The sequence below is a fragment of the Demequina lutea genome (assembly GCF_013409005.1).
Classification (GTDB): domain Bacteria; phylum Actinomycetota; class Actinomycetes; order Actinomycetales; family Demequinaceae; genus Demequina; species Demequina lutea.
This window is the reverse complement of the sequence record NZ_JACBZO010000001.1, coordinates 2633364-2748706: the sequence shown is the minus strand read 5'-3', so window position 1 is coordinate 2748706 and position 115343 is coordinate 2633364. Positions and strand designations below refer to the sequence as shown.

Below are 115343 nucleotides of genomic sequence, written 5' to 3'. Positions count from 1 at the left end.
GATTGGCTCGCGGCGCTCGAGTGGGTGCAACGCAACGTCGAGGCCTTCGGCGGCGATCCGTCGCGCGTGACCATTGGTGGACAGAGCGCCGGAGGCGCGGCCGTGATGCGCCTGCTGACAATGCGCTCCGCCCAACACCTGTTCCACTCCGTGCTCGCGATCTCGCCGCCTGATGCCTCGGCCACGATGGCAGAGGGGCGCGCGGCATCGGCGCGCATCGCCGCCTCGGTGGGAGCCTCGCCGGACAGGGCCTCGCTGGAGGCCGTCGACGGCCTCACGCTTTTTGAGGCGAGGGACGCCGCCCTCGCTCCGGTCGACGACGTGCTGACCGGCTTTGTCGTGCGCGAGGCCCAGTCCCTCGCGCTCGGCCCCCTGGTGGACGGCGACGTGTGCGAGACCTCCGTGACGGACGCGCTCGCGGAGGGAGTGGGCGCGGGCAAGTCGGTCTTCTTGGGCGCGTGTGCGCACGAGTTCAACGAGGCCACCGCGAACCTCGCGCACCTCATCGGCGATTCGCCCGCCGCCGTCATCTTGGAAAGGGCCGGAGTGCCAACGGCCATCGCCGCCGAGATGGCCGAGGAGGCGGGCGACAAGGGGGCCGCATGGGCGCTTGGTCAAGGGATGACGGATGCGATCTTCCGCCAAACCGTGGCGCATTGGGCGGCGCTACGGGTGGCGCACGGCGCGCCCACCTGGGTCTATGACTTCCGCTGGGAGTCGCGGGCGCCCGGAGTCAATGGGGCCGCGCACTGCGTCGACGTGCCTTTTGGCATGGACATCTTGGGATTCCCCGCCACTGATGCGGCCATCGGCCCCGCGGCTCCACAGGCGCTCGCGGACGCGGTTCATGGCGACTGGCTCGCCTTGGTGCGAGACGGTGCGGTCGATGCTCCCCGTTTCGGTGAGGATCGCGAGGTGGTCGTCTACGGAGCCGACGCGAGCCGCTCGGTCGGCACGGGTTACGCGCGCGAGGCGCGCTTGTGGGACGCGACGCGCCACTAGAAGACCGTCTCAGGGTTTCCCCTGATCTTTGGGTGGGGGACCCTGATCTTGTTGCCAAATCCGTCCCTGGCGACGCCGTGCGCCCTAGTGTCGCCTCATGACCACTACTGCAATCGAGGCCCCCATCGCGGTGTCCGCCACCTCGGTGAGGCGAAGCTTCGGCTCCGTTCAGGCCGTCGTCGATGCGAGCCTGTCGGTGTCGCGAGGCACCGTGACCGCTCTCATCGGCCCCAACGGGTGCGGCAAGACCACCCTGATGCTCATGCTGTCGGGACTTCTTACGCCAGATGCGGGCGAGATCCGCGTAGGCGGCGTCAGCCCCAGCACGCACGGGGCGGCAGTGAGGGCGAGCATCGGCTGGATGCCCGACCAGTTGGGCACATGGGACAACCTCACGTGCCTCCAGTCGCTCACGCTCGTGGGTAGGTCATACAAGCAGTCCGCGGCCGCGGCGCGCGCACATGGGGTGGGGCTGCTGGAGAAGGTCCACTTGAGCGAGTTCGCCGACCAGCCGGCGCGCGTGCTGAGCCGTGGTCAGAAGCAACGGCTCTCCTTGGCGCGCGCACTGGTGAATGACCCGACGCTGCTGCTGCTTGATGAGCCGGCAAACGGGCTCGACCCGCGCTCGCGCATCGAGTTGCGCCAGTTGGTGAGGGACCTCGCGGCCGAGGGCAGGGCGGTCCTCGTGTCGAGTCACGTGCTGAGCGAGCTCGACGAGATGGTCGACGAGGCGGTCTTCATGTCAAAGGGCCGCACCTTGGGAGCCGACGCCGACGCGATGGTCGCGAAGGCGCGCACCAACTATCGTCTGACGGCGCTCGATCACCCGGGGTTGCTCGATGCGCTCGCACGAATGGGCATCGAGCATATCGACGCCGAGGCGTCGGTGACCCTGGCTGTAGCCGACCGCAATCAGGCCGCCGCGCTGCTCAAGCGCCTCGTCGACGCGGGAGTCGCGATCGACAGCTTCGGCTCGGCGGGCTCCGCCCTGGAACAGACCTACCTGGCCATGAATGAGGAGCGACGATGACCACTGCGGCTTCCAAGACCACTGCACCGGCACCCGCCAAACTCGACGTGCCCAAGGGAAACCCCTGGCTGCCCACCTGGAGCGGCGTCGGGCTCGTGGCACGCATCGAGATGCTTCGCCGCAGGCCCACACGCAAGGGCTACATCTTCTACGGAATCCTGCTGGGATCCATAGTGCTGCTGTCGCTGGCCGCCACGCTCACCGCGGGCGACGGAAAGACCTCGACGCCGCTCGAGCTCATCCTCATCATGGTGCTGGGAACCGGCTACCTGATCGGGCCGTCGCTGTCGGCCACCGCGATCAACGGTGACTCGACCGACGGCGTGCTAGCGCCCATGCAGATGACGCGGCTCACCGCGGGTGATCTTGCGTTCGGCAAGCTGCTGGCCACGTGGACCGTGAGCGCCATTGCGCTCGTGTCGACGGCGCCGTTCCTTTGGTACGCGGCCGTGCGGTCGGGTTGGACGGGGGTCGAGCTGCTCACGGCGGTCGGCGTCATCTTCTTCTTGGTCCTTGTCGCCACGGCCACTGGCCTCGCGTGGTCTTCGATCGCCGCGCGCAACGCCGTGTCGGTGGCGCTCACTCACGTGACGTCGGGGATGTTGGGGTTGGGCACGCTCATCGTGTTCGCCTTCACCACGCCGCTCGTCACCGAGTCGGTGACGGTGACGGATCACTACCCCGACTGGAGCCAGGCGACGCAGCAGCAGCAGGTGGACCCGTCGTTCGACCCCTCCACGCTTCCTTGCCTTTCACAGACCCAGACCCAGGGGTGGCGCCACACCGAGCGCACCGCATGGATGCTCCTCATCAATCCTGTGGTCGTGATCGGCGAGACCTCGCCGATCGTTAATCCGGAGACGTACAAGGCGGACGGGCGGGCGCAGCCAGGGTTCCTCGCGTTCGTTCACACCCAGGTGAGCATCGAGCGGACACCGTCGGCCAAGCCGGTGGGTCAAAACACCTGCTCAGTCCCGAACGGAGCGAGCGGCCTTGGAAACCAGTGGCAGGACGAACAAACCGCCGCTGCCCTGCATTCGCGTCAGCCGTGGGTGGGGCTTGGCTTCTATGGGCTGCTTGGCATCGGGTCGATGATCATCGCGGTGCGTCGCCTGCGTGTGCCCTACAAGAAACTCGGTGTGGGGACGCGCGTCGCCTAACTTGGGCGAGGCACACTTGCGCGCGTCGGGACGGCCTATGGGCGGTGCTGGGGTGTCACCGATAACTCCGCTTGGGCGCCTGTGTGAGGATGTGGGTGGGACGCGCTCACTACGCGGCGCGGGACGGGGGAATCATGACCATCGTTGACGAGGCGCCACCGGTCACGGAGGCGATCATGGCTCGCGGGGTCGCGCGATCGTTCGGCAGCGTGCAGGCCGTCCAGGATGCGACGCTCAGCGTGCCACGCGGGAAGGTGACCGCGCTCATCGGGCCCAACGGTTGTGGCAAGACGACGCTCATGCTCATGTTGGGAGGACTGCTGAGGCCGGACTCTGGGGAGATCCGGGTCGTGGGTGCCGACCCTCGCAAGGACGCCGCGGTCGTTCGCGCCGCGATCGGGTGGATGCCTGATCAGCTTGGTTCGTGGGACAACCTCACGTGCCTCCAGACGCTCACGCTCATGGGGAACGCCTACGAGGTCCCCCGCGCCCAGGCTCGCGAAAGGGGCATGGCCCTCTTGAAGCGGGTCCACCTCGACGAGTTTGCTGGGCGTCCTACACGTGTCTTGTCGCGAGGGCAGAAGCAACGGTTGTCGCTCGCGCGATCGCTTGTCAACGATCCTGAGGTGCTGCTGCTCGATGAGCCCGCCAACGGACTCGATCCCCGGTCGCGCGTGGAGTTGCGCGCACTCGTCCGTGACCTCGCTGCCGAGGGTTGCGCCGTCCTCATCTCGAGTCACGTGCTGAGCGAGCTCGACGAGATGGTCGACGAGGCGGTGTTCATGTCGAAGGGCCGCACGTTGGGTGACGATGCGGCGCGGATGGTCGCCGAGGCGAAGACGCGGTATCGGATTTGGGCACTTGACCCGACCAAGTTGCGCGAGGCGCTCCAGTCGGGTGGTGTCCCGTTCGAGGAGGCCGAGGGCGGGGTGCTCTTGCGGCTGGCGGACGAGAGCGAGGCCGCGCAGGCGCTCGCTTGGGTCGTGCGGCGGGGCATCGCGGTACACCGGTTCGGCCCGGCTGGCAGCGCCCTTGAACAGACGTATATGGCGATGGAGGAGGATCGACGATGACAACCAGCGAGCCGACCGCCGCAGCCACCCCCGCAGCCACCTCCGCAGCCGCCCCCGCCGGGGCGCCCGAACGTCCCGCCCGTCGCAAGCCGCAACGCGGCAACCCGTGGCGTCCCTCGATTCACGGGATCGCGCTCGTCACTCGGATCGAGTTGTTGCGTCGCAGGCCGTCGTCCAAGGGGAACATCGCGTACGGAGTGATGCTTGGGGTCATCATCGGGTTGGGCGTGCTCGTGTCGGCGATGTCGCCAGACGGTAAGGACTCCACCCCGTTGGAGCTCGTGCTCATCCTCGTGCTCGGTGCCGGTCTCCTCATCGGTCCCTCGCTGTCGGCCACCTCGATCAATGGGGACTCCGGCGAGGGTGTTCTCGCGCCGCTGCAGATGACGCACCTCACGGCGGGAGACATTGCGTTCGGAAAACTGCTTTCGTCGTGGCTGGTGTCCTTCGCGATCCTCGTGACCACCACGCCGTTCCTGGTGTACGCGTTCTCGCGGTCCGGTTGGCACTGGGACGAGTTGCTAATCGTCCTGGCCGTGATTCTCTTTGTCGTCCTGACCTCGAGCGCCATCGGCCTGGCATGGTCGGCGATTGCAGCGCGTTCCGTCGCGTCGGTGTCTCTCGCGCACCTCACCACTGGCGTCCTGGTGATCGGCTCGCTCGTGTTCTACGCGTTCGCGGGAGCACTCGTGTCGGAACACACCACCGTGACGAACCGCTTTATCGACTCCGCGAAGCTCACGACTGACCAACAGGCTCAGCTCGACCACGCCTACGCGACCGGCGACTTTTCGAGCCCTGACATCGCGAACCTGCCGTGCCAGGAGCAGACCAACGACTCGAGTGTCACTCACACCGAACGGATCGCCTGGTTGCTGCTCATCAACCCAGGCGTGGTGATTGCCGAGTCGTCTCCCATCATCGATCCCAACACTGCTGTGGAGGACGGCCGCGCCGAATCGGGGCTCTTTGCGCAGATCCACCAGTCGGTGAGCCAAGCGCGCATCGGCCCCGACACCACCCCACAGGTCTACGACCAGTGTGCGGATCCCTTCGGTCAGAACCAGAACGACGACTGGCAGAAGCAGCAAGAGCAGTGGGCGAACTATCCGCGCGCGCCGTGGATCGGGCTCGGCCTCCAGGCGGTCTTGCTGCTGGGCTCCATGATCATCGTGGTGCGGCGACTGCGGGTGCCTTACAAGAAGCTCCGTGTGGGGACGCGCGTGGCGTAAATACGGCACCGCCATGGTCCCGGCTGTCCAGATCGAAGAGTGGTGTGCGGCAAGTTGAACAGCAAACTGCGGATCGCTCGTGACCCCAACCTTTTTGGCTTGGCGGTTGTCCTTATGGTGTGGGGGTGAGGAAACCGTGAGCGAATGGGAAACGATGGCGCGGGCCTTGATGGCCGAACGTCATCCGAGGCTGCTTGCGAGGGCCAGAATGCTGGTGCCTTCGCTGGCCGAGGCCGAGGACCTTGTCCAGGACGCGTTGATCGCAACTTTCTCGAAGCGTCGCGGCTTCGCTTCTTTGGCGCAGGCCGAGCAGTATGTGCGGCGCGCGATCGTCACGACCCACCTCAATGCCGCAAAGCGAGGGGCGCGGGAACGGCAGCGGTGGGCGAGCGTCGGTTCGGCCGACGTCGTTCCGGACCACGCCGCTGAGGTTGCGGGCGAAGCTGACGTCGCAGGAATCCTGCATGGCCTTGCGCCCAGGGTGAGGGCGTGCATCGTGTTGCGCTATCTCGAGGATCTGTCCATTGCCGACACGGCCAGGGTGTTGGGCCTGAGCGACGGAGCGGTGAAGCGGTACGTCTCGGACGGTCTGAGGGAACTCAATGGTCGTCTAGGAACCCAAGCCACGGTCGCGGACGTCGTCGTGGCCCGTGTGGACGTTCGGCCTGGAGGTGTGGCATGAGCGGAGAAGACCTGCGGGCGATCCTGGGCCTGCGTGAGGAAGGATTCGCGGCCGAACTGCGCGAGCACCGTGTTGATGAGGTGAGCGCACAGCGTGTGTTGAGCCGTTCGCGTCGTGCGCTTCGTGTGCGTTCGGGTGCTGTCGCCGCTGTTGCGGCCGTGGCCGTCACCATCGCAGGCGTGGGGGTGTGGGCTCTGACGGGCCAGCAGCACCGCGAGCCGCTCGTGGCCCCGCCATCGCCCTCGCCGGTGACCGTTTCTGCTTCCCCGACGCCCAGCCCCACGCCCACGCCGAGTGCCTCTCCAAAGATCGTATTCCCGGCGCCGCTCCCGGCGGACGGGCTCTTCCTTGAGGCGCAGCAGCTCACGCAGAGCGTGTGGCTGGCGGCCGACGACGGGTGGAGCCTGACGTACTGGCAGCCGTCCAGGCAGTCGCGGGCAGTGGATAGTCAGGAGGTCACTGACCCTGGCGTCGCGGCAATCTATCTCATGGACAGCAACGGAAACCGCTACGAGGTCTCGCACTTCGACGTTCCCGTGGACGCAGAGATCCAGCTTGTGGCGTGGGAGCCGACGGAGTTCGCCGCGACGGTGATTTATGACGCAGAGGTGCGCAAGGAAGGGGGTACCTCGAATCCAGAGTTGGCCGTCTTGGACCTTCGCACCGGCGCCATCACCGTGTCCGATGTCGTTGCACCACCCACCGTCTTCTTCGGTGTCAACTCGGACAACAACCTGCTGTTCCGTACGGGCAATTCGGGCGAGGATGTCACGGTCTTGACGCGGTCACTTGATGTCGTCGGAGTGCTCCCCGGCCGGGCTCATGACCGCCTCAGCCCTGACGGCACGACTCTGGTTCACGAGACGAGAGACGACTCCTCGGGTCAACCGTTGTCGCTCGACGCCTACTCAGCGACGACCGGCGAGGGGTTGTGGTCTCAGGATGTCACCGCGGTCACCTCGGTCTCGGGACTGTACTGCGATTTATCTGGATGGATCACGAGAAACACGCCTGCGCTGACCTGTAAGGAGCACGGTCCGATTTATTTGGGTTACTACACTGGCGCAACCACGTTCTTTGCCGTCGATCAAGATGGTGTATCCGCAGCGATCGAGCCTCCGGGAGATCTCAGCTGGGGAAGCCCGTATCCCTTCCCCGCAGGCCTTGTCTCTTGTGGCGGCGATCAATTTGATGGGGGCGAGAGCTGCTCTCTTTACTACATTGAGGGCGCATCGCTGGTGCCGGTTCCCATGCAAACGGTAAGCACGGCCTGGCGTTCATTTACCGAATCTGGCGATGTCGTTGCGCTGAAAGTGCTCAGCGATGTCGCCGGCCCCCCATTCTCCGTCACCGCCATCCGGTACGACACCGGGGTCACGTTCACCATTGCTTCCCGTCAACAAGACGAACCCGCATTGTCGTGGAAAACCGTGAGTGGCGTTGTGATCGCGGGCGCGGTGGGTCCAGCCTTCTAGGAGACCGTGCGGCGACCCTCGAACGCGCGCCCGAGAGTGACCTCGTCGGCGTACTCAAGGTCGCCGCCAACGGGCAGGCCCGACGCGAGGCGCGACACCGTGATGCCGATGGGCGCGAGCATCCGCGTGAGGTACGTGGCGGTGGCCTCTCCCTCGATGTTGGGGTCGGTCGCGATGATGACCTCCTGGACCTTGCCGTCGCCCAGGCGCGTGAGCAGCTCGCGGATGCGAAGGTCGTCTGGGCCGACTCCGTTCATGGGATCAATCGCGCCCCCGAGCACGTGGTACTTGCCGTGGAACTCGCGCGTGCGCTCGATCGCGACCACGTCCTTGGGCTCCTCCACCACGCAGATCTGGTCCTCGCCGCGGCGAGGGTCGGCGCACACGCGGCACAACTCCGCCTCGGCAACGTTTCCGCACACCGTGCAGAAGCGCACCTTCTCCTTCACCGTGGTGATGGTCTCTGCGAGGCGGGCGACATCGCTCGCATCGGAACTCAGCAGATGGAACGCGATGCGCTGGGCGCTCTTGGGGCCGATGCCTGGGAGTCGCCCGAGTTCATCGATCAGGTCCTGCACAGCGCCGTCATACATGGGCTCCAGCGTAGGCGGCGGCGCCGACGTTGGGCGTCAGGCGCGGCTAGCGGGTTGGCTGCGGGGGTCGTATTGGCCGTAGGCCCCTGGGTGCATCGGGTGCCATGGCTGCCGTGGGCTGGGTGGCCGTGTCAGGCTGCGGCGCGCCCCGCGGTTTCGTCAGGGGCAATGGGATGGGGGGATGAAGTGGACACCACCCCCGTCCGCCATGACCTCCCAACCTTGGCGGTGGATGTCGTGGTGGCAGCGTGTGCAGAGCATCACGCCGTTATCGGCCAAAAATACCAGTGTCAAAATCTGATTACCCGCTCGATCCAGATTGCCAACCGGACCGCAGCTGACGTGACTAATCGGACGCCTACGGACATGACCCGACGTGGTCCGCGGCGACCATGCCCGCTCATCCCGGGCGGTAGCTGCCCTTCCTTCGCACCCCCGGCATCACCGTCGTGATCCCCGAACCGGCCGACCAGCAGGGCCATCACACGCGACGAGGCTCAGACTGCGGCAGCCCGCCGGCTCTGACTGTCGACGACGACTGAGCCTGGATCCACCGATCGATCGTGCGTGGGGGTCGGCGCGTTAAACGGAGAATGCCCTTCTGATCAGGACAAATAGGACTTGTCGAATGTTCCGATCCCGTAGCGAGCCGACTCGGCTTATTACGGGCACGCGACCGTGAATGCGGCCCTGCGCGCGGGTGGGGACGCGTCGATCACCGCGAGACAAGATCCCGCCGTCAAACGCGCCATCGGCACTATCCCCGAGACTGCGTGGACGACGACATGATGACCAAGCTCGGAGCTCGCAATCGGGTCGAGATCGCGATCTGGGCACACCAGACCAAGCGGAGGTCGCGGCGAGTGTTAGCACGGTCTCACTCACCCTGACGAGCGCCCAGTAGACGCCTTGTCAATTTGGGTGATCCGATCCGCCTGTGCCCCGGGCATCTCCGTATCGCCGACAACTCCAAGTTGCATGACCTTCGCAAACTTCCAAACGTTGGGTCTATCAGCTTTCTTGTATGCGTGGCTGGGCGTGACCTGGCTCCTAACCAAACCGCCTCAAGACCCATGCAATGCGAGACGCCCGCCCTTGAGTTGAGGCGGAGCGCGCGATGCCCAAGAACGGTGTGTAGCGCAGCGGCTAACGCAGCTCATCCAACGTCGATCGATGGCAGATCGAGAGCGCAAGATCAGCCGTGCGGTACGGCCTGTCGCTTTGGGGAGGCGATTTGGAGCAGGAACAGGGTGAGTAGCAGCGGGAAACCGATGCGGAAGAGCGCCGATTGGGTCGTGGCCTCCGGCTCGAAGAACAGGTCGGTAACGGGCCGGCCCGTCGCCGAGGAGACCTGCCCGGAGTAGAAGACCATGGCGGCCGCGAGCACAAGGATGTAGCCGAAGTAGGCGAGCACGCGCGTGGATCGCGGGAACGTGGTGCTGGCGAGGTTGGTGATCGTCTCCCCCGAGGCGACGATGTCCCAGCCCACCGCGGCGAGGATCAGGATCGCCGCCCACGCGGGTACGGTGGCGGCCCCCAGCGCGGCGTCGTACAGCTCATTGATCGCGGCGAGGGCGATGATGGCGCCGAGCATTCCCGGCAGGGCCGCCAAGAGGCGGTCGGCCCAGGCCGCGCGGCTACGCGAAGCGATACCGATCGCGACCGCCGCGAGGACGGCCGCGGCCGCCAGCAGCCCGCCGACGGTGAGCACGGGCCACGTCGCGGCGGGGCCGGCGAGGACGCGGCCCAAGGCGCTGACGGTTGCGAGAAGGGTGACCACGGTGATCGTCGCGAAGACCATCACGAGGGTGCGCCACGTCGCCGACCAGCGCCTGCCGAAGATAGCGAACAGCGCGAGACCGGCGAGCGTGAGCGCCAGCTCAATTCCGATGCCGAACGCCTTGATGAGGTCGGTGCGATGCTGCGCCTGCGCGTCGTCGACGGCGAGGCCGCCGTTTGCGGCCAGCACCGTGGCGAGAGTCGCCGGGGTCTGGTCGCTGGTGCGAACGGTGCGGACGATCGCCTCGAGTTGGGCGAGCTCGGTCGCGGCGTTCGCGCCGGTGGCGTCGCCGAAGAAGCCGCGCTCCTGTCCTCCCGATTCCGTTCGCAACCAGATGAAGGCGCTGCCTCCGGCCTGCGGTTGCACCGAGGCCTTCGTCCATCCCTGGTCCGACGAGGTCCCGCCGACCTGTGTCGTCGTGAGCTCGGTCTCGAGCGCCGCGAGCGTGGTGCCCGCGGACGCGACGAAGCCTGCGAGCAACACCGCCGAGCCGTCGGGGAAGGTGTTCTTGACGTAGTCAAGTTTGCTGGCCGCGTCGGAAGTGAAGGTCCACCCCAGGGGGATGAGCGCGGTGAAGCCGGTTGTTCCGGTCACGCTTTGCACGTTGGCGGACGACGTGTAGTCACCCTGCGCCGTGACGGGCGGGAGTGGCGGCACGGCATACGCCCCCGTCGCGGCGCCCGCGCCGGCCGCGACCAGCCAGGTGATGGTCGCGCTCACGCCGAACAGCGCCGCGAAACTCAGCGCCTTCGGCCATTCGAATCGGGAAACGCGAAGCGCCCGACCCCCAAGGAGGAGGAGCCCGATCCCCGCGAGGAGGAGCATCAGCGCCTCGGTGAAGCCCCAGAGCCGATGTCCCGCGGAGCCGCGGAGAATCACGAATCCGAAGACGATCGCGACCACGCTGGCGACGACCGAACCGACGACGCGACGGCGCGGCGCGGCGGGCTCGTCCCCGCTGGCCCGACGGTGGCGCGAGATTCGCTCCACGCCGAACTTCCCCCACTCGCCGAAGTCGACGGACGCGATCATTAGCAGCGGCGTCGCGAGCAGCGCAACGTCGCCCATCAGGAGCGACACCGTCTGTGGGAACAGCGTCAACCCGTTGATCGTCGGGCTCGCGCTCCACAACACGAGGAAGTAGCCGCCGAAAAGCACGCAGGCGACGATCAGCACCACCAGGCGCAGGCGCCGGTCGTCCGCCGCGTCGCCGTGCCGGCCGCGGCGAATCAGCAGGACCACGAGCCCGCCAAGGAGCATCGCGGCCAGCAGTCCTCGCGTGACCCACCGAGCCCACCCCGGCAGCAACACGTTGAGGCCGGCGATTCCGAGGACCCCGGTCGCCCACCCGACCAGCGCCACCAGCAACACGGTGCCGACCGACGCGACGACGGGCGTCGCGAGCAGGACCGACGCGACGACAAAACCCAAACCCAGGCAGAGCAACACCAAGGCGACGGCGAAGAGGGGGGCGCTGAGCGTCACCTGCACGTTGTCGACCGTGCCAAGGGAGACCGCCGGCGCCTTCACCTCGCGAGCGGCGATCGATACCGCGGCCGCAATGAGGCCGGCAAAGGTGACCGCCGTCGCGATCCGGAGCGGCCGATCCATCGTCGCCACGCCGAGGAGACGCTCGCGTAACTCGCTTCTGAGGCCGTGTGCGAGGTGGTTCTCCGCGTCGTGAGCTTGAGACGGCGAGTTCGTTGAGGACATCATTTCGACGCCTTCCCTCTAAGCAGTTGCTGCATTCGCGAGTGGCGCAATCGTACAGTCCTCCGGAAGCGCTTGCGGATATGAATCCGCGCGCCTGCCCGGACCAAGACTGCGCGAATCCGCCCCCCAATCGCATCAGCAACAGCCAGCAGCCGACAGAGTCCAACCCCAAAACATCGGTGGATCCAGGTTTAGCGGTCGGTCTCGAGACAAGCGGTGCCCGACCGGGATCGGCGCGATCCCGACGCCCGTGACCACGCCCGACATATGCGGAAGGCGATCAGGTTCAGGCACGATGATCTGTGGGCGACGTCATCACGAGATCGGGCGGCCCCAAAGAGGCCCCGATGCTGGCGGGTAGACCACCGCAACCGGCCGTCGCACCGATGAGCCGAGCCGCTGTCGTCGTGAGCCAGAACCGCGGGGTCGCTCGGGCTAGTTCTCGACGACGGCGCCCGCCCATGACTCGGCCGGACCGCCGAGCACCCAGGCGAGGGCACCGGGGAACGCTCCATGCCCGTCGGCGGGGGTGAGGTGCCCCTCGCCGGGGATCTCGACGGACGGTGCGCCCCATGCGTCGGCGAGCTCCGCCAGCGGAACGGTTCGAGCCGGGTCCTCGGTGCGACCGACAATCAGCGTGGGTAGGGACGAGAGTGGGCCGAGTGTGATGTCCGCAAACTTGGGTGCCGCCTCAGACCAACGCGGCCTTGTCGCGGGAGACACGAGGGCGACCCGTGAAGGGAGCAGGTGCGCTGGCAGCGACTCGGCGATGTGCGCCCAAAGAACGGTGCCGAGCGAGTGCGCGATCACGATCGTCGTTCCCTCGCCCGCCGTGAGCATGCCCAACTCGGCCTCCGCCACCGCGGCCCATGCCTCGGGGTCGGGGTCGTCGGGATCGGGCATTTGGGGGTACTGCACCGGAATGCGGGCGGTGCGGAGCTGCTCCGCAAGCCACCACAGCCAGTGGCCGGGCGGACGCCGGTGCCCCACACCGTGGAGCAGCAGCACACGGGGATTGTCCATGAGTGGCCCCTTCGCGCTAGTCGTTGACGGGTCAGTAGGCGACCGGTCAGTCGTTGATGATCGTCCCGCCGAGCATCGACGCGATAACGTCGGCGCCGGTGAGGTGGGCGGAGGGAGCCTGGGCGTCATCTGCCGACATGTCCTCGTCGTCCGACGGCGGCTCGTCAGGCATGGGCGGCTCTGAGGAGGCGCCCGAAGCGCGTTGTGACGCCCCGTGTGGGGCGCTGGAGGTCACGGGGACGCCCGCCCCTCCGGCAGGGCCGACGACGCCCTCGACGCGTACGTGCAGGCCCAGCGTTTCGCGCACCGCCAGGGCCACGTTTTCGGCGTGTGCGCCCGCACTGAAGCGCGCGGCAAGTGCCGGGTTGTCGAACGCGAGCTTGAGCACGCCGCCCTCGACGGAAGCGACCTGGCCGCTCTGCTTGACCATGGTCCAGGTGACGCGCCTGCGCTCAAGGGTGCCGAGCACCTCGTCCCAACGGCGCCTCACGAGCGCCGCGTCCTCGGGTCCGCTCGCGACATCGCCGGTGGGCGCGCGCACGGTGTCCGACTCGGCGGCGGCCGACGGGGTGGACGTTGCGGCGGGACGCGTCGCGGATGGCGCCGACGCTGCAGCGGGCTTGACGACGGGTACGGTCGACGTTGCGGACTCGTCCCGCGCTGTCTCCTCACGCGCTGCGGCGACGGCAGCCCTCGCGGCGGCAAGGCCTCCGCCCGCGGGTGCAGACGTTGGTGGCGCGGACGGGGCAGGCGGAGAGGCAACCTGTGCGATCGCGGGCGGTGTCATCGCGGAGGCCACGGGCTCGTCGGGAACCTCCCATGGGGGCGGGCTCCGATGGCTTGCCGGTGCGGGGGCCGCGCGCTGCGCAGGAGCTGGCTGCGCAGGAACGGGCTGCGCAGGAACGGGCGTCGCGGTGGCTGGCTGTGCAGGGGCGCTCTTAGCAACTGGAGCTGCCGCAGCGGCCGGAGCCACTGCGGTGACGGCAACGGCCGCACCCTGCTGGGCATCGGCCGCGATCAATCGCGCGCAAAGAAGTTCGAGGTGCAGGCGAGGGGACGTGGCTCCGATCATCGCTGTCAGCGCGTCGTTCACCAGGTCGCCCGCACGGGATGCCCGCACCAGTCCCAAGCGTCGCGACTGGTCGATCAATCGCTCTCGAGCATCCTCGGCATCCACGGCGAGCGCCTGCACGCCCGCCTGGCCGGAGGCCGCGAGCACGATGAGGTCGCGCAACCGCTCGAGCAGGTCCTCGACAAAGCGGCGCGGCTCGTGGCCGGTCTCGATGACCCTCGACACGACCCCGAAGAGGGAGGCCCCGTCGGCCGCTGCGATCGCGTCGACGGCGTCGTCGAGCAGCGTCGCGTCGGTGAAGCCGAGCAGCGAGATGGCGCGTTCGTAGGTGACTCCGCCCTCTCCCGAGCCAGCGATCAGCTGGTCGAGCACCGACAGCGAGTCGCGCACCGAGCCGCCACCCGCGCGGACGACGAGCGGAAGTACACCCGACGCGATCGTCGCGCCCTCTGCATCGGCCAGCTTCGCCATGTAGTCCGTGAGAATGCCGGGGGGGACCAGGCGGAACGGGTAGTGGTGAGTGCGCGAGCGGATGGTGCCGATGACCTTGTCTGGCTCCGTGGTCGCGAAGACGAAGCGCACATGAGGAGGCGGCTCCTCGACCAGCTTGAGCAGGGCGTTGAAGCCCTGCGTGGTGACCATGTGGGCCTCGTCGAGGATGAAGATCTTGTAGCGGTCGCGCGCCGGGGCGAAGGCCGCGCGCTCGCGCAACTCCCTCGCATCGTCCACGCCGTTGTGCGACGCAGCGTCGATCTCGACCACGTCGACCGACCCCGAGCCGCCTCGGGCGAGCTCGATGCATGAGTCGCATTTACCGCACGGGGTGTCCGTGGGGCCCTCCGCGCAATTGAGGCAGCGCGCCAGAATGCGTGCGGAGGTGGTCTTGCCGCAGCCGCGCGGCCCGGAGAACAGGTAGGCGTGGGCGACGCGGTCCGACTTGAGCGCCTGCATGAGCGGCACCGTGACGTGTTCCTGGCCGACGAGGTCGGCAAACGTGTCTGGCCGGTAGCGGCGGTACAGGGCGGTGGTCACGGGACGAGCCTAGCCCGCGGGGCCGACGTCACGTCGAGGTCGGGAGCGATGCGGCGTCGTGCATCGTTATCCGGGCGTGAAAGGACCCCTCACGCACCCGCCAGAGCCCGCTTACCCTTGCTTCATTCCTGACCTGGGGGAGTTGGGCGAGGTGACGCCACGTGAGGGGTCGCGACCATTCTAGACTCAACTGCACGCTCGTCACGGTCTCGCGTTTCGCCGGGGGCTCGCGCCTCGGGTAGCATTCTGGGGCCTGGAGGATTCGCCTAGTGGCCTATGGCGCACGCTTGGAAAGCGTGTTGGGGTAACACCCTCGGGGGTTCGAATCCCCCATCCTCCGCCAACCGACCGTGCCGAACCCCGAAGAAGGTAACCGTGGCGTCTCGCTCCCGCATCATGCGCACGCGTCGTGACGTTGTCCGGCGGCATCGGCGCGAGCGTCAGTTTCTCGTCTTTGGGCTCCTTGTAGGAGTGCTTGTCGCGTTGGGAGCGATCGCTCTTGCCGCATACCAGGGCCGCATCCAGGCGCCGTTTACTGAGGCGTTCAAAACCCCCGATCCCTCGTTCTCCTCCGACATCACGGTGCCGTGCCCTCCGCTGGACCCGGCCACCGGTACGACCCTGCTGCCCCTTGACCCCGCTAAGGTCGTGGTCCGGGTGCGAAACGCCACGGACCAGGCGGGACTCGCGCGGGACACGCTCGCAGTGCTCACCGGTAGGGGCTATAACGCCACCACCCCCGGCGCCACCAACTACGACGGCCGCACCTACGCCGATTCGGTCCGCATCCAGTTTGGCGTTGACGGCTTGAGGCAGGCATACACCGTTGGCAGGAACTTCCCGACCGTCGAGTATGTGCTCGACACCCGGAAGGGAGCTGTGGTTGACATCATCGTGGGGGCCACGTTCGAGGTGAAGAACATGCGACCGCAGTACGCTCCCGAGCTGGATGCCACGACGCCGTTGGCAAGGCCGGTGCAGTGCCTCCCTGTCAATCGCACGCCCCAGCAACCAGCGCCACACCTCATTCCTGTTGACCCGCTGGCCCCGACAGCGACCCCCACGCCGACACCAAGCCCGAGCCCTAGCGCTTAAGAGGCTCGAAGGGGAACGTGGCGCGTTCGTAGGCGCTCAGCGCCGGGGCGGTGTGCGGAGCGCTAGCCAGCGCGCGATGTGAAGCGACAACGGCCCGGCACCCCGCTTGGAGGTCCGGGCCGTTGTCATCTGGCGGTGCCGGTGACGCAAGGTTGGAATAATGCGGCTTGGGCCGCAGTGACTAAGCCCCTGGATGAGCTCGATCCTGGAAGTCACCGCGCAGCATCCTGATGCCCGTCCGATCGCCCACCCGGTCGCGTCATTGAAGAGAGTTACTTGTACACCGTGAACTTGGGCTCTTCTGGCTGTTACGGGATTCCACTGACTGCCGCGTCCGGCAGTCCCCGATTGCTTATCCGGCGACCGTCGCTAGGGGACTTGTCGAACGTTTCGAGTCTGTCGTGATCTGGCTACATCCACGCCGCGAAGAACGACAAATACCCAGAGCATCTGTGCGAGTGGCGCGACAACGATGCCCCAGACGATCGACGCGATAACATCGCTCGGGAAGTGCACACCGTCGATCACGAGGGCGGTGCCGACTCCAAAGACGAGAAGTCCGCCGATAATTCCGGCGATCCAACGGCTGCGTGTTGCGGCGAGCCCCAAGACGATCGTGACAACCAGTGCCGTCACGAAAGCGGCGTGCCCACTCGGGTACGAGGCGTCAACCTGCGCCGGGCTGAAGGAGAAAGGAAGAAGGCTGACATCGGGGCGAACTCGATGCACAATGAGTTTGACGACGGCCAATGAGAGCCAGGTAGCGGCAATGGTGGCCGCGAACGTAGAGACGACACGCAGGTTCCGCGTGATGGCGAAAATGATGCCCGTGAGAACAACCGTTCCCACGATGGCCGGGCCCGGTCCGAAGATCTTGTAGACCGCGTTCGTCACCGTTCCGATCGCGCCGTGGTGGTGGGCGTTCAGGAACTGCACGACCGCAAAATCAAAATTGCTTGTGCGAATAATCAGACCGAAAACCAGAACAACAACGATGCCGACCGCTGCGGTCCAAACGATCCGGGCCCGATAAGGGGACGGTACAAGCAGCGCTCCAAACAACCCGCGCGTACCGCTGAGCGATGATTTCCCTGCCGGGTTCGGCGTAATCGTCATGCGTTGTCCACCTCTGGCATCGGGTCCGACGCGATCCGCGTGGCGTCGTAGACGAGGCCAGCGTAGTTGTTCAGTGCCGCGACACTTCCATTGAGCGCCTCTCGTGCGGCTGCCGCCTCGGTCTCGGCAACGTCGGTGAACTGGCGTCTATCGAGGTCAACCATCCAGCGTTGCAGTCGTTCGAGGCTCTGCTCCTCCTCCTCAAGCTCACCGAAGGTGAACTTCTTCTTGGCAATCTCGCGGTCAATGTGGAGTCCGGCGTGCGAGAGGCAAGACCTACCGCCGCGTGGTGAAGAGTTCATTGATCTGGTTCTCAAGGGCGTCGGGGGTGAAGGCGACCGGGCCAAGGTCTTCGTGTTCTCCGCTTCTGAAGAGGAGGACTTGCTGAATCAGTGGGCGCACTACAGCGGCGCTGGCGGGTTCGAACTCGGCATCTCGACGCAGAAGAAGTTCGATGTGCTGGTGCGGGAGCCTGTGGTGGCTGAGACCAAAGGCCCTCCCTCGTTGCTCGACGGCTGGTGGGCTGTCATCTACGACCCGGCGGTTCAGCAAGAGAGCGCGCGTCTCCTGCTCGAGACGGCACTCCAGCAATTCAAGACTTCATTTACCGGAGTGGGCTTCGAGAGCACTGCCGCGTGGCGGAGCGCCCGCATCAAGACGTGGGCGGCGTTCTGGAAAGATCCCGCCTTCCGCGCCGAGAGGGAAGTTCGCTACGTGACTGCACTCTCCGGCACGCAGCACCCTAAGTTCCGCGTCTCGGGTTCAAGGTTGATCCCCTACGTCGAGCTGAGGCTGCAAGAGGCCGACGAGAGGCCTCAGCGCTTCTTGATTGGGCAAGTCAGGTTGGGCCCCGGCGTCGATGTCGAGACCGAAAACAACGTGCGCAGCCTCTTGGCGGCAAACGGGCTCGCCACGTTGGACGTTTGGAGATCGAAGGTTCCGTACGCAAGTCGCCGCACCTGACTTGAGGTTGATCCTTACCTCCTCGACATCCTTGAGAGTTCGTCGGTTTAGCCCGGCAGTGCGACCGCTATCCAAACCCGGATCACCCGAGTAACGTAGCGATTGCCCCCCGTTGCGACGGATCGGGAAGAGGGCCCTTGGACCCCCGCCGGACGACTGGACCTTGGGCCTCTCGCTTTGTTAACGCCGTTGGTTATCTGGCTTCGCTCAGGTGTTGCTTACGCGGCCACGGCCGCGTAACATTGCAATCGCCCACCGTTACGACGGATCGGGAAGAAGGCCCTTGGACCCCAGCCGGACGACTGGACCTTGGGCCTTTCGCCTTGTCTGGGCTACTTCGACTCAGGCGTGCGAGTCTTCACTAACAGTGTTGGTCGGAGTTCGTCCATGAATGAGCAGTCCCCGAGATGTTCAGCATTGATTGCCCCGAGCACGGTGTCGGCAATCCATAGGAGTGGCTCGTCGCCTCCGCGCAGGTGCGCGATCCGAACACGGGTGTCGAGCCCCTGGCTTTGCAACGCGACGATGTGTTCGCGATCAGCACTGTCCTGCTTGCGATCGCGGCTCTCAAGAGTCACGTCGAACACCGGCATCGAGATGAGCTCGTGATAGAGCGTCTCGAGACACTTCCGTCGGTAGCGCTCGATTTTCTTGTGTCTCGCGTGGAGGTGGGTCACGACGACACTCATGGGTCCGAGGTCGACGATCTGCGAGACGATCTTCCGGCGACGTGCAGGGCTCTCAGCCGTCCAGTGAAACTTGATCTGGCCAGGGAGCAGGAGTGAGCGCAGCTGTTCTCGGACCTCGTCACACGCGCCATCCGAGATGATCGCCGCGCAGATGAGGTACTCCTGCTGATCGTCTCCACGGCCGGCCGCGGACTCGTCGACGAACGCCCGGAAGCCCATGTCAGCCCCTCCAGCCTCGTCGTCGGTATTCACCTCGTTCAAGGTAGTGCCACTTGACGCTTGGGTTGGCCTTCAACACCCCAGAGCCACTTCCGAAACGCGTGCGCGCGCGTCCGACCACAAAGAAGAGACCCCCGCCGCTTGTCATGAGACAAGCGAGCGGGGATCCTCTTTTGGGCCGTTCATCCTTCAACTGGACCCGAAATGGTTCGACGACAACGCTCCCGACTGGAAGACGACGGGCGACATCGGCGACGCGGGTCGCCGGTTTCAAACTGCGGCGCTTGCCTGGGTTTGCGAGAGATTTGGTCAGCATCGAATCGTCGCGACGTCGCTCCACCTCGATGAGGACAGTCCTCAACTGCAGGTGATCTTCACCCCGGTCACAGAAGATGGGCGTTTGTCGCAGAAGGACTTCTTCACCCGCCCCGAGGCGCTGAGCGCGATGCATACGGAATTGCGTGAGCATATGGCCGGCGCTGGCTACGACGTTGAGTTCTTGCGCAGCTCCCGGTCAAAGGAGCGCTTCAGTTCGCAGGAGTTCGCGGCCAAGGCCGATCGGGTCCGCGACAAAGAGGCGGCGGCGCAAGCCCGTCAGTTGGAGCTTGACCGGCGGAACGGCGTACTCACGGAGTACGACTTGCATCTCGACGACCGCGAGACCGAGCTTCGCAAGGCCGAATATGCGCTCCCTGCGCTTCGACAGGGGGCTGTCGAAGAGGGGAGGAGGCAGGGCCGTGACGAGATCGAGGAGGCGATCTCGGATTCCAATGTGTTGCGGCGCCTTCTCCGTGAGGCCTTGGCGAGCGCTGACGAGTATTGCTCGGCGATGCGGCAGATAGTGTCCACGGCGCGCGAGCTCGCACTCACGCCAGGCGAGCGCAATCGAATTGACGATCTGGTGCGGAAGCCGAACGACGAAAAGCAGTCCCACTTGTCGGCCATCTACGAGAGGTTCCCGGAGTTGAGAGAGATCGGCGGAGAATCAGAAGTTGAGGCAGCGCGTAATCATCCGGAACTCAGCCGGTGACCAGAGCGGACTGTGTCTTTAGTTCGCGCCGTTAGCGGCATCGCCAGCGTCTGGGTCTATCCCCATCATCATGTTGTAGTGGCCGATGTTGCCAGTGGCATCGAACACGGTTCGGAACACCATAAGGAAAACTTCGTTCGAGGTACCAACATTGACGAAGTCGAGGTCCTCCCAGGGCGCGTCGTGTGATCCCTCGTTCGCCCAACCGATCAGTGATCGATATGCGTCGAGCTGTGCACCGTCCGTGAATTTGTCTTCGAGGTCATGGAAACTGCGCCCACCGACGTGCTTGAAGTACGTCTCTAGGATTCGCCTCATCGCGTTCTGAACACCGAAGGCCGCCCCACCTGCCTCTCCACCTGCGTCCTTGACGCTCTCCCACAGCATTCGATAGGCAGACGTCACGGGCGACACCCCGTAGGGCCGGATGGTGCTGGGGCTGTTCGCTGTCTTCTCGAGGACAGCGTGGGTGACCTGGCCTGCGTTGGGGAACTTCGTGTTGTTTGCTCCCTGCCGTGGGAACGTTATCTCACTGTAGAAGCGTGTGTTGTGGGTCAGGACCAGCACCTGCGTCACGTGAGACTTGGGGTCGGTGGCCATGCGCATGAGCTTGCGAACCATTTGGCTCACCATCCACATAATCCCGCTGTCCAGGCTCGAGATGGGGTCATCGATGACGACCACTGCAGGGTCGGGGTCCCGGTCCGCGCTGTCGGAACCGGTCACTTGATAGTAGAAGTGCAGAAATGTGATGAAGGTCCGCTCGCCTTCACTGAGCGACTGGCCAGTGATCGCCTCGCCGCCGTTGCGCGCGAGGCGGTAATACCCGGACTCTTCCGCGGCTTCAAGCGTGAAACTCGTGAAACCCACGTTCGCCAGATAACCGTTGATGTGCTCAATTGCAGCCTTGTCCGACTTGGCCAGCGAGTGCAGTTCGGTTGCGCGGCTCTTCAGCCGACTCAACTCTTTCGCCGTCTCTTCCAGCCTCTGCTCGAGCACCGGGACTTGCCCACCATCGCTCTTTCGCGCCGTGTCGTAGACCGCCAAGTCTGCCCGAAGGGTGTTGCGGACAAAGTGCTCCCAGACATCGCTGACGAGCTCTCGGCGGGAGGTCTTGCGATCGGCGAGAAGGCTGTTGTGTTTGGTGATCGCAGCGTTCGCTGCGTCGACAAGGGCTTCAGTAACTGCGACCTCACTGTCGCCGGAGTCGACACGCACCACCTTTGATGGGTGATCCCGCTTGTCCTCGAGAATGCGCAAGTTGTCTTCGAGGACCTTCTCGAGGTTCACGCGCGACGCAGCGAACTCCGCGGCGTCGAGGAATTGTGGGTCTGCCTTGGCGACGCTTGCCAATGTCTCCTTGACGGCCACCACCGTCGTCCGATAATCCTTGGCGAGAGCGGCCAGGCTCTGTTTCTTCGCCCGGTACTCGCCGTCGAAGTATGCGGCGAGATCCTCGAGTAATGACTGCGGCTGAACGTTTTGACAGAAAGGGCACCTGCCGGCGCTGTGCTCGAGGTACTCACGGCCCGTCTCGACCCAGTCGCGGTTTCCGAGTTTGTCAATCAGTTCGGCGAGTGAGACGTCGGCAGCTCCGGTGACTTCCTCACTTAGCAATTCGGCGCACGGCAACTTGTTGGGATCGGTGTGATCGACGGAGGGGATCGAGTCCACCGGCGGCATGTCTTCGACGAAGACTGCGGCCGCTCGCGTGCTAAGTTCATCCAAGGCAGGGTAAGGATCGGTAGATTCTCTGACGGCATCGTGTGTCTTGACCGCCTCGTCGAACATGAGCTCTCTGCGCTTAGACCCCTCCCACGTGGGTGCAAAGCTTTGATCGAAGGCGCGAAATGCGACCCACACGGCTTCCGTCAGAGCTTCCTCTGCCGCATCTAGCCTGGCAGTGCAGGCGTCGAGTGTCTTCTTGCGACTCTTGAGTTCGTCTTCGGCCAGGGCGATCCCTCCTTTCTCATCGCCCTTGCCCTCGAGTTCATCGAGTTCTGCTTGCGCGCTTACGTCTGGCTCGCCCAGGAGGAAGACGCCGGGCATTCGCTCGGGCTCGCGGATCGTCTTATCGACAACGTCGCGGTTGTAAACGTGAATACGCTGCGGCACGCCATCTGCCCACTCCAGTCCGGAAGGGTAGTCGCCAGCGAGGTATCGGCTGATTGTTGTCTTGCCGGAGCCGTTCTCGCCGAATAGGAAGTTCAGTGGTCTATTAGTGACCCAGGCGCTATCGGCGCTAACCGGCGCCCGCCCGTGGACTGTGATCGAACTCAGCATCGAATTCCCCCTCGAGAAGATTGCCTTTCGCAGGTCACTCAGAAAGTATCAGGTGCGCCCGCGGGTGGCGGGACTTCCCGCGGTGCCACACCTGGGGGCAACCAAGGGGCGCCGACAGTATCGGCACGAGCAGCGGACTCATAATCCGTCGTTCGTAGGTCCAAGCCCAACTCAGCCTGTCTTAAGCCATGCCCCTCGGTGGTGTGCACAGTTGAATTCCCTCGCCCGCATACGTGTCCGCACGCCAACCGCGTGTCAACGGTCGCTGCGAGGCTATGTGCGTTTGGGTACGGATCGGACGAGTTGCCCGAGCTTTCGTGGACTATGATTGCTCCCAATAGTCCCCCTCGCACGCCTCTCAACGATGCGCACATGCGAGGGGCCTTTTTCTTTGTGTAGGGCGGCGCAAGCCAAGCGGCCAGGTGTGCCGGTCCGTCCCCGCAACGCGAAGGGCGCGCACACCCGAGCGCGACCCGCTGCCGCCTCCTCTCGAGCGCCCCGGTACCGTCCTCCCGACGCTGCGCACTGTCACAGAAGATGGTCTGCTGGCGCACGTGGTTTGAGCTGCCCGCAACTCCGTCAAGTGCACCGTCCACCTAGTATTTGGCTATGGCTGATCGTGCATTGCCACAGGAAGAGCCGGACTCCTCGCCGGATAGTGCGAGTGATGGCGATTCGGAGCCAGGGGTGCTCGCGTCGGCCGCAAGCGAACCACTGAAGGGCGTTCCAGAGATAGGCGAGTCGTGGTCGCGATGGTACGACTACCCGTATCGCCTAATTGAGAGTGCGCTCGTTCGACGGCGATGGTGGAGGAGGCTGCCTCGGGCGGCCCGCACGGCCGCGGTCAATGCGGAGAACTGGCTAAGGATCTTCAACGAACTTGATCACGAGAAGGCCCGCGACAGCGTTGGTTCTTGGGACGAGTTCGCCATGCCAGACGGTGAGCGCATTGAGGTTCCTGCCATGTGGGTAGTGGAGATCTATAGCCCAACGTACGCGGTACGCCTCGACTCGCTCCTGCGAGCTAAGCCTTGGCAGAGACGCGTAGGCCTCGACCCGCCCGGAGAAGGTCTTGACGCGATACTGAATACGATTCGCGAGGACGGCGGGGAATCATGGGCGCCACTAGGCACTTTTGTGCCGAGCGACTCTAGGGGATTCGGAGATCCGTGGACTAAGCGCGAAAGCTTGCCAGAGGGCTTTTCGAGCATTGATCTACATATTGGCTCATTGAGTCCTTCCCTCACAGTCGTTGCCGCCCGATTTCGACTCAGTCAGAAGGCGGCGATGGCGCTTGATCGCGAAATTCGTCTCGACCACAAACCGCGCATCATCAGAGAAGGAAGAAGGTTGCACCTCTACCAGACCCTGTTTCAGGCGATCAACGAGGTCCAGGGCGAGCGCGAGGCGCTTCACGACTCAGCGAGAGGTTGGCTTGCGAACAAACTGCCTGGCGTGTTCGCAACCGAAGGAGCGAAAAGGCTCCCATTGCTCGATCTGCTCTTGACCGATCAGTTCGACCCACTTATCTCGGACCCCTCGGGGTCCGAACGGCATTACCTCCGCTCGCTTGGCCTCGACTCGCCGGGTTGGTGGCAGGTTGCCCTTCCTGAATTCCCGGGAATTTTGCTCGACACGTATCATCCTGAACGTCTTCGATCGGCTGACCGCAGTCTCTTTTCGCTGCAGCGAAATCGACTCCGGGACCTCCGCAGAGAGGACGCGAACGGAGACGTCGCCGATGACGCGCGCGGATGGGTGATCGCTCGTGACGTTAGCGACGGCGCAATGCGCCTACTCACCCGTATTGCGATTGGCGAACTACTCCGGCTCAAGGCTCGAAACGTCAGCCACTCGCGGGACCTCGCACTTCGAATCCACAACGGGCGGCGCCCCGCGCGGAGCATCAAGCGGCTAAGGACCTCCCTCCTGACGAACAGTCTCGACATCGCAACCAGCGCCGCCGAGGTAAGTAGGTTCGCTTCGAATACGCGAAAGTTCGAGTTCTGCGTCCCGACTCTCGAGTTCCAAGCCGGACCCAGAAACTCTGGCTCGAAGCCGCTTGCCGCGGACGAAAGAGATCAGCTTGCTTCGATGGCGAAAGCAATTGTCGACGAAGCCACCGCACTCGCCGAGGCCGACCGATCCTTGAATGGGCTCCTCGGCGTCGTGTTGTCGCTCACCTCGACGCTCTCGTCGATGAGAAGTCAACGGTGGTCCGTGTTCTTGAGCGTCGCCTCTGTTGCGGCCGCAGTCTCTGCAGCATGGCTCGCCTTCGCCGCGCTCGAGACGGCCCGGCGCTAGGTAACGTGCCCAAGCGGGCGTGCAGACAGCACCCTCTGCGAGAACCTTGAAACTGTCGGGTTGACGGGAGTCACGAAAGCCCGACGATGATGAGTTGGACGGACCGCTCACGCCGCACCTCGCTGCCCAAACCGGCCACGTCAGCGGCATCCCGACCAGGGAGCACACTCGCGACAACTCGGCTCGTCTGCCTGACTGACGCGCTGTTCATGCCGGACTGTTGCTGTTCTGTTGCTACGGTGCCATATCTGGACAACAGAAAGGGCCTGTTCTCGCTGTTTTACCAGGGAGAACAGGCCCACTACGCTGGCGGTGCCGGTGGGATTTGAACCCACGGTGGACTTTCACCCACACACGCTTTCGAGGCGTGCTCCTTAGGCCGCTCGGACACGGCACCGCGGACAAGGATACCGGCCCGATAGGTGCCTACCAAACCAGGGCGTGAGTCGTCGCTCGGCCCGTGTCCGGGGAGCTTCAGGTCCCGCGTTTGGCCGCGAAGAACTCGCTCAAGAGCGCGGCCGATGCGTCGGCGGCGATTCCCGCCACGACCTCGACCTGCGCGCCGAGCCTCGCGTCTCTCACCAGGTCCCATTGGCTGCCCGTCGCGCCGGCCTTCTCATCCCAAGCGCCGATGACGAGTCGAGGAATCCGTGCCGCCAAGATGGCCCCCGCACACATGGCGCACGGCTCGAGGGTGACGACGAGGGTGTGGCCGTCGAGGCGCCACCTTCCCAGTTGCGAAGCCGCGTCGCGCAGCGCGAGGATCTCGGCGTGAGCGGTGGGGTCACGATCGACCTCTCGCCGGTTGTGGCCGCGACCCACGATTTCGCCCTCGGGGGACAGTACGACGGCGCCGACGGGCACATCGTCGTGGGCGGCCGCCTCGCGCGCCTGCGCGAGCGCCTCCGCCATCGCCCCGCGAACGTCCATAGGCGCCAACCTAGCGGACCATGGGACCGTGGGGCTGCCCTAGCGGGCCCGTCGCGCGGTAGCGTGTGGCCATGCACCTCCACGTCGCTAATCACCCGCTCATCGATCACAAGGTCACCGTCTTGCGTGACGCGAGCACGCCGTCACCGACCTTCAGGCTTCTCGTCGATGAGCTCGTGACGCTGCTCGCCTATGAGGCCACCCGTAACGTTCGCGTCGTCGATCACGAGGTGACCACCCCCCTGACCGTGACGATGGGTACCAAGATCGCGAGTCCGGCGCCGATCATCGTGCCAATCCTGCGCGCCGGTCTGGGCATGCTCGACGGGATGACTCGCCTGCTGCCGAGCGCCGAAGTGGGCTTCTTGGGCCTGAAACGCGACGAGGAGACGCTCAAGGCGATCACGTACGCCAATCGCCTGCCCGAGGACCTTTCCGGGCGCCAGGTCTTCGTCCTCGACCCCATGCTTGCGACCGGTGGATCGCTCATTGCCGCCATTGAGTATGTTCTCGAACGCGGTGCCACCGATGTCACGTGCGTGTGCCTATTGGCCGCGCCGGAGGGAATCGAGAACGTGCGCAAGGCGGTGGGCGATAGGGCCGATGTGAGCGTCGTCGTGGCTTGCGTCGACGAGAAGCTCAACGAGGTCGGCTACATCGTTCCCGGGCTTGGAGATGCGGGCGACAGGTTGTACGGCGTCGTTTAGCGGTCGACGCGGGCGCCGCCGCCGCCGGCGAGCTTGAGGACTTCGGCCTTGGTTGCCATGGTGGTGTCGCCGGGCGTGGTCATCGCCAGTGCACCGTGTGCGGCACCGTACTCCACCGCGGTCTGGAGGTCCTCGCCCGTCAGGAGACCGTAGATCAGTCCGGATGCGAACGAGTCGCCCCCGCCGACGCGGTCGAGGATCTCCAGCCGCTCGCGGTGGGTGGCCTGCACGACGCCGGTCGCCGGGGACCAGGCGATCGCGCCCCAGTCGTTGATGCTGGCCGTGCGCACGGTGCGCATCGTGGTCCCGATGACCTTGAAGTTCGGGTACGCCGCGGCTGCCTTGGTGATCATCGCCGCAAACTTGTCCACTTCAAGGGCGGAGAGGTTCTCGTCCACGCCTTCCACCTCGAACCCGAGGCTCGCGGTGAAGTCCTCTTCGTTGCCGATCATGACGTCGATGAAGGCGGCGATTTCGCGGTTGACCTCCTGGGCCTTGGCCTGCCCACCGATGGCCTGCCACAGGCTCGGGCGGTAGTTGAGGTCGTAGGACACGACAGTGCCGTACTTCTTCGCGGAGGTGACCGCCTCGATGACGGTAGCCGCGGTGGACTCACTGAGCGCAGCGAAGATCCCGCCAGTGTGCAGCCAGCGCACACCGAGCTCCCCGAACAGGTGGTCCCAATCCACATCCCCTGGCCCCAGCTGGGACACGGCGGTGTGGCCGCGGTCGGAGACGCCGACCGCCCCTCGCACGCCGAAGCCGCGCTCGGTGAAGTTCAGCCCGTTGCGCGCCCCGCGACCGATCCCGTCGTAGGGCACCCATTGGATGAACGAGGTGTCCAGCCCGCCCGTGAGGATGAGGTCCTCCACCAGGCGCCCGATCTCGTTGTCCGCCAACGCCGTGACGATCGCGGCACGCAGCCCGAACGCTCGACGCAGGCCCCTGGCGACGTTGTACTCCCCACCACCCTCCCAGGCCCGGAAGGACCGGGCGGTGCGGATCCGTCCCTCACCAGGGTCCAGTCGTAGCATCACCTCACCCAGGGACACCGCGTCGAAGCGGCACTCGGATGCGGGGCGGAGGTTCAAGTCAGCCATGGTCGAGATCCTTCGTTGGTCAGCGGTTCGAAGAGGTCAGGGGGTGCTCAGCGGGCCACGGCCAACAACGTGCGGACCATGGCGACGGCCTCGGCCGTCAGAGCCTGGATGTCGGCAAAGTCGCCGGACTTCACGAGGTTTCGAGGGACCATCCAGGAACCACCGACGGCGGCCACGGTGGGGATGGCCAGGTATTCGGCGAGGTTCTTGGGACCAACTCCCCCGGTGGGCACGAACCGGACGTCACCGAACGGAGCGGCGAGCGCCTTGATCGCGGCGGCGCCTCCGGAGGTGCCGGCTGGGAAGAACTTCACCGTAGTGATGCCCAGCTCGAGCGCAGCCTGGACCTCGGTCGCGGTGACCGCGCCAGGAAGCGCCAGCACACCCTTGTCTTGGCAACGTTCGACGACCGCCCTGGACAGACCCGGCGAGACCACGAAACTGGCACCGGCCGCCACCGCCTGGTCCACTTGGGCCACGGTGAGCACCGTGCCCGCGCCGACGAGGATGTCGCCGCGGGCCGACATTGCACGGATGGAGTCCGCCGCGGCGGACGTCCGGAAGGTCACCTCCGCGACCGGCAGCCCACCCGCGACCAGGGCACCAGCGAGGGCGTCGGCATCGGCGGCATCGTCGAGCACCACCACCGGAACCAGACGCGCGGAACTCAGAAGTGACAAGACATCCATGGTGTATCCATCTCTGTAGAAGGTGCTGTGGTGACCGTGATCCCTTGCGGTCTCATGGCAGGAGTCGGTTCACGGCGAGCTCAACGCCGCGAAGCTCGGCGAGCCCCTTCAGCCGTCCGATGAGGGAGTAGCCGGGGTTGGTCGCCCGTCCCTGGTCGTCGAGGATCTGGTGGCCGTGGTCAGGCCGCACCGAGATTCTCGGGCCGCCGTCACGCTCGCGCCGTCGCTCCTCGGTGACGAGTTCGGCGACGACCGCCACCATGTCAACATCGCCCAACACGTGGCTCCCCTCGTGGAAACTGAGCGGGTTCTCCTCACGCACGGTCGAGCGCAGGTGGGCGAAGTAGATCCGGGATGCGAATTCCCTCGCCATCGCCACGAGGTCGTTGTCCGCCCGTACCCCCAACGAGCCGGTGCAGAACGTCAGCCCGTTTGCGACGCCAGGTGCCGCGTTCAACAGCAACCGGACGTCCTCCTGGGTGGAGACCACCCGTGGCAGGCCGAGCAGCGGGCGAGGCGGGTCGTCGGGATGGATCGCCATCCGGATCCCGGCCTCCGTCGCCACCGGGACCACGGCACGCAGGAAGTACCCGAGATTCTCCCGTAGCGCAGCAGCGTCGATGTCCGCGTACGTCGCCAGCATCGTCCTGAGCGAGTCGAGGGTGTATCCCTCTTCCGCGCCGGGCAGCCCGGCGATGATGGTGCGCACCAGCAGCTCGCGGCCTTCCGAGGACAGTTCGTCGAAGTACGTCCGGGCGCGAGCGGTCTCCACCTCGTCATACTCTGCCGCAGCCCCCGCTCGGGCGAGAATGAACAGGTCGAACGCCGCGAAGGCATCCTGGTCAAAGCGCAGCGCCCATCCGCCGTCGGCCAGGACGTACCGAAGCTCGGTGCGTGTCCAGTCCAGAATGGGCATGAAGTTGTAGCAGACCACGTCGATGCCGTTGGCCGCGAGATTACGCAGGCTCTGCTGATACGCCTCGATCAGGCGGTCACGGCGCGGACCCCCGCGCTTGATGTCCTCGTGCACCGGCACGCTCTCCACGACCGACCACGTCAATCCGGACGCCTCGATCAGCTTCTTGCGATCCGCGATGGCCTGCGAGGTCCACACCTCCCCATTGGGGACCTCATGCAGCGCGGTCACGATCCCGGTCGCGCCGGTCTGCTTGATATCCGCCAACGTGATCGGATCGCTTGGGCCGAACCATCGCCATGTGTGTTCCATGATTGCCTCCTGGGCTAAAGCTGTCCTAGATCGCGGGCCTCGGCGATGACTGCCGCGACCACAGCCTCGTTCTCGGCGAGCTCCGGGTCGAGGGCCCGGAGTAGGAGACGCACGGCCCCGGGCAGCGGTCCACCGGCGAACGGTAGGAAATCCTCGGCGCGCGCATCCGTCATCTTGGCCCCGCTGCCACGCACGTGGCACACCCACGCGGCGAGGGGTCGAACAACACCGCTTGTCAGCGCCCCAGCCGCGAGCTCATTGCGGACCGTGGGCAAGACGCGAATCGGCAGCTTCAATGAGCCATCCCACGCGATTTGGTCGAGCCTGTGCTGCATACGCGGGTTGGCGAAGCGCTCGATGAGTGCCGCGCGGTAGGCAGCGTTCTCGGCGGCGGGCAGGCTCAGGTGTCGTGACGAGGCGACCCACCACTCGTCGAGCCAGCGAAGGCACGTCGGGTCGCGCATGGCATCGGCCACAGTCACGTGTCCCCGGATGGAACCCGCATAGGCGAGCAGAGAGTGGGCGCCGTTGAGCATCCAAAGCTTGCGGTTCTCGAACGGTGCGACGTCGGTGGTGAAGATCGCGCCGGCGTCCTCCCAACGCGGGCGGTCGGCGGCGAATTCACCGCTGATCACCCATTCCGTGAACGGCTCGGTGACGATAGCCGCACGGTCACGGACGCCGGTCGCGGCCTCGACGGCGGCGAAGTCCTCAGGGGTGGGCTCAGGGGTGATTCGGTCCACCATGGTGGTGGCGTAGAGGACATTGTCCCGAATCCAACGGAGCAGCTCCGGGTCGACCCGCTCGGCAAGATCGGAAATCACTTGGGCGACGGCCGCGCCGTTTCCGGGGAGGTTGTCGCAGGGAACCACGGTGAGGGGGCCGGCGCCGGCCAGCCGCCGCGCCGCGAAGCCAGCGACCAGCTTGGCAGGAGCGGTACTGACGGGGGCCATCGCATCGGCGCGCAACGCCTCGATATCGGTGGTGACCTCGGCCCGGTCGACGTCGAGGCCGCCGTCGGGGCCACGCAGGTACCCTGCCTCGGTGATAGTGGTGGTGACGACCTGAACCTGCGGATCCGCGAGGTAGGCGAGCCAGGCCGCGTGTTCGTCCCCAAGGTGGATCCGGGCGATGCTGCGCACGACCTCAAAACGGTCCCCGTCAGCGGCGCGAGTGATCAGCGTGTAGAGCCCATCCTGCGACCTGAGTGCAGCCACTCTCGCACGCGACCGCTTCGTCGAGCGACCGGTGAAGGCGGCGATGCCCCACTCGGCCGCGTTCGAGGCGTTCGCGGTATACCACGCCTGATGTGCCCGGAAGAAGTTGCCCAACCCAAGATGGACGAGGCGCACGGGGGGGCCACCTGCTGACCTATGGAGCTCTTTCACAGTTTGAAGACCTCCTGCGGGAGACGCGTCACAATGTCGACCGCCGTTTCCAAGGCCTCGTCTTCGTCGAGACGGTGCTCAGCGACGAGTGTGGCGAGGTACCCGCTGTCGAGTCGACGAGACATGTCGTGCCTCACCGGGATCGTGCAGAACGCGCGGGTGTCATCGATGAAGCCTGACGTGCGGCTAAAACCAACGGTCTCGGTGATCGCCGATCGCCACCTTCGGATCGCGTCTGGAGCATCGAGGAACCACCAGGGCTGCCCTACGTAGACCGACGGGTAGAAACCGGCCAGAGGCGCAAGCTCACGAGAGAAGGTCGACTCGTCGAGCGTGAAGAGCACCAGCTTCAGGTTCGGGTGCGTTCCATACCGCTCAAGAAGGGGCCGCAGCGGGTCGGTGAAGTCACCGCGCAGCGGGATGTCGTGGCCGGTGTCCGGTCCAAACCTCGCGGCGGACGGCTGGTGATGATCGCGTCGCACACCTGCATGGATGGTCATGGTCAGGCCGTCCTCGGTCGACATCCGCGCCATCTCAAGCAACATGTGTCGACGAAGGGCCACAGCCTCGATGAGAGTCGCAGTACCGGCCACGGCGGCGTGGTAGATCCGTTCCGCTTCGGAGGGCTGGAGCGGCTCGGTCCCGCAGTCGGTGTGCGCGTGGTCCGCAGACGTGGCGCCGTGAGAGATGAAGTACTGGCGGCGTGCCTCCATTGCCTTGACCCAGCCGGCGTAGTTGCTTGTGTCTTCGCCGGATACCTGGCCCAACCGAGCCACAAGGGTGGGCCAACCAGCCTCGGACGCCTCGAGATAGCGATCGGGACGGAACGTGGGTATGACGCGCCCGGACCATGTCGGATCAGCCACCAGCGCGCCGTGCACGGCCAGGTCGTCGCACGGGTCATCGGTCGTCGCGAGCGCTGAGATCTTGAAGCGGTCGAAAAGCGCCCGCGGCTTGTACTCGTCCTGACTCAGCCGCTCGGCGAGGTGGTCGTAGATGGCGTCGGCCGTCGCGGCCGAGGGCCGCACGGTGACTCCGAAGATCTCGACGAGCTCGGACTCCAGCCAGTACCGCACCGGCGTGCCTCGGTAGAGATCCCAGTGTTCGCAAAGCAACCGCCATGCGGCGCGCGCCGCGGTCTCCGACAACGGGCCCTGCCCGACGCCGAGCGCCTCGAGCGGCACACCGGAGGCGTGCAGTAGCCGGGTCACGTAATGGTCCGGGGTGACGAAGAGTTCCGCCGGATCACGGAACGGCACGTTGTCCAGGAGCATTCGGGGATTGACGTGGCCGTGCGGAGAGATGATCGGGAGATCCCGCACCGCGTCGTAGAGCCGACGGGCAATGTCGCGGACGCGAGGGTCCGTGGGCAGGAGCCGGTCAGGGTGTAGCACGAGCGAGGCTGGCTGGTGGAGATTGACTGTCATCGTGTCGCTTTCCGTAACACGGCAGTTGGCTGCCGCATGTTGTCGCTGCTGAAGTCCCGGCGGACGCCGGTCCAAACGCGTCAGGTCACCGTGCCGAACTGCCAAGGGACGAACTCGTCCTGGCCAAGGTCAAGTTCCTCGCTGACGGTGCGCTCTCCCGAGGCGACGGCGATGATTCGTTCGAAGATCTCGTCGCCCACCTCCGTGAGGCCCGCAGTTCCGTCGACGATCCGACCACAGTTGATGTCCATGTCTTCGGCCATGCGCTCGTACATCTCGGTATTCGTTGCCAGTTTGATGGACGGGGTCGGCCTACATCCAAGGACCGACCCTCGACCGGTCGTGAAGCAGACGACGGTGGCCCCGCCGGCGACGATCCCCGTGACGGAGACGGGGTCGTAGCCAGGGGTGTCCATGAACACCAAACCGCGCTCCGTGACCGGCTCCGCATACTCGTAAACTGCGGACAGATCGGCCTGCCCCGCCTTCGCCACTGCGCCCAGCGACTTCTCCAGGATCGTGGTCAACCCTCCGGCCTTGTTGCCGGGTGACGGGTTGTTGTCCAGGCTCCCGCCACCGGTCTGCGCATAATTCTTCCACCAGTCGATCCGCTCGAGCAGCTTCCGTCCCACGTCCTCGGAGACGGCTCGTCGGGTGAGCAGGTGCTCGGCGCCGAAGACCTCGGGCGTCTCGGCCAGGATCGACGTCCCGCCGTCGGCGACCAACCGGTCCGAGGCATAACCGAGCGCGGGGTTCGCGGTGATACCGGAGTAGCCATCGGATCCCCCACAGTTCAAACCGAGCACGATTTCGCTGATGGGGGCAGGGGTGCGACGGCGGGCGTCCAGCACGGGAAGCATCTCGCGGATGAGGTCGACTCCTGCTCGCACGGTGGCGCGCACCCCGCCGGTGTCCTGGATCGTGAGCGTCTTGAGGATCGTGTCGGTGGGCACGTCCAGACCCTCGACCAGCGACTGCACGGGCACCATCTCGCAGCCCAGCCCCAGCACCACAAGGCCGCCGAAGTTGGGGTGCTGTGCGTATCCACGCAGGGTGCGAACCAGCGTGTTGGCACCGACGCTGCCCGTCACGAGCCCGCATCCACTTTGATGGGTGAGTGCCACTACGCCGTCGACGTTCGGGAACGCGTCAAGTGCCATCCCGCGGAACTGCTCGGCGATCATCTTGGCCGACGACGCCGAGCAGTTCACCGAGGTCAGCACGCCGATGAAGTTGCGGGTACCGAACCGACCATTCGCCCGTTGGTAGCCCTGGAAAGTGCGCGCAGGCGCGGACTGGGCCGGCAACGTTGCCTGTGCCGTACTGAACTCGTAGGCCCGGTTGCTGTCGTCCATGCCGAGGTTGTGGGTGTGCACGTGAGCGCCTGCCGCGATGTGCGTGGTTGCGAGGCCTATGGACTGTCCGTATTTGTGCAGGGCCGAGCCGGCGGGCACGTCGCGGACGGCTAGTTTGTGGCCGCGTGGCACGTCGCCAGGGAGCACAAGCTCGCCCGCCGCAGTGAGCACCCGGGTGCCTGCCTTCAGCTCGCGGGTGGTGACGGCGACGTCGTCGTCGGTCCGCAGGAGGAGGGCGCACTCAGCCAGCGGGACCACTGGGGATCCATCGGTCAGGTTCACGACGCGTTGTTCTTTCTCTGAGGGAGTCATCGGGTCACCAGTCGTGCATCGTGCCGTCGAGCAGCCGGTTCACCGGTAGGTACGCCGGGGTGTACTCGAACGCGGCGGCCGCGGATTCGTCGAGCTCGACGCCCAGGCCGGGGTTCTCGCCAGGGTCCAGCAGTCCGTCGATGAACGTGTAGCTCGTCTGGAACACCTCGAGCGTGCGCTCGTTGTGCACCATGAATTCTTGGATGCCGAAGTTGTGAATCGCGATGTCAAGGTGGAGCGCCGCCGCCATCCCCACAGGCGAAACGTCCGTCGGCCCGTGGATGCCGGACTTGATCTGGTAGATCGCCGCGAAGTCCATGATCTTGCGCAGTCCGGTGATGCCGCCGGCGTGCGTGGCGGAGGAGCGCACATAGTCGATCAACTGCTCGGTGATCAGCGTCTGGTAGTCGAAGATCGAGTTGAAGACCTCACCGATCGCCAACGGGGTGGTGGTCTGCGACCGCACCCGGCGCAGGCCCTCTTGGTTCTCCGCGGGTGTGCAGTCCTCGAGCCAGAAGAGGTCGAACGGCTCCAACGAGCGACCAAGCTGGGCACCCTGGTTGGGCGTCAGCCGGTGGTGTGCGTCGTGCAGCAGGGGCAGCGCGGCGCCGAACTCCGCGCGTACGGCCTCGAACACCTTCGGAATGTGCCGTAGGTATGCGGCCGTGTCCCAGTCCTCCTGGATCGGCACGGCGGTGCGCCCGGCCGGTTCGTAGTCATATTTCTGCCCGGCCAGCTGGTCGTTGCCGACGCCGTAGACCTTGGCCAGGCCGGGCACACCGGTCTGGATCCGGATCGCCTTGAAACCGTCGTCCAGCAGGTTGTGGATCGCGATGAACAGCGCATCGACGGTGGTGCCGGACGCGTGCCCGTACGCGAGCGCCCCGCGCCGGCTCCGCCCGCCGAGCAGCTGGTAGACCGGCAGCCCCGCGACCTTGCCCTTGATGTCCCACAACGCCATGTCCACCGCCGCGATGGCCGCCATGGTCACGGGCCCGCGCCGCCAGTACGGTCCGCGGTACAGGTACTGCCACGTGTCCTCGATGTTATCCGCGTCGCGCCCGATCAGTAGGGGCACGATGTGATCGCGAAGGTAGGAGGCGACCGCGAGCTCGCGCCCGTTGAGGGTCGCGTCCCCGAGCCCGACGACGCCATCGCTCGTTGTGAGCTTCAGCGTGACGAAGTTGCGACCGGGGCTCGTGATGATCACGTCGACGCCCTCGATCTTCATCGGGCCCCTCCGACGGACGCAACAGACTGGTCGCGGCATTGTCGAACGACGAGCATCCTGTCTCCTCTCTGAAACAGAATGAGTGAAAATGACACAGTCACTCATAGGGATGAGCTAATCGAGAGACCGGGGCCGTGAGGCTCCAGACACGTATGAACAGTACCTTCTTAGACTGAATACGTCACGCGATTCAAAAGAATTTCTGAAAATGCTTGACGTACTACTGAAAAGGTTTGCATACTGTCGTGGAGCCACAACGCGGTGGCCGCACCACACGACTGAGGTGAAGCCCGTGTCCGTAACCGCCCGAGATGTAGCCCGAGTTGCGGGTGTCTCCATCTCCACGGTGTCGCGTGCGCTCGCCAAGCCAGATGACGTCGCACCGGCAACCCGAGCAAGAGTGCTGGAAACCGCACGCGGGATGGGTTACCTCCCGAACCCGGCCGCCCGTGGCCTGATCACTGGCCAGACGAGCACGATAGGCCTGATCGTCCCCGACCTTGAGAACCCGTTCTTCGCAGCGGTGACCAAGGGCGTGCAAAGCCGAGCCCGCGCCGCTGGCTACCACGTCGTCGTCGCGGATTCCGATGAAGACCCCAGCCAGGAGGAAGACCTCGCCCGCACCATGGCCAAGCGGGTGGACGGCATCGTCCTGTGTTCGCCACGTGCGCCGGACTCGGTGATCGCCCAGGTGGCGCTCGAGTGCAAGCTCATATTGGTGAACCGGTCTTGCGGAGACATCCCAGCGGTCGCCATCGACAACCTCACGGGAATCCGCCAGGCGATGGGGCATTTGGTTGCTCTCGGACACCGCAAGATTGCGTACGTCGGCGGACCCGCGACCTCGTGGTCGAACACTGCCCGGCTCGCCAGCCTGCAGGTCGTTGCCGCGGAGGATCCAGACCTGGAGCTGGTGGATCTCGGATCCTTCCAGCCGTACGTCTCAGGCGGCATCGCAGCGGCTGACCTCGTGATTGTCAGCGGAGCTACCGCCGTGGTCGCGTACAACGACCTTGTCGCATTCGGCCTCCTGGATCGGTTGCGTCATCGCGGTGTCAGCGTCCCGGATGACATCAGCGTGGTCGGCATCGACAACATTCGGATGTCCGAGTTGACCTTCCCCTCCCTGACGAGTGTCGGGATTCCCTTGGTGAATTGTGGTCGCGCGGGTGTCGACCTGCTTCTCGATTTCGTACGGGATCCGTCCACGCCGCCGAAACACCATCACGATCTGTCGTTCCGGCTGGTCGTGCGCGAATCAACCGGGCCCGTTCGAACCAGCGCCGCCCTGCAAGCCACCGCTTGAAATTTCCATCTATCCGCAGTCCCAAGGTCCGGGCGACGATGCTCTGGCCATACGTACAGAGAGAAGACACGCAATGCGAATCGCCAAACCACTGCACCTGGTGGCCGGACTTGCAGCCCTGGGGATTGTCCTCACCGCCTGCAGCGCACCCAACTCAGGAACAGCCACCACCACCACCAACACGGCTGCTGCCACAGCGTCAGGCAGCACCACCCCCACCATCCCGGACAAGCCGTCGGCTCCCGTCTCGCTCCACATCCTCGACGTCGCGGGCAACCAGAAGCTGACGGGGCCGATGGTTGACGCGTTCGTGAAGGCTCACCCCGACATCATCTCGTCGGTGAGCTGGGAGAGCGCCGGTGCGCCCGACCTCGTCGGAACGATCAAGCCGCAGGTCGACAGCGGCAACCTGTCGGTCGACCTGGTGATGACCGGGACAGACGGGCTGTCCGCCGGCATCGAGCAGAACCTGTGGGTTCCGATCGTCACGGACTACGGCTCCCGGATCTCCAACATGGCGAACTACCTCGACCCGGCAGCCAAGATGGAGGCGCTGGCCAACGGCTTCGGCGTCGTCACCACGTACTACCCGTCGGGGCCGCTGCTGCAGTACGACCCGAACGTCGTGAAGAACGTCCCCACGACCCCGGAGGAACTGCTCGCCTGGGCCAAGGCAAATCCCGGCAAGTTCGGCTACGCGCGACCGGCGAACTCGGGCTCCGGCCGGACGTTCCTCATGGGCCTGCCGTACATGCTCGGCGACAAGGACCCCTCCGACCCCGTGAACGGGTGGGCCAAGACCTGGGCCTATCTCAAGGACCTCGGCCAGTACATCAACAACTACCCGACCGGCACCGGTGCCCTCATCGCTCAGGTCGCTGACGGCACCGTCGCCATGGTCCCGACCACGACCGGGTGGGACATCAACCCGCGCGCCCTCGGCCAGGAGCCGGCGACGATCGAGGCTTCCGCCTTCAGCAACTTCACCTGGGTCACGGACGCGCACTACGCCGTCGTCCCGAAGGGGCAGTCGGCGGACAAGATGGCCGCGATCCTCGACCTCCTGCAGTACATCCTCACGCCCGACGTGAACGCGATGGCCTACGACAGCGGCTACTTCTACCCGGGTCCGGCCGTCAAGGGCGCCACGCTCGACAAGGCCCCCCAGGCGAGCCAGGACGTCATCAAGAAGTTCGGTCGTGACTGGTACGACGCCCTGATCGCCAAGGAGCCGAAGGCCGTTCCGTTGACCCCGGCGAACATGGTCAAGGCATTCGACATGTGGGACCGCGAAGTCGGGACCGGAAAGTACACGGCGAAGTAATCATGACCATCGCTGCCAGCAAGTTCGAGTCGCTCGAGCTCCTCGGCCTCGGCCGAAGCTTCGGCGGGATCGACGCGCTGGTGGACCTCAACCTGACGGTCCGGGCGGGCGAGTTCATCGCCCTGCTCGGGCCGTCGGGCTGCGGCAAGTCCACCGCGTTGAACTGCCTCGCCGGGCTGCTGCCCCTGACCCACGGTCAGATCCTGATCGACGGCAAGCGGGTGGACACAGTCGCCGCGGAGAACCGCGGGTTCGGCATGGTGTTCCAGAACTATGCCCTCTTCCCTCACCTGACCGTTGAGAAGAACATCGCCTTCGGGCTCCAGATGCGCAAGGTCCCGAAGGCCGAGCTCAAGCGACGCGTCGCGGAGGCGATCGCGCTCGTCAAGCTCGAGCAGCACGCGAAGAAGCTTCCCGGTCAGCTCTCGGGCGGCCAGCAGCAGCGTGTGGCGATCGCGCGTGCCGTCGTCCTCGAGCCGCGGCTCGTGCTGATGGACGAGCCGCTGTCGAACCTCGACGCCAAGCTGCGGCTCGAGATGCGTACGGAGATCCGGCGGCTGCACCAGTCGCTCGGGCTCACGACCATCTACGTGACCCACGACCAGGAGGAGGCGCTGTCCATGGCGGACCGCCTCGTCGTCCTGCGCGAGGGCCGCGTCCAGCAGGTCGGCACCCCGGAACAGCTCCACAACAGCCCGGAGAACTGGCACGTCGCGGACTTCATGGGCTACCGCAACCTGATCGACCTGGACGTCACGGCGGTGACCGGCAGCGCCGTGACCGTCGCGGACCAGGGCTTCACGCTGCGCGGGACCGCCGTTCACACGCCCCATGTCGGGGACAAGGTGCGGGCGGCAATCCGGCCGGAGGACCTCGTGGTCGTCTCCCCGACCGTCCCCGTGACGGGTGGCAACACGACGACCGCCACGGTGTCGGTGGTCGAGTACCACGGCCGCGAGTTCGCCGTCGGTGTCACGACGCCCGGAGGCCGCGGGCTGCACGTGCGATCGGACCACGCCCCGGTCGTCGGCTCGGTGGTCGAGCTCACCGCCGACCCGGCTCGCGTCCTGGTCTTCCCCGCGGACCTGGTCGATCCCGCGACGCTTTCGGTCGAGGAACGGGAACTGGCCGAGGTCCGGAGATGACGGCGCCGACGATCGCAGGGCACAAGTCGACGAAGTCGACGGCGAGCCTGAGGCACCGACTCGCCGAGCGAGGCATCGACATCTCGCTGCTGATGCTCGTGCCCGCTCTGATCTTCGCCCTCCTCCTGTTCGTCTACCCGTTCTCGTACGGGATCGGCCTGACGTTCCAGCCCAGCGCGGCGATCCAGAAGCAGTGGGGCGCGGGAGCGTTCTCCAACTACGTCGAGTTCTTCAAGGACCCGTTCGTCCTGAACTCGGTCTGGTTGACGATGAAGCTGGCCTTGCCCGCAGCATTGTTCAACGTCTTGGCCTCGATCCCGATGGCGTTCAAGCTGCGGCGCCGGTTCCGCGGGAAGAAGTTCCTCACGACACTTCTGGTGCTCCCGATCGCGCTCGGCACCGTGCTCACCGCTCAGGGGCTGCTGATCTTTGCCGGCCGACAGGGCTGGCTCAACCGGTTCCTGGAGCAGATCGGCGTGATCCACCAGCCGCTGGCGCTCGTGAACAACTATCTGGGCGTGTTCTTCTCTCTGGTCATCTCAGGGTTTCCGTTCGCCTTCCTGCTCATCTCGTCGTACCTGTCAGGGATCGACCCGTCGATCGAGGCTGCGGCGAAGACCATGGGCGCGAACTGGATCCAGCGGTTCCGGCGGGTGATCCTGCCGTTGCTGGCCCCTGGGCTCGCGACGACGTTCATCCTGACGTTCGTGCTCGCGTTCAGCGTCTTCCCGTCGGCACGGCTCGTTGGTGACTCGATGGGCTCGACCCGCGTCATGGCCATCATGGCCTACCGGGCGTTCGGGGAGCAGACGGACTATGGGATGGCCTCGACGATCGCGATCATGATGGGGCTCGTCGAGCTCGTCGTCATCGCCGTCGTCCTGATGTGGCGCTCGTTCCTCTACAAAGGATCGACAGGAGGGAAGGGCTGATGACCACTCAGACTTCTCAGCCCCGGACGGACCCGCCGGCACCGGCCGACGCCGTCAAGACGAGGTCCGCCAACCGGGTTCCCGGTCAACGCTCGCTCGCCGCCGCACCCTCAACCTGGTTCGTGTGGGCCGGGACGGCCGCGTTCTTCATCTTCCTGATCGGGATCCTCATCAGCGTGGTCGTGGACTCATTCGGGACGTCGTGGTTCACCAACTGGCTCCCGGAAGGCTTCACCGCGAAGTGGTATGCGAGTGCGTGGAGCACCTTCGGCATGGCGCACATCATCGGCGTCACGCTCGTGGTCGCGCTGGCTGTCATCATCGTCGCTGTCGCCGTCGGGGTGCCCGCCGCGTACATCCTCGCGAGGCGCGACTTCCCGTTCAAGAAGGCCATCACGCTGCTGTTCCTGCTACCCGTCCTGATGCCACCCATCACCTACGGCATCCCGCTGGCCACCGTGATGTACAACCTCGGGCTCGGGCGCACCCTCACCGCGGTGATCCTCGTGAACCTGGTTCCGTCCATCCCGTTCGTCATCCTGACCATGACGCCGTTCATCGAGCAGATCAACCCGGCGATCGAGAACGCGGCCCGGATGTCCGGGGCGAACATGCGGAAGGTGTTCACGAAGATCCTCTTCCCGCTGCTGGTGCCCGGAGTTCTCGCGGCATCGATCCTCGTGCTGGTCCGCACCGTCGGGATGTTCGATCTCACGTTCCTGGTGTCCGGTCCCGACTCGGACACGCTGGTCGTGGCGATCTACCGTGCGATGACCGCTGCGGGGGGTGGCCAGATCCGTCAGCTGGTCTCCTCCATGGCCGTCGTCTACACCGTGACGATGATGTTCATCCTCATCATCGCGCTGCGGTTCGTGAGCCCGACACAGCTCGTCGCCCGGGTTAAGGAGTCACGGGAGGACTAGGTATAAAACAGATGGAGGTTGTCGACAGTCGGGCCTTCCCTTTGGGAGGAAGGTTCCATGACAACAACCATCTCTGCGTCGGCCGAGCGGGAGCTCGAGCGTCGCGCGAAGCACAAGCTAGCCGTGCTGCGGCACGTCGAGGAAGTCAGTGGCAGCGTTGCTGCCACGTGTCGCTACTACGGGATCAGCCGGCAGGCCTATTACAAGTGGCTCAAGCGTTATGAGAGTGAGGGCTTCGAGGGGCTGAAGGACCGTTCGAGCGCGCCGCACCACTCGCCGACAGCGATGTGGGCGGCCCTGCCGGTCACGTGGGCCCCGTCACGGATCTTGACCTGGAGGGCATCGAGGTAGATCACGGGGTAGAACGGGCGGTTTCCAGCGGCGTCGACTGCCACGCGGTGACTTCGTCGGTGATCTTCGAGATCGTCTCTGGCGACAGATCCGTGCCGATCGTGGAGACCAGGTGATGCTGAATATCACGGATCGTCATCCCGCTGGCATAAAGCGAGATGATCATGTCATCCAGCCCGCCCAGACGCCTGGCGCCCTTCGGGACCAGCCGGGGCGTGAACGTCCCATCACGGTCGCGTGGGATCGCTAACTCGACATCTCCAGCGATGGACGTCACGGTCTTCGCTGAGGCGCCGTTACGCGAGTTCGGATAGTACCGGGCATCGGGATCGCCCCGTTCGTAGCCCAGATGGTCGCTCAGCTCGGCGTCCATGCCACGCTCCAGGACCGCTCTGATCATCTCCGGCAGGAAGCCACCCTCACCCGTGAGCGCGAGTCCACGTTCATCCGAGGCCGCCATCAACCGGTCGAGCATCTCCTCGTCGAAGAGTTCGCGCCGCAATCGGCGAGCCCCCGGCTCATCCTGCTTGCCCTCACTCCGCTTGGTCATACCCATAGTCAATCTCCTTCAGATCGGAGACCCGCCCTTACACAGAACATCTGACACCCCCTGTTATCTTGGGAGCTGCCAGTATCTTTGGCGGGAGTGGAAGGATGCTCGGTTCGGTACTCGGCGCCTTCCTGATCACCGGGGTCCCGAGCGGACTGATCGTTGCTGGCATCCCACCGAACTGGCAGAAAGTGGTGATCGGCATGCTCGGCATGAACGTACCCGACCCGCGGCAGGCGGTCAGCGATCTCTCCGGCGGCCAGCGGCAGACCGTGGCGATCGCACGTTCCGTCGCCTGGGCGAAAAGAGTCATTCTGCTTGACGAGCCGACGAATCACCTCGGGCCGCATCAATCGGGGCAGGTCCTCGACGTGATCCGCAGAGCGAGGGACAAGGGCTTGGGCATCATCCTCATCTCCCACGCCCTGCGTCAGGTGCTGGAGGTCACCGATCGCATCGTCGTCGTCCGGTTGGGCCGGCAGGTGGCCAATGACTGTATCGAGAACTACACCTCCGAGACCCCGGTTCGTGCGATTACGGGCCGTGACGCGTGACGGCCGGATTGACGCCCGCCCGACTGGCCGCCCTCATTGGAGTTGGCCAGCCGGGCGTCGCGAGCGCCACGGAGTGGCGCTCGGAGGCGTCGCCTGACCCTGGGCTCGGCCTGTGGTCCGCAGTGCTTGTGACACCAGGTTCGGCGATCCCCTTCCTGCTCTATCGGCCGTTGTCCCCGGGGCCGTGGCCCGCCGCAGTGGCTATCCACCAACACAATGACGAATATCACTTGGGCAAGAGTGAGCCCGCTGGCCTCCACGGCGACAGCCACGCCGCCTATGGCCTAGCTCTGGCGCGCCGCGGATTCATTGTGGCGATGCCGGACCTCGATGGCTTCGAGGACCGGCAGCCCCCGACCGACGCGGGGCTCCGCTATGAACTGTTCCAGGCGATGAACGCACTTGTTGAGGGAGGCACCCTGCACGGCCGTCATGTGCGCGATGTTCTCAGCGTGGTCGACTACCTTGAGAAATTCGAGGATGTCACCGGCCCGGTGGCTGTTGCGGGCCATTCACTCGGAGGGCAGATCGCCCTCCTCTCTCTCGCGGTTGACGAACGCCTCAAGCACGCTGTGATCAGTTGCGGCGTGACCACGTACGGCGCTGCTCGGGAGGCAGGAATTTTGCACAACCCAGGTTGGTATATTCCGGGCCTCGAGGATGCTGGAGGTTACGCCGCAGTCGCGGCGAGCCTTCGCGGCAAGCGGTTGCTCGTGCTGGCGGCGGAGGGTGATGAGCACTTCCCCGCGGCCGGTGCCGCGAAAGTGATTGCGTCGTTCCCGGACGGCGTCGCCACGGTCAGGTGGCGCCCTGGTGCCCACGCGCCAGACAGCTTCATGCCGGAAGCGGTCGCCCAATGGCTGGCAGGAGAATGACCACGGAGGGGAATGCTGCAGCTTTGGTTTCCTCCATGGCAGTCGTCTACACCGTGACGATGATGGTCATCCTCATCATCGCGCTGCGGTTCGTGAGCCCGACCCAGCTCGTCGCCCGGGTTAAGGAGTCACGGGAGGACTAGCAGCCCTAGCGGCGTTAACGCAGCCTTCGGCTGGCGGGTACGCGGTCTTCTTGAGTGCGCCGCCACGAGCGCACCGCAACACTTAGCCCGCGCACTCCGTGAGGTAGCCCGCGTTGATGCGCTGCTGAGCCGCAGGCTGTTCCTTGATGAGCGCGGCCGCCTGGTCGCTCGTGGACAGTGCGGATGTTTGGTCCACCAGGCTGCCGTACGACGTCGCGCCTTGCGCTATCTGGCCAAGGCCGACCGCGTAGAGCGTCCAGTAACTCTGCAGCGACGTGATGTCGGCGGCCAAGGTGGTGGGGGCCATGCCCGCGGCCGTGCCAAGCGCTGCGGCGTACGCCTGAGACGTGCTCGTGGTGGCGTCGCCGACCGTGTGGAGATTGGCGATGTCCCCGTCCTTGGAGCCGGCCGCCATGGTGTCGATCATCGTGAAGAGACTGTCGAGCGCATCGGACGCCGGGGACGCGAGCGCGGCCGCTGAGGCCATGGCGTGGCAGAAGTCTTTCGGCTTGGTCGGCGCGGCGGAAGGGTTCGTTGTGGTGCTCTGAGCGCAACCGGAAAGCATGAGAGCAGCAGCGGCGGCAAGAGTGGCTACACGTTTCACGCGCCTAGTCTGACTGTTCGCGGCCTATTCGGCAAAGCCGAGCGGCAATGTCGGACCCGCGAGGGACCATGGACTGGCGGCAAAGGACCGCGGGATGCCCCAACTTCACCACGGAGCGCGTCATCCACCGGCACCACGCAGTTGTCCACAGGCTTATCCCATGGTTTTGCACATGACCACTACATCTAGGGTCGAAAGGCATGGAACACCCCCACATGTTGTTGCACCGACGGTAAGGACGGGCTACTCTCGACCTCAGTACTCGAGAGGGTTTTGAGCAGAATTCGAGGCCTCGCAGCCCTTCCGAGTGAAAGTCCCCTGGTAGGACCCCAGCACGTCCGGCGATTGATTGCCGGAGTCCCCATTTGGCCCTCGGGCCACAGTTTTCAAAGGAGTATCGTGACGATCACGGAGAACAACGCAGCCGACGTCAATGGCGATGTCGCTTCGGCCGTAGCCGACGCCAACCCGACCCGGACGGGAATCCACGTCACCAAGCGCGACGGGACCAGAGAGCCGTACAACGCGGACCGCATCAACAAGGCGATCGAGCGCGCGGCGGCCGGACTGCCCGATCAGATTTCGATCACCACTCAGGTCGCCTCCGAGTTGGCCATCACGTTGTTCGACGGCATCACGACCGAGCAGCTCGACGAGGCCGCCATCGGCGTGGCCGTCCAGAACGTCAAGGACGACCCCGACTTCGACATCGTCGCGTCGCGCCTGCTGCGCAAGGTGATTTACAAGCGCGTGCTCGGCGGTTTCGACACCGACCTTGAGCTGGCGCTGCTCCACCAGGCCCGCTTCCCTGGCTACATTCGCGACGCGGTCGAGGAGGGCCTGCTCGACACCCGCCTGGAGTCGCTGTTTGACCTCGACGCCCTTGCGGCCGCCATCGACCACCGTCGCGACGACCTCATGCGGTACATCGGCACCGTCACGATGCGCAACCGCTACATGATTACCGACCGCCACGGCAAGGCGCTCGAGGTGCCGCAGTACTTCTGGATGCGCGTCTGCATGGGGCTTTCTCTCAACGAGAACAACCCGACGGAGATGGCGCTCAAGTTCTACGAGAAGGTCTCGCGCCTCGAATACCTGCCCGCCGGCTCGACCCTGGTGAACGCGGGCACGTCGTACCCGCAGCTTTCCAACTGCTTCGTGATGCAGATGGAAGACGACATGGACCACATCGCCAAGACCGTCGGCGACGTCATGTGGCTCACCAAGGGCACCGGCGGCATCGGCCTGTCGGTGACCAAGCTGCGTTCCGAGGGCAGCCCCATCAAGTCGAACAACACGTCCTCGACCGGCCCCATCCCGTTCATGCACACGATCGACTCGACGCTGCGCGCCGTGAGCCGCGGTGGCAAGAAGTTTGGCGCCCTGTGCTTCTACATGGAGAACTGGCACCTCGACTTCCCGCAGTTCCTGGACCTGCGCCAAAACTCCGGTGACCCCTACCGCCGCACGCGTACCGCGAACACCGCGGTGTGGATCTCGGACGAGTTCATGAAGCGTGTGGCCGCCAACGAAGACTGGTACCTCTTCGACCCCGCCGACGCGCCAGACCTGGTCGAGCTCGTCGGGTCGGCTTTCTCGCGCCGCTACAACGAGCTCGTGGCTCTCGCCGAGGCGGGCAAGGTCCGCAGGTTCAAGAAGATGGGCGCACGCGAGCAGTACAAGGCGATCCTCATCTCGTTGCAGGCGTCCTCGCACCCGTGGCTCACGTGGAAGGACACGATCAACAACCGTGCCCTCAACACCAACACGGGCACCATCCACCTGTCGAACCTGTGCACCGAGATCTGCCTGCCGCAGGACCGCGAGAACATCGCGGTCTGCAACCTCGCATCGATCAACCTCTCGGCGCACTACATCGACGGCAAGATCGACTGGGAGCGCATGGAGACCTCCGTGCGCCTCTCGGTGCGTCAGCTCGACAACCTCGTTGACATCACGCTCTCCTCCGTCCCCGAGTCGGAGCACGCGAACAAGGAAAACCGTGCGATCGGCCTGGGCGTCATGGGCTTCACCGACGTGACCGAGAAGATGGGCCTGGCGTACGAGTCCGAGGAGTCTTACGACCTCATCGACCAGATCGTCGAGTTCGTGTCCTTCCACGCGATCGACGAATCGGCCGACCTTGCGCGCGAGCGGGGCTCGTACTCGAACTTCGAGGGCTCCGGCTGGTCCAAGGGCCTCGTTCCCTTCGACACGATTGCGATCGCCGAGGCGGACCGTGGTGTGCCGATCGCCGTCAACCGCACCATGCGCCAGGACTGGGACACCCTGCGTGCGAAGGTCGCGGGCGGCATGCGCAATGCGACCCTCATGGCCGTCGCGCCCACGGCATCGATCGGCCTGGTGGCGGGCACCACTCCGGGTTTTGACCCGCAGTTCTCGCAGATATTCTCCCGCGCGACGTCGTCCGGTAAGTTCCTCGAGGTCAACCGCAACCTGGTGAAGGACCTGCAGGACCTGGGGCTGTGGGAAGACGTCAAGGACGAACTCCTCGCCACGCAGGGCGACCTGTCGCGGATCGAGGGCATCCCCGAGCACCTGCAGGAGGTCTACAAGACCTCATTCCAGCTCAGCCCGTACGCATTTATCGAGGTGGCGGCGCGCGCCCAGAAGTGGATCGACCAGGCCATCAGCCGGAACATCTACCTCGAGGACCGCGACGTCGAGAACATGATGGCCCTGTACGCGGCCGCTTGGGAACGCGGCGTCAAGACGACGTACTACCTCCACATGAAGCCGCGACACACGGCCGAGCAGTCGACCGTCAGGGTCAACAAGACCGAGAAGATCAACACGACCGGCTCGGCCAACGGCCAGGGCAAGGGCTCTTCCGGTCCAGCCAAGAAGGGCTTCGGCGGCTTCGGCGGCGCCAAGAAGGGCTTCGGCGCCGCGACCGCTGCGGCCGACGCTCCCGTCGCCGACGCGGTGATCGCCGACGAAGGTGTTGCGCAGGCGGTCGAAGCGGCCCCTGCCGCGCAGGCTCCGGCGGCGGCTCCTGTCAAGCGCGGATTCGGTGCGGTGGCGACTTCGGCCGCTCCCGTTCCCTCAGCCCAAGTCGTTGTCGAAGCGTCCCCCAGGACGGGCGGCATCTCGATCGCTCCCGCGTCGTTCATGTCGGCATTGGCCGCCAAGGCCTTCGCGCCGGCTCCCGAGCAGAAGCCCGTTGTTCCGCCTTCGGCGCTTCCCGCCATCGTCGAGCCCCCCTTGGTGGAAACGGCGGGTGTTGAAACGGCGGGTGTTGAAACGGCGTCGGCGGGCGAGACGGACCGGTTCGACGCCTACGAGGCGCCCGAGGGCGCGACAATGCTCGAGGTCGTCGAGACGGTGTACTCCGCCGACGGTGACATGGAAATGGTGGGAGGCGTGGCCTGCCCCGTCGACCCGATGGAGCGACTCCAGTGCGAGTCCTGCCAGTAGCCATTGACAGCCCCTCAGACCTGAAAGACGACAAGGAGTAACACCATGGGCATCCTCGGAACCGGAATCCAAGACGGGCTTGTACTCAAGCCGGTCAAGTACCAGTGGGCCATGGATCTGTATGACCAGGCGGTCGCGAACACGTGGTTCCCCAACGAGATTCAGTTGGGTGAGGACCTCGCCGACTTCAAGAAGATGACCGACGAAGAAAAGCACGCGGTCACATACTTGATGTCGTACTTCAACCCGAACGAGCTGCTCGTCAACAAGGCCCTCGCCTTTGGCGTGTATCCGTACATCAATGCCCCCGAGACGCATCTGTATCTCGCGAAGCAGATGTGGGAAGAGGCCAACCACTGCATGTCGTTCGAATACGTCCTCGAGACCTTCCCGATCGATCGCGAGCAGGCCTACGCGTCGCACGTGACCGTGCCGTCGATGGCCGCGAAGGAAGAGTTCCAGGTCAAGTTCATCAAGCGGATGACGGAGGACACCCTCGACATCACGACAACCGAGGGCAAGAAGGACTTCATCCGCAACCTCATCGCGTACAACATCATCCTTGAGGGCATCTGGTTCTACTCGGGCTTCATGGTGGCGCTGTCGTTCCGCCAGCGGAACCTGTTGCGCAACTTCGGTTCGCTTATGGACTGGGTCATCAGGGACGAGTCGCTGCACCTGCAGTTCGGCATCAACCTGATCCTCACGGTGCTCGAGGAGAACCCGGACCTGCAGAACGAGGAGTTCGCGAACGAGATCCGCAACATGATCCTCGGCGCCGTGGAGATGGAGGAGGCGTACAACCGCGACCTGCTCCCCAAGGGCATCCTGGGCCTCAACGCCGACTACGTGAACCAGTACGTGAAGTACCTGGCGGATCGCAGGCTCGAGGAGCTCGGCTTCGAGTCCCACTACAACGTGTCAAACCCCGCCAAGTGGATGGCGACGGCCAACGACACACTGCAGCTCGTGAACTTCTTCGAGGCGACCAACACGTCGTACGAGGTGAACGCGAAGGGGACAAACGCTTAGCGTCACAGGGGGAGCAGGCGTGAAGTGCTCCCAGGAGCGCGGTCAGGCTTGATCCCTTTCGGAGAGGCTTCGCCTCTTCCCTTCTCCGGGCGTGGGAATGGCCGGTCTCGTCGATCGGTTAACCTCGATACAGCGGTGATACGCGGCTTCGTCCGCACCGGTCACTACTTTCCCCGTCTGCGGCATCGGCGCCAGATCTTTATGCGCGACGCCTTGATGCGCGACGGTCTTTCCTGGAGGTTTACCCGTGTCAGTCGACACAGCCCCGACGGCGCCCACGCCCGTGGCTTTGAACGCGACCCCCGCTCAACACGGCGCTTCCCTGACTCGCCCCCAGCGGCTCGGGTACATCTTGCTGCTGGGAGCCCTGGTTGCCCTGGGCCCATTCACGGTCGACATGTACCTCCCCGCCTTCCCCGCCGTGCAGATGGACCTGCGGACCACGGAGACTCTGATCCAGTTGACGCTCACCGCGACGATGGTGGGCTTCGGGCTCGGGCAGCTGGTGGCGGGCCCGCTGAGTGACTCGTTAGGGCGTCGGCGCCCCTTGCTCATCGCAACCGCGATTCACGTGCTGTCCTCCATCAGCATTCTGTTTGCCCACAACGTCACCGCCGTGATGATCGGTCGCGTTGGCCAGGGTCTGGGCGCGGCCGGATCCGCGGTCGTCGCCATGGCGATGGTGCGTGACATGTTCGGGGGTCAGGGCCTCGTGCGCATGCTCGCCAGAATGGCCCTCGTGAGCGGCACGGCTCCTGTTGTGGCGCCCCTCGTGGGTGCGGCCATCCTCAGTTTTGCTCCTTGGCGAGGCATCTTCATCGCGCTTACCATCTACGGGACGTTGATGACGCTCACGGCGGCGCTGTTCCTGCGCGAGACGCATGATCGAGAACGCCGCGGGCGGCTCAATGCGAGCGCCATGCGTCAGCGCTATCGGGTGGTCTTTCACGATCCCGTGTTTCTGGGTGTCGCCTTGGTGAGCGCCATGACGTTCACTGCGCTGTTCTCGTACCTCTCGGCGTCGTCGTTCATCCTGCAGGATCAGTACGGCTTCTCCACGCCGCACTTCGCGATGACCTTCGGCATGAACGCCGTGGGAATGATCGTCTTCACCCAGACGGGCGCGCGACTCATGCGCAGGTGGCCCCCGCGCGCCGTGATGACAATCGGGGTGAGCATCGTGTCCCTGGGTGCGCTCTCGCTGCTGATTCTCGGCGTGACGGGAGTCGGCATGCCGTGGCTCCTAGTAGCGCTGTTCTTCACGGTGGCGCCGCTTGGTTTCATCATGCCTACCGCGCAGATCCTCGCTCTCAACGATCACCCCAACGAGGCGGGAACCGCGGCCTCGGTCCTAGGCGCGCTAAACTTTGCGGTCGCGGGCGCCGTGTCGCCGCTTATCAGCGTCCTTGGGATTTCAGTGACATCCATGGCGACGGTAATGGTGGGGTCCATGGTCCTCGCGAATGCGAGCTTCTGGCTTGTGGTCCGCAGGCGCGCCTCCGCCGACGTATTGCGCTAACGGCGCCAGTCCTAAACCCCCTGGACCTCCATGCGAGCGTTAGCGTGTTCGCATGACCAAGCGCGTCGCGATTCTGCTGTTTCCCGGCTTCGATCTGATCGATGCGGGCGGGCCCTACGAGGTCTTCCTCACCGCCTCTCGATTGGCCGAGCGAGATGGGCTTCCGCCTCAGTACGAGGTGGTCTTGGTGAGCCCAGGAGGCGCCGACGCCGTGGCGTTTGGCGGCATGACGTTGACCCGTTTGCACGACCCCGCCGACGTCGGCCAGATCGACATCGCGATCGTGCCCGGCACCATCGATGTGGCTGCCGTCGTCGCCGATCCGGTGCTCGCGGCGACTGTGGAGGGCTTGATCGGATCCAGCGGTGTGACGGCGTCCGTGTGTACGGGGGCATTCCTGTTGGCGAAGGCGGGCGCATTGGAGGGCAAGAGCGCGACAACCCACTGGGAAGACGTCGATGACCTCGCGCGGACCGGCAAACTGGCCGACGTGCGCTCCGGGGTGCGTTGGGTTGACGAGGGCTCTGTGGTGACGTCAGGTGGGCTCACATCAGGGATTCACATGGCGCTTCATCTGGTGGCTCGGGACTACGGCGTCGACCACGCGGTGCGCACCGCAAAGCAACTCGACCAGCCGTGGGACCCGACCGGCGCTTCGTAGTTCTGGCGCCGACTACTACTCGTCGGGAGGAGTCACCGGGGACTCGTCCGCGATCGTGACGGTGATGGTGCTCAGCAGGAAGTTGTCGCCACTAGTGCTCACAGTCACGTTGTGGACGCCCTTGCTCACTTCGCGCGGCTTGAAGAGCTTGGCGTCTACTCCAAGCGTGTTCGCGTACTGTCCGCCGAATGCGGTGGAGTCGGCGGCATTGTTGCTCTCGCCTTCGGACGAGCGGGTGCCATCCCACCTCAGAGGCGTGAATTTGCTGCCATCGATGTCGAGACTGTCGCCCGTAAGTGCGCGGTCGCCCTCCCAGGCGGTCCAGCCGACGGTGACTTTCGCGTCGCTTGAAGTCGCGAACTGTACGTTTGCGGTATCGGATCCGGTGATCCACTGGGCGCCGTCGAAGATAGCGACCCGCGAGTTCGTGAGCGTCGGGTCTTCGTAGATGACCGTCAGGGCGAAGCCGCCGTAATACGTCTTGTCCGTGTCCTTCATCGTGGCCGGTAGCGCGATGTCCGCGAGTGACCAAGTGCCGCTGAAGGCGTCGGCGGCAAGCAGGCCGGTCACGTCAACACGTGAGCGGTAGTACTCGCGGCCGTCCTTGGAAATTGTCTTGACCGAGTCAGCCGTCACGGGGATGTAGTCGGACGCCCCTGGCACCTTGAGGCGGGCGCTGGCCATGTCGCCGGTCAGGGCGTCGGCGGGGTCCTTGTCGGTGCCGTCCGAGCGGTTGGCTGACCACTCGAGGAGCGCGTACTTGACGGTGGCGCCAGCGGGGATGTTGAGCGTGGTGGTCGCCGAGTTGCGGACACCACCGGCCTCGTTGAGCGGACGCATGACCTGGCCATTGTTGTTGTACTGGCTGTTTGTCGAGTTGCCCGAGAAGTCCATCGCGTTGAGGCAGTTCGTCGTGGTGACATCACAGCCCATGAGCGTCGCGCCCACGTGAATGGCGGCCATGTGCCCCTCGGCCGAGTAGGCGCCGTCGACGTCATCGTGATTCACTGCGATGCCCGTGCGAACGCTGTACGAAACCGTCTGGTCGCCAGAGACGACCGTGAACGACGTCTCCGCATCGGCCGCAAGCGCGCCATGAATAGGGGCGAGACCGAGGTCGAGGCTGGTGTCGGCGCCCATAGCGAGCGTCGGTAGCGTGCAGTCGGCGGTGGTGGCGTCCGTGCTGAGTGTGCACGTCCAGTCGCCCGACGAGAACTCGCCGTCGAGCGCAAAGCGCACGAAGTTGCTCAACTTCTGGCTACTCACTGCCATCGACGGTGAGGCCCCACCCGGGGGCGCTGAGAAGGTAAGCCCGGCGGGGAGCACGATCATCGCATCGAGGGTCGGCGCGTCGGCGCCGCCCACGTTGCTCACCTGCATGCCGACGGCTGGGCTCGATCGCGGGATCTCAAGGAAGTCCAAAGGCGCCTTCTCGAGGGCGAGGAGCGCGGTACCGGTCGTCGTACCGCCGTCAGTGCCGCCCGTGCCAGTGCCGGTGCCTGCGTCCGTGGTGCCACCGCCTGTGCCGCCGGTATCGCCGCCCGTGCCGCCGGTATCGCCGCCCGTGCCGCCCGTGCCAGTGCCGGTGCCTGCGTCAGTGCCGTCAGTGCCGTCAGTGCCGCTCGCGTCCGTGGTGCCACCGCCCGTGCCAGTGCCGGTGCCTGCGTCAGTGCCGCCAGTGCCGCTCGCGTCCGTGGTGCCACCGCCCGTGCCAGTGCCGGTGCCTGCGTCAGTGCCGCCAGTGCCGCCCGTGCCGCTCGCGTCCGTGGTGCCACCGCCCGTGCCAGTGCCGGTGCCGGTGCCGGTGCCTGCGTCAGTGCCGCCAGTGCCGCTCGCGTCCGTGGTGCCACCGCCTGTGCCGCCGGCATTAGTGCCAGTGCCGCCAGTGGCGCCACCGACGTCAGGTTGCGTTGTCGACGGTTGCTGTGCGGCGGGAGGTGCCGTCGTTTGGGGTGCGCTTGCGCCGGCCGAGGGGACGACACTGCTCGGCGTCGTCTGTGGCAGCGCCTCGCTGAGAGGATCAGCTGGACTTCCGCCGAACACTCCGAAGTAACTCGCACCCGCGAAGGCCAACGAGGCGACGCCTGCCACGGCGACGATCGGGATGACGAGGCTGCCGACACCGGCGAAGATGCCCGCCACTCCGCCACCCGCCGTGGCGCTTCCCGCGAGTCCCGCGATAGCGGCGGTTGTTGCCGCAGCAGCGCTCGCGCCGGGGCCGGTGGCTCCCGTGGTCAGCGCCGCGCCCAATGCTGCGGCGCCAGCAGCACCCACTCCGGCACCCACTCCGACGGTGGTCGCGGCCGTGCCCCCCGCTCCGGATCCGGCGGCACCGCCCGCAGTCGCGCCGCCAGCGGCCGCGCCGGCGCCAAGGGCTCCGCCGATGGGGAGGCCACCCTCGAGAGCGCCCATGCCAAGGACGCCAAGGATAAGGGGCGCGATAATGCTTCGCATCCCCTTGTTGACGTCTTCAAGTTCTGCGACGAGCGCGGCGCACTTTTCGCACACCTTCACGTGCTCGTCGACGCGGGTTGCCTCCCTGCGATTGAGGCCGCCGCGTACGAATGCACCCAACTGCGCGTTTGCCTCGAGGCAGTTCACGTCGATTGCGGTTGACAGGTGCTGCTGCAAGTAGGCCTGGCGCAGTGCCTCACGCGCACGGTAGGACAGCGCTGCGACTCCGTTGGCAGACAGGCCCAGCAAGGGCGCTATCTCCTTGGGGCTCTTGTTCTCGACCTCGGTGTACCACAGGACGGCCTGCCACCGTTCGGGGAGTGACTTGAAGGCGTCGGCAACGAGTGCGTGTTCGAAGCCCTCCATGGCAGGTTCGTCGGACGAGGGCTCGTATCCGAGGGAGGACTCGTAGAGGGACATGTCATCGCGCGGCTTGGTGCGGATCCCCTTGTTGATGAGGTCCATGCCCGTGCGGCGGACGATGGTAAACAGGTACGCACGGAACGCGAGGTCGGGACCATCGCCCTGCTGGAGCGCGCGCAGCACGCGCGAGAAGGACTCGGAGACCACGTCGTCGATGTCGGTCGGAGTATTGGTGTACTGGGTGGCAACCTTGCGTGCGGCATCGGCGTGACGTTCGTAGAGCACACCAAACGCCGCCGTGTCGCCCGCGCGTACGCCAGCGATCAACTCGGGATCGCTGGACAACTCTGTCCACAGCGCGATCGTCTCGTGATCCATCTGCCCTCAAGTCCGCCCAGACATGGGCATGTTTCACGACAATTTTCGCCTTTTATGGGGGCATTCCACAAGGGCGCGCACGAGTGGCGTATGTCACATCGGCCCCTTGGAGGGGGCAAAAGTCCCGGGACTTTTCGCGCCCGCGTCATAAACCCGGCACTGGCGCCTCTCATCTAGCATGACTGGCAACGAACACCTCACGGGCACGGTGGGAGCGTCGGGTTTGCTGCAGCAGTGGCAGGCCAAGAGCATCCACTCGGTGTGGTTGCGTCCGGGCGACTGGTACACCCCGGCCACCGAGGCATTGGCCGAGGCTCTTGAGGCCCGACTCGACACCGCCGCCGCGGCCTTCCGCCTTGGCCAGGCCAGGTCCGAGGCAGGGGTCGGCATCACGGAGGCGATCGACGACATGGCCGTGCTGTTCCGCGCCGCCGGTTACGAATCTGCCCCGATTCGATCCATCAGGGCGCTGTGTGAGGGTTGGACCCAGGGATCCACCACTCCTCCGTCGGCTCCGTTCATGGCCGACGCCGAATCGGGTCTCGGTACGGCGGAGTACCTGACGCAGCGTCTGTCCGAGGTTTACGGGGCCGCGCACCGAAGTGGCGTCTCGGTCGCGAATACGCATGCGCTCGTGATGATTGACGTGTCCGTCGCGGATACGGACCCTTGGCAGCGGCTGGCGCGTAACGCGGCGGTGGGTCAGGCGCTCACGAGCGCTTACGGCGAGGGTCACCCCGTGGCACGTCTGTGTGACGGGCTCTACGCGGTACTGGTCGAACGCGGCCCGATGCTCGGCGAGGGAATCGCTGCGCTGCGTGACCACCTATCGGATAGTGCGATCTCCATGAGCGTTGGCAATCTCATGCGTCGGCCCCCCCGCGTGTGGATCGAGTCGCTCCCCGATACGCACCGTTATGCGCACGAGCTGATCGAGTCGCTGCAGCGCTGACTCCACAAATTTGCGGCGCGTGACGAGCTGAGGGCGTCACGCGCCGCCTTCTTTTCCCTAAGCCTTCCGGTTGTAGGCCCGAATCGCGAGTGGCGCGAATATCGACGTCCATGTGAGCTCGCCATGGCTGTGGATACTGCCGATCGTCGCATTCTTCATCGCCTCGCGTTCCTGACGCACGCTCACGATGCGCAACGCGGCTACCGTTTCCGTGTGACCCGCTACCGCATTCACGTGAAGCCTGGCTCCAAGAAGGGGCCGCTTGTCGAGGACGGCGCGGACGGCCTCCTGACGGTGTTCGTCAGGGAGCGCGCCGTCGACGGCGCGGCCAACGAGGGCGTGATCGCCGTGCTCGCCGCTCACCTCGGGGTGCGCAAGGGCGACGTGCGCATCGTCAACGGGCATGGGTCGCGAATGAAGACCGTCGAGGTCGACGACTAGTTCAGGGGCGACGAGCCCCCGCGTTATTGCGAGCGGCCGCGCCACACGACCATCGAGCGGCCCTCGTCGCGACGGCCCCTTTGGCCCCGCTCGACGATGACGGCCTGCTTACGGTCTTCGTGAGGGAACGGGCCGTTGACGGCGCGGCTAATGAGGGCGTGGCGGCGCTGCTCGCGGCGCACTTCGGTGTGCGCAAGGGCGACGTGCGCATCATGAATGGGTATGGCTCCAGGATCAAGACGATCGAGGTTGATGACTAGAGCCGCCCATGTTTGTCGCTAGAGATGCGCTTGCCCGGTGGCGCCGGGTGAGAGTCTCACACGCCACCCGTAGTGGACGATAGGAAAGACGTGACCATGCGATTCGATGGACTCAGCGGCAGACAACCACGGGTGTGGGTCCGCGGCGCGCCGAAGGTGGTGCAAGTCGTCCTCGCCTTGCTCGCGGTCGGGTGGGCCATTCTGCTGGCGGGGGGTCACGGCGACCATCCCGACCGCGAAGTTGCCCTCTACCTCGTGCTCATGGTCGGTTCCTCGAGCGTCACAATCGCCCGCGGCCTGGTGATGAGTGCCGACCGGCCGGTGTGGTTGGCACTCGGGGCCGCGATGCTTGTGTCCGCCGCTGGGGACGCCGTGTACGTGCTCTTCGTGTCAGGACGAGTCCCGGTGCCTTTCCCCTCGATCGCCGACCTCCTCTATCTCGCGTATTACCCCCTCGGCATCGTCGCTGTGGTCGTGTTTGTGCGGCGCAGGGTCCGCGACGTGCCCACGGTCGTCTGGCTTGACGGCGCAGTGCTTACGCTCGCCATCGGTGGTCTGATCGGAGCGGTCTTCCTGGCTCCCCTGGCGGGAACGCTGACCGGCGGCGCGGCGGCCGTCGCCGTCGGTGCCGCATACCCGATCGGCGACACCGCGATATTGCTGCTCGCGGGGCTGGGCGTCGCGCTCGTGGGGGTGCGTCGCACGCATGCATTGCTGTGGATCGCAGGGGCCATGACGGTCTCGGCCCTCGCGGACCTCACGTATTGGAATCTCGTAGCCAGCGACGCCTACACCGAGGGCGCCTGGGTGGATGCTCTCTGGCCACTTAGCAGCATCATGCTCGCCATAGGCGCCTGGCTTCCTGGCACGCTCCGCGCCCAGACCGCTTCGGGCTCCAGGGGCCTGCTGATCGTGCCGGGAGCGAGCCTGCTCGCGGCCACGGCGACCCTTGCGTGGGGCACGGTGAGGGACATTCCCCTCTTCATCGTGGTGATCGCCGTCGCCGCACTCCTTGGCGTCTTGAATCGGCTCAACGCGACGGTACGTCACACGCTGCTCATGATGGACGCCCGTCGCGATGCCACGACGGACGAACTCACCGGCCTGCCCAACCGCCGCGGATTCACGACGGAGGCGGCCTCGCTCCTCGCCGATGGAGGTGTGGCGGACACGGGCGCAGCTCTTCTCCTCGCGGATCTTGATGGTTTCAAGGAGGTCAACGACAGCCTGGGGCACCACGCGGGCGATGCTGTGCTGCGCGCGGTGACCGGCCGCCTGTTAGCGGAGACCGGGACTGCCGGAAGTGTGCTGGGCCGTCTCGGCGGGGACGAGTTCGCCATATTGCTTCCGGGGACGCAAGCGGAGTCAGGGAGTGAACTCGCCGCTCGTCTGTGCCGCGCCCTCGCGGTTCCATTTGACGTCGAGGGCACGTCGGTCTCGTTGACTGCCAGCATCGGCATCGCCTCGGCACCGGGCGATGGCATGGATTTGTCGGGGCTCCTTCGGAGGGCGGACATTGCGATGTACAGGGCAAAGGCGGGGCACCTCACCGTCGCCGTCTTTGACCCGCGCGTTGACCTGTCCGGTGAGGATCGGCTGCAGCGGATGGCGGAGCTCCGTCGCGCCATTCACGACGGCGAACTCGTGTTGCACTTCCAGCCGAAGATTGCGTTGGGCACCGGTCGAGTGGAGGGTGTCGAGGCGCTCGTGCGTTGGGATCGTCCAGGAAGTGAACTCGTCTTCCCCGACGCGTTCCTCCCGCTTGCCCGAAGGGCAGGGCTACTGCCCGCAGTCACCAAGAGCGTCTTGCAGCAGGCATTGGCCCAGTCAGCCCTGTGGCGGGCGGCAGGGATCGTGCTGCCTATCGCCGTGAACCTTCCCGCTCCCGACCTCATCGACGAGACACTGCCGGCGCGCGTGTCGGTCTTGCTCGCTGCGCAACGGCTGCCCGGCTCGGCGCTCGAGGTGGAGATCACGGAGGAGGCGCTCTTGCGAGACCCCGCTCGCGCCAAGTCCGTGCTCGGCAACTTGCGGGCCCTTGGGGTCCGGATCGCCATCGACGACTACGGGACGGGATACTCCTCGCTCGTCTACTTGCGCGAGCTCGTCGTGGACGAGGTGAAGATCGACCGAACGTTCATCGTGCCGATGTTGCTAGACGACCGATCGTCCTCCATCGTCCGGTCGACAATCGACCTGGCCCACGCCCTCGGGTTGCGAGTGGTCGCAGAGGGGATCGAGGAGGCCGAGGTTGCCGAGATGTTGGCACGGTTCGGCTGTGACACGGCCCAGGGCTATCACTGGACACGCCCCTTGCCAGCGGCGCAGTTTGAGAGTTGGTTGCGAGAGTACGAGGGTGCGGACGCAAGCGCGATCCGCGCCGCAGGGCGCGGCAGCCAGGAGGTCACCCCTGTCTCGCATATCTCCCGTACGTCTCGGGACTCACCGCGACCGTAGAAGACGGAGGCCAGGACTGCGGTCCCGTTATTGCGAACGACCCCGCCACACGACCATCGAGCGGCCCTCGTCGCGACGGCCCCTCTGGCCGCGCTCGACGATGACGCCCTTGCCGGCGGTGGGGCCGGATGTGAAAATCCGGGAGCCGACATCGGCCCGCGGGCGCAGCCTTTCTACCTCGCGCTCGAGCCAATCGACGCGCTTGCTCAGATCCAAGATGCGGGCGATGCCCGCGAGGTTGATTCCCTCTTCTTGGCTCAGACGCTGGATCTCGAGCAAGGTCACGACGTCGCGAAGCGAGTAGCGTCGGCCTCCACCGGGCCGGCGTCGCGGCACCACGAGGCCGAGCCTGTCGTACTGGCGCAGCGTCTGCGCGTGCATTCCGGAAAGCTCCGCGGGGTGAACTCAATCGGTCAAAGCAACACCATCGATGATCATCTCGGTGGTGTGGTGTGGCGAAGATCGGTGGGTCGGGGCTTCCGTCGGATGAACGGCAGCAGGTATGGGAGTTGTGGAAGGCGTGTGCGTCGATCAGCGAGATCTCCCGAACGGTGGGTTCACCGCCAGGGTCGATCTTCTCGATTCTGTTGCCGTATGGCCGGTTCTATCAGTCGCCGCAACGTCGACGTCCGGGGGCACTGACGCTGTCAGAGCGGGAAGAGATCTCGCGGGGGCTGACGGCGGGTGAGCCGTATCGGTCGATCGGTCGATCGGTCGACGCCTCGGCAGATCGGCCTCGACGATCAGTCGCGAGGTCGCGAAGAATAAGGGTATTCGGCGGTATCGCGCTGTTGATGCGGATGATCGTGTGTGGCGGCAGGCTTGGTGTCCGAAGAAGTGCAAGCTCGCAAGGAATCCGGTGCTGCGCTGTTATGTCGCGGCGAGGCTTTGGGAAGACTGGTCTCCAGAGCAGATCGCCGGTGCGCTGAGGAAGAAGCACCCGGCAGGAAGCAGAATGCGGTTGTCGCACGTGACGATCTACAAGACACTATTTGTCCAATCCCGTAGCATGCTGGCCAAGGAACTACAGCAGCATCTACGCTCCGGTCGGCCTATCCGCCGCAGCGTCCACGACACCGTCACCGGTCAATGGCGGTCCGAAATCAAGGATGCCGTCTCGATCTGTGAGCGTCCTGGCGAGGTCGCCGATCGAGCGGTCCCTGGGCATTGGGAGGGCGACCGACTGCTCGGTCGAGGAGGTGGTGATTGTCCGGTCGGTGCCAGCGATCGGCGTCTGCTCACGTCCAATGTCGAACATCGCCGAATCGAATAGACGGGGGTCGCCGGGCGCGGCAACCCGATTGGTAGCGCGAGTGCTTCTGCCGAGATCCAGCAGGTGTGTCTTGCCGCCCCTGCATCGCGCCACAGGTTACAGATTTTTCAGCTCCCCGGCTGCTGGTCGAAAGCGGCGCTATGACATTCCGGAAGCATCCTGTGACGCGTGAGTGAGTTGCCGTCACCCCTCGACGTTGACGACATCGGGTCCGGGCGGGCGGTCGTCCTTCAGCGCGGGTGCCCGTCGATGAGCGGCCTGGGGTAGAAGTCGGTGCCGCGGTCCGATTGGAATCCGAGTTTCGAAAGTTGCGACCGCCACGAAGCGGAGTCGAGGTCGCGCAGCGGCACCGCCGCGGGGCGACCAACTGTGCTGCTCAGCTCGACGACTCGCCGCTCCGCCGAGGCTGCAAGCACGGCCTCCATGATCTCGAGCACGTGGAAGGCAAGCTCGCCCGACGCCCGGTGGGGGGTTCCCTGCGAGATCGCGGCGGCCATGTCGGCAAGACCCACGCCACGTCCCGCGTCGCGATAACCGGCCGACGCGACCACCGTCCGCCATTCCGGATCGTCGACCGTCCATGCGCTGACCGAGTCCGAGAACTGATTCGGATCCGGCATGAGCAGGGTGCCTGAGGTGCCGTACACCTCGAACAGGGGCGTCTTCGTCGCCCAGATCTCGAAGCTCACCACGACCGTCGAGGTCGCCCCGTTCGCGTGCTCGAGTAGCGCCGTGACGTGCGTGTCGACGTCCACCGGCACGGGGGAGCCTGCTTGAGGTCCTTGCTCGACACGGCGCAGGCGGCTCGACCGTCCGGCGAATCCCGCGACACGCACCACCGGGCCAAACAGGGTGACCAAGCTCGTCAAGTAGTAGGGCCCCATGTCGAAGAGTGGGCCGCCTCCCGGCTGGTAGTAGAAGGCAGGCGATGGATGCCAGCGCTCGTGACCGGCCGATGACCAGTGCACCGACGCCCCGACCGGATCGCCGATGAGTCCGTCATCGAGCGCACGCCGCGCGGTCTGGACACCGGTTCCGAGCACCGTGTCGGGGGCACTGCCGACGCGGAGACCGTCGGCTCGTGGCGCGACGAGCTCGAGCGCGCTCGCAGTCGTCAACCCGAACGGCTTCTCGGAGTAGACATGCTTGCCCGCGGCGAGCGCGCGCAGCGCGACGTCGACGTGGGCGGCAGGGATCGTGAGGTTGAGCACGGCGTCGATGTCAGGGGACGCGAGCAGTTCTTCGACGTCGAGCGCGCGCACCCCGTGCGCCGCAGCCGTGCTGGCGGCACGGCTGCGGTCCAGGTCGGCGACGGCGACCAGTTCCAGACTGTCAAAATGAGGCAGGTGTTCCAGGTACTGGCCGCTGATGTTTCCGACCCCAATCATCCCGACTCTCAACGGGCTGCCCATAGCAAACCTCTCTCGATGATGGTGCGGACGTTCGGGTTCTGGACGACATCGAGCTTGTGACCGGGCGCCGACACGAACACGCGGCCGTGCCCCCACTCGCGCACCCAGATTGCCGGAGCGGTGACCGGCCGGTGCCAGGCATCCCACGGTCGGACTTCCTGTGTGGTGGTGGCCAGCACGTCGTTGTACTCGTCGCTCAACACCCAGTACTGCTCGGTCACGAGGTCGAAGTCGCCGATGCCCTGCGTGATCGGATGCGTGGCGCCGAGTTCGGTGATGTGCACGGTGTACGGAATGTAGTTGTCCGACTGCTCGCCGATGCGGTCGGCCGGATCCTTGCCCGCGTGGTGGGCGAACTGGCCACCAACCATGTGCAAGTAGTCGGCGTTGTTGCGGTACGCATCGGCGATGCCGCCGTGCCACCCCGCGAAGCCAGCTCCACGCAGTACCGCGCGCTGCAGTCCGGCGAACTCCTCCGGCTCGATCGTCGACATCGTGTTGACTTGCAACACCAGGTCGACGGTGTCCATGAATGCGTCCTCTGCGTAGATCGACGGCGAGCCCTCGACCCGCACGGTGAAACCGTTGGCGTCCAGGAACGGCACAAAGAAGTCGGTGGTCTGCTCGGGTTGGTGACCGTCCCATCCACCTCGCACGACGAGAGCGACCCGGGTCATGTCCGCGCCCCTCCGCCCTCTGGACAACGAGGAGCCTCAACAGTGGCCAATATGCTGCCGCCCGGACGCATCCCGAAGCGAGCCCCGCCTCGCCGTGGATCAAAGGCATTCACGCTCCGGCTTCCGTTCCCGTTCTGGTCACCGTGATGACGGTCCACGAAACTGGTGGGAGGTCAACGGTGACGGTGGATCCATTCCATCGTACCGAGGAGTTTTCGCGGAGCTTCACCCGGTCGGGCGCCTCCAGAGTGTTGGCCGCCAAGCGGTCGTCGTCCCAAATCCCAGAGGCCATCACGTTGCCGTTCAGTTCGAACGCTGAAAGGTCAATAGTCAACCGGGACGCGTCTTCCAGATGGCGGTTCACCACGAATACCGCCACGCGCTCGCCGTCGTACGACGCCGCGGCATCCACGGAGGCGACGTCACCGAACGCAGACGTCGGCAAGGTAGATGCCTCGATCTCAACTCGCATCGCGTGCCCGTGCGCGACCGCTGCGGTCTGGGCGAAAGGGTGAAAGGTGGTCTGGCGCCATGCCGGTCCACCGGGCTCTGTCATGATCGGCGCGATCACGTTGACCAGTTGGGCGAGGCTTGCTGAGGTCACGCGGTCGGCATGGTTCAGAAGCGATATCAGCAACCCGCCCACCACGACCGCGTCGGTCACGTTGTAGCGGTCTTCAAGAAGGCGCGCGGCGACGGGCCAGTCGCCGATCTCGACGCGGCGGACGTCGTTGTACTGGTCCTGGTACCAGACGTTCCACTCGTCGAACGAGATGTTCACGGTCTTGGACGAGTGCTTGTCCGTCTTGACCTCGTCGAGGATGCTGATGACGTCCTCGATGTACCGGTCCATGTCGACGCCCGAGGCGAGGAAGCTCGCGGCATCGCCATCCTTCTCGGCGTAGTAGGCGTGGCAAGAGACGTAGTCGACAACGTCGTAAGACTCTTCGAGCACGCCGCGTTCCCAAGCCCCGAAGGTTGGCATGGCGCGCCCGCTCGAACCACTCGCCACGAGTTGGATGGCTGGGTCGAGCTGACGCATGGCGCGAGCGGTCGCGGCGGCGAGAGTACCGTAGTCTGTCGCGTTCTTGTGGCCGAGCTGCCATGGCCCGTCCATCTCGTTGCCGAGACACCACATGCGCACGTCGAACGGCTTGCCGCGACCGTTCTTGCTGCGGCGATCGGACAGTTCGGTGCCACCGGGGATGTTGGCGTATTCGAGCAGGTCGAGCGCCTCCTGGACGCCGCGCGTCCCAAGGTTGACCGCGAGCATCAGGTCCGCGCCCACCTGCTCCAGCCAGGCGGAGAACTCGTGTAGCCCGACCGTGTTGGGCTCGGTCGAGTGCCACGCAAGGTCGAGCCGGCGAGGCCGCGACTCCACCGGGCCAACGGTGTCCTCCCATCGGAGCCCCGACACGAAGTTCCCACCGGGGTAACGCACGCAGGTGACGCCTAGCTCCTTGACCAGGTCGATGACGTCCCGGCGGAAGCCGTCAGCACCGGCCGTTGGGTGAGCGGGTTCGTAGATCCCGTCGTAGATGTGACGACCGAGGTGCTCGACGAAGCCGCCAAACAGGCGTCGATCAATCGGGCCCAGTTGGAGGGAGGGGTGGACGGTCAGGCGGGCGTCGAGCATGAGGAGTTCTCCAAGGCGTGGCGGGTGGCGGTTGCGTGGGAAACGCATCGAGCGTCGGCGAAGGCATAGGCGGGAGGGACGAGCTCGTCGCGCCACGGCGTCACAGTTGGCGAGAACGGAGCCGGTTCGCACGAACTGCCGGCCGAGCGCTCCGCGCCGGTCGGGACCGTGAGCTCTGACGGCACAAAGCTGATAGGCAGCCGCAGCTCGATCGGCGCGGCCGTCCCGGTCACATTGCGCGACACCTCCCAACCGGTGACCGTGTTCCAGCCCGGGTCATCGCGGTCGTGGAAGTCGAAACTACGATTGCGCGCGACCCCCGCATACAAGCCGCGATCGGCGGAGGAGTTGAAAGCCTCGAACAAGACGCCCCAGAGAACAGGGCTGATCGCACTTCCGGGGTCGAGGTGGCCAATGGCCATGCGAGTCACAGTGCCCCGATGAGCTCGGAGAAGGCGCCGTTACGCGCAAACACCGGAATCGACTCCAGTGGGGCATCGACGAGCAGCGACTGCCCGCCGGCGTGCTGCGCACCGGTGCGCAGCTCGGTCCAGGTCGCGCCCACCGGCAGGTAAACCTCGCGGCTCCGCGCTGCGAGCTCCGTCACGGGCGCGACCAGCAGATCGGGTCCGTACAGGTACTCGTCGCGAGCCGTCCAGGCGGCGGGGTCGTCGGGGAACTCATGGAAGAGTCCGCGGATCACAGGCTGACCCGATTCGTGCGCCTCCCGCATGAGCCGCCGCGTATACGGGCGCAGCGTCTCACGCAAGTGCAAGAGCCTCTCGATGATGGGGGATGCCATTTCACCGAAGGTCCACACCTCGTTGGGGCCACCGGTCCCGATCCGCTCGGACCCGTCCGCCGCGTGCACAACGGTCCACGGCTTGCGATCGCCGTGCACTCTCATCACGGGCGAGAACGCGCCGAACTGGAACCAGCGCACCAGCAGTTCGATGAAGTCGGGATTGGCAGGGTCGCCGTTGTGGAAGCCACCGATATCGGTCGTAAACCACGGGATGCCGGCGGCGCCGATGTGAATGCCCGCCGAGATCTGGCTTCGCAAGTCCTCGAAAGTTGTGTGGATGTCGCCAGACCAGACCAGCGCCCCGTAGCGCTGGCTTCCCGCCCAAGCGGTCCGCACAAGGTTCACGACGTCGCGTTGCCCCTCATTCGTCATTCCGTCGTGGAACGCCCGAGAATAGAGTTGCGGGTAGAGGTTGCCAATCTGGGCGTTCGAACCCAAGTAGTAGCGGTAGTTGTCGAAGTCGTAGACGCCGTACTCCGGCTCCGCCTCGTCCAACCAGAAGAGGCGGATGCCCTTGTCGTAGTAGTTCTTGCGGCAAAGTTCCCACAGGGTGTCCCTTGCGCCGGGGTGCGTGACGTCGAGGTACCTGCTCGGGCCGCCGAACGACATCTGAATGTCGGTGCCGCGTTCCGTGGTGACGAGGTGATTGGCGCGGCGCAACTGGTCGAAGTTCTCGGACTCGATCGAGATTTGCGGCCAGACCGACACCATGAGTTCCACACCGAGTTCGCGCAGTTCGGCGACCATGGCGCTCGGATCGGGCCAGAACTCCTCTTCGAACCGGAAGTCGCCCATCTTGGGCCAGTGGAAGAAGTCGATGACGATCACGTCGAGCGGCAATCCGCGCTTGCGGTGCTCGCGGGCCACGTCGAGTAGCTGCTCCTGGTTCCAGTAGCGCAGCTTGCATTGCCAGAATCCGAGTCCGTACTCCGGCATCATCGGCACGTGGCCCGTCGCCTCGGCGTAGACCCGCGCGATCTCGCGAGGCGAGCCCGCCGCCGTCACCCAGTAGTCCAACTGGTCCGTCGACTCGGCAAACCATTCGGTGCGGTTGCGCCCGAAGCTCACTTTGCCGATCGCGGGGTTATGCCAGAGAAGCCCATACCCGGCGCTTGACACCACGAAGGGCACTGACGACTGCGAGTTCCGATGCGCGAGCTCGATGACGTTGCCTTTGAGGTCTGAGCTGGCCTCTTGATAGACCCCCATGCCCACGAGGTGCTCCGTGGGATCGGACTCAAACGCCGCCGTCGTACGAAATGACGAGGTGCCGATCACGGGCCGAAATTCCCGGGCCTTGCGCTTGAGCGAGCCGCCAGACGACAACTCACGTAGCAGCAGGGTGCCGTCCTCATCAAAGAAGGCGATCTCGCACGTCGAAACGGGGTAGCTTAACTGGACGTCCTCGAACTCGCGCTGGGTGACGACGACGCGGATGCGTCCGTTGCGAAGGGTGGCGACGTCGCCATCCACCTCGACGACAGGCGAACTGTCAGCGGGGTCGAGGAGGGCGTGCCGCGTGTCGCGGACATCACCGCCGGCCGAGGCCCGCACCCGCGCGCTGTGCTCACCCCAGGCATCGACCTGGACGACTTCTCCATCTGCAGTCCAGCGGATGGAGGTGGGAGTGGTGGTAAACATGGATGTCCTTTGGAGTGGTTAGCGGAGCACGATCGGGAAGTAGACGGAATAGGACTCGTCGATCACCTGGTTCAGGGGGATTAGGGAGACCGTTTTCGGTTGGCCGACGGCACGGAAGCCGCCGAGCCAGCGACTCCACTCGCGTTCGTTCTCCGGAACCAGGAGGTCTTCGGCCGCGTTGGGATCGCCGATGAGCGCAATCTCCGCATCGACGAGCCCCGCCAGCACGACCGGACCGTCCAGGAAAGAGACCGTGTGGGGTTCATCCGGGATGTGGTGCACCCGGATGCACTTGGGGATCTCGAGGGTGACGATGTCGTCGCCCCAGGATCGGTCCAGCGTCATGAATCCGTCCTCCAGAGCGACGCTGGTGACCTCACCGTTCACCGAGATGACCGGCAGTCCGTCTGACCATTCCGGCACCCGCAGCCGCAGCGCGAACCGCGTCGCTACAGGTGCTGCGATCCTCACGTTGATCATCCAACTGTTCGGCCGGGACCACGTCGTCGACACCGACACGTTGTCGTCGGGCCCTCCGGAGCCGGCGTCCTCCGACGAGTTCAATGTGATGACGACGGGTTGTCCGCCCACCACGACGGAAGCGCTCGCGGAGATGTACTGCGCGACGGTGATCTCACTTTCGCGCGCGTAGAAGATGTCACTGGAACGCGAGGAGTGCGCCTGCACCAGACTTCCGTGGCAGCACCAGAAGTCGACGGTGCGACGCCCCCAGCTCTTGCGCGATCCGCCGGCGAGCGGGAGGAAGTAGGAGATCATCCCGGTCTTCGGATGCTGCTGGGCGAGGATGCCATTGAGGTTGTTGAGCTCGATGTAGTCGAGGTAACTCGACTCTCCTGTCCATCTGAAGAGGAACGATGCGAGCCGGATCATGTTGTATACGGTGCAGTGCTCTTGGGTCCGCGGGCCGCGGCGGGCGGCGTAGGCGAGCGGAGGATTCCAGACCTCGCCCGTCGTCTGCCCCCCGGTGCTGAAGGAACCGCGCTCCTCGACGGCGGACCGCCAGTACGCCACGACGATGTCTCGCCATCGCGGATCGCCGGTGACCTCGTAGGCGCGCGCCGCGCCGAGGACCTCGGGGACGGTGGTGTTGGCATGGCGATTGGTGAGAACGTCCTTCCCGTCCAGTAGGGGGTCGAACAGGTGATCGTGGCGATAGAGCCGAAGCAGCTCGAAGTACATGGAGTCTCCCGTGAGATCCAGCAGTTCAGCCCAGACCTCCAGCATCCCCCCGGTTTCCACATCGAGAATGTCGTCGAACTCTTCCCGCGAGAATCCGGTGGCCCACCGGTGGAGCCACCGTGATGCGGCGGTGGCCATCTCCAGGGCGAGCGGGGAACCCAAGAAGCGGTGCGCGTCCACGAGCCCCATCAGGGTCTTGTGCATCACATACTGCGGTGACCAGATTTGATCATGAGCGGCGAGTCGCTCCAGGTAGCGAACGGGAATGCTGAATACCCACTCGCCACCGTTGGCGATCTGGCAGGCGTGGAGTCCCTCAAGGATATGCTCGACCTTGCCGGCCAATTCGTGGTCGCCCTCCGCCCCGAACCGGCTCGCCGCCGACAGCCAGTGTCCGAGGAAGTGGCCGCGCATCTGCGTGCCGGGCGTCTCCCAGCCCCAGTGCCACTCATCGCCCATCCCTGGGTCGCCACCGATCGGAGTCCGCAGGGGCGGCATGCTGCCGAGACCGGCTTCGATCCGATAGTTCTGCAACAGCGCCGTGTTGTCGAGGCTGAAGAGGTACTCGCGCACCAAATTGCGGCCGGTGTGGAAGCGCCCATGGGTCAGCACGACGGCTGAGGGGTCGAGTTCAGTGCGGCGCTGGTCGCTCATGTGAGTCACTTGATCGCTCCGCCGAGTGCGCCAGCGGCCACGTAGCGTTGCGCGACAACGAGTAACACCACCGCTGGCAGGGCAGAGAGCACCGAAGTCGCAAGGACGGGCGCCCAGTCCTGGATGGTCGAGCTGAGGTAGTCGTAAATACTGAGTGTCACGGGACGAATCTTTCCGGAGGTAGTGAGGGTGAGCGCGAAGACGAAATCCGACCACGCGAAGAGAAAGCTGAACAGAGCGGATGTAATGATCGAGTTTCGGCTGATCGGGATGACGATCGAGACGAGCGTCCGGATCGGTCCGGCGCCGTCTACACGCGCGGCGTCGAGCAGTCCGTCCGGAATGGAGAGCATGAAAGCGCGCATGACGAGGATCGAGAAGGGGATCGCGGCGGATGCGTCCGCGAGAATCAGGCCCGGCAGGCTGTTGAGCAGCCCGACGTCCACATAGGTCTTGTAGAGCGCGTTCGCGATCACGATGCTCGGAACCATCTGGGAAACGAGGAGAATAGTCAGGACGATGGTGACCGCCCGACCGGGAAACTTCGCCAGGCTGAATGCGGCCGGAATGGCCACTACTAGTGTGACGATCACGCATCCGAACGCGATCGCAAGACTCGTCAGGAGGCTCGACCCTTGCTCACCAATGACCTGCGCGTAGACGCTGAAGTCAGGGTGGACGGGGAATAACGCGTTGTTCCCGCTCCCGGTCCCGGGCTGGAGGCTCTGGTTGACCATCCAATACAACGGAAACAGCATGGCGGCCACCACGATGACGCCGAAGGCCGTCGAGAGGAGGCGCCCGGAGAGGCGGTTGCCGCTCATGCTGCATCCGCCTGACGCCGCGTGCGGAACAGGTAAAGCGCGGCAAAAAGCATCGAGAAGACGATCAGGATGTTGCTCACGGCGGCCCCTTGACCGAAGAGGAACTGGCCGAAGGACAGTTGGTACGAGTTGGTTGCCAGTGTCTGCGTGGAGTTCGCTGGCCCTCCTCCGGTCAGACCGATGATGATGTCGAACACCTTGAGGGTGTAGATAACGCCCAGCACGAGGACGATGGTCACCACGGGCCGCAGGAGTGGCCAGGTGATGTAGCGGAACGCCCTGACTCCCGTTGCGCCGTCAAGCGCGGCCGCCTCGTAGAGTTCGCTCGGGACCTCCTTGATGCCGCCGTAGAGGATCGTCACGTTAAACGGAATGCCCAACCAGACGTTGACGATTACTACTGCGAGGAGGGCAAGGCTTGGGCTCGTGAGCCAGGGGATGGGGGTGGAGATCATGTGCAGTTGGAGCAGCACGTAATTGATCACGCCACTCTCCGGATCCAGCATCCAGCGCCAGATCGAGCTCGATGAGATGAGCGGGATGAGCCACGGCAGAAGCAGGAGCGCGCGGAGGACGGAGTTGAGCGGGAATCTACGGCTGAAGAAGATCGCGAGCAGCAGCCCAATCACAAACTGGCCGACAATGGAACCGGCGGTAAACAGCAATGTGTTCAGGACGGTGGTGCCAAAGATGGGCGACCCGAAAACGTCGCGGTAGTTCTGGAGTCCAACCCAAGGGGCCTCCCCGGTGAAGAACGTCGTCGCGCTGTAGTCCTGGAAACTCATGATGACGTTCTGAATTGCCGGGTACGCAAAGTACGCCAGCACATACACCACCGCTGGTGCGAGGAAGGCGGTGAACGCCAGCCGGTTACCGGCGCTAGGGCCGCGCCACCACGCGAGTCGGGTTCGCCGAGGGTGCTGCATCGTTTGAGTCATGTCGCGTCTCGTTTCTGCCGGATGTGCGACCCGGCCCGGCGCTAGTCCGGACCGGGTCGCACCGTCCCGCTACTGCTTCAGTGCCTGCGCGAGCGCGTCGGATGCCGAGGCCTTGCCAGTGAACGCAAGTCCCTCCGCCGTGTAAATCGCCTTTGCGGCCGCAGGCCACTCGACGCCAAGCTTCGCGGTTCGAGCACGAGCGGTCGCGACAAGCCCCACGAAGGGCTCGACATTAGCGTCCTCAGAACCAACCGTCTGCGCGGCGGTGGTGATGGAAGGGATGTTGCCGGTCAACTTCGAGATCGTCAACTCATTTTCCGAGGTGTTGATGCATGCGACGAGTTTGCCAGCCGCGTTCATCTTGGCCGAGTCGCCGGTATTCGGGACGGTGTAGGCCTCGCCGCCAAGTGGCGACTGGACGGTCTGGCCCGCCACTCGGGTCGGCACTGATGCGGTGCCCCAGTTGAGTTTGCTCGCCTCAAAACCAGCGATGTTCCAAGGGCCGTTTATCATCATGGCCACCTTGCCGTTGGCGAACTGCGTTGCAACATCGCCCTGCTGCCAGTTGACGACGCTAACTGGCATGGATTTGTCGCCGAGCAGGTCTACTAAGAACTGCAAGGCTTGGACGGTCGCCGCCCCGGTGAGATCCGTCTCATCGCCACCGTTGGACCACATGAAGGGCAGGAAAGACCACGCGTCACCTTCGTCCGGGTACGCGCCGAGGGCGAACCCTGCGTGATCTGCTGTAGTGAGCTTCTTGGCATCCGCCCGAAGCTCGTCCCAGGTCGTGGGGGGAGACGAGATCCCGGCTTCGGCGAACATGTCCTTGTTGTAGAAAATGCCCAGCGTATTGACCGTCGGGGCGAGGCCGTAGAGCTTGCCCTCGTATGTGCCGGCCTCGATGACGGAGGGTGTGACGCCCTCCGTCGAGATTCCGTAGTCCGAGAGCGGCGTCAGGCCGCCGGTCGCTGCGATCCGTGCCACATCAGGGTTGTCGAGCATAAGCACGTCGGGCATTGTCTTCGATGAGGCCTGCTGAAGGACCTTCGCAATGAGGTTGTTACCAGGCACATGGCTGTAGTTGACCGATACGCCGATCGATGCGGCACAAGTCTCGTAAACTCCCTCCATCGCGGACTTCAGTGGCTCGTTCGTGTGGTAGTCCTCGACCGACAGACTTAACTTGGCTGTGCTGTTCGAGGCTGTCGCCGAACTATTCGAGGCTGTCGCCGAGCATGCCGAGACGGCGAGTGCGGCGGCGAGTGCCACCGCCCCAGCTGCCATTACACGTCGTTGTGTCATTTCTTGAGCTCCCTTGCTGTGAATGAGTTCCCGGCCACCGGCGGCGTCGGAGCCGTTGAGTCGGGCCTAGTGAGACATTTCTACTCTCTTGCGAGCGATTTGTCGAACTAGTTCGATAACTTTCCTGCAACGGATGTGTGGATAATGGTCGGCGTGGTCAATATCGCCGATGTTGCGCGGCACGCCGGGGTGAGTAGGAGCACTGTCTCGTACGTGCTTTCGGGTAAAAGGCCGATTTCGGAGGCGACTCGCGAGCGGGTGCGGCAGAGCATCGAAGCGCTCGCTTTCCGGCGCGATCCGGCGGCTCTCGCCCTGACGACGCGGCGCACGTGGACGGTCGGCCTCGCTGCGACGCTGACCCCCAACGCCCCCAAGGTCGACATCGTCGCTCTCGACGACTTTGTGATGTCGATCGCGTTCGCCCTGCGCTCCGAGGGGTACGACATGCTGCTTCTCGCGCAGCAGGCGACGGAGCAGATCCAGCGGTTGCAGCGAGGACTCCTCGTCGACGCGCTTATCGTGATGGACGTGCTCTGGGACGAAGGACGGCTGCCGCTTCTGGCCCGGGCTCCCTACCCGGTCGTGCTGATGGGAGAACCCGGCGCCGACCACGATCTCTCGATCGCCGACCTCGACTACCAGGGCGCCGGGCGTCTGGCCGTGGAACATCTCCACGCGCTCGGGCACCGAAGAATCGCCGTGGTTTCCGGTCCGCAAGGCCTTAACTCCGTGGAGCGAGTCGAACGAGGAGCCGCCGAGGTGCCGGATATCGAGCTAACCATCTTGAAGGTTTGGGACGCCGCCCCGCTCAGCCGACGTCAGATGCAGCTGGTCATGGACTCCACCGCGGTTGTGCTCCACGATCAGACGCAATTGCCGACTCTGCTGCACGCGCTCCATCAACGCACAATCGCTATGCCTCGCGACATGTCGGTGATCGCTATCGCCACCGAGACGGCACTGCCGGAACCCATCACCACCGTCGTGGTGCCCGTGGACGAGATCGCCGCTGCGGCCGTCCACGTCGCGATTGACGCGATCGATGGCGCGGGCTCCCAACGCGTTTTGCTGGCTCCCCGCCTGATAGACAGAGGGACCACCTCTGAGCGTCAGGTGTGATCCGTCTGAAGCGCCGTCAGGGCGGCGTCGGGCATCGTTACGGTCGTGAGGACTCGGCGCCGCACATGCCGGTTATCGGTCCACCCCACCCCGTTGAGGTACCGAGGGCGGGGACGGTTTGTTGGCGGTCTTCGTTCGCGAGCGGGCGGTCGATGGTGCCGCAAACGAGGGAGTCATCGCCGTGCTCGCCGAGCACTGGGGGTGCGCAAGGGCGACGTGCGCATCGTCAATGGCCATGGTGCCCGGATCAAGACGATCGAGGTCGACGACTAGTCCAGGAGGCGACGACCCGCCGCGCTATTGCGAGCGACCGCGCCACACCACCATCGACCGGCCCTCGTCGCGACGGCCCCTCTGGCCGCGCTCGACGATGACGACCTTTCCGGTGGGGCCGGATGTGAAAATCCGGGAGCCGACATCGGCCCGCGGGCGCAGCCTTTCTACCTCGCGCTCGAGCCAATCGACGCGCTTGCTCAGATCCAAGATGCGGGCGATGCCCGCGAGGTTGATTCCCTCGTCTTGGCTCAGGCGTTGGATCTCGCGCAGCGTCACGACGTCGCGAAGCGAGTAGCGTCGGCCGCCACCGGGCCTGCGTCGTGGCACCACGAGGCCAAGCCTGTCGTATTGGCGCAGCGTCTGCGCGTGCATGCCTGCAAGCTCAGCCGCCGCAGAGATGAGGAAGATAGGCTCGTCAACATTGGGCTGTTCCACGGTGCCTCCTTCCGTAGGCGCGTCGTCGTCGCCGCTTGATCGTCACGTCTCGGTGAGGGCGCTACCCTGCAGCGTCGTCGTAGAGCCGCTCGCGCGGGTCTTCTTTGGCGGTCTCGAGCGCGAAGGCCTGGATTGTCTCGCGTGCTTGCTTGCTCAACTTGGTGGGCACGTGCACGTCGACCCGCACCAGCAGGTCGCCGGCGCCTTCCTTTCCGACGATGCCCTTGCCCTTCACGCGTAGCGTCGTGCCAGACGACGTTCCCGCCGCGACCTTCACCTTGACTCGCTCGCCCGACAGCGTCGGCACCTCGACGGTGGCGCCAAGGACGGCCTCGTCAAAAGAAACCGGCAAATTCATCCGCAGGTTCTTTCCGTCGACGGTGAACACCTTGTGCCTCCCTACATGAATGGTCAGAATCAGGTCGCCAGGGGGCCCTCCGTGCATGCCCGCACGGCCCTTTCCACGCAGCCTGATCTTCTGGCCGTCCGCCACTCCTGCGGGGAGCCGGGTTGAGAGCCTGTTGCCGTCCATGCTGAGAGTGACGGTGGCACCCTCGGCGGCCTGCCGGAAGCTCACCTCGGTCGCCGCGGCGACGTCGTTGCCCCTTTGGGGTCCCCGGCGAGCGCCGAACAGCCCGCCCAGGATGTCCTCAAAATTCTGACCCCTGTTCGCGCCGCCGTTGAAGACGCCACCAAAGGCGTCCTCGAAGCCGGCACCTCCCGGGCCGCCCGCCTGGAACCGTGGGCCGCCGCCTCCCATGGCGCGAACTCCGTCGTACTGCTTGCGCTGTTCGGCGTCGCTCAGCACCGCGTACGCCTCGCCCATCTCCTTGAAGCGCTTCTCCGCGGCGGCGTCGCCCGGGTGGCGGTCGGGGTGGTTATCCTTGGCGGCCTTGCGATAGGCCTTCTTGATCTCGGCCTGTGAGGCGCCCTTGGGGATGCCAAGGATCGCGTAGAAGTCCTTGTTGAACCAATCCTGGCTAGTCACGGTCGCCTCCTCTCGAGCATGTCCTGCGGGCGGGGCCCGCTAGTGGTCTTCCGGCTGCGCGACGACGACGCGCGCGGCGCGCACGACGCGATCGCCGACGCGGTGGCCGGGCTGGGCGACGTGGACGACGGTGGGTTCGGTGACGTCGGTGCTTGGCTGCGACATGAGGGCCTCGTGGATCGTGGGGTCGAAGGGGTCTCCCACGGTGCCGAAGCTCGACCAGCCGAGCTTGCCGAGCGTCTCCTCAAGCTTCTCCGCGATCGAAGCGAAGGGGCCCTCGGCCAAGTCGCCGTGGGCCCGCGCGGCAGCGACATCGTCGAGCACGGGAAGCAGGGCCTCGATGACCTTCGAGGTCGCCGATTCGCTCATTGCCAAGCGGTCGCGGTCGACGCGCTTGCGGTAGTTCACATATTCGGCCTGCAGGCGCTGCAGGTCCGCGAGGTGCTCGGAGGCCTTCCGTTCGACCGCGGTGAGCGCGTCATCTGCGCGGTCCTCGTCGACGCTCAAATCGTCGACGGTCTGCCCGGAGGCGCCGTCAACAATGCGTTCCGCCTCGGCCAAGGCCTCGTCGGCTCCGTCGTCGTCGGGCGAGGTGAATCCAGTGGTGTCGCTCATGGCTTCCTTTCGCGCGCGGCGGCGACGAGCGGGCTAACCCGCCCGTCGCCAGTCACGCTACTTGTTCTCGTCCTCGTCAACGATCTCGGCGTCGACAACGTCCTCTTCGCCGTCGGCGCGAGGGGCCTCACCGTCGGCCGGGGCGTCTGCCTCGGCGGACTGCTCGGCCTTGTAGATCGCCTCGCCGATGCGCTGAGCCTTGGTGACGAGGTCGTCGTGTGCGGTCTTCACCGCTGCGGCGTCGTCGCCCTCGAGGGCCTTGCGAACCTCGGCGATGGCCGCCTTGACGTCATCGGCCACCTCGGAGGGCACCTTCTCGGCGTTGTCGGCCAGGATCTTCTCGGTCGAGTAGGCGAAGGTCTCCGCACTGTTCCGGGTCTCGGCCTCTTCGCGGCGCTGCTTGTCTTCCGCAGCGTGCTCCTCGGCATCCTTCACCATGCGCTCGATGTCTTCCTTGCTGAGCGCGGAGCCGCCGGTCACCGTGATCGAAGACTCCTTGCCGGTGCCGCGGTCCTTTGCGTGCACGTGGACGATGCCGTTCGCGTCGATGTCGAAGGTGACCTCGATCTGCGGCACCCCGCGCGGGGCGGGCGCAATGCCGCCAAGCTCGAACGTGCCCAGGAGCTTGTTGTCGCGGGCGAACTGGCGTTCGCCCTGGTAGACCTGGATCATCACGGACGGCTGGTTGTCGTCCGCGGTCGAGAAGACCTCGGATGACTTGGTCGGGATGGCCGTGTTGCGCTCGATGAGCTGCGTCATCACGCCGCCCTTGGTCTCGATGCCGAGGCTCAAGGGGGTGACGTCGATGAGCAGCACGTCCTTGCGCTCGCCACGAATGACTCCCGCCTGGAGCGCGGCGCCTACGGCGACGACCTCGTCGGGGTTGACGCCCTTGTTTGGCTCCTGGCCGCCGGTGAGTTCCTTGACGACCTCGGTCACGGCGGGCATGCGCGTCGAACCACCCACCATGACCACGTGGTCGATGTCGGCCAACTTGATGCCGGCGTCCTTGATCACCTGGTGGAACGGCGCCTTGGTGCGCTCGAGCAGATCCTTGGTCATCTCCTGGAACTGGGCTCGCGTGAGCTTGATGTCCACGTGGACGGGGCCGTTCTCGCCGATGCTCAGGTACTGGAGCGAGATCGTGGTCTGCTGCGCGGAGCTGAGTTCCTTCTTGGCCTGCTCGGCCGCCTCACGCAGGCGCTGGACGGCCGACCTGTCCTTGGTCAGGTCGATGCCTTCGGAGTTCTTGACCTCCTTGACCAGGAAGTCGACGATGCGCTGGTCCCAGTCGTCGCCGCCGAGGCGGTTGTCGCCGGCGGTGGCGCGCACCTGAATGGTCGAGAATTCGTCCTCGTCCTTGCCCACCTCGAGCAGCGAGACGTCGAACGTTCCACCACCGAGGTCGAAGACGAGGATGAGTTCGTCCTCCTTGCCCTTGTCCAGCCCGTACGCGAGAGCGGCCGCGGTGGGCTCATTGACGATGCGTAGCACGTTGAGGCCCGCGATCTCGCCGGCGTCCTTCGTGGCCTGGCGCTGGTGGTCGTTGAAGTACGCGGGGACGGTGATGACCGCATCGGTCACCTTCTCGCCCAAGTACTCCTCGGCGTCGCGCTTAAGCTTGCCCAGGATGCGCGCGGAAATCTCCTGCGGCGTGTACTTCTTGTCGTCGATCTTCACGTTCCAGTCGGTGCCCATGTGGCGCTTGACCGAGGAAATGGTGCGATCGACGTTGGTGACGGCCTGACGCTTGGCGATTTCGCCAACGAGCACCTCGCCAGTCTTCGAGAACGCGACCACGGATGGGGTGGTGCGGGTGCCTTCCGCGTTTGCGATGACGGTGGGCTCGCCACCCTCAAGCACGGCGACGCACGAGTTCGTGGTGCCGAGGTCAATGCCTACTGCACGGGACATGGTGGCTCCTCCTTGTGCGGGGTTCTCCCGCCATTGCGACTGCCCGCTCGAGACTTGAGCGGTATGCACTCAAGTTACGCCTCGGCGCGAAGCGTGTCAAGTTGAAAGGGGCAAAGTTGAGCGAACCCTGCTCAAGTTCTCAGAATGGCAATGAGGCACCCATCCGACTCGAAGATGGCGGGGGATCTACTTATCGATGCGAAGCGTGCTAACCGCACGGCCCACACTGGGTTGAGTGCCGGTGTCACCAACCACGGTCACCTGCACGATCACGACACGGCCGTGATGCATGAACGTGTACACCGTCACCGTGCCGTGCTTGCCGCTCGCATTCCAAGCCAGGTCGCTGACCCGGCCGTGCAGGCCGGTTGACGTGGTCACGCCGTGCGGAATCGTGGGGGCTACCTGCACGACATCGCCCATGTCTTTCATGACCAATTTGCTTGCCGAGGAGACCGCACTTTCGTGGATTGCGGTGAGGGTCTGGTTCGAGGCCTCAGGGTCCGCGGCCTCGAACATCCTGACGGTGCCTGCACCTCCCGGCAACGTCCAGGTGCTCGCATAGACCGTCACTTCGTGCGAGAAGAGCCCGGAGACGTCTCCTGACTCGACGCTCGATTCGTTTGTCCACGTGGGGTCCACCTCGAGCGCTGCCTTGCCCGTCTGCGATATCCACATCAGGCCGCCCTCAGTCGCGACGTCTTGAGGCGAGATCAGCGGCGCGGTGTAGTCGTCAGGCGTTGCTGTCAGCGCCCCGAACGCGAGGCGTCCCCCCACCACGGCCACCGCGAGCACGAGGACGAGCACCACGATCTGTGAGATGCGTCGTCGTGCCTTGTGGGCGCCGGCACCACTCACTGGCTCGATCCAATCAGGGCCGGCAGGGAACGACGCTTGGGCTGCACGGGAATACTCGGCGTCGCGAGACGGCTGCGGGGGCCAGGCTGCGGACGGTTCGTGGACCGGCCAGCCAGCCGACGACGGCGTTGTTCCCTGGGTGGGCTGCCGCGGCTGTGGTGGCGGTGCGAGCGGTTCGCCGCGTTCGAGCGATGCGACGAGCCACATCGGCGCCTCGTCGTCGGGGCCGGGAACCGCCGCGAAGTCCTGTGCGGGGGACTCGGGAGGTCGCCGAGACGTGTCGCCGTCTCCTGCCGTGCCGTCGCCGCCATTCGATGGGTCGCCAGCCGATGCTTCGGCGCGCGAGCGTTCGTCCCCGCTTGGTTCGTGCTCGGGCTGAAATGTCACGGGCAACTCCTCATCGTCATCATAGGAGCCACCGGAAGGTGGACTGGCGGACCCGCCCGCGCCTACCGTACGAGTCATGTCCTCCGCGCAAACACCTGCCCAAGCGGCCGCGCACTTTGCCGCGCGGCTCCGGTTCGAGACGGATCCAGGTGACGTCCACGCGGCGCTCGAATCGGGCCAACCGGGATTCGTCTTCGTGGATACCCGCGGCGACGAGGCCTGGGACCAGGGCCACGCCAGGGGAGCCGTGCACGTGACCAAGCCGGAAATGCCGAATGTGATCCCGACGTACCCCGTCGGGACCCAGTTCGTCGTCTATTGCTGGGGCCCAGGGTGCAATGGCGCGACGCGAGCGGGCCTGATCATCTCGGAGGGCGGCTATGCAGTGAAGGAGATGATCGGCGGCTTCGAGTACTGGGCAAGGGAGGGTCTTCCAGTCGATCGCGTGGCGCGTGACGCGACGGGGGTCGAGATCATCGTGGACGCGACGAGGGCTGCGGACCCGCTGACCGTGCCAGCGGGCGTCCCCGCACAGCGCATCGTTTGCGACTGCTAGTACCGTTTCGGCGCGTGCCGCGTGCCGCAAGCACCGCGTGGCTGCGCGCGGAGTCACGCGTCGATCAGGCGGCCATCAGACATGAGAACCACGCGATCGTCGACCAACTCCCCCTCGGCAGCGTCGTGCGTGACCATGATGAAGGTGGTCCCTGCGGACCGCAGGATGTCTCGCACCTCAGCGCCTAGACGGGTTCGTAGCTCGGCATCGAGGGAAGAGGGCGGCTCATCGAGAGCCAGCAGACGAGGAGAGGGCGCCAGGGAGCGGGCCAACGCGACCCTCTGCCTCTCGCCGCCCGAGAGGTCCCTCGTGTCTCTCGGGCCGAAGCCTGCGAGGCCCACCATCTATAAGACAGCGGCGACTCGCCCGCTGCGTTGACGGCGCGGCATCCCAGAACTCTCTAGGCCGAAGGCGACGTTGCCCTCGACTGTCCTATGAGGAAAAAGCCGGCCATTTTGGAATACGAGCCCGAAGCCCCTCCCGTGGGGAGACGCTCGGGTTTGGTTCGGTCGCCGAAGGTGAGCACGCCGCCAGAGTCAAAGGGATCAAGGCGATGGCAACTGCCGCCCGCGCGGCCGCATTCGTCTGAGGCATATGGATTCCTCCCGGTTAAGGAGGGGACGAGTGTCGACTCCCTACGCCGGTGCGAGCCGGATCAGGTTCGAGGGTCTGTGGCGGTCCGCACTCTCAGCGCCCTGACCAGTTCGGTGTGAACGGAGGCGCTCCCCTGTCGTGTACCTCACTATGGTGCGGGTCCAACGCGATAAGGAGACGAGCGGACGATGCTCGGCGCGAGAGTTACCGTAGTTGCGCGCGCACCCTAGACTGGTCCGGGCTCCAACGCCGTTGACGAGTGGTTCGGGAGGTGACGTGAACTACCTAAAGGAAATCTTTGGTGCGCGTGAACTTCTGACGAACCTGACAATGCGTGAGGTGCGCGGCAAGTACAAGCGCACCGTGCTTGGCCAGTTGTGGTCGCTCGTCAACCCCCTGGCACTGATGCTCATCTACACGTTCGTTTTCAAGTTCGTGATCAAGGTTCAGCCCGATGCAGGAAGCCCCAGTGGGCTGAACGTCTTCGCCATCTGGCTCCTGTGCGGACTTCTCCCCTGGACCTTTCTGGCGACAGTCATTAACCAGGGTGCTGGATCGCTTGTGGAAAACGCGAACCTCATCCAGAAGGTGTCCTTCACTCGCATCGTGCTGCCGTTAGCCGTCGTCGGTTCCGCGGGCTACAACTGGATGTTTGAGATGGGCGTGCTCGTCATCGCCCTCACGGTCGTCGGCGGGTTTGTCATTCCGTGGATTCCTTTGGTCTTGGTCGCGATGGTATTGCTCGCGCTCTTTGCCGCAGGGCTTGCGCTCATGCTCTCGATTGCCAACGTGCACTTCAGGGACACCCAATACTTCATCTCCATTGCTCTGCAGATGTGGATGTACCTGACGCCCATCATTTATCCGGCGACATTGGTCGACACAAAGTCGGTGGAGCTCGGGGGGCTCGCGGGAACCCGCATCACGGTGGCGGACATCTTCCACCTGAACCCCATGGAACACATCGTCAATCTCTTCAGGACACTGTTGTACGACAACCGAATGCCGGACCTGTCCGACTGGGTCTGGTCCTTCTCGGCCGCCGCTGTGTCGATCGTGCTTGGGCTCATCGTGTTCCAACGCCACGCCCGCGGCCTTGCGGAGGCGCTATGACGGAGATTGCAGTCCACGTCGACCACGTGAGCAAGAGTTTTCGCATGTACTACGAGCGCAATCAGACGCTCAAGGCGGCCATCATGCGCCGCCGCACGTCCGTGCACGAGGATTTCTGGGCGCTTAAGGACGTGTCTTTCGACGTGCCAAAGGGGTCCACGTTCGGACTCATTGGCAGCAACGGCTCCGGAAAGTCGACCCTGCTCAAGTGCCTCGCGAACATCTATTACCCCAACAAGGGAACGATTTCGCACACCGGCCGCGTGGCCGCGATGCTTGAGGTCGGCTCCGGATTCCACAGTGAACTTTCGGGCAGGGAGAACATCTACCTGAACGGCTCGATCTTGGGGATGAGCAAGAAGCAGGTGGAGGCGAAGATCGATGAGATCGTCGACTTCGCCGGAGTGGGCCAGTTCATCGACCAACCCGTCAAGAATTACTCCTCCGGCATGTATGTGCGCTTGGGTTTCGCCATCTCGATCAACGTTGATCCGGACATTTTGGTGGTTGACGAGGTGCTCTCGGTGGGCGACGCCGAGTTTCAGGAGCGGTGTTTCGAGCGGTTTGGCGCGCTCAAGGAGGCAGGCAAGACCGTGATTTTGGTGAGCCATTCCACCGAGACCGTGCGCAACATGTGCGACCAGGCGGCATGGATCAATAAGGGCGAACTGATGCAGGTGGGCGATGTCGACTCGACAATCAAGGCGTACCTCGACTCCGTCCCACACGACGGGCAGTAGGGCGCCGAGTTGATTGGGAGCCTCCCGCCACCGCGGATCTCCGTTGCCCTATGCACGCACAACGGTGAGGCATTTATCGAGCAGCAACTGCTCAGCATCCTTTCCCAGGACCCCGCTCCGTGGGAAGTGGTCGTCTCTGACGACGCGTCCAAGGATGGGACCGTCGCGATCGTCGAGCGGGCGGTCGCCGACTGGAACTCGTCTCTACCAACGCCCATCGAACTGGTGATGTTGCGCAACGCGACGCCGCTCGGAGTGACTGCCAACTTCGAACAAGCCATTGCCGCGTGCGGCGGCGACCTGATCGCACTGAGCGATCAAGACGACGTGTGGCATCCCGGAAGGCTCGCGAGGGTCCTTGATATCTTGGCCGAGCGGCCGACGGTGCGCGTTGTCGCTTCGGACGCCACCCTGGTAGACCGCGAGGGCGTTCGTCTCGGCTACTCGCTCTTCGAAGCGCTCGAGGTCACGGAGCGCGACCTCGCGCTCGTCAACGGTCAACAACCTTTCGCCACGCTGATGCGCCGCAACATCATCACGGGTGCCACCATGGTGTTTAGGCGTGACGTTCTCGATGTCGCCATGCCCTTCCCGTCTTCGTGGGTTCACGACGAGTGGATCGCCACCATGGGAGCGGCGCTTGGCGACGTGGTCCTCGTGGAAGACCAACTGATCGACTACCGGCAGCACGGCGGCAACCAGATTGGGGCATTGCGACTCTCACTGCCGGACAAGGTGAGGAGGCTGTTCGAGCCTCGCGCCGACCGCAACGCACGCTTGCTTGTTCGGGCCGAGGCGCTCGCGGAACGCACGGCGTTTCACACCGAGTTGTTGAGCCCACGGGTGCGGGAGACCGCGGCGGCCAAACTCGCACACGAGCGCGCACGCAGCGCACTTCCGACGATGCGTGTACGCAGACTCATTCCGGTCTTAGCGGCGGGCGTCGCGGGTCGCTATGGGACGTTTGGCCGCGGAGCCATGGATATGGTGCGTGACATTTGCCAACCGTCTGGCTAGAGCCCTGAGATCGAAATATTTCCCGGGTAGCGCTTGATACCCTTGAGCCATGTGCAGCGACGAGCCTTTGACACCCTTCGGCGACGATGGTGAGTATCAGGTGCTGTTGCGCCAGATGGCGCTCGTCGACCGGGTGATCGGTCTTGAGGCAGAGGTTGCGCGACTCGAGGCGGCGGCGCGGGAATCAGGCGGAGCTCGCGCGGAGATCGAGCGTCTCGAGACCGCGCTCGCGGCGGTATACGCATCGCGCACCTGGTGGGTGGGCCGGGCATTCCTTGGCCCAGTGCGTGTGGCGCGGCTCCTGAAGGGGCGGTCGTAGTGTCGGTTGCCCACAGGCGAGGAGACGCGCCCACTGTCACCTTCGTCGTGCCCATGCCTGGCGACTCGAGCGGTTCCTGGCTGCCCTTGTTCAAGTCGCTCCAGCGGCAGACAAGCGAATCCTGGAACGCGGTCTTTGTCCACAAACTGCCTGCCGACAAGGTTCCCGCAGACGACGGCAAAGTGAGCCATATCGCGGCGGGGACAGGCGCAAAGCTTGCCGACGCATTGAACCGGGGCCTCGCGGCGGTGCAAGGGGATTTCGTCGCGTTCCTGAACCCCGCTTCGCGTCTTGCTCCGGAAGCGACCGCGTTGCTGTTGGCCGAGGCGGCATCGGGCGCAGATATTGCGTACGGCGACGAGCGCATCGGCGCCGATACCTTCTTCAAGCCCGAGTTCTCACCGGAACGCTTGCGCTGTCAGCCCTACCTTGGCGACACCACCCTTTTCAAGGCGTCGCTCGTGAATCAGGTCGGCGGCATCCGGGCAGATGTCGAGGGGGCGGAACTCTACGACCTTGCGTTGAGCACCACGCGCGTTGCGTCACGGGTCGCACACGTGGCCGAGGTGCTTTCTTCGAGGCCCGCGAAGTCCATCGCGAATCTGTGGACAATCCCCGCCGACGTCCAAAATTCAAACATCTCGGTGGTTCTTGGGGGTCACCTTCGCCAGACCGGCGGAGGGAAAGTGCTTGCAGTCGGCGCTAACGGCGTCCATCGGACTCGTCGCACCGTCAAGGGCGAACCACTCGTATCGATCGTGATTCCCACGCGCGGAGACCGCGCCGTGATTCATGGCTCCGACAGGTGCCTTGTGGTGGAGGCCGTACGAAGCGTCGTCGAGATGTCGACGTACAAGAACATAGAGTTCGTGGTCGTTCTCGACTCGTCAGCTCCCGACGACGTCACGGCTCAGCTGCGCGAAGTTGCCGGCGAAGCGCTTCGTCTCGTGGCGTGGGACAAGCCGTTCAGCTTCTCCGGCAAGATCAACCTAGGCGTGCTTCACTCGGCGGGCGAGTACGTACTGTTACTCAACGACGACGTCGAGGTGATTTCGCACTCCTGGATCGAACCCATGTTGGCGCTGGCGCAGTTGCCAAATGCGGGAATCGTTGGGCCGATGCTCTACTTCGAAGACGAGACGATCCAGCATGCGGGCCACGCGTACATCAGGCTCGACGTCACGCATATCGGCCTGCACTCATTGAGGGGTTCCGCGGGGCCTTGGGGGGCGTTCCTCGTGGAGCGCGAGGTCGCAGGCGTCACGGCCGCGTGCGCGCTCGTGCGCAAGGACCTTTTCCTTTCTGTGGGAGGGTTGTCGCCTCTGCTCCCGGGCAACTTCAACGATGTCGACCTGTGCATGAAGTTGTCTACAGCTGGTTACCAGGCATATTGGACTCCGAATGCGGAGTTGTATCACTTCGAATCGAAAACGAGGGACCCGAGTGTCTCCAGATATGAAGTGTTGACCGCTTGGGGTCGTTGGGAGCATCTGTTCTGGTCGAGCCCCTGGTGGCCAACCAATCCCCACGAGGTATTTGAGCTCGGTCGTGCGTATGACTTGCACTGAACCTTGCCTGCTTGAGGAGAATTCCTACGCCAACAGATAGGTTCTTAGCGTGAAGAAGACCATCCCCGACCTCGTTTCCGTCGTGCTCGTGAACTTTCGTGGCGCCGATGACACCGTCGAAGCCATCCGGGGCCTCCGCGAACTCGACTGGCCCCAGCACCTCCTCGAGATCATCGTGGTGGAAAACGGATCGGGCGACGATAGCGTCGCAAAACTTCGCGCGGTGCCCGGCAAGGTCACGGTGGTCGAGTCCCGCGAGAACCTCGGCTTCACGGGAGGGTGCAATCTCGGAGTCTCCCGCGCGACCGGTGAGTATCTCGCCTTCTTGAACAACGACGCGAAACCCGCACCTGACTGGATCTCGTCCGCAGTCGCCACCTTCAGGACGTCCCCCGACATCGGCGCGGTGGCGAGCAAGGTCCTCGACTGGGAGGGGGACCGGATCGACTTCATTGATGCCGCCGTGACCTGGTATGGCATGGGCTATAAGCCTCACGCGGGCGAGCGCGATCAGGGCAAATGGGACGTGGAAAAGGATGTGCTGTTTGGCACGGGGGCGGCGTTGTTCGTTCGCGCCAAGGCCTTCGCAGAGGTGGGCGGGTTCGACGACAACTTCTTCATGTTCTACGACGATGTCGACCTGGGTTGGAGACTCAATCTGCTCGGCCACCGTGTCAGATTCCAGCCGAAGTCGCTCGTGTTCCACAAGCATCACGCCTCGATCGAGAAGTTCGGAGACTTCAGGGAGCAGTACCTCCTCGAGCGCAACGCCCTGTACGCCCTCTACAAGAACCTCGACGACGCGTCCCTGGCGCAAGTGCTGCCTGGTGCAATTCTCTTGGCAACACGGCGATCGGTCGCGCGCGGATCGCTCGCCTCGGGAAGCCTCGATCTGAGGGTGCCTGGCGACGACGGCGACCGGATGATGAGCGTCGACAAGTCGACTCTCGCCGGCGTCTTCGCAATCGACCAATTCGTGGAGAACCTCCCCACGATGGCGGGCGAACGCACGCGCGTGCAATCGACTCGTCGTGTCTCAGATCGCCAACTCAAGTCCCTCTTTGGTGAGACCGACGAACCGGCCTATCCGTCAGAGACCTATCTCCAGGGCTACGAGAACATCGCGCAGACGCTGGGCATCCTCGACATCGAGGGCAAGCGACGCGTCGTCGTTGTGACGGGGGACCCTGTCGGGATCCGGATGGCGGGCCCCGCGATCCGCGCGTCGAATATTGCGCGTGTCCTTGCCAGGGAAAACGATGTGAGGCTCATCAGCACGACGGCCGCCATCTCGATCGATCCCTCGTATGAAGTGTTCACGGTGCCTCCCACGAACCCTCGTGGCATGGAGGAGCACGAGAAGTGGGCCGACGTCATCATCGTCCAGGGGCACGCGTTGCAGTACTTCCCCTCGCTCGAGTCGACATCAAAGGTCACGGTTGTTGACATCTATGACCCCATGCATCTTGAACAGTTGGAGCAAGGGCGAGAGCGGAGCATGCGCGAGTGGAATGAACAGGTCGGCCACTCCAACGAGGCTCTCAACCACCAACTTGCGCGCGGCGACTTCTTCTTGTGTGCGAGCGAGAGACAACGCCACTTCTGGCTGGGGCAACTCGCGGGCCTCGGGAGGGTGAACGCCTACACCTACTCCCGTGACGACAAGCTCAGGTCGTTGATCGATGTCGTTCCCTTTGGAACACCGAGTGACGCACCCGTAGCCGAGAAGTTGGCCATCAAGGGTGTGGTTCCCGGAATCGACGCAGATGACAAGGTCGTGATCTGGGGCGGAGGCATCTACAACTGGTTCGACACGCAGACCCTGATCCGGGCCATGGCGATCCTCTCGGAGCGCAGGCCCACCGTGCGGCTCTTCTTCATGGGGGTCAAGCACCCAAGTCCGAACGTGCCGGAGATGGCGGCCGTCTCGCAGGCGCGCGATTTGACGTCGGCGCTGGGCCTCAACGGTCACGTTTTCTTCAATGAGTCGTGGGTGCCGTACGAACAGAGGCAGAACTATTTGCTTGACGCGGACCTTGGCGTCTCGACTCACTTCGATCACGTCGAGACGACGTTCTCATTCCGGACCAGGATCCTTGACTACCTGTGGGCGGGCCTGCCCATTGTCTCGACCGAGGGCGACGCGTTTGCCGAGCTCATCGAGGCCGACGGCCTCGGAGCGGTAGTACCCGAACGCGACGCGGCCACCCTGGCCTCGGCAATGGAGAGGCTCCTCTTCGACGACGCCGAGGCGGAGCGAGCCCGCACCAATGTGCGTCGAGTGCGCGAGGACTTCGTGTGGGACAAGGTGCTTGCACCGCTCGTGGAGTTCTGCCGTCATCCTGTGCGTGCGGCCGACAAGCGTGACGACATTCCGGCACCGGGCGGCACCACCAAGGACCTCGTTGCGGCGGCGCGTCGACCCCGATCGAGCAACCACAGCGGTCGCAGACGCGACCTGGACCGCGCGATCTACTACCTACGCAACGGGGGGTTTGCCGCGGTTACCGATCGCTACAAGGCGCGCCGCGCACGCTTGCGCGCGGCGGCAACGCGCTGAATTGCGACTCGCGCGGTGCCTACGGTTTGACGCCCACGTTCGCGACTGCACGTGCGAGGTCGCCAGAACTAAAGTTCGAGATTGGCAATTGGCCGCCTTCATACATGACGACGACGTCCCCGAGGTTGACGTCGGGCGCCCATTGTGGATCCGGTTGGGCCGTCAAGTCAACGCTCTTTGGATCTGACACCCATAAGTACAGGGCGGCCGAGATGACGTGCTCCGACCCCAACTCGCGACCAGACTCGGCTGCAGCCGCGCTTGCCAACTGCGAGCCCTGAAATACGAGGAGAATTGCGAGCGCAGCAGCGATGCTCGTCCGCCACGCAATTCCCCTGTCCCATAATCGGCTCAAAGCGAGGGCGCACAGGGGCAACAGCAACAGCACGATGTAGTAGACGTAGCGCGACGATCGGCCGCTGCCCACCGAAAACTCGGCCCTGCTAAAGGCAGACATGAAGGCGAACAATGCGGCCGCTCCCGTCAGGATCATCGCTGGCAACAAACCCGGAACTGAGAGTCGCTTCCAGCGCACCAAGACCAACCACGTAGCGAGACCGAGGAGCACGAGTGTTCCCGTACCCCATACGGGGAACACACTCTGAAAGCCGAGCAACAGCATGACGCCGATGAATTCAGGCATCTGGACGAGGACCTTGTGGAGCCCGAGCCCGCCCGTGGCGGGATTGCTGGGGCTACCGAGCGCGAATGCCACGTACCACGAGAGGTAAACGAGGCCCGTGATCGCGGCGAAGGTGATCGCGGGCCTCTTCCCGCTTTTCGCCCAGAGGATCGCGGCGGTCGCCGCCACCAAAGGGATCGAGGTCCCCGACCACGTGAGTGAAAACAGGGCGATCGCGACAACGGTGACGAATCGCCCGCGGGTGATGTGGGGCGTCATCGCGAGCAGGAACGCGAACAAGCCAAGGGCGATCGCGCCGAGGTACCCGATTTGGAACGCCCAGAGGATGTTTTCGGAGCCGGCGCCCAGGGCGATGAACACGCTTGCGACCGCGGTGGCGACCCATGCGTTTGCTCCGGATCGGATGCTGATGCGCCAGGTGAGGTGTGCCGCAGCCAGGTGGATGAGAGTCACGCCGAGCGCGAAGGGAAAGTAACTGCCAAGCCCAAACCACTTGCGCAGCCCGATGAAGATGAGCAGGGGACTCGTGCTCCAGTGGCCCACGTGAGGTGCGAAGAGTCCGGGGTGGTTTGGCTCGAGAAAGGCCCACTCGTCAAAGAAGAACCATTGGTCCTTCTGCAACCACAGGATGAAGACCAACCCGGCAGCAAGCGTGGCGAGATGCCAAGTGCGCGGGGAAACGGCCCTCACCTTGTCAGAAAACGTTGACAAGTGGATCGAACCGGCTGCTGGTCCATGTGTTCGCGTGGGCGTCGCCATGCCAGAAGTATGCCACCGGAGTTCGCGAGGAAATGCACGGTCGCGGGCGATGCCGGTGAAGGCCCTCGGGTCGCGTTGCAGCATCAAACTCATGCCGCGACACTCGTGGCGATGACGGTCGCACCAGCGCTGACATCGGGGTCAACGTCAACACGGCGATGCGTAGGCCGCCATACCTGCCGGTATCCGATCCCGTCGAAAGCCCCCTGGGCCGCGCCCGCCCGCTCGGTCAGCGTGAGGGCCGTGCGGATGGGCAAGACCGCAAGTAGTGATCCGGCGGCTATTCTCGTCACGTGTTCCACTCCCTGATCTCGATCCTCGTCGCGGGCGGCGTCACCGCGCTCATCGGGGCCGCGGCCGCAGGCGTTACCAGACGCTGGTGGGAAGGCTCGAATTACCTTGGGGTGTCCCTGGGGGTCACTGGTGTGGCGGCCGCGTCGTACGTTGTCTTCCTCGTCACATGGGCATCGCCCATAGCCGGAAAGTTGATTTCTCTGGTGATCGTCGCGGTGAGCGCGGCCATCCTCGTCAGGATGAAGGCGTGGACCGCGTGGCGCCAGGTCGCGCCCATGGTGTTGATCACCGCGGGAACGATCGTTGCGTACGTCGGCTTCCTGTACCTGTGGCACACGCAGTTCGACGCCTTCCAGTTGGCGCAGGCACGCTTTGCCGAAACGCCGCTACCCATCGACAATCACGTGCCCGTCCTGTTTGCGGACCGCCTTGCGTCTGGGCAATCGACCCACCTGCTGCTGCTCGACTGGAACGGGAGCGACCGCCCACCCCTCCAGGCAGGACTCATTCTCCTCACACGCGTATTTGACCTGCGGATCGCAGGGGCGGTCGCCCAAGGCTTCGGCGCGAGCGTCATCTCTCAGGCGCTGTGGATCCCCGCGCTCTATGCACTCCTGAGGTCAGCGGCGATCCCCAGGAGGGCGTCGTTCGCGGGCGTGGCCATGGTGGCAGTGACGGGGACCACTCTCGTCAACACGGTTTTCACTTGGCCCAAGATGATGTCGGCTGCGCTAATTCTGGTCAGTTGCGCCTTCCTTATAGAGGCCGCCAGGCGACCCTCCAACGTCGCCCGCAACTTGGCGTTGGCAGTGGCGACCTACATGTTTGGAATGCTGGCGCACGGTGCGGCCGCATTTGCCGTTCCATTCGTCATCATTCTTGGTCTGATCGCTTTGCGGCGCTCGGTCCATTGGAGTGCGTGGCGGTCGGTCGTGGCAGCGGGAGTTGTGGGCGGAGCTGTCTACGTTCCGTGGGCGCTGTATCAGCGCTTCGCCGACCCGCCGGGAGACAGACTCATCAAATGGCACCTCGCTGGTGTGATTTCCGCTGGCGACCCGCGTAGCGCGCTTACCGCCATCAGTGACTCGCTGAGTTCACTCTCCCTCGCGGAGTGGTGGTCTGGGCGAGTCGACAACTTGGCGACGGTCATCGGCTCGAACCCGTGGTCGGGCATTCACTGCGGGTGCACCGCCGATCTGGTGAGTCGCAGGAGCGCGGAGTTCTATACGACGACCGCGGCCCTTGGCCTGGCATACCCGGCGCTGTTGGCTGTTCTCGCGGTGATAATCGTGCTCTTCGCTAGGCGGCGGCGCCTCGGGTCCGGCGATAAGGCCGTACTCTTCGCCGTTGCCGCGAGCGCGGCTTCCATTGCCATGTGGTGCGTCCTAATGTTCATGCCGAGATCAACAGTTGTCCACCAAGGCTCACAGGTTTGGATCATTCTTCTCATCGCGGCGCCGACGACGTGGCTGGCGCTCAGGCGCCCATGGTTGGCGTGGGCGCTAGTCGCTACTCAAGCGGCCGCAACCATCGTGGTTTATGCGCCTGCGACGAATGGCGGGGGACTCTCCGCTGCGGGACTCCTCCTGGCTGTCGCGGGGGTGTGCGCTTGCGTGGGCGGCGTCCTGATCGCGCACGCGTCGTCGCCCGAAACTGCAACGCCGGCCGCGCCTAAGTTGGCGTCATGAGGGGGCTGCTTGCCTCCCGGCGCGGGATGCTTATCGCCAATATCGCTGTGCCGGTCCTCTTCGTCGCCGTCACGGTGGCCCTGCGTGGTTGGGCGCTGCAAGTGTGGCAGCCCCTCAACGCTGATGAGGCGGAACTCATGGCGCAGGCCCATGCGGCCGAGCGATCCATTCTGCCGTTCACCACATGGACCATGGGAACGACGGGTCCCATCTGGCCGATGTTCCTGGCGGTTCTCGGCCATCTTGGTTACCCTCTCACGATCGCCTCGGCGCACCTGCTGGCAGCGATCCTCACGGGAATCATGGGCTTCCTCGTCTGGATTCTCATGCGCCGTGTACTCGGTAACGCCAAGGGGCTCTTGGTTGCCGTGATGATGTGGTTGCCTTTGGCGCTCATCTTTCCCGTGGGCGCCCGGAGCGACTTCGGCGCGCTGACCACGGAGCTCTTGCCATCCGTCTTAGTCCTGTCCGCGGCGCTCTTTCGTCCGGCTTCGCTGGCCTCACGTCCGTGGCTCTTTGCTCCGGTGGGGCTCCTCTGTGGCCTCGCGGTCGGGTCCAAGTACCAAGTGGTTCCGGTAGCGGGCGCGCTGCTCATCGCCCAGTTGATCTCGACACACCAGTCGAGGCGGAGGACGTTGCTGGCAAGCGCGTGGTGGGTGGCGGGAGCCGCGACACCATTCGCGATCATCGCCATTGCGCTCGTGATCTCGCCCTCGGTCTCGCTAGACCTGATTCGTCAGAACCTGTCGTTTCTATCCGCCTACGCGGGCAAACTCGATGTCGCCTCGCGGGTGGCGAACTTCGTGTGGCTGTTTTCACGCCAGGTCTACGTCGTGCTGGTATTGATCCTCCTCGCGCGGCTGAGTTCACTGTCCTCGCGCCGGGTGATGATCACGCGCATCGGTTTGGCGTTGAGCGGCTTCATCGCTGTGGCTGCGGGCGGCATGGCCTTCCCCCACTACTTGTGGTTTCTCTACATTGCGCTTGCCCTCGCGGCTGCGCAGCCGGTGCGCAAAGGTGCGCGCCTCATTCCGTGGGCAAGGGATCTCCGTGCGCGCCGCGCACTGGCAGGCTTGGCCCTCGTCGGTCTTCTCGACGTGATGGTCTTTGGCATCGCGAGTGACAGGTTGATCATTGCCGGTCCTAGCACGGTACGCGCCGGTCTCAGCGCGGACTCGGTGCCGCGAGATGCGGCCGTGGCTGCGGCCTGTCCTGCAGGGTCGCACGTGCTCGTCTGGGGTTGGGCGGCGGAACTATACGTGTATTACTCCTGGGAAAACACCGTGCCGTTCATGAATACGCTCGGATTGAGGTCAACGCCCGCCAACCTTGAGGCCGCTCGTCCGATCGTCAGCAAGGGCATAGCAAATGCCGATTGCGTCATTGACGCGAGCGGGCCACCATTCTTTGGCGCTGACACGTCGGCGAGCCTCGAACTCGTGTACCCGGAGTTCACTGTGGTATTGAACAAGGACTTCACGAAGCGGCGGGGCGTTTTGCACTGCGAGTCGTGCACGCTCTACGTCAGGAACTAGGCCTCGGCCTTGCGGCGGAAGGAGAAGTGCCTGTGCCCAAAGTAGCTGATGATGGCGAGGGCCACCGTGATGACGGCCTGGGCCACGATGCGAGTCATTCCCCATTCGACGACGAGGGGTAGCGCGACTGCGTTGATTCCTAGCGAGGTCAGGTAGACGCTCTCAAAGCGCCCGAGGTCTCTCCACACGTGGCCCTCGACCTTGAATACGAAGCGCCGGTACAGCACGAATGCGGAGAGCACGCCGAGGATGTGAGCGACGAAGAGCGTCGACAGTGAGCCGGCGACGGTGCCGAAGGTGCCGTCGACCCACTGGCCGAGCGTGCGGTCCACTGCCACGAATAGGACGAAGCCCACGACGGTGTTGACACCGCCGACGATGAGGAACGCGATGCGCTGGTCCTTGATGAGGCGAAGTAGCAGGCCCTTGCGCCGTGGGGCTTCTTCCTCGGGGAGATCGAAGCTCACGCGAGCACTTCGAAGTCGGCAACCTGACCGGCCGCGGTAGCCCTAGCGTCGGCCCCCGACTGCGTCGCCTTCTCCCACTCGACCGTCCAGCCGACGCTTTGGGCGAAAGTGAGCTTGTTGTGCCAGCCCAGTTCAGACTCGGCCTTCGTGGCGTCGAGCGCCAGGAGTCCCGCTTCATGCGGGTGGTCGCCCTCGTCACGCGTCCACGTGGCGGTGGTGTCGTAGAGCGACGCCACCAACTCGGCTACGTGCGCCACGTCGACAAAGCTGTCGGGGCCTGGACCAAAGTTCCATTCGCCCGTGCCGCGTCCGCCGAGGAGGGCGTCGGCGAGGCTGAGGTAGCCGTTGAGGCAATCGAGCACGTGCTGCCACGGCCGAACCGACTCCGGGTACCTGAGCAGGGGCGAGCGGCCCTCAGAGAACGCCTCGATCAGGTCAGGGAGCAGCCTGCCGTCGCACACGTCGCCCCCGCCGATGACGTTGCCAGCCCGCGCAATCGCGGTGGGCGTGCCGAGGAAGGACCGCACCCACGACTGCACCAGCAGGTCGGCCATCGCCTTGGAGGCGCTGTAAGGGTCGAAGCCGCCCAGCGGGTCGGTCTCGACGTAGCCAGCCGCCTGGTTGACGTTCCGGTACACCTTGTCGGTGGTGATCACCACGTGGGCCTTGACCGACGGGGTGTTCTGCACCGCCTCGATGACGTTGAGCGTGCCCATCGCATTGGTCTCGAATGTCGCGCGCGGCGCACGGTAGGACTCCCTCACGAGCGGCTGGGCCGCGAGGTGGAGTACCACGTCGGGCGCCGTTTCGGTGATGGCCCGCGCGGTGGCTTCGGCGTCGCGAATGTCGACGCGGTGGTCGCGCTCCACGAGCTCGCCGATGCGGGCCCGCTCAAAGAGAGACCCGGCGACAGGGTCGAGCGACAGCCCCGACACCGTATGACCACGGCCGGTCAGCATCAGCGTGAGCCAACTGCCCTTGAAGCCCGTGTGCCCGGTGACCAGGTAGTGCATTGCCTACCTCGCCGCCGCCGTGACGAACTCGATGATCGAGTCCGCGACGTAGTCGAGCATCGGCTCCGTGAGGCCCGGGTAGACGCCCACCCAGAACGCGCGGTTCATGACGATGTCGGTGTTGGTGAGGTCGCCGACCACTCTGAAGTCGACGCCACGGTAAGCGGGCTGCTTCATGAGGTTTCCAGCGAAGATGAGCCTGGTGCCGATCTTGCGCCCGTCGAGGAACCGCATGAGCGCGGAGCGGTCGACGGGGTGCTCCGGGTCGAGCGTGATCGGGTAGCCAAACCACGAGGGATCCGAGTTGGGCGTGGCGCGGGGGAGGATCAACCCCTCGACTCCGGTAAGACGCTTCTCGAGGTAGGCAAAGTTGCGCTTGCGCGCGGCCACGAAGCCGTCGAGCTTGTCAAGTTGCGAGAGCCCCAGCGCGGCCTGCATGTCGGTGGCCTTGAGGTTGTAGCCGATGTGGCTGTAGATGTACTTGTGGTCGTAGCCCATCGGGAGGTCGCCCAACTGCCACTCGAAGCGTTTTTCGCACGTGTTGTCGTGGCCCGTCTCGCAATAGCAGTCGCGACCCCAGTCGCGGAAGGACTCGACCTGCTTGCGCACCAGCGGCGACTTGACGAAGACGGCGCCGCCCTCACCCGTGGTGATGTGGTGGGCGGGGTAGAAACTCACGGTCGCGGTGTCACCAAAGCTGCCGGTGCGCTGGCCGTTGTACGTCGACCCGAGCGCGTCGCACGAGTCCTCGACCAGCCAGAGCCGGTGCTCCTTGCAGAGTTCCTGGACCACGCCGAGGTCGAAGGGGTTGCCCAGGGTGTGGGCCATCATGATGGCGCGCGTCTTTGGCCCGATGGCCTCCCGCAGGCGGTCGCCGATCGCGTCGTAGGTGCCGAGTTCGACGTCGACGACGACGGGGCGAAGGCCGTTCTGAATGATCGGGTTAACGGTGGTCGGGAACCCAGCGGCCACGGTGACGACCTCGTCGCCCGGCTTGAGGGCCCGCCTGCCCAGCTTGGGGCTCGTGAGGCCACTCAGTGCCACCAAGTTCGCGCTCGAACCGCTGTTGACGAACAGGGCGCTGCGCGCGCCCACGTACGTGGCGAGCGCCTCCTCGAACTTGGTATGGAACCGTCCCGCGGTGAACCAGCCGTCCAGAGAAGCGTCGACCAGGGCAGCGAAGTCCTCGGGGTCAAGGACCTTGCCGGACACGGGCACAGTCGACTCACCGGGGACGAACTCCGCTTTCGCGAGCTTGGTCTCCGCGTATTGGCGCACCTGGTCGAGAATCGACTTGCGTTCTAGGTCGGAAATGATCTGTCTCCTCATATGCAGCGGTGCTTCGCCCCCCGGGCGCCACAGGTTCACCAATCTTAGCCGCGACTACGGGGCGTGGGTGGCAGCCTGGACTTCCGTGGCCGGCTCGCCGTAGGCGTTCGCGTCGAGATTACCAAGGGGGATCGTTTCCGTTAGGTGACCCCGGCCCCACGCGACGATCACGACGGCGCTCGCCAGAATCCACAGCATCGGTGCGAGAGACGCCGTCGTGGACGCGATCACCTGGCCTCCCGGGTACTGCGTCGGATCCAACGTGAGGATGTGCGGCAACAGGATCCGCGTGAGACTCGCCGCCGTGGCGAGGACGAAGAGCCCGATCGCCGCGGCCTGCATTCGAGTCTTGGCGACGCCGTCGAGGGCGCCCCTCCACCGGTCGCGGTCGGGCGAGGCGTCGAGCGGATCGCGCAGCAATACCGCGGCGATTGCGAGGCATGACGAGAGGGAGTACGACCACGTGGCTCCCGGAAAGAGAGTGGCGCTCATTAACACGAGGCTGGCCGACAGGAGCACGGGGAGCTCGCGGCCGAGCGCGATGACCAGCAGGATCACGATGGTCGCGACGATGAACGCAGCGATGCCACCGTAATGCGCGATCCCTAACCCGCCAAGAGGCTCGCCCCCGAATCCCAGTAACAGCCGGTCGAGCTCGTAGACGCCTTTACCGAGCGACACGTTGGGCGGATAGTCGGCGGCCATCGAATACTGCCTGCCGTAGTGCACCACGGCGATCACGGAGTCGACCAAAGTCTGCGGGAAAGCCCGCGGCCATGCCGCGTACGCAAACAGGTTGGTCAGTCCTACGGAGAGGAGCGCAACGACGGACAGGCGCCACTTGCGCAGGGCCCACAGCACGGCAATCAAAATGAGGAATTGTGGGCGGATCAGGGAGGCCGCGGTGATGGCAACGACGGCGCCGGCAAATTTGCCGCGGCGAATCGCGACGAGAAAGGCCAAAAGGGCGGGAACGGCAAGGGCCGCACTGTTCCCTCTGTCGAGAGCCGACAGGGCCGGAACGGTGAGAAGGCCGAAGGCGCCCAAGGCAACCAGTCTCGGCGTCAATGACTTGCCCCGACTTGCCCAAACCGCGGGGGTGACGAGCGCCGCAGTCAGCAGCAGCAGAAAAGACATCAGGCCGGCCCTGGGACTGCCAGCCACGTCGCCGATCCAACTAGTGATCACGTTGGGGAGCATCCCCGAGGCCGAGTAGTTCGACTTGTGATCCGACCATGGGTTCTCTGAGTGGACGAATTCAACGACCTGGTAATAGTCGCTGAAGCAGTGCGTGCCGACGCCGGACGTGTTGGGATCGCCATCGGGACAGTGATCGTCCTGAGGAATGAACGACAGCGAACTGACGACGTCGACGCCTTGATACGACGCGACGACGCTCGTGCCGAGGAATAGCGCGCCCCCAATAAGGACGGCGGCGATGAGTAGGGCGCTCGGTGAGTACCCGGCGCGTACCGATGAAGTCAGTGTCGAAGCGGCTCGTCGGCTTCGCGCGAGGGCGTTCGTGGCACTTCTCACCATGGTGGTCCTCAGCGGCATCGCGCCTGGCTCCTTGCTCGCGTCCTGTGGTCAGGGAAGGCCCGTCCAACTGCGTGTGCGTCGATGCTACCGGCTCGGTTCATGGGCGCGCGCCAGCGCGCCACGCTACCGAATTCCCGGTAGTAAGGTGGGCGCGTAACCGATGAGGTCGACTAGCGTCCTCATTTAGATCTCGTCGAACGGACGTGCGAAACCGTGAAAGCCGTGCTTCTCGCTGGAGGTCTGGGCACCCGCATGCGCGAGGAAACCGAATTCCGCCCGAAGCCGATGGTGGAAGTCGGCGGTAAGCCGGTGCTGTGGCACATCATGAAGATCCTAGGCGAGCAGGGCATCAACGACTTCGTGATTTGCACCGGGTACAAGAGCGAGTTCATCAAGAACTACTTCGCGAACTACGGTGCCGCGAATCAGGACTTCACCGTCAAGTTGGGCGACCCATCAAGCATGGTGGTCCATGGCGCGCATGATGAGTTCGACTGGACGGTCACCGTGGCTTACACCGGAGCCGCGACCATGACGGGTGGTCGCATCAAGCGGGTACAGAAATACCTGGGAGACGAGCCGTTCCTGTGCACGTACGGCGACGGCATCGCCAACATTGACCTCAAGGCGTTGCAGGCATTCCACGCCGGGCACGGCAAGACCGCCACGATGACTACCACCCAGCCCACCACCCGCTTTGGTGTGGTGGACGTGGCGGAGGACGGCGGGGTGCGTCAGTTCAGGGAGAAGCCGCGCAGCGACGATTGGATCAATATCGGGTTCTTCATCTTTGAGCCCGGTATTTTTGACGTTCTTGAAGACAACTCGGTGCTCGAGCAGGAACCGCTCCACGAGTTGGCGGATCGGGGACAGATCGCTGCCTTTAAGCACGACGGGTTCTGGCAACCGATGGACACCTACCGTGAATCGATCATGCTCAACGACCTGTGGGACACGGGCGCCGCTCCATGGAAGATCTGGAAGTGATGGACACCTCAGCCAAGAAGAGAATCGCGCTTGTTGTACCGGCGTACAACGAAGAGGACAGCATCGACGAGTTGGCACGGCGATTGACCATCATGTTCGACACGGAGTCCGCATACGACTTCGAATGCATCGTCATTGAGAACGGCTCCGTGGACAGCACCATGGAGAAGCTCGAGGCCATCACCGCGGCCGATGCGCGCTTCAAGGTGCTCCAGCTCGCGCGGAACTTTCGCATGGACGGCGGCCTGACCGCAGGGCTGAGCGTGGTCGACGCCGACGCGTGCATCCTCATGGCCGCGGACCTCCAGGACCCACCTGAGTTCATCCCGAACTTTATCCGCAAGTGGGAGGAGGGCTACGAGAACGTCTACGGGGTGGTGACCAAGCGCACCGGAACCGGACCTCTGAGGACCTTCAACTCCAAGGCCTTCTATTGGCTTGCGGGCAAGCTCACCGAGGACCGTATTCCGCGCAACGCGAGCGACTTCCGGCTCATCGACCGCAAGGTGTACGAGGCCGTGCGGGCCATGGAGGAACGCAACCGCTTCGTCAGGGGCCTGGTCTCGTGGACGGGGTTCAAGTCGATCGGACTGCCGATGGTGCGCGAGGCGCGGTTCGCTGGTGTCTCGAACGCACACAGCCTCAAGGTGCTCGACCTCGCGTTCAAGGGGATCTTTGCCCACTCGTACGTGCCGCTGCGTCTCATCACTATCACCGGATTCGTGATGACTTTCGTCGCCGCCATCTCGCTCGTGGTGCTCACCGTCAAGGCGCTCGCGTTCAGTGTGCCCTTCAACGGATTCGGCACGCTCATCGGGATCATGCTGGTCGGCTTTGGGGTCTTGACGCTGCTGGTGGGAGTCGTCGGCGAGTACGTCGGCCTCATTTACGAGGAAGTCAAGCAGCGCCCGAACTACATCATCTCGAGGAAGATCGGATGGTAGCCGTGGCGCCCGTCAAGTACTCGGATCAGCTGATCGACTGGCTGAAGGAGGACGGCTACACCCATTGCTTCTTCGTCGCCGGCGGCAACATCATGCACCTGCTCGACTCGGTGCGGAGTCGCATGACGTGCGTGCCCTTCATCCACGAAGTGGGTGCCACGATCGGCGCCGAGTATTTCAATGCAGCGCGCGACCCCGAGGGCGGGCGAGCTTTCGTCCTGGTCACGGCGGGCCCCGGCGTCACCAACACCCTCACTGGAGTTGCGGGAGCATGGCAAGAGAGCAGGGAACTTCTTGTCATCGCCGGACAGGTGAAGAAGGAAGACCTGGCAAACGGCGAGGTGCGCCAGCGCGGAATCCAGGAGATCGATGGAATGGCGCTTGTCGAGAGCATCTCGAAGGCTTCGCTACGCATCGAAGCTCCCGTGCCGCGCGACGAGATCATGGCGCTCGTCCACCAGGGACGCGAGCCCCGCATGGGCCCCGTGTTCTTAGAAATATGTCTCGACGCGACGGCCGCGGCTCCTCTTCCCGACGACGGCGTTGGCGCCTTCCCCGCGTGGTTGCCCGATGTGGATGCGGTGTCCACCGCGGACATCGACCGGGTGCGAGAGTGGCTTTCTGATTCCGCCCGCCCCGTCGTTCTCGTGGGCGGCGGTGCGTCGCGCGCCACCATCCGCACCCTTGTCGAGGAGACGGCGGCGGCGGGAATCCCTCTCATGACCACATGGAATGGCGCGGATCGGGTCCCCACAGAACACCCGATGTACGCCGGGCGTCCCGATACGTGGGGCCAGCGGTCGGCGAATGTGTTGGTGCAGCAGGCAGACCTAGTGATCGCCGTCGGCGCCCGACTTGGCCTCCAGCAGACGGGCTTCTCCTGGCAGCAGTTCGCCTCAGTCGGCCGTGTGGTGCAGGTCGAGATCGATGAGGCGGAACTTACCAAGGGTCATCCGCGCGTCGATTTGCCGCTCAGGGGCGATGCGGACCGGTTCCTCTTCGACCTGTACACGGGATCGCTTCCCGCGCCAGCGCGGTGGGCAGAATGGCGATCGTTCATCAAGGACGTGCGCCGCGAGCTGCCCCTCAACGAGGCGGTCAATGTCACGGCCGAGGGATTCGTCAAGCCTTACGAGTTGGCGATGGGCATCTGCGATATAGCCGGTCCCCGCGATGTGGTGCTTCCGTGCAGCAGCGGCGGCGCGGCGACCGTGTCGATGCAGTCGTTGCGGATGCGGGCCGACCAGAAGCTCGTGGGCGACAAGTCGCTCGCCAGCATGGGTTACGGCCTCGCAGGATCGATCGGCGCTGCGCTCGCGAACCCCGACCGCACCGTCTTCCTGACGGAGGGTGACGGCGGCTTCGCCCAGAACCTGCAGGAACTGGGCACGCTCGCCGCGACCGGATGTTCCGTGAAGATCTTCCTCATGGTCAACGGTGGCTACGCCTCGATTCGCATGACGCAGCGCAACTACTTCGGTGGCGCGTGGATTGGTTGCGATGAGTCCACGGGCCTTGGCCTGCCCCGATGGGAGACCCTCGCGGCGTCCTATGGGATTCGCTTCGCACGGATGGATCCCAGCGACCCGTTCGGTGGAGCCGTGGGTCAAGCGATCGCTGCACCAGGTCCTGCGCTGATCGAGGTGCCCATTGACCCGGAGCAGACGTACTTCCCGAAGATCATGTCAGCGGTGCAGCCCGACGGTTCGATGCGGTCGAATCCGTTGCACCTCATGAGCCCCGACCTTTCCGAGGATGTTGCCGTGCGTGTGTTCCGCTACCTCGACGTCTGAGCCTTCTCAGCGTCGCGCAACAGGCCTGGTGCGATCAGCCGAGCAGTAACTCGATGAGGTCGAGCGGGGTGGTCGCGATGGCGGAGGCCCCTGCGGCCTCGTCCACGGTGCCGTATCCCCATGTGGCAAAGATGGACGCGACGCCCAGTTCGACGGCCGCGCCGATGTCGTGGTGTCTGTCCCCGATCATCGCGGGTCGGTTCCCTAGGAGGTTGCCCTCAGCGAGCCCATCGAGCGCCGCTGCGAGGACATCGCGCTTCGACGAACGACCCGCCGAATCCATCGCGCCGCGAACCACGGCAAAGTGACCCGTCAGTTCCAGGTGATCGAGCATGGCCCTGGCGGGCCCCTCCGGCTTGGACGTGGCGATCGCGAGCGGCACGCCAGCCGCATTCAGCGCCAGCAGCACATCCCTCACGCCCGGGTAGGGCTCTGCGTTAAGGAGCCCTATCGAGTCGTAGTGTGCCCGGTAGTGGGTGAGCACGTGCTGTGCGGTCTCCTCTTCCAGGCCCGCTCGCTCGCACAGCGAGAACAGCATCGGCGGCCCTAGCCACGTCATGAGTTCGCTCAGCGGCGGCGCCTCGAGTCCCGACCTCGCGAAGGCCTCCTGGACGCTACCAACGACTCCAGGGGCGGAATCGGCGATCGTGCCGTCAAGGTCGAATAGCACGCTGGAGTACGGCCGCGCCGGAGCGCCCACATCTGCCGTGTGGGTCAGGGGTGTGTCCATCCCTCGACCCTATCGGCGAGGTCGCGATGGCTGGGCCTTGCGGGCATGGGCGTCTTCGATACGCACTAAGATTTCATGCGGGGCTCGCGGGGACGTCACAGTCGCCTTCCGGCCCTTTAGCGCGTGCCTTCTTGCGGTTAGAGAGACGGTGAGACCGGGGTGCGGACACCATGACTGAGAGTTGGGGAAGATGAATACGACCGAACGCCTGATGGCCGACATCCTGCGTAAAGGCAAGGAAGAGTATGGCGTCGTGAGCGTCAAGGCGGAGTTTGAGGCCGAGGGAACGCGCGTCGACGAGCTATTGCGATTGGTCGACATCTCTCGCACGGCCGGGCTTCCTCTCACGGTGAAGATCGGCGGCTGCGAGGCGATGCGCGACCTGTTGGAAGCCAAGCAGATCGGCGTGCGCTACATCGTGGCGCCCATGGTCGAGACCCCGTATGCGGTGTCCAAGTATGTCCAGGCGAAGAACATCGTCTACAACGAGGACGAGTCGATCGACACCGACTTCCTGTTCAACCTGGAGACGATCACCGCGTACAACAACCTGGACGAGATCCTCGCGATCGCATCGGCGCAGGGCGGGGTCCAGGGAATCGTCTTTGGCCGCGTCGACTTCTGCGGTTCGCTCGGTGAAACGCGCGAGACCATCAACACCCCGCGCATCACCGACTACGTGTTGAACGCGGCAGCTAAGACCAAGGCGGCCGGGCTCGACTTCGTGATGGGCGGCGCGGTGTCGTCGGACACGCTCGACATCGTCAAGGAAGTTGCCGCGGTGCACCTGACCCGCTTCGAAACTCGCAAGGTGGTCTTCGGCGGCCACGCGGCCACGATCGGCAACGTTCACGAGGGTCTCGTCAACGCGGTTCACTTCGAGTTGCTGTGGCTCACCAACAAGCGCGATTACTACGGTCGCATCACAAGCGAGGACGCGAAGCGTATCGAGATGCTCGAGTCACGCTGGCACCTGCTCAACCAGTAAGAGTTCGGGGTTGCCTAGCGACCGCGGAGGCCCGCTGCGGCAATCGTCACCTGGCCTTCGATGTCGTTGGGCGTGTGTCCCGAGGCACGGCAAGCTCCATTCCATGACTCGCTCGCGGCGTAGTACCTGTCGGGGTCGCTGCCATCTGGTTCGGCCCTGGTGATCGTCGCAGACGGATTGACGACTCTGGCGACCACATGGGCGAGTTCGCCCATTTCAAGTAACGGGCCGCCGCTGTCAATGGTGAGGACCCCTGGCGTCGTCGCGCTCGCAAGGGCGACGGCGAGCAGGTCCTCGACGCTCACGTAGCGGCGATACACGGGCCTCGTCGCCCGGATATGAATGGCACCTCGGTTCGCTTGCGTGATCATGTCGGAAAGCGCATAGCTTGCAGGCTTTTGGACAAAGGCGCCCGATACGCTCCAGGCGCGTGCTACCACCGCACACAGGGAACGCGACTCGGCCAACTCGGCGAGAGCGTCCTCGGCGTGGCGCTTGAGCCAGCCGTATGGGTTCGCGTCCATGGGGTGAAGCAACGCGTCGTCGGGGTACACGGCGGCCCCGCTCGAAATCGTGACGATGCGACGCACCGACGGCAGGCCTGCGGCCGCGAGCAGTTTCGACGTCAGCGCCTCGTTTGCGGCGACGTAGTCGGCGAGCGGCATCGTCGCGACCACGTCGCGAGTGAGGAAGGCAAAGTCGAGCACGACCGTCGGCGCGAAGGCCCGCACCGCGCGCTCGTCCCATGGTTCGCAGAGCGCTTGCACTCCACCAACCATGATCTGCTTGCTTGTGCTCGCGATGAAGAAGGTGGGGCAACGGACGTCCGCAAGCAACGCGACAGCCGTGCGTCCGAACCAGCCGGACGCCCCAAGGACCAGTACCCGGTCATCCGCGTCTAGCGAGCGGGACCAGAGGTCGCGCGCCACCGCGTGAGTCAGTTGCGTCATGGCTTTGAGGGGGTTCCTTCCCGCGCAACGGCTCACGAGTTCATTGCCAGGATCGAAGCAAGGCGTTAGCACCTTGCCTTGTGGAGCAGGGATCACACTGGACGGCAGGTTCGCGCAGAGCACGTGCCAAGCAAGCCACGCTCAACGCTAGAGTCAGGGAATTCTTCCCGCAAGGCTACCCCTGTCGAGCACTTCGACGGACTTCGTTCCACATCTCGCAGCCGCTGGGAGCGCGACCGCGTGGCCACAGATCCCGCCCGTCCCGAATGCGGGTAGGTGGGCCGACGCGCCATTGACTTGTGCGTTGGAGGGCGCCGGAGTGCCGCATGCCACCCCCAGAAGTCGTCCAGAAGTGCTCACGACGCGGTTCCTTTGTTACTCAGTCGCCGATCAGCGAACACGGCAGTTGGACGGACCACGGTGGCACTGGTCCGATCGGAATGTGGACGTGATCGACGCCCGTCGCACACTCAGTCCGTGCCTCGCGCACGGAGACAGACCAGCGTGCAGTCTCGGCCCGCTTGTCTCCCCAGTTGAAGTCCCTGAGACCCGGCGCGACCGCTATGACCAAGAACGCGGCAAGGGCGATAGTGCCGCGTGCACCCCCTGCTCGCGCGAGCCCATCCGCCGCGAACGCGAGGGCGCTCACAAACAACGCGACAGGGGCAACTGCATATCGGTCCCCGAGGGTGAAGTCGGTCCAGGCGCTGGCGCCCATGAACTGACCCTGCAAGGTGTACAGCACGGCATTGAGGCCTACCGCCATGCCCAAGAAGGTGACCACCCTCCACCGTTGCGTGGGCCCGAAATAGGCGCCCAGCGCGACGCCAACCAAGCCAATCACGGCGGCTACTTGCAAGATGTGTGCGACGTTGGCCGCGAGCCACGTCGCCACAGTGACGCCGACGAGTCCCACAAGGACCACCCGTAACCCAAACTCGTTGACATGGTCAAAGAGGCTGGGCTGTGTCTCGGCCAGGGTCCTTTCGTTCATGCTCGCGAGGCTGGCGACACCCTGAATCGCGGTGGCGACGCCCGCTGCCGCGAGAGCCCAGGTGCCCTCACGCCACGGGCGTACCGCGATACGGACGGCAAGCACGGGCCACACGAGAACCGCCCCAAGAGGATCCGACAAGATGGCCAACGCGATCACGGCCGAGGTCAGGATGATGATGCGTCGTTCGTTGGTTGGAAACGCAACGCACCACACCGCAGCCACCATGAGATACCAGTGGAGGTTAGCGAGGGTGACGACCACCTCGCCCCCCGCGACGGGAAGCGCGATGAGGGCCCACCAGAGACCCCCGATGACCAGCTTTGATCGCACGACCCGGGCGGCCACAACCGCGATCGTGGTGATGCAACTGGCTGCCACGAGAGCGGCGGCGACCGCGCATGCAACCGCCCACCATTGGACCGGAACGGCGGCGGCGATGACCATGGCGTTCAGGCGGGGGACGGTGTGGAGATACCCCGAGTAGGTATCGAACAGCGCCGAGATTCCCTTGGTGGCCGCATCGTGGAGGAAAACGGCTCCGTCTTCAGCCCACGAGACGTCGAGGGCCCTGAGGGGGCGGCGAGCGAGCAGGATCGCCGCCCCGACTGCGGTGCCAGCGAGCATGACGAGGGCGTCGAACCGTGCGGAAGGCGTCCGGACGCCCCCTAAGTACGCACCGCCCGCGAACGCCCCTCGACTGATGCTCCTCATGGTGAAGGAGGCTGCCTCGGGAAACCTAGATCGTTCCCTCTTCGATAGCGGCTGCGATCCAGGGGATGACCTCGTCGAGCATGTCCTCGAGCTTGGTGTTGGCCTCGAAGCCCAAGATTTCTTTGGCCTTCGAGGTATCGGGAACCCGACGCTGCACGTCGTACTCGAAGCCCTCGTCGTGCGCAAACGAGAGGGGCACGTCAGAACCCTTGATCTTGCGCCAGATGATCTCGGATAGCTGCGTCACCGAGTGACCGTCGGGCGTGGACAAGTTGAAGTCGTTGTTCATCGCGTCGGGGTGGAACAGGCTCATCACGATGCCGCGGGCAAGGTCGCCGCCGTAGGTGTAGTGACGAATCTGCTCGCCGGAGCCGAGGATGTGGAGAGGATCCTGACCCTTGAAGACCTTCTGGACCAGGTCGGGGACCACGTGGCTCATCGCGAGCTTGACGTTGCCGGAGTCGATCTCGACATCGCCGAGAGCACGGGATTCACCGATGCCCACGCAGTTGAACGGACGCAGGATCGTGTAGGGCAACTTGTACTGGTCCCAGGCGGCGCGCGCAAAATACTCGACCGCAAGCTTCTGGAATCCATAGGACGACAGCGGCGGTGGGATCTTGCGCTCGTCACCCTCTTTGGACGGCCAGTGGGTCGACGACTCGAAAACCATCGAGGACGACATGTAGGTGACCTTCTGCAGGCGGCCGTTGCCACCGTCGTACGCCTTGATGGCCGCGTCGCACGTCGACGCGAGGATGCGCTCGTTCTGTGCGATCAGGTCATAGGCGTACGTGTGGAAGTACGAGATGCCGCCGATGAGCGCGGCACCAGCGATGAGGTGGTCCACGTCGGAGGCGAGCTCGGCCATGAGGTCGACCTTCTCGACGTCATCCACGTAGAGCTTGTAATTGGGGTGGTCATCGTACGACTTCTTGACGGGGCCGTACTTGGAGTAGTTGTCGACTCCGACGACCTCGTGGCCGCCCTTGAGAAGCTCCTCGACGATGTAGCCGCCGATGAAACCTGCCGACCCGGTGACGAGCACCTTAGCCATGGTTGTTTCCCTTCGAGGTGGTGATATCGGGGCTTGCGGGTGATGAAGGCATCCCCTTGGCGCCCCCGTAAGCGTAGAAGTACCAATGAAGGTACTTCGGTATCCACTTGGACATCTTGAAATTGGACTGGCCAAATGTCCTGTCGAGCCAGATGGTGGGGATCTCGGCCACCGCTTGGCGGTGACGCCTAGCCTTGGCTGCAAGTTCCAGACCGATCTCGAAACCGTCGCGACTTTCGATGCCGACACGGCGCACGAAGTCGGTGTTGTAGGCCTTGTACGAGTTGGTCGCGTCTCGGGTGCCGACGCCGGCGAACCAATACAGGGTTCGACCAGCGGTGCGTGACAAGAAGGCCTTGAAGCGAGGACCACCGACCTGTTGTCCTCCAGCCATGTAGCGCGATGCTGCCGCGACGACGACGCCGCGCTCGATCAGTCGAACGAGGTCGTCGATCTGCTGCGGGTCGTCGCACCCGTCGGCCATGGTGACGACCGTGGTGGGAGCCGCCGCCGAGTCGATGCCGTATCGGATGGCATTCGCCGGTCCCCGGCCGTACGTCTGTACTACGGCACGCACGCGCTTGTCTCGGTACGCGTCCACCACGGGGATGGTCGTGTCACCGTCGGTGTCGACAACAACTAAGAGTTCGAAGTCGCTTGTGACTGCCTCGACGATGCGGTCGAGGCCGGCGACGATGTTCTCACCCTCGTTGTAGGCGGGGATGACGATGCTGACGCGTGGAGACGGCGTCACACCACCACCCCGTTGCCGAGGAGGTTCCACACGTCGGCGACGGGCTTTTCGATCACCAAGCCGCGGTATTCCGAGTGCGGGGTGGCAATGATCAGGATGTCGGACTTCGCGATCACGTCTGCGAGGGGAATGAGGGTGGGGTCTGTCTCTTCAGTGACGTGGGGATCGGTGCACAGCACCGCCTTGGCCTTGAACTTGAGCACGCGACGAAGCTTGTAGGACAGCGAGGACCGGATGTCGTCCGAGCCGCCCTTGAAGGCCATGCCCAGGATTCCAACGGTCATCTGTGACAGGTCGTAGCGCTTCTCAAGTTGCGACACCACGTAGAGCGGCAGACCCTCGTTCACGAGCATTGCCGAGTGGCCGAGCCCAAACTTGTTGTCCGAGAACGCGGCCAACTGCATCGTGTCCTTGAACAGGCAAGGGCCTGCGGCGAATCCCGCCCCCGGGATGTCCTTGGCACGAGGGTAATTGCGGCTGAGGCCTTCCCGTATGACCTCGTAGTCGAGACCGCGCTCGTTGGCCATCATGTAGAACTGGTTGGCCGCCGCGAACTTGATGTAGCGCCACGTGTTGGTGAACAACTTGGCGAGTTCGGCCTCTTCTGGGCTGAGGTGCACAATCTCATCGGTGAGGGTCGAGAACAACTTCGCGGCACGCTCCCGTCCGCGGTCCGTGCGAGACGAGACGATCTGCGGCAGGGAGAAAAGCTCCTCCATTGCCTTGTGCTCGGCGATCCGCTCGGGGCAGAAGGCAACGTCCATGTCGAGACCGAGGTCGGCAACCATGCGCTCAACGAGGGCAGTGACTCCGGGAAACAGTGTCGAGCGCAGAATCAGAATCTGGCCGTCGCGGAAGTAGGTTGCCGTGTCAGCGAGAGCGGCCGGAATGGCGTTCGGGTCCGGGTTCAGGTGCTCATCGACGGGAGTGCCAATCACGACGATCACGTGTGCGGCCTGTCCAACGATCGCCGGATCGGCCGACGCGATCAGTTGGCCGTTCGCGAGGCTCGCCTTGAGCTTCGGCTCGGCGCCGGGCTCGGTGAACGGCATGACCCCCGAATTGATGACGTCAACTGTGGCCGCGTTGATGTCATAGATCGCGACCTTTGAACCTCTGTCTGCCAAGCCGATCGCGAGCGGCAAGCCAACGTGGCCCCCCCCACCGACGACGACGACATCGTGAGTGAACGCTTCTGACATGGACTACCCCGCTCCAAAAACAGTCGTACGTAAGTCACCCGCGCGCGTGCCGAGTGCCAGAACAGCATATATGGTCCGGTGGGGGGAGGCTGGTCCCGCCGGACGGCCCGTACACTAATCGGAGCCCAGAACTTAGGGAGAGCGTCCGCGATGGCGATGCGAGCACTGATCATCCGCGTGTACCGCGGGCTTCTGACGTATGCCATGAAGTTTGGCGTCGTTGGCATGTTCGGCTACATCATCGATGTCGGCATCTTCAACGTGCTCCGTTTCGAACACCTCGGCCAAGGAACCTGGGCCGCGACGCCCGTGGGCGCCAAGGTTGTGTCGGTCACCGTCGCCACGATCGTGACCTGGTTCGGCAATAGGTACTGGACCTTCAAGGACCGTCGGCGAGCGAATTTTGTGCTCGAGTTGCTCGAGTTTTCGGCGATCGCGGCGCTTGGAATGGGGATAGCCGTGGGATGTCTCTACATCTCGCACTACACGCTCGGGCACACGAGCGCACTTGCGGACAACATTTCGGCGAACGTGATCGGCCTGGGAATTGCGACGGCGTTCAGGTTCCTGATGTATCGCTTCTGGGTCTATGGCAACCACCGTTCCGATGGCCTTCACCGACGCCAAGTGGAAGCGGCGGCGTTGGCCGAGGCCGCAGCCGCCACTGTTGGGTCAGAGCCCACCCTCGACTAACCGCGCGTCGGCCCTCCGAGCCAACTTTTGCGCCAGACGTGCGGCCTACTAAAGGGCGGTACGGTAGAAGTTCAGGTAGCTCTTCGACGCCGTCGGCCCGCGCTGGCCGCGATACCGCGAGCCGTACGCGCTCGACCCATAGGGGTGCTCCGAAGGAGAGCTCAGCTGGAAGAAGCACAGCTGGCCAATCTTCATGCCGGGCCACAGGTTGATGGGCAGCGTCGCGGTGTTTGACAGCTCAAGGGTCACGTTGCCCTCAAAGCCGGGGTCGATGAATCCGGCGGTCGAGTGCGTGAGAAGCCCCAGCCGACCCAGGGAGGACTTTCCCTCGAGCCTTGCCGCAATGTCATCCGGCAGTGTCACGGACTCGTACGTGGAACCGAGTACGAACTCTCCGGGGTGCAGGACGAAGGGGTTTCCGGACTCGACCTCGACCAAACGAGTGAGGTCTGGCTGCTCAATCGCGGGATCGATCGCGGCGTACTTGTGGTTGTCGAACACCCTGAAGAACTTGTCGAGCCGCACGTCGATTGACGAGGGCTGGATCATCGCTGGCTCGTAAGGGTCGAGTGCGACCCTGCCTGCGTCGATCTGGGAGCGGATATCGCGGTCCGAGAGCAGCATGGAATGAATCTAGCGTGCCAACTCCCACGTCGGGGGCTCGCGCGCGACGCTGCACGCGGCGGCGGGCGAAACTACTCGCCGCCGTCGCGGCGCTTGCGGCGTCGTTCCTGCTCGTTGAGCCACACCCTAAACGCAGGGTCGTCGTCGGGGTTCGGCGCCCTGTAACCGCTCGACCTCGGAGACTGCCTCGGGTTCGACCACCGCGCATAAAGCCACGCAAGCGCGCCCACGTACGGCGCGAACAGGACGATCAGAACCCAAAGCACCTTGGGAAGTCGGTACGGCTCTTCGTCCCTGTGCTGAGCGATGTCGGCGATGACGTACGCCGTCAATCCGATGTAAAGAAGTATCGGCAGGAGGTAGCGCATGGCCTCACCCTAGAGCTCACTCAAACACTCGTCCACCGAGGGCCACGGGGGGCGTAGGGCCCACTCGCCGGTTTCGAACCGGTTCCATCGAAAAGTTTCTCGTACGAGTGGCCCTTGAGGCCTCGTGAGAGCGCGATCATTGGGTTAGGCTGGACCACGGCCCGACGGCCCTCACACTTTCTGGAAGGTCTCAACATGCAGTTCGGTCACTTCGACGATGAAGCCCGCGAATACGTCATTGAGACGCCGCACACTCCCTACCCGTGGATCAACTACCTGGGCGCGCAGGAGTTCTTTGGCTTGGTGTCGCACACGGGCGGCGGCTACTGCTTCTACCGCGACGCGAAGATGCGCCGCCTGACGCGGTACCGCTACAACAACACCCCCGTGGACGACGGCGGTCGGTTCTTCTCGATCAACGACGGCGGCGATGTATGGAGCCCCTCGTACCGTCCATACAAGACGGAGCTCGACTTCTTCGAGACACGTCACGGCATGGGCTACACGCGAATCACGGGTGAGCGCGGCGGGCTGCGCGCCTCGGTGCTGCTGTTCGTGCCCGTCGACGTCAACGCCGAGATCCACCAGGTCACCGTGACGAATACGTCCGATGCTGCGAAGTCGTTCTCGATGTTTTCATTCGTCGAGTTCTGCCTGTGGAACGCGGAAGACGACCAGACGAACTACCAGCGCAACCTGAGCATCGGCGAGGTCGAGGTCGAGGACGGCGCGATCTACCACAAGACCGAGTACCGCGAGCGACGCAACCACTACGCGGTGTACGGCGTCAACGCCCCGATCGCGGGATTCGACACCGACCGCGACACCTACCTGGGCTACGGCAACGGCTTCCACGAGGCCGCCGTGCCCCATGCAGGGAAGTCCGAAAACTCGGTCGCCTCGGGTTGGTACCCGTGCGCCTCGCACCAACTCGAGATCGAACTCGCTCCCGGTGAATCCAAGACGTACACCTTCGTACTCGGCTACCTTGAGAACGCGGAAGACGACAAGTGGGAGTCCCTAGGCGTCATCAACAAGACCGGCGCCAAGGCGCTGCTCGCTCGCTTTGCGACCAACGAGTCGACCGATGCCGAATTCGCCAAACTCAAGGCGTACTGGGACCAGCTGCTGGGCTCCTACACGGTGGAATCGGGCGATGACAAGCTCAACCGCATGGTCAACATCTGGAACCAGTACCAGTGCATGGTGACGTACAACATGTCTCGCTCCGCTTCGTACTTCGAGACTGGCATGGGCCGAGGGATGGGCTTCCGCGACTCGAGCCAGGACCTGCTTGGCTTCGTCCACCTGGTGCCCGAACGCGCACGTGAGCGCATTATCGACATCGCGTCGACCCAGTTCGAGGACGGCAGCGCCTATCACCAGTACCAGCCGCTCACCAAGCGCGGAAACCACGCGCTCGGCTCGGGTTTTAACGACGATCCGCTGTGGCTCATCGCGGGCGTGGGCGCGTACGTCAAGGAGACCGGCGACTTCGGCATCCTCGACGAGATGGTGCCCTTCGATAACGACGAGTCCAAGGCTCAGTCGCTCATGGAGCACCTCAAGAGATCGTTCAACCACCCGCTCGAGAAGGCCGGCCCTCACGGCCTCCCCCTCATCGGGCGCGCCGACTGGAACGACTGCCTCAACCTCAACTGCTTCTCCTCGACTCCCGGTGAGTCCTTCCAGACCACCGAGAACCAGGCGGGAGGCGTGGCCGAGTCGGTCTTCATCGCCGGAATGTTCGCGGCCATCGGGCCCGACTACGCGGTGCTCGCTCGCCGTCGTGGCGACGATGCCGAGGCGGACCGTGCCGAGAGTGCGGTGGCGGACATGAAGCAGGCCGTCGTCGACCACGGTTGGGACGGCGAGTGGTTCCTGCGCGCCTACGACTTCTACGGAAACAAAGTCGGCACGAACGATACCGACGAGGGCAAGATCTGGATCGAACCGCAGGGCTACTGCATCATGGGCGGCATCGGCATCGACGACGGCAAGGCCATCAAGGCGCTCGACTCGTGCCGCGAACGTCTCAACACGCCCCACGGCATGGTGCTCCAGAATCCCGCCTACACGACGTACAAGATCGAGTTGGGCGAGGTGTCAACGTACCCGCCGGGCTACAAGGAAAACGGTGGCATCTTCTGCCACAACAACCCTTGGGTGATCATCGCCGAGACGATCGTTGGCCGCGCGGAGTACGCCTGGGAGTACTACAAGCAGATCGCTCCCGCCTACCGCGAGGAGATCTCCGAGGTGCACCGCCTCGAGCCCTATGCGTACGCGCAGATGATCGCCGGCAAGGACGCCTCGCGTCACGGTGAGGCCAAGAACTCGTGGCTCACCGGTACCGCCTCGTGGAACTTCGTGACGGTCTCGCAGTACCTGCTCGGCGTGCGCGCCGACTACGACGGCCTCGTGGTCGACCCGTGCATAGGCGAGGAGGTGGGCGAGTACACCGTCCGCCGCCAGATCCGCGGCGCCACGTATGTCATCAACGTCAAGAGCACGGGCGCCAAGGGCGCCAGGCTCACTGTCGACGGTGTGCCCATCGAGGGCAACACCGTTCCCTATGCCGTCGCGGGTTCGATTGTGCAGGTCACCGCGACTCTCTAGCGCTGGTTGCGCCGCCGACGCCGGTGGCTGGCTTGGACTGGTCTTTTACGTCCTTCGCCGGCCACCGGTGTCGTCGTTTGTGGGCTACGCCGCTGGGGGCTTGGGTGTCGGATGCTCCGGCGCAAGCTTCTCCGCGGGAGCCGGTGGCGTCGCGGGAGCCTGTGGCGCCGCGGGAGCGGGCGCACCTGGCTGGGTCGCCCAGAGAGCCGGGTTCGTCGTGGGCGCGGGCGTGGGTGCCGGTGAGGCCTCCGCCCGGCGGGCCGCACGCCTTCTCCTCGCGCGGACCATGGCGATCACCGCGATAGTGATGACCGTGCCAAGAGCCGCCCAGGGCAGAAGCGCGCCGATGACTACCAGGGCCACCGAGATGAACGCCACGAGCCCGTGCCAACCGGACGACAGTCCGTCCCAGAACGTCTGCGGCGAGTTGTCCGCGATCACGACGGGCTTGGTCGTGAGCGAGAGGTCGATGGTCGACATCGATACCTGGTCGTGGAGGCCGCGCTGCTGCGCCTCGAGGCTCTGGAGTTCCGCCTGGCGACTGGCGAGTTCGTTCTCGAGCGTGATGATGTCCTTGATGTCCTTCGCATCTGCCAGAAGGCCCTGAATACGGTCGGTCGACGCGCGCAGCGTCGAGATCTTGGCGTCCAGGTCCGTCACCTCGGTGGTCACGTCGCGGGCTTGCGTGGCGTAACTGTCGACAGTGCCGAGTGCACGCAGGTCGTCGACCACCTTGTCGAGATCGTCCGCCGGGATGCGGAGCGTGAGCGAGGCGGAGCCACCGTCGCGCCCCTGGGGAGCGGTCTCGTCCCTCGCGTCGACCCGACCGCCCGCGGTCTGCACGATGCTTGCGGCCTTGTCTGCGGCCGCGAGAGGGTCCTCGACCGTGATGTAGAGCGAGCCCGTGACGACCAGGGACCGATCGGCGGCTGCGGGCGCGGCCGCAGCCGCGTCGCCGACCTTCGTGTCTACCTGTGCCGCGTTGCCGGCGTTGGCGTTGGCGACGGATGTATCGGCGGACGCCGAACAGCCCGCAAGCGCCCCTGCCGCAACAATCAGTCCTGCTATGACCCCGATCCGCCGCATGCGGCGCATCGTCCCCTCTCCCCTGTTGCTCATGGTGTTCATGCTAGTGAGACGCTTGGGTGCGCGCCAACGTTGGGTGTGAGGGGTACTTCTCGATGGCGGTGGTCGCGCGGATCGCCTGGACTACGATGAACGCCCGGCTGCGTCGTGACGATTGCGCCGCCGCGAGGGATCGTTCTACCTCCTTTGAGCGAAGCCCCCGAATATCGTGCCGCCCACCGCGTGCGCGACGTTTTGCTCCAACTCGGTCGAGTTAATCAACTAAGATGACAAACATGGAAGAGACATCGAAGGCGGGCTACGCACCCACTGACCACACGCCTACGACCCCCACCGACTCACTCGCTGCGGGTGGCGCTGACGTCGCCGCGCGTCTTGCCCAAGTGGTCCCGACCGCCCGGCAGGTCTCGTGGCAAGGCCACGAGTTTTATGCCTTCATCCACTTCGGCATGAACACGATGACGGACCGTGAGTGGGGACATGGGCATGAGGATCCGGGGCTCTTTGCTCCAAGTGACCTCGACGTCGACCAGTGGATGCGTACCCTCGTGGCTGCGCGGATGACCGGCGTCATCCTGACGGCGAAGCACCACGATGGGTTTTGCCTTTGGCCGAGTGCCCACACGGAGCATTCGGTGAAGAACTCGCCGTGGCGCAGCGGCCGCGGCGACTTGGTAGCCGAGGTGGCCGAGGCAGCGAGGCGACACGGGCTTGACCTGGGAATATATGTCTCGCCTTGGGACCGCACTGAAGCAACGTATGGATCCGGGCGCTCCTACGACGATTACTTCGTCGCCCAACTCACGGAGTTGCTCACCCAGTACGGCGATGTGTTTTCTGTGTGGTTCGACGGCGCGAACGGCGAGGGCCCAAACGGCAAGGTTCAGGAGTACGACTGGGATCGTTACTACGAGGTCATCCGCGAACTGCAACCCGATGCCGCTATCAGCGTCTGCGGCCCCGACGTTCGTTGGTGCGGCAACGAGGCCGGCCACACGCGGGCGGACGAGTGGAGCGTTGTCCCCGGTTCGCTCAGGGACGTGGAGCGCATTGCGGAGCGATCCCAGCAAGCGGACGATGGCGAGTTCCCCGCACTCGTGCGTAGCGATGAGAGTGATCTTGGGAGCCGGGAGGCCCTGGCAGACAGGCTCGACGACGTCGTCTGGTACCCGGCGGAAGTGAATACCTCAATCCGCCCGGGGTGGTTCTATCACGCGACCGAAGACGCCCGCGTGAAGCGGGCCGACGAGTTATTCGACCTGTGGTGCAGTTCTGTTGGCGGCAACGCGACGCTGCTGCTGAACGTCCCGCCGGACTCTCGCGGGCGGGTCGCCGGCCCGGACGTTCACGAGCTGCAGCAACTCGGCGGCCTCATCGATGCGTTCGTTGCCGGGACCGTGCGCGCGGTGCCGACCGTCTCGTCGGGCGAGTGGCTGGCACCACCGCGTCGCGCTGTACCGCTCGGTGTGTCAGACCCGTTTTCGCGCGAGTGGGCGGAATCGACGTGGACACCCGACGGATCCGATGCGGAGCCGTTCATTCGACTCGCATTCGACGAGCCCACCGACATCTCGGCTGTCGTCGTGCGTGAGGACATTCGCTATGGTCAAAACATCGAGGAGCTATCCGTCTCGGTGTCGCGATGGGGTGAAGAGACTCTGGTTGCGCGTGCTGGGGCGGTGGGGTACCAGCGGATACTTAGGTTTGATGCTGTCACGGCGGATGCGGTCACCTTGACCATTCACGCGCGGCGAGGAATACCGACGATCCGCGCGGTCGCTGCGGTCGCTGCGGTCGCTGCGGTCGCTGCGGTCGCGGATGGCGATGGTAATGTCGCGTCCTAAGCAGGCCATAGAGCGGCCGAATTCGCCGCCGTACCTGGGAGGTGAGTCGCACCACGACCGTTGAAGATTTGCGCGCTGGGCCAGTGCCGTGGCCTGCGTTGCACCCGACAACTCAGGCGGCCTTCAATCGCATTTTGTGGGAGGGCGGACTCTCGAAGTCCGAGGTCGCGGTAATGCTGGGGCTTTCGCGCACCCGGATGACGACGATCGCCCGCGATCTCGAGGCGGCGGGTCTCATTGAGGACGCCGGACTCGAGCAGCGCGCCGCGACCGGGCGACCGGCTGAGATGCTTCGCGCCCAAGCCCAAAGATTCCACCATCTCGGCATTCATGTGCGTGCCGCCGAGGTGGTTGCCACCGCGATCGATCTCAACAAGACCGTGGTGTGGGAACTTCGGGAAGAGGTGGTCGAACTCACCTCGGCGTGGGTGTTGACCCACCTTGAGCGCTGCATTCGCGAAACCTCGGCGGCAGGGCTGCGAATCGCTGCCGTGGCTGTGTGCGGCTCGACTCAGCAGATCGATGGGGCGACCACTGGCGTCCACATACACACGCTTCTCGACGCCTCGACGCTTGCCTTGGCGGCGCGCCAGACGGGCGTTCCCGTCTATGCGGAAGACGACGTGGCCGCGCTGACGGCCCTTGAACAGTGGCCGCTTCTGCATTCGGGGCAGGACTCGATGGTCCTCATCTCCATGGGGTATGAGATTGCCGTGTGCGTCGTCACCGATCTCAAGATCGTCCTGGGTGCACATCAACGCGCCGGACGATGGGCGCACACGCTCGTGGCCAACGACGGACCGCCGTGTCGGTTGGGCCACCACGGCTGTCTGTGGGGCATGAGTTCCGTAGCGTCGATGAGCCTGCAAACGGGTCTCCATGGACTGCGTCCGATCCTCGAAGCCGCTGGTACGGGCCATGAAGCCGCGCGGGCTGCGTTGCGCCAGGCAGCCTGGGGACTCGGTGCTGCGAGCGGCAATTTAGTGAACCTGATCGACCCAGACAAGGTCGTCCTCACAGGTGACAGTCGGGATGTTATCCGCGATAACTGGGATGACTATATGAGTGGATACCAGCAAGTATGCGAGTCTGAAACGCTTCCGGAAATCGAGGTGACTTCCTTCGACTCGCTTGAGTGGGCCCGGGCCGCTGCTGGCTACGCCCTCTTCTGCACTCTCACGGCAGCAACCATATAGCGACTTTGTGCTCTCACTTGACAAACTCACTCGGCACGCGTGATGATGGCGGAACGCCGCCAGTACCTCCGCGGCAGTTACAGCTTCAACACCAAAGTCAAAGGAGACTCATGAAGCACCAACGCGCCGCTGCCGCAGCCGCCGCAGTATTTGCCACAGCCTTGATGGTTACCGCCTGCTCCTCGACCTCGTCGACTAGCGCCGTGACGGCCTCGGGCGCTGCTGCCCCAGGCAAGGTCATTACTCTCGACTACTGGGCCTGGGGGAACGGTTGGGACCAAGACATCGCGGTCTGGAACAAGGAGCACCCGGACATTCAGGTGCGCCACACGGATGCCGGCGGAGGCAACGACTCTTCCGCAAAACTACTCGCGGCGGTTCGGGCAGGCAATGCGCCCGACCTCGCGCTGATCGAGAACACCTCGTTGCCGAGAATGATCGTCGCGGGAGTGCCCCTCGACATCACCGACTACGTGAAGGACATCAAGGGTGCCTATGCCGACGGCACCTGGGCGCAGACCACCTTCGACGGACACACATACGCCTACCCTCAGGACGTGGGCCCGATGGCTCTCGTGTACAGGTCCGACATCTTCCAGAAGTACGGACTTGACGCCCCGGTGACTTGGGACGACTTCCGCAAGGATGCCGAGGTCCTTAAGGCGCAAGACCCCACTGCGACCCTGGCGACACTCACTACAGACGGCTGGGGATGGTACGCGGCCGTGGCCGCCCAGGTGGGCGACATGTGGTGGTCGCTGTCCGGTGACACGTGGACGGTCAACATCAATGGCGACGGCTCCAAGAAGGTCATGAACTTCTTCCAGGGCATGTACGACGATAAACTCATCACCACCGAACCGATCCTCACGCCTGAATACAACGCGAAGCTCAACGACGGCACCATGCTCTCTTGGCCGTCGGCAGTGTGGGCTCCCGGCGTGCTTTACGGCGTCGCCCCAGACACCGCGGGCGACTGGTCGTTGGCGCCGCTGCCTCGCTGGAATGCGAATGATGCGACGGTCTCGTATCAGGGTGGTTCTTCGGTGGCAGTGGTTTCTACGAGCAAGCACCCCAAGGAAGCGGCGGAGTTTGGCGCGTGGCTGAACGCGAGCCCGGAAGGCTCGCAGTTGATTCTCAACGTGCAGAACTCCTACCCCGCCGCGATCGCCGGTCAGGAAGCGGCGAAGAAGCAGGATCCGCCTAAGTTGATGCCGCAGCAGACCGACTACTACGACATTGTCGCGAAGATCGCGTCTGACACTCGCCCCGTGACCTGGGGCCCGGACACGGACGTCGCCCAGTCGGCGTTTACCGATGCGATGAACGCCGCCGTACAAAACGGCACGTCGTGGGCGGACGCCCTCGATGCGACACAGAAGGCCGTTGTCGCCGATATGAAGGAGAAGGGCTTCAAGGTCTCCAACTGACTTGGGCTCAACTCATTCACTGTCAACGACTCGACTGGAGGTAATCCGTGACAACCGTCGCTCCGAGCGGTACGGGAGCCG

At 64.7% G+C, this 115343-nt stretch carries 98 protein-coding genes, 2 tRNA genes, 1 other RNA gene, 3 pseudogenes and 1 riboswitch (2 of these 105 cut by a window edge); of the genes and pseudogenes, 52 read left to right on the top strand and 52 right to left on the bottom strand.

Features of this window, described 5'->3' with window-relative positions:
- The 7 genes from BKA03_RS13165 to BKA03_RS13135 form a co-directional block, all read left to right on the top strand.
- Positions 1–1002 carry the 3' portion of a carboxylesterase family protein gene (locus tag BKA03_RS13165; RefSeq protein WP_062074341.1) on the top strand. 498 nt of this gene lie to the left of the window's left edge, so only the last 1002 of its 1500 coding nucleotides appear in the window; its start codon lies beyond the left edge, outside the window; the stop codon is at positions 1000–1002.
- A 97-nt stretch (positions 1003–1099) separates the two neighbouring features.
- On the top strand, positions 1100–2032 hold the full coding sequence (locus BKA03_RS13160; RefSeq protein ID WP_062074340.1) for an ABC transporter ATP-binding protein: 933 nt from the start codon (positions 1100–1102) through the stop codon (positions 2030–2032).
- On the top strand, positions 2029–3192 hold the full coding sequence (locus BKA03_RS13155) for an ABC transporter permease (RefSeq protein WP_062074339.1): 1164 nt from the start codon (positions 2029–2031) through the stop codon (positions 3190–3192). Before BKA03_RS13160 ends, BKA03_RS13155 begins: the two co-directional genes overlap by 4 nt.
- Positions 3193–3287: 95 nt before the next feature.
- The gene (locus BKA03_RS13150) at positions 3288–4265 is read left to right on the top strand and encodes an ABC transporter ATP-binding protein (protein WP_238579373.1); all 978 of its coding nucleotides are present in this window, start codon (positions 3288–3290) and stop codon (positions 4263–4265) included.
- Positions 4262–5497, top strand: coding sequence for an ABC transporter permease (locus BKA03_RS13145; RefSeq protein ID WP_062074338.1), 1236 nt, complete (start codon positions 4262–4264; stop codon positions 5495–5497). Before BKA03_RS13150 ends, BKA03_RS13145 begins: the two co-directional genes overlap by 4 nt.
- 136 nt (positions 5498–5633) lie before the next feature.
- Positions 5634–6179 carry a sigma-70 family RNA polymerase sigma factor gene (locus BKA03_RS13140; RefSeq protein WP_152649476.1) on the top strand — a complete coding sequence of 182 codons (546 nt, stop codon included), beginning with the start codon at positions 5634–5636 and terminating at the stop codon, positions 6177–6179.
- A complete protein-coding gene (locus BKA03_RS13135) occupies positions 6176–7654 on the top strand; it encodes a hypothetical protein (RefSeq protein ID WP_062074336.1) in 1479 nt (492 codons plus the stop codon). Before BKA03_RS13140 ends, BKA03_RS13135 begins: the two co-directional genes overlap by 4 nt.
- On the opposite strand, the gene recR is transcribed toward BKA03_RS13135, so the two are convergent.
- Positions 7651–8247 carry a recombination mediator RecR gene (gene recR / locus BKA03_RS13130; protein ID WP_062074335.1) on the bottom strand — a complete coding sequence of 199 codons (597 nt, stop codon included), beginning with the start codon at positions 8245–8247 and terminating at the stop codon, positions 7651–7653. The two genes, BKA03_RS13135 and recR, sit on opposite strands and share 4 nt — an antisense overlap.
- A 645-nt stretch (positions 8248–8892) precedes the next feature.
- On the opposite strand from recR, the pseudogene BKA03_RS15420 reads away from it, so the two are divergent.
- Positions 8893–9030: pseudogene (locus BKA03_RS15420) on the top strand (IS1380 family transposase); the annotation flags it as partial.
- A gap of 412 nt (positions 9031–9442) precedes the next feature.
- Here the strand turns inward: BKA03_RS15420 and BKA03_RS13125 are convergent.
- From BKA03_RS13125 to ffs, 4 genes are all read right to left on the bottom strand, one after another.
- Positions 9443–11743, bottom strand: a complete 2301-nt coding sequence (locus BKA03_RS13125) for a hypothetical protein (RefSeq protein ID WP_062074334.1) — start codon at positions 11741–11743, stop codon at positions 9443–9445.
- A gap of 432 nt (positions 11744–12175) precedes the next feature.
- Positions 12176–12763 carry an RBBP9/YdeN family alpha/beta hydrolase gene (locus BKA03_RS13120; RefSeq protein WP_062074333.1) on the bottom strand — a complete coding sequence of 196 codons (588 nt, stop codon included), beginning with the start codon at positions 12761–12763 and terminating at the stop codon, positions 12176–12178.
- Positions 12764–12809: 46 nt separating this feature from the next.
- On the bottom strand, positions 12810–14867 hold the full coding sequence (locus BKA03_RS13115) for a DNA polymerase III subunit gamma and tau (RefSeq protein WP_062074332.1): 2058 nt from the start codon (positions 14865–14867) through the stop codon (positions 12810–12812).
- Between the two features lie 77 nt (positions 14868–14944).
- Positions 14945–15041: signal recognition particle sRNA small type (ffs, locus tag BKA03_RS13110), an RNA gene on the bottom strand.
- An 81-nt stretch (positions 15042–15122) separates the two neighbouring features.
- Between ffs and BKA03_RS13105 the strand changes: the two genes are divergently transcribed.
- Positions 15123–15210: transfer RNA gene (locus BKA03_RS13105), tRNA-Ser, on the top strand.
- A 32-nt stretch (positions 15211–15242) separates the two neighbouring features.
- A complete protein-coding gene (locus BKA03_RS13100) occupies positions 15243–15962 on the top strand; it encodes a LytR C-terminal domain-containing protein (protein WP_062074331.1) in 720 nt (239 codons plus the stop codon).
- A 369-nt stretch (positions 15963–16331) separates the two neighbouring features.
- On the opposite strand, the gene BKA03_RS13095 is transcribed toward BKA03_RS13100, so the two are convergent.
- Together BKA03_RS13095 and BKA03_RS15010 are read right to left on the bottom strand one after the other, a co-directional pair.
- A complete protein-coding gene (locus tag BKA03_RS13095) occupies positions 16332–17078 on the bottom strand; it encodes a phosphatase PAP2 family protein (protein ID WP_062074330.1) in 747 nt (248 codons plus the stop codon).
- The gene (locus BKA03_RS15010; RefSeq protein WP_062074329.1) at positions 17075–17380 is read right to left on the bottom strand and encodes a Chromate resistance protein ChrB; all 306 of its coding nucleotides are present in this window, start codon (positions 17378–17380) and stop codon (positions 17075–17077) included. The genes BKA03_RS13095 and BKA03_RS15010 overlap by 4 nt, the downstream gene beginning before the upstream one ends.
- A 52-nt stretch (positions 17381–17432) precedes the next feature.
- Here BKA03_RS15010 and BKA03_RS13085 point away from each other — a divergent pair, with 52 nt between their 5' ends.
- Complete coding sequence (locus BKA03_RS13085; protein ID WP_062074328.1) at positions 17433–18041, top strand: DUF2971 domain-containing protein; 609 nt, start codon at positions 17433–17435, stop codon at positions 18039–18041.
- A gap of 332 nt (positions 18042–18373) precedes the next feature.
- On the opposite strand, the gene BKA03_RS13080 is transcribed toward BKA03_RS13085, so the two are convergent.
- Positions 18374–18982, bottom strand: coding sequence for a hypothetical protein (locus tag BKA03_RS13080; protein WP_238579372.1), 609 nt, complete (start codon positions 18980–18982; stop codon positions 18374–18376).
- A 13-nt stretch (positions 18983–18995) separates the two neighbouring features.
- Between BKA03_RS13080 and BKA03_RS13075 the strand changes: the two genes are divergently transcribed.
- Positions 18996–19979: a plasmid recombination protein gene (locus tag BKA03_RS13075; protein WP_179398096.1), complete on the top strand. Its 984-nt coding sequence runs from the start codon at positions 18996–18998 to the stop codon at positions 19977–19979.
- Positions 19980–19997: 18 nt separating this feature from the next.
- On the opposite strand, the gene BKA03_RS13070 is transcribed toward BKA03_RS13075, so the two are convergent.
- Positions 19998–22262: an AAA family ATPase gene (locus BKA03_RS13070; RefSeq protein WP_083971197.1), complete on the bottom strand. Its 2265-nt coding sequence runs from the start codon at positions 22260–22262 to the stop codon at positions 19998–20000.
- Positions 22263–22871: 609 nt separating this feature from the next.
- Between BKA03_RS13070 and BKA03_RS13065 the strand changes: the two genes are divergently transcribed.
- Positions 22872–24566, top strand: coding sequence for a hypothetical protein (locus tag BKA03_RS13065; RefSeq protein WP_152649473.1), 1695 nt, complete (start codon positions 22872–22874; stop codon positions 24564–24566).
- Positions 24567–24873: 307 nt separating this feature from the next.
- Here BKA03_RS13065 and BKA03_RS13060 read toward each other — a convergent pair.
- Both BKA03_RS13060 and BKA03_RS13055 read right to left on the bottom strand, forming a co-directional pair.
- A tRNA-Ser gene (locus BKA03_RS13060) sits at positions 24874–24963 on the bottom strand.
- A gap of 77 nt (positions 24964–25040) precedes the next feature.
- On the bottom strand, positions 25041–25496 hold the full coding sequence (locus BKA03_RS13055) for a nucleoside deaminase (RefSeq protein WP_238579371.1): 456 nt from the start codon (positions 25494–25496) through the stop codon (positions 25041–25043).
- A gap of 71 nt (positions 25497–25567) precedes the next feature.
- On the opposite strand from BKA03_RS13055, the gene upp reads away from it, so the two are divergent.
- Positions 25568–26203 carry a uracil phosphoribosyltransferase gene (upp, locus tag BKA03_RS13050; RefSeq protein ID WP_062074323.1) on the top strand — a complete coding sequence of 212 codons (636 nt, stop codon included), beginning with the start codon at positions 25568–25570 and terminating at the stop codon, positions 26201–26203.
- Here upp and BKA03_RS13045 read toward each other — a convergent pair.
- The 7 genes from BKA03_RS13045 to manD all read right to left on the bottom strand — a co-directional run bounded on the left by BKA03_RS13045 (position 26200) and on the right by manD (position 34933).
- Positions 26200–27303: a sugar kinase gene (locus tag BKA03_RS13045; RefSeq protein WP_062074322.1), complete on the bottom strand. Its 1104-nt coding sequence runs from the start codon at positions 27301–27303 to the stop codon at positions 26200–26202. The genes upp and BKA03_RS13045 overlap by 4 nt on opposite strands.
- A gap of 47 nt (positions 27304–27350) precedes the next feature.
- Positions 27351–27992, bottom strand: a complete 642-nt coding sequence (eda, locus tag BKA03_RS13040) for a bifunctional 4-hydroxy-2-oxoglutarate aldolase/2-dehydro-3-deoxy-phosphogluconate aldolase (RefSeq protein WP_062074321.1) — start codon at positions 27990–27992, stop codon at positions 27351–27353.
- 52 nt (positions 27993–28044) lie between these two features.
- Positions 28045–29220, bottom strand: coding sequence for a mannonate dehydratase (gene uxuA / locus BKA03_RS13035; protein ID WP_062074320.1), 1176 nt, complete (start codon positions 29218–29220; stop codon positions 28045–28047).
- A 14-nt stretch (positions 29221–29234) separates the two neighbouring features.
- Positions 29235–30572: a mannitol dehydrogenase family protein gene (locus BKA03_RS15745; RefSeq protein WP_083971194.1), complete on the bottom strand. Its 1338-nt coding sequence runs from the start codon at positions 30570–30572 to the stop codon at positions 29235–29237.
- A 32-nt stretch (positions 30573–30604) separates the two neighbouring features.
- Positions 30605–32035, bottom strand: a complete 1431-nt coding sequence (uxaC, locus tag BKA03_RS13025; protein ID WP_062074318.1) for a glucuronate isomerase — start codon at positions 32033–32035, stop codon at positions 30605–30607.
- A gap of 80 nt (positions 32036–32115) precedes the next feature.
- Positions 32116–33702 (bottom strand): UxaA family hydrolase, encoded by a 1587-nt coding sequence (locus BKA03_RS13020; protein WP_083971191.1) that lies wholly within the window; start codon positions 33700–33702, stop codon positions 32116–32118.
- 4 nt (positions 33703–33706) lie between these two features.
- On the bottom strand, positions 33707–34933 hold the full coding sequence (gene manD / locus BKA03_RS13015; protein ID WP_062074317.1) for a D-mannonate dehydratase ManD: 1227 nt from the start codon (positions 34931–34933) through the stop codon (positions 33707–33709).
- A 292-nt stretch (positions 34934–35225) separates the two neighbouring features.
- On the opposite strand from manD, the gene BKA03_RS13010 reads away from it, so the two are divergent.
- The 6 genes from BKA03_RS13010 to BKA03_RS12985 all read left to right on the top strand — a co-directional run bounded on the left by BKA03_RS13010 (position 35226) and on the right by BKA03_RS12985 (position 40914).
- A complete protein-coding gene (locus tag BKA03_RS13010) occupies positions 35226–36239 on the top strand; it encodes a LacI family DNA-binding transcriptional regulator (protein WP_062074433.1) in 1014 nt (337 codons plus the stop codon).
- Positions 36240–36312: 73 nt separating this feature from the next.
- Positions 36313–37563 (top strand): ABC transporter substrate-binding protein, encoded by a 1251-nt coding sequence (locus tag BKA03_RS13005; protein ID WP_062074316.1) that lies wholly within the window; start codon positions 36313–36315, stop codon positions 37561–37563.
- Positions 37564–37565: 2 nt separating this feature from the next.
- Positions 37566–38708, top strand: a complete 1143-nt coding sequence (locus BKA03_RS13000; RefSeq protein ID WP_062074315.1) for an ABC transporter ATP-binding protein — start codon at positions 37566–37568, stop codon at positions 38706–38708.
- A complete protein-coding gene (locus BKA03_RS12995) occupies positions 38705–39640 on the top strand; it encodes an ABC transporter permease (protein WP_062074314.1) in 936 nt (311 codons plus the stop codon). Before BKA03_RS13000 ends, BKA03_RS12995 begins: the two co-directional genes overlap by 4 nt.
- Positions 39640–40563: an ABC transporter permease gene (locus BKA03_RS12990; protein ID WP_083971188.1), complete on the top strand. Its 924-nt coding sequence runs from the start codon at positions 39640–39642 to the stop codon at positions 40561–40563. Before BKA03_RS12995 ends, BKA03_RS12990 begins: the two co-directional genes overlap by 1 nt.
- Positions 40564–40620: 57 nt before the next feature.
- A complete protein-coding gene (locus BKA03_RS12985) occupies positions 40621–40914 on the top strand; it encodes a helix-turn-helix domain-containing protein (protein WP_062074313.1) in 294 nt (97 codons plus the stop codon).
- On the opposite strand, the pseudogene BKA03_RS12980 reads toward BKA03_RS12985, so the two are convergent.
- A pseudogene (locus BKA03_RS12980) lies at positions 40839–41389 on the bottom strand (transposase); the annotation flags it as partial. The gene BKA03_RS12985 and the pseudogene BKA03_RS12980 overlap by 76 nt on opposite strands.
- A gap of 179 nt (positions 41390–41568) precedes the next feature.
- On the opposite strand from BKA03_RS12980, the gene BKA03_RS12975 reads away from it, so the two are divergent.
- Both BKA03_RS12975 and BKA03_RS12970 read left to right on the top strand, forming a co-directional pair.
- Positions 41569–42018 (top strand): ATP-binding cassette domain-containing protein, encoded by a 450-nt coding sequence (locus tag BKA03_RS12975; protein ID WP_062074311.1) that lies wholly within the window; start codon positions 41569–41571, stop codon positions 42016–42018.
- Positions 42015–42893 carry an alpha/beta hydrolase family protein gene (locus BKA03_RS12970; protein ID WP_062074310.1) on the top strand — a complete coding sequence of 293 codons (879 nt, stop codon included), beginning with the start codon at positions 42015–42017 and terminating at the stop codon, positions 42891–42893. Before BKA03_RS12975 ends, BKA03_RS12970 begins: the two co-directional genes overlap by 4 nt.
- Before the next feature lie 225 nt (positions 42894–43118).
- Here the strand turns inward: BKA03_RS12970 and BKA03_RS12960 are convergent, their stop codons facing one another.
- Positions 43119–43640 (bottom strand): hypothetical protein, encoded by a 522-nt coding sequence (locus BKA03_RS12960; RefSeq protein ID WP_152649472.1) that lies wholly within the window; start codon positions 43638–43640, stop codon positions 43119–43121.
- A gap of 483 nt (positions 43641–44123) precedes the next feature.
- Between BKA03_RS12960 and BKA03_RS12955 the strand changes: the two genes are divergently transcribed.
- The 4 genes from BKA03_RS12955 (at position 44124) to BKA03_RS12940 (ending at position 50293) form a co-directional block, all read left to right on the top strand.
- Positions 44124–47081 carry a ribonucleoside-diphosphate reductase subunit alpha gene (locus tag BKA03_RS12955; protein WP_062074431.1) on the top strand — a complete coding sequence of 986 codons (2958 nt, stop codon included), beginning with the start codon at positions 44124–44126 and terminating at the stop codon, positions 47079–47081.
- Positions 47082–47126: 45 nt separating this feature from the next.
- A complete protein-coding gene (locus tag BKA03_RS12950) occupies positions 47127–48113 on the top strand; it encodes a ribonucleotide-diphosphate reductase subunit beta (RefSeq protein WP_062074308.1) in 987 nt (328 codons plus the stop codon).
- 247 nt (positions 48114–48360) lie between these two features.
- On the top strand, positions 48361–49632 hold the full coding sequence (locus tag BKA03_RS12945) for a multidrug effflux MFS transporter (protein WP_062074307.1): 1272 nt from the start codon (positions 48361–48363) through the stop codon (positions 49630–49632).
- 52 nt (positions 49633–49684) lie between these two features.
- Positions 49685–50293, top strand: coding sequence for a GlxA family transcriptional regulator (locus tag BKA03_RS12940; protein WP_062074306.1), 609 nt, complete (start codon positions 49685–49687; stop codon positions 50291–50293).
- Positions 50294–50308: 15 nt separating this feature from the next.
- On the opposite strand, the gene BKA03_RS12935 is transcribed toward BKA03_RS12940, so the two are convergent.
- The gene (locus tag BKA03_RS12935) at positions 50309–53488 is read right to left on the bottom strand and encodes a sigma-70 family RNA polymerase sigma factor (protein ID WP_083971182.1); all 3180 of its coding nucleotides are present in this window, start codon (positions 53486–53488) and stop codon (positions 50309–50311) included.
- A 178-nt stretch (positions 53489–53666) separates the two neighbouring features.
- Here BKA03_RS12935 and BKA03_RS12930 point away from each other — a divergent pair, with 178 nt between their 5' ends.
- From BKA03_RS12930 to BKA03_RS12915, 4 genes are all read left to right on the top strand, one after another.
- Entirely contained in the window at positions 53667–54440 is a 774-nt protein-coding gene (locus tag BKA03_RS12930; RefSeq protein WP_062074305.1) for a hypothetical protein, read from the top strand.
- Positions 54441–54563: 123 nt separating this feature from the next.
- Positions 54564–54881: a DUF167 domain-containing protein gene (locus BKA03_RS12925; RefSeq protein ID WP_083971179.1), complete on the top strand. Its 318-nt coding sequence runs from the start codon at positions 54564–54566 to the stop codon at positions 54879–54881.
- 80 nt (positions 54882–54961) lie between these two features.
- Positions 54962–55141: a DUF167 domain-containing protein gene (locus BKA03_RS12920; protein WP_202965708.1), complete on the top strand. Its 180-nt coding sequence runs from the start codon at positions 54962–54964 to the stop codon at positions 55139–55141.
- 96 nt (positions 55142–55237) lie between these two features.
- The gene (locus tag BKA03_RS12915; RefSeq protein ID WP_238579384.1) at positions 55238–57598 is read left to right on the top strand and encodes a putative bifunctional diguanylate cyclase/phosphodiesterase; all 2361 of its coding nucleotides are present in this window, start codon (positions 55238–55240) and stop codon (positions 57596–57598) included.
- Between the two features lie 27 nt (positions 57599–57625).
- On the opposite strand, the gene BKA03_RS12910 is transcribed toward BKA03_RS12915, so the two are convergent.
- A complete protein-coding gene (locus BKA03_RS12910; RefSeq protein ID WP_062074302.1) occupies positions 57626–57979 on the bottom strand; it encodes a heat shock protein transcriptional repressor HspR in 354 nt (117 codons plus the stop codon).
- A gap of 71 nt (positions 57980–58050) precedes the next feature.
- Between BKA03_RS12910 and BKA03_RS15905 the strand changes: the two are divergent.
- Positions 58051–58137: pseudogene (locus tag BKA03_RS15905) on the top strand (hypothetical protein); the annotation flags it as partial.
- A gap of 170 nt (positions 58138–58307) precedes the next feature.
- Positions 58308–58871 carry an IS30 family transposase gene (locus BKA03_RS15865; RefSeq protein ID WP_152649489.1) on the top strand — a complete coding sequence of 188 codons (564 nt, stop codon included), beginning with the start codon at positions 58308–58310 and terminating at the stop codon, positions 58869–58871.
- A gap of 230 nt (positions 58872–59101) precedes the next feature.
- Here BKA03_RS15865 and BKA03_RS12900 read toward each other — a convergent pair whose 3' ends face one another.
- The 9 genes from BKA03_RS12900 to BKA03_RS12860 form a co-directional block, all read right to left on the bottom strand.
- The gene (locus tag BKA03_RS12900; RefSeq protein ID WP_083971176.1) at positions 59102–60283 is read right to left on the bottom strand and encodes a Gfo/Idh/MocA family protein; all 1182 of its coding nucleotides are present in this window, start codon (positions 60281–60283) and stop codon (positions 59102–59104) included.
- Complete coding sequence (locus BKA03_RS12895) at positions 60268–60960, bottom strand: ThuA domain-containing protein (protein WP_062074300.1); 693 nt, start codon at positions 60958–60960, stop codon at positions 60268–60270. The genes BKA03_RS12900 and BKA03_RS12895 overlap by 16 nt, the downstream gene beginning before the upstream one ends.
- 109 nt (positions 60961–61069) lie before the next feature.
- Positions 61070–62596 (bottom strand): arabinosylfuranosidase ArfA, encoded by a 1527-nt coding sequence (arfA, locus tag BKA03_RS12890; protein WP_062074299.1) that lies wholly within the window; start codon positions 62594–62596, stop codon positions 61070–61072.
- On the bottom strand, positions 62578–63018 hold the full coding sequence (locus tag BKA03_RS12885) for a hypothetical protein (protein WP_062074298.1): 441 nt from the start codon (positions 63016–63018) through the stop codon (positions 62578–62580). The genes arfA and BKA03_RS12885 overlap by 19 nt, the downstream gene beginning before the upstream one ends.
- A 5-nt stretch (positions 63019–63023) precedes the next feature.
- On the bottom strand, positions 63024–65042 hold the full coding sequence (locus tag BKA03_RS12880; RefSeq protein WP_062074297.1) for a glycoside hydrolase family 31 protein: 2019 nt from the start codon (positions 65040–65042) through the stop codon (positions 63024–63026).
- A gap of 18 nt (positions 65043–65060) precedes the next feature.
- The gene (locus BKA03_RS12875; RefSeq protein ID WP_062074296.1) at positions 65061–66896 is read right to left on the bottom strand and encodes a beta-L-arabinofuranosidase domain-containing protein; all 1836 of its coding nucleotides are present in this window, start codon (positions 66894–66896) and stop codon (positions 65061–65063) included.
- Between the two features lie 5 nt (positions 66897–66901).
- Positions 66902–67720, bottom strand: coding sequence for a carbohydrate ABC transporter permease (locus BKA03_RS12870; protein ID WP_062074295.1), 819 nt, complete (start codon positions 67718–67720; stop codon positions 66902–66904).
- A complete protein-coding gene (locus tag BKA03_RS12865) occupies positions 67717–68646 on the bottom strand; it encodes a carbohydrate ABC transporter permease (protein WP_062074429.1) in 930 nt (309 codons plus the stop codon). Before BKA03_RS12865 ends, BKA03_RS12870 begins: the two co-directional genes overlap by 4 nt.
- 81 nt (positions 68647–68727) lie before the next feature.
- Entirely contained in the window at positions 68728–69963 is a 1236-nt protein-coding gene (locus BKA03_RS12860) for a sugar ABC transporter substrate-binding protein (RefSeq protein ID WP_062074294.1), read from the bottom strand.
- 144 nt (positions 69964–70107) lie between these two features.
- On the opposite strand from BKA03_RS12860, the gene BKA03_RS12855 reads away from it, so the two are divergent.
- Positions 70108–71082 (top strand): LacI family DNA-binding transcriptional regulator, encoded by a 975-nt coding sequence (locus BKA03_RS12855; protein WP_062074293.1) that lies wholly within the window; start codon positions 70108–70110, stop codon positions 71080–71082.
- A gap of 297 nt (positions 71083–71379) precedes the next feature.
- On the opposite strand, the gene BKA03_RS12850 is transcribed toward BKA03_RS12855, so the two are convergent.
- From BKA03_RS12850 to BKA03_RS12830, 5 genes are all read right to left on the bottom strand, one after another.
- The gene (locus tag BKA03_RS12850) at positions 71380–71793 is read right to left on the bottom strand and encodes a heat shock protein transcriptional repressor HspR (protein ID WP_062074292.1); all 414 of its coding nucleotides are present in this window, start codon (positions 71791–71793) and stop codon (positions 71380–71382) included.
- A 61-nt stretch (positions 71794–71854) separates the two neighbouring features.
- Positions 71855–72781, bottom strand: a complete 927-nt coding sequence (locus BKA03_RS12845; RefSeq protein ID WP_062074291.1) for a DnaJ C-terminal domain-containing protein — start codon at positions 72779–72781, stop codon at positions 71855–71857.
- Between the two features lie 39 nt (positions 72782–72820).
- Entirely contained in the window at positions 72821–73396 is a 576-nt protein-coding gene (gene grpE, locus BKA03_RS12840; protein ID WP_062074290.1) for a nucleotide exchange factor GrpE, read from the bottom strand.
- Between the two features lie 57 nt (positions 73397–73453).
- The gene (gene dnaK, locus BKA03_RS12835) at positions 73454–75310 is read right to left on the bottom strand and encodes a molecular chaperone DnaK (RefSeq protein ID WP_062074289.1); all 1857 of its coding nucleotides are present in this window, start codon (positions 75308–75310) and stop codon (positions 73454–73456) included.
- A gap of 186 nt (positions 75311–75496) precedes the next feature.
- Positions 75497–76555, bottom strand: a complete 1059-nt coding sequence (locus BKA03_RS12830) for a hypothetical protein (protein WP_062074288.1) — start codon at positions 76553–76555, stop codon at positions 75497–75499.
- A gap of 76 nt (positions 76556–76631) precedes the next feature.
- Here BKA03_RS12830 and BKA03_RS12825 point away from each other — a divergent pair, with 76 nt between their 5' ends.
- Positions 76632–77111 carry a rhodanese-like domain-containing protein gene (locus tag BKA03_RS12825; protein ID WP_062074287.1) on the top strand — a complete coding sequence of 160 codons (480 nt, stop codon included), beginning with the start codon at positions 76632–76634 and terminating at the stop codon, positions 77109–77111.
- A gap of 53 nt (positions 77112–77164) precedes the next feature.
- Here BKA03_RS12825 and BKA03_RS12820 read toward each other — a convergent pair whose 3' ends face one another.
- On the bottom strand, positions 77165–77455 hold the full coding sequence (locus BKA03_RS12820; RefSeq protein ID WP_062074286.1) for an ATP-binding cassette domain-containing protein: 291 nt from the start codon (positions 77453–77455) through the stop codon (positions 77165–77167).
- Positions 77456–77726: 271 nt separating this feature from the next.
- Positions 77727–77850, bottom strand: a riboswitch (TPP riboswitch).
- 131 nt (positions 77851–77981) lie between these two features.
- Between BKA03_RS12820 and BKA03_RS12815 the strand changes: the two genes are divergently transcribed.
- The 6 genes from BKA03_RS12815 to BKA03_RS15610 are packed head-to-tail and all read left to right on the top strand — an operon-like array spanning position 77982 to position 85022.
- Entirely contained in the window at positions 77982–78818 is an 837-nt protein-coding gene (locus BKA03_RS12815; RefSeq protein WP_062074285.1) for an ABC transporter permease, read from the top strand.
- Positions 78815–79558, top strand: coding sequence for an ABC transporter ATP-binding protein (locus BKA03_RS12810; protein ID WP_062074284.1), 744 nt, complete (start codon positions 78815–78817; stop codon positions 79556–79558). The genes BKA03_RS12815 and BKA03_RS12810 overlap by 4 nt, the downstream gene beginning before the upstream one ends.
- Before the next feature lie 9 nt (positions 79559–79567).
- Complete coding sequence (locus BKA03_RS12805) at positions 79568–80575, top strand: glycosyltransferase family 2 protein (RefSeq protein ID WP_062074283.1); 1008 nt, start codon at positions 79568–79570, stop codon at positions 80573–80575.
- 49 nt (positions 80576–80624) lie between these two features.
- On the top strand, positions 80625–80894 hold the full coding sequence (locus BKA03_RS12800; protein WP_062074282.1) for a hypothetical protein: 270 nt from the start codon (positions 80625–80627) through the stop codon (positions 80892–80894).
- Positions 80894–82462 (top strand): glycosyltransferase family 2 protein, encoded by a 1569-nt coding sequence (locus BKA03_RS12795; protein WP_062074281.1) that lies wholly within the window; start codon positions 80894–80896, stop codon positions 82460–82462. Before BKA03_RS12800 ends, BKA03_RS12795 begins: the two co-directional genes overlap by 1 nt.
- 49 nt (positions 82463–82511) lie before the next feature.
- Complete coding sequence (locus BKA03_RS15610; RefSeq protein ID WP_062074280.1) at positions 82512–85022, top strand: glycosyltransferase; 2511 nt, start codon at positions 82512–82514, stop codon at positions 85020–85022.
- Positions 85023–85041: 19 nt separating this feature from the next.
- Here the strand turns inward: BKA03_RS15610 and BKA03_RS12785 are convergent, their stop codons facing one another.
- The gene (locus BKA03_RS12785; RefSeq protein ID WP_152649471.1) at positions 85042–86517 is read right to left on the bottom strand and encodes a hypothetical protein; all 1476 of its coding nucleotides are present in this window, start codon (positions 86515–86517) and stop codon (positions 85042–85044) included.
- Positions 86514–86717, bottom strand: coding sequence for a hypothetical protein (locus BKA03_RS12780; protein WP_062074278.1), 204 nt, complete (start codon positions 86715–86717; stop codon positions 86514–86516). The genes BKA03_RS12785 and BKA03_RS12780 overlap by 4 nt, the downstream gene beginning before the upstream one ends.
- Here BKA03_RS12780 and BKA03_RS12775 point away from each other — a divergent pair, their 5' ends adjacent.
- Together BKA03_RS12775 and BKA03_RS12770 are read left to right on the top strand one after the other, a co-directional pair.
- A complete protein-coding gene (locus tag BKA03_RS12775) occupies positions 86718–88406 on the top strand; it encodes a hypothetical protein (RefSeq protein WP_062074277.1) in 1689 nt (562 codons plus the stop codon). It begins immediately after the preceding gene.
- Positions 88403–89941, top strand: coding sequence for a glycosyltransferase family protein (locus BKA03_RS12770; protein ID WP_152649470.1), 1539 nt, complete (start codon positions 88403–88405; stop codon positions 89939–89941). Before BKA03_RS12775 ends, BKA03_RS12770 begins: the two co-directional genes overlap by 4 nt.
- On the opposite strand, the gene BKA03_RS12765 is transcribed toward BKA03_RS12770, so the two are convergent.
- The 4 genes from BKA03_RS12765 to BKA03_RS12750 are packed head-to-tail and all read right to left on the bottom strand — an operon-like array spanning position 89938 to position 94307.
- Positions 89938–90408, bottom strand: coding sequence for a GtrA family protein (locus tag BKA03_RS12765; protein WP_062074275.1), 471 nt, complete (start codon positions 90406–90408; stop codon positions 89938–89940). The two genes, BKA03_RS12770 and BKA03_RS12765, sit on opposite strands and share 4 nt — an antisense overlap.
- Positions 90405–91421, bottom strand: a complete 1017-nt coding sequence (gene rfbG, locus BKA03_RS12760; protein WP_062074274.1) for a CDP-glucose 4,6-dehydratase — start codon at positions 91419–91421, stop codon at positions 90405–90407. Before rfbG ends, BKA03_RS12765 begins: the two co-directional genes overlap by 4 nt.
- A gap of 3 nt (positions 91422–91424) precedes the next feature.
- On the bottom strand, positions 91425–92750 hold the full coding sequence (gene rfbH / locus BKA03_RS12755) for a lipopolysaccharide biosynthesis protein RfbH (RefSeq protein WP_062074273.1): 1326 nt from the start codon (positions 92748–92750) through the stop codon (positions 91425–91427).
- A 54-nt stretch (positions 92751–92804) separates the two neighbouring features.
- Complete coding sequence (locus BKA03_RS12750) at positions 92805–94307, bottom strand: DUF2029 domain-containing protein (RefSeq protein ID WP_062074272.1); 1503 nt, start codon at positions 94305–94307, stop codon at positions 92805–92807.
- 204 nt (positions 94308–94511) lie between these two features.
- Between BKA03_RS12750 and rfbF the strand changes: the two genes are divergently transcribed.
- From rfbF to BKA03_RS12735, 3 genes are read left to right on the top strand one after another with little or no spacing between them, the layout of a single operon-like run.
- Positions 94512–95276 (top strand): glucose-1-phosphate cytidylyltransferase, encoded by a 765-nt coding sequence (gene rfbF / locus BKA03_RS12745; protein ID WP_274518617.1) that lies wholly within the window; start codon positions 94512–94514, stop codon positions 95274–95276.
- Positions 95258–96220 (top strand): glycosyltransferase family 2 protein, encoded by a 963-nt coding sequence (locus BKA03_RS12740; RefSeq protein WP_202965707.1) that lies wholly within the window; start codon positions 95258–95260, stop codon positions 96218–96220. The genes rfbF and BKA03_RS12740 overlap by 19 nt, the downstream gene beginning before the upstream one ends.
- Positions 96214–98013: a thiamine pyrophosphate-binding protein gene (locus BKA03_RS12735; RefSeq protein ID WP_062074269.1), complete on the top strand. Its 1800-nt coding sequence runs from the start codon at positions 96214–96216 to the stop codon at positions 98011–98013. Before BKA03_RS12740 ends, BKA03_RS12735 begins: the two co-directional genes overlap by 7 nt.
- Positions 98014–98047: 34 nt before the next feature.
- Here the strand turns inward: BKA03_RS12735 and BKA03_RS12730 are convergent, their stop codons facing one another.
- Entirely contained in the window at positions 98048–98743 is a 696-nt protein-coding gene (locus BKA03_RS12730) for an HAD hydrolase-like protein (RefSeq protein WP_062074268.1), read from the bottom strand.
- 190 nt (positions 98744–98933) lie between these two features.
- On the opposite strand from BKA03_RS12730, the gene BKA03_RS12725 reads away from it, so the two are divergent.
- Complete coding sequence (locus BKA03_RS12725) at positions 98934–99731, top strand: aldolase/citrate lyase family protein (RefSeq protein WP_062074267.1); 798 nt, start codon at positions 98934–98936, stop codon at positions 99729–99731.
- Between the two features lie 14 nt (positions 99732–99745).
- Here BKA03_RS12725 and BKA03_RS12720 read toward each other — a convergent pair whose 3' ends face one another.
- The 5 genes from BKA03_RS12720 to BKA03_RS12700 all read right to left on the bottom strand — a co-directional run bounded on the left by BKA03_RS12720 (position 99746) and on the right by BKA03_RS12700 (position 105402).
- Positions 99746–100681: an NAD-dependent epimerase/dehydratase family protein gene (locus BKA03_RS12720; protein ID WP_062074266.1), complete on the bottom strand. Its 936-nt coding sequence runs from the start codon at positions 100679–100681 to the stop codon at positions 99746–99748.
- A gap of 379 nt (positions 100682–101060) precedes the next feature.
- Complete coding sequence (locus BKA03_RS12715; RefSeq protein ID WP_062074265.1) at positions 101061–102389, bottom strand: hypothetical protein; 1329 nt, start codon at positions 102387–102389, stop codon at positions 101061–101063.
- Between the two features lie 25 nt (positions 102390–102414).
- Positions 102415–103446 (bottom strand): NAD-dependent epimerase/dehydratase family protein, encoded by a 1032-nt coding sequence (locus BKA03_RS12710; RefSeq protein ID WP_062074264.1) that lies wholly within the window; start codon positions 103444–103446, stop codon positions 102415–102417.
- Positions 103439–104200, bottom strand: a complete 762-nt coding sequence (locus BKA03_RS12705) for a glycosyltransferase (RefSeq protein WP_062074263.1) — start codon at positions 104198–104200, stop codon at positions 103439–103441. Before BKA03_RS12705 ends, BKA03_RS12710 begins: the two co-directional genes overlap by 8 nt.
- Positions 104197–105402 carry a nucleotide sugar dehydrogenase gene (locus tag BKA03_RS12700; RefSeq protein ID WP_062074262.1) on the bottom strand — a complete coding sequence of 402 codons (1206 nt, stop codon included), beginning with the start codon at positions 105400–105402 and terminating at the stop codon, positions 104197–104199. Before BKA03_RS12700 ends, BKA03_RS12705 begins: the two co-directional genes overlap by 4 nt.
- 150 nt (positions 105403–105552) lie before the next feature.
- Between BKA03_RS12700 and BKA03_RS12695 the strand changes: the two genes are divergently transcribed.
- Positions 105553–106095, top strand: a complete 543-nt coding sequence (locus tag BKA03_RS12695) for a GtrA family protein (protein ID WP_083971169.1) — start codon at positions 105553–105555, stop codon at positions 106093–106095.
- Between the two features lie 48 nt (positions 106096–106143).
- On the opposite strand, the gene dcd is transcribed toward BKA03_RS12695, so the two are convergent.
- Together dcd and BKA03_RS12685 are read right to left on the bottom strand one after the other, a co-directional pair.
- Positions 106144–106719 carry a dCTP deaminase gene (dcd, locus tag BKA03_RS12690; protein WP_062074261.1) on the bottom strand — a complete coding sequence of 192 codons (576 nt, stop codon included), beginning with the start codon at positions 106717–106719 and terminating at the stop codon, positions 106144–106146.
- Positions 106720–106790: 71 nt separating this feature from the next.
- Positions 106791–107087 (bottom strand): PLD nuclease N-terminal domain-containing protein, encoded by a 297-nt coding sequence (locus BKA03_RS12685; RefSeq protein ID WP_062074260.1) that lies wholly within the window; start codon positions 107085–107087, stop codon positions 106791–106793.
- Positions 107088–107282: 195 nt separating this feature from the next.
- Here BKA03_RS12685 and BKA03_RS12680 point away from each other — a divergent pair, with 195 nt between their 5' ends.
- A complete protein-coding gene (locus tag BKA03_RS12680; RefSeq protein ID WP_062074259.1) occupies positions 107283–109706 on the top strand; it encodes a glycoside hydrolase family 94 protein in 2424 nt (807 codons plus the stop codon).
- 84 nt (positions 109707–109790) lie between these two features.
- Here BKA03_RS12680 and BKA03_RS12675 read toward each other — a convergent pair whose 3' ends face one another.
- Positions 109791–110825 carry a DUF4349 domain-containing protein gene (locus BKA03_RS12675; RefSeq protein ID WP_062074258.1) on the bottom strand — a complete coding sequence of 345 codons (1035 nt, stop codon included), beginning with the start codon at positions 110823–110825 and terminating at the stop codon, positions 109791–109793.
- A gap of 242 nt (positions 110826–111067) precedes the next feature.
- On the opposite strand from BKA03_RS12675, the gene BKA03_RS12670 reads away from it, so the two are divergent.
- The 4 genes from BKA03_RS12670 to BKA03_RS12655 form a co-directional block, all read left to right on the top strand.
- Positions 111068–112636: an alpha-L-fucosidase gene (locus tag BKA03_RS12670; protein ID WP_083971163.1), complete on the top strand. Its 1569-nt coding sequence runs from the start codon at positions 111068–111070 to the stop codon at positions 112634–112636.
- A gap of 173 nt (positions 112637–112809) precedes the next feature.
- The gene (locus BKA03_RS12665) at positions 112810–113832 is read left to right on the top strand and encodes an ROK family protein (RefSeq protein WP_152649469.1); all 1023 of its coding nucleotides are present in this window, start codon (positions 112810–112812) and stop codon (positions 113830–113832) included.
- Positions 113833–113942: 110 nt separating this feature from the next.
- On the top strand, positions 113943–115262 hold the full coding sequence (locus BKA03_RS12660; RefSeq protein WP_238579368.1) for an ABC transporter substrate-binding protein: 1320 nt from the start codon (positions 113943–113945) through the stop codon (positions 115260–115262).
- Between the two features lie 47 nt (positions 115263–115309).
- On the top strand, positions 115310–115343 hold the start of the coding sequence (locus BKA03_RS12655; protein ID WP_238579367.1) for a carbohydrate ABC transporter permease. It continues 935 nt past the right edge of the window; the window shows 34 of its 969 coding nt (coding positions 1–34); it begins with the start codon at positions 115310–115312; its stop codon lies beyond the right edge, outside the window.

Coding starts and splice junctions, on each gene's coding strand:
- BKA03_RS13160 (WP_062074340.1), top strand. CDS start 1,100: ATGACCACTACTGCAATCGAGGCCCCCATCGCGGTGTCCGCCACCTCG.
- BKA03_RS13155 (WP_062074339.1), top strand. CDS start 2,029: ATGACCACTGCGGCTTCCAAGACCACTGCACCGGCACCCGCCAAACTC.
- BKA03_RS13145 (WP_062074338.1), top strand. CDS start 4,262: ATGACAACCAGCGAGCCGACCGCCGCAGCCACCCCCGCAGCCACCTCC.
- BKA03_RS13135 (WP_062074336.1), top strand. CDS start 6,176: ATGAGCGGAGAAGACCTGCGGGCGATCCTGGGCCTGCGTGAGGAAGGA.
- recR (WP_062074335.1), bottom strand. CDS start 8,247: ATGTATGACGGCGCTGTGCAGGACCTGATCGATGAACTCGGGCGACTC.
- BKA03_RS13125 (WP_062074334.1), bottom strand. CDS start 11,743: ATGATGTCCTCAACGAACTCGCCGTCTCAAGCTCACGACGCGGAGAAC.
- BKA03_RS13120 (WP_062074333.1), bottom strand. CDS start 12,763: ATGGACAATCCCCGTGTGCTGCTGCTCCACGGTGTGGGGCACCGGCGT.
- BKA03_RS13095 (WP_062074330.1), bottom strand. CDS start 17,078: ATGACGATTACGCCGAACCCGGCAGGGAAATCATCGCTCAGCGGTACG.
- BKA03_RS15010 (WP_062074329.1), bottom strand. CDS start 17,380: ATGAACTCTTCACCACGCGGCGGTAGGTCTTGCCTCTCGCACGCCGGA.
- BKA03_RS13070 (WP_083971197.1), bottom strand. CDS start 22,262: ATGCTGAGTTCGATCACAGTCCACGGGCGGGCGCCGGTTAGCGCCGAT.
- BKA03_RS13065 (WP_152649473.1), top strand. CDS start 22,872: ATGGCTGATCGTGCATTGCCACAGGAAGAGCCGGACTCCTCGCCGGAT.
- BKA03_RS13055 (WP_238579371.1), bottom strand. CDS start 25,496: ATGGACGTTCGCGGGGCGATGGCGGAGGCGCTCGCGCAGGCGCGCGAG.
- upp (WP_062074323.1), top strand. CDS start 25,568: ATGCACCTCCACGTCGCTAATCACCCGCTCATCGATCACAAGGTCACC.
- BKA03_RS13045 (WP_062074322.1), bottom strand. CDS start 27,303: ATGGCTGACTTGAACCTCCGCCCCGCATCCGAGTGCCGCTTCGACGCG.
- eda (WP_062074321.1), bottom strand. CDS start 27,992: ATGGATGTCTTGTCACTTCTGAGTTCCGCGCGTCTGGTTCCGGTGGTG.
- uxuA (WP_062074320.1), bottom strand. CDS start 29,220: ATGGAACACACATGGCGATGGTTCGGCCCAAGCGATCCGATCACGTTG.
- uxaC (WP_062074318.1), bottom strand. CDS start 32,035: ATGACAGTCAATCTCCACCAGCCAGCCTCGCTCGTGCTACACCCTGAC.
- BKA03_RS13020 (WP_083971191.1), bottom strand. CDS start 33,702: ATGACTCCCTCAGAGAAAGAACAACGCGTCGTGAACCTGACCGATGGA.
- manD (WP_062074317.1), bottom strand. CDS start 34,933: ATGAAGATCGAGGGCGTCGACGTGATCATCACGAGCCCCGGTCGCAAC.
- BKA03_RS13005 (WP_062074316.1), top strand. CDS start 36,313: ATGCGAATCGCCAAACCACTGCACCTGGTGGCCGGACTTGCAGCCCTG.
- BKA03_RS13000 (WP_062074315.1), top strand. CDS start 37,566: ATGACCATCGCTGCCAGCAAGTTCGAGTCGCTCGAGCTCCTCGGCCTC.
- BKA03_RS12995 (WP_062074314.1), top strand. CDS start 38,705: ATGACGGCGCCGACGATCGCAGGGCACAAGTCGACGAAGTCGACGGCG.
- BKA03_RS12990 (WP_083971188.1), top strand. CDS start 39,640: ATGACCACTCAGACTTCTCAGCCCCGGACGGACCCGCCGGCACCGGCC.
- BKA03_RS12985 (WP_062074313.1), top strand. CDS start 40,621: ATGACAACAACCATCTCTGCGTCGGCCGAGCGGGAGCTCGAGCGTCGC.
- BKA03_RS12975 (WP_062074311.1), top strand. CDS start 41,569: ATGCTCGGTTCGGTACTCGGCGCCTTCCTGATCACCGGGGTCCCGAGC.
- BKA03_RS12950 (WP_062074308.1), top strand. CDS start 47,127: ATGGGCATCCTCGGAACCGGAATCCAAGACGGGCTTGTACTCAAGCCG.
- BKA03_RS12940 (WP_062074306.1), top strand. CDS start 49,685: ATGACCAAGCGCGTCGCGATTCTGCTGTTTCCCGGCTTCGATCTGATC.
- BKA03_RS12935 (WP_083971182.1), bottom strand. CDS start 53,488: ATGGATCACGAGACGATCGCGCTGTGGACAGAGTTGTCCAGCGATCCC.
- BKA03_RS12930 (WP_062074305.1), top strand. CDS start 53,667: ATGACTGGCAACGAACACCTCACGGGCACGGTGGGAGCGTCGGGTTTG.
- BKA03_RS12925 (WP_083971179.1), top strand. CDS start 54,564: ATGGCTGTGGATACTGCCGATCGTCGCATTCTTCATCGCCTCGCGTTC.
- BKA03_RS12915 (WP_238579384.1), top strand. CDS start 55,238: ATGCGATTCGATGGACTCAGCGGCAGACAACCACGGGTGTGGGTCCGC.
- BKA03_RS12910 (WP_062074302.1), bottom strand. CDS start 57,979: ATGCACGCGCAGACGCTGCGCCAGTACGACAGGCTCGGCCTCGTGGTG.
- BKA03_RS12900 (WP_083971176.1), bottom strand. CDS start 60,283: ATGGGCAGCCCGTTGAGAGTCGGGATGATTGGGGTCGGAAACATCAGC.
- BKA03_RS12895 (WP_062074300.1), bottom strand. CDS start 60,960: ATGACCCGGGTCGCTCTCGTCGTGCGAGGTGGATGGGACGGTCACCAA.
- arfA (WP_062074299.1), bottom strand. CDS start 62,596: ATGCTCGACGCCCGCCTGACCGTCCACCCCTCCCTCCAACTGGGCCCG.
- BKA03_RS12885 (WP_062074298.1), bottom strand. CDS start 63,018: ATGGCCATTGGCCACCTCGACCCCGGAAGTGCGATCAGCCCTGTTCTC.
- BKA03_RS12880 (WP_062074297.1), bottom strand. CDS start 65,042: ATGTTTACCACCACTCCCACCTCCATCCGCTGGACTGCAGATGGAGAA.
- BKA03_RS12875 (WP_062074296.1), bottom strand. CDS start 66,896: ATGAGCGACCAGCGCCGCACTGAACTCGACCCCTCAGCCGTCGTGCTG.
- BKA03_RS12870 (WP_062074295.1), bottom strand. CDS start 67,720: ATGAGCGGCAACCGCCTCTCCGGGCGCCTCCTCTCGACGGCCTTCGGC.
- BKA03_RS12865 (WP_062074429.1), bottom strand. CDS start 68,646: ATGCAGCACCCTCGGCGAACCCGACTCGCGTGGTGGCGCGGCCCTAGC.
- BKA03_RS12860 (WP_062074294.1), bottom strand. CDS start 69,963: ATGACACAACGACGTGTAATGGCAGCTGGGGCGGTGGCACTCGCCGCC.
- BKA03_RS12855 (WP_062074293.1), top strand. CDS start 70,108: ATGGTCGGCGTGGTCAATATCGCCGATGTTGCGCGGCACGCCGGGGTG.
- grpE (WP_062074290.1), bottom strand. CDS start 73,396: ATGAGCGACACCACTGGATTCACCTCGCCCGACGACGACGGAGCCGAC.
- dnaK (WP_062074289.1), bottom strand. CDS start 75,310: ATGTCCCGTGCAGTAGGCATTGACCTCGGCACCACGAACTCGTGCGTC.
- BKA03_RS12825 (WP_062074287.1), top strand. CDS start 76,632: ATGTCCTCCGCGCAAACACCTGCCCAAGCGGCCGCGCACTTTGCCGCG.
- BKA03_RS12820 (WP_062074286.1), bottom strand. CDS start 77,455: ATGGTGGGCCTCGCAGGCTTCGGCCCGAGAGACACGAGGGACCTCTCG.
- BKA03_RS12810 (WP_062074284.1), top strand. CDS start 78,815: ATGACGGAGATTGCAGTCCACGTCGACCACGTGAGCAAGAGTTTTCGC.
- BKA03_RS12800 (WP_062074282.1), top strand. CDS start 80,625: ATGTGCAGCGACGAGCCTTTGACACCCTTCGGCGACGATGGTGAGTAT.
- BKA03_RS12785 (WP_152649471.1), bottom strand. CDS start 86,517: ATGAGTTTGATGCTGCAACGCGACCCGAGGGCCTTCACCGGCATCGCC.
- BKA03_RS12770 (WP_152649470.1), top strand. CDS start 88,403: ATGAGGGGGCTGCTTGCCTCCCGGCGCGGGATGCTTATCGCCAATATC.
- rfbG (WP_062074274.1), bottom strand. CDS start 91,421: ATGCACTACCTGGTCACCGGGCACACGGGCTTCAAGGGCAGTTGGCTC.
- rfbH (WP_062074273.1), bottom strand. CDS start 92,750: ATGAGGAGACAGATCATTTCCGACCTAGAACGCAAGTCGATTCTCGAC.
- BKA03_RS12750 (WP_062074272.1), bottom strand. CDS start 94,307: ATGCCGCTGAGGACCACCATGGTGAGAAGTGCCACGAACGCCCTCGCG.
- BKA03_RS12740 (WP_202965707.1), top strand. CDS start 95,258: ATGGAAGATCTGGAAGTGATGGACACCTCAGCCAAGAAGAGAATCGCG.
- BKA03_RS12735 (WP_062074269.1), top strand. CDS start 96,214: ATGGTAGCCGTGGCGCCCGTCAAGTACTCGGATCAGCTGATCGACTGG.
- BKA03_RS12730 (WP_062074268.1), bottom strand. CDS start 98,743: ATGGACACACCCCTGACCCACACGGCAGATGTGGGCGCTCCGGCGCGG.
- BKA03_RS12725 (WP_062074267.1), top strand. CDS start 98,934: ATGAATACGACCGAACGCCTGATGGCCGACATCCTGCGTAAAGGCAAG.
- BKA03_RS12720 (WP_062074266.1), bottom strand. CDS start 100,681: ATGACGCAACTGACTCACGCGGTGGCGCGCGACCTCTGGTCCCGCTCG.
- BKA03_RS12715 (WP_062074265.1), bottom strand. CDS start 102,389: ATGAGGAGCATCAGTCGAGGGGCGTTCGCGGGCGGTGCGTACTTAGGG.
- BKA03_RS12710 (WP_062074264.1), bottom strand. CDS start 103,446: ATGGCTAAGGTGCTCGTCACCGGGTCGGCAGGTTTCATCGGCGGCTAC.
- BKA03_RS12700 (WP_062074262.1), bottom strand. CDS start 105,402: ATGTCAGAAGCGTTCACTCACGATGTCGTCGTCGTCGGTGGGGGGGGC.
- BKA03_RS12695 (WP_083971169.1), top strand. CDS start 105,553: ATGGCGATGCGAGCACTGATCATCCGCGTGTACCGCGGGCTTCTGACG.
- dcd (WP_062074261.1), bottom strand. CDS start 106,719: ATGCTGCTCTCGGACCGCGATATCCGCTCCCAGATCGACGCAGGCAGG.
- BKA03_RS12685 (WP_062074260.1), bottom strand. CDS start 107,087: ATGCGCTACCTCCTGCCGATACTTCTTTACATCGGATTGACGGCGTAC.
- BKA03_RS12680 (WP_062074259.1), top strand. CDS start 107,283: ATGCAGTTCGGTCACTTCGACGATGAAGCCCGCGAATACGTCATTGAG.
- BKA03_RS12675 (WP_062074258.1), bottom strand. CDS start 110,825: ATGAGCAACAGGGGAGAGGGGACGATGCGCCGCATGCGGCGGATCGGG.
- BKA03_RS12670 (WP_083971163.1), top strand. CDS start 111,068: ATGGAAGAGACATCGAAGGCGGGCTACGCACCCACTGACCACACGCCT.
- BKA03_RS12665 (WP_152649469.1), top strand. CDS start 112,810: ATGCTGGGGCTTTCGCGCACCCGGATGACGACGATCGCCCGCGATCTC.
- BKA03_RS12660 (WP_238579368.1), top strand. CDS start 113,943: ATGAAGCACCAACGCGCCGCTGCCGCAGCCGCCGCAGTATTTGCCACA.